This is a genomic window from uncultured Veillonella sp. (genome assembly GCF_963551295.1).
Classification (GTDB): domain Bacteria; phylum Bacillota; class Negativicutes; order Veillonellales; family Veillonellaceae; genus Veillonella.
Genome location: NZ_CAUVFT010000005.1, coordinates 1 through 90973, shown reverse-complemented (window position 1 = coordinate 90973; position 90973 = coordinate 1). Strand labels below are relative to the sequence as shown.

The following is a 90973-nucleotide window of genomic DNA, read 5'->3' as shown; positions in this document are numbered from 1 at the left end:
GCATCGATTGCGGTTCTTGCGAATCCGTTTGCCCAGTTTCTGTAATTTCCGCTGAGTAATCACAAATAAAATACGCCCCTCATTGAGGGGCTTTTTATTTTGCCTAAATTTGCGTAACTTAGTATAATAGGACTATTAAGAATTATATTATAGTAAGGGAGTTAATCTTGTTTTATACAGTACTTATCATTTGGTTATTATTGGACCAATTAACTAAATATTATGTAATGAATCATTTTTTGTTAGGTGAATCTTTGCCTGTTATTCCTAATGTATTTCACCTTACCTATATTATCAATCGTGGTGCAGCCTTTGGTATGTTAGCGAATCAACGATGGTTTTTCTTACTAGTAGCTATTATTCTATTAGCCGTTTGTGCCTTTTACTGGAAGCGACTAGCTAAGGGTCATTGGACTTTGCAAATCGGATCCGCATTATTAGTTTCAGGTGCTATTGGTAATGGTATTGACCGATACATGATTCATGGAGTAGTGGATTTTTTTGATTTCCGTATATGGCCTATTTTTAATGTAGCAGATATTGGTATTTGTATAGGTGTAGCTTTTGTTGTATTTTATTTATTTTCATTGAAAGAGGACCATGAATAACTTTCATTATTAGGGCTTTTTATAGATCATTGACTTGATTTGTCAATAAATATATATCTTATACTTGACTCAAAGAGGAATAGAGGATGAATGAATATATTGTAAGTGCTGAGCAAGAAGGCATGAGACTAGATGTATTTTTAACTGAACAGATGGAAGGATCTCGTAGCTATATTCAAAGTTTAATTAAAGGTGGTCATGTTATAGTAGGTGGTAAAGTAGGGAAGGCTAATCTTCGGCTTACACCTGATACTGTAATTCGTGTAGAAATCCCAGAGCCTGAATCGATTGAGGTTAAACCCGAGGATATTCCTTTAGATTATTTATATGAAGATCACGATATTGTTATTGTTAATAAACCTCGTGGCATGGTGGTGCACCCTGCAGTAGGAAATTATTCTGGTACACTTGTAAATGCTCTATTATTTCATTGTAAGGACCTATCAGGCATTAATGGTGAAATTAGACCGGGTATTGTGCATCGCTTAGATAAAGATACGTCTGGTGTTATGATGGTTGCAAAAAATGATGCAGCGCACATTGGCTTAGCGGAGCAAGTAAAAGCACATTCTGCAAGACGTACGTACTGGGCGCTAGTACAAGGTAATATTGTAGAAGAAAAGGGGACTATTAAGGCGCCTATTGGACGCCATCCTAAAGACCGTATGAAAATGGCTGTAGTCTTTGAAAACAGTAAAGATGCAGTAACTCATTTTAAGGTTCTTGAACGATATGGTCACCAAACATTGGTAGAATGTAATTTGGAGACTGGTAGAACCCATCAAATTCGGGTTCACTTTGCTCATATAGGGCATCCTGTCGTTAATGATCCATTTTATGGGTACCGCCGCATGGATTTTCCGATTGAAGGGCAAGTATTACATTCTAAATCGTTAGATGTTAAACACCCTATTACAGGTGAAGAGATGCATTTTGAAGCACCGATACCAGCTGATTTTAAGGCATGCTTAGAATTTGCTAAGACCTATCGTGAAGATAAACGAAAATAGTCTAAATGTTTACATTGATTGTTTAAGTACATATTTTTACTACTTGTTTGGATATAGGGGCATAGAACAATCCTATGTTGTAAAGGGCGTATATATGGAGAAGAAACGCTTATTAATGGATCAAGACGCTATAATGCGTGCGATTCGTCGTATTAGTCATGAAATTTTAGAACGCAATAAAGGTTTATCTAATGCGTTAATTGTAGGTATTGAACGGCGTGGTGTCATTTTGGCAAAACGTTTACAAGCTGAAATTGAGCGTATAGAAGGTATTCATATTGATTGTGAGTCTTTGAACGTTGCAGTGTATCGTGATGATCGTGATGCTCGTCCTAAAGAGGGAAAACCGTGTACGATTGATACAACGGAAAAGACAATTATCCTTGTAGATGATGTTTTGTATACGGGCCGTACTATTCGTGCTGCTTTAAATGCATTAATGACGGCTGGTAGACCTAGATCTATTCAATTGGCCGTTCTTGTCGATCGTGGTCATCGTGAGTTGCCTATACGAGCAGATTATGTGGGTAAAAATATTCCTACATCGCATCTTGAAAGCGTACGTGTTGCCGTCGTTGATCTGGATGGTGAAGAAGGGGTTACAATACAGGAATAACCTGTATTGTAACCCCTTTTTGAGTATTAGCATATAATAAGATGGTTTATCTTAATAATTATCTTAATAAACTTAAATTATTCGACTCTTATATTTATGTGCAGAATGTTTCTATCAGATTGAAGTTTTGCTTATCTTATGTATTGTGGCGTATAGGTGTAGTCCATATGGCCCATTCGTTTAACTTCATTATGTAAGCATAAGGCCTGTACGTCTGTAGCTAATGTATCGATTTGATGCATTGTTTGTCCTAACGTATTTAATTCATTAGGTGCTTTGGCCCATTTTTGAATAAGTGGTATTTCAAAAGTATTTCGAAGCCATTGACGACCTCTATCGTTGAAGGCCAGTAAACGAGCATATTGTGGACCTTCTTGCATAGCCCTTTGTAGTAAATCTTTTTGTATTCCTAAGGTGAGATAGGCTCCCATTCGTTGTAAACGTGCATAGGTATAGCGCTTTGATTTTATATGCTCCATAGCCAAGTTCCACGTAGGTTGTTGAGCTGCTTTAGACCATAAGTGTTCAATACCTTCGTTGAACTCCCCAAAGCTTTCTAGCTTGGTTGTTGATGTACGACGACTTAAGGAATGGATTATATCATAGTAGCGGTTATAGTTTACATAGGCGCCATTAGAAATTATATTAGTCATATCGTCTGCAATAGTCTTAGGAACGATTGACTGAAGTTGTAATTCTATTTTACGATTTGCTGTATTAAATTTTGTTGTTGTAGTTGCAGCTGAATTTACATTTGAATTTGCATTTGTACTTCCACTGGTCGTTGTATTCATATTTGTAGAAGTGAAGATACTATATTTATTGTATTTGTTACTACCTGTAGCCATATCTGTTATGAATTTACGCAATGCTGTACCAGAAGGGAAATCTTTTGTAATATTCGCTTCGTGATGATTTGATATGCGTAAGATTGGCATGTATTTTAAGGTAGGATGATAGTTAAGTCCTGCCCGAATATATTCAAGTCCTAATAGTGCATTGGGTGTGTTTAGTATCTCTGTATCGAGAGCTTTACGAAAGGCAGAGCCATAGGACATGCCTTCGTTAATATAGGTGCGCAATACTGCTTGAGTACTTTCACAATCCATACGTTTAGCTATATCTACGAGTGCATCTAGATTAGCCGTTTCAGAACCAAAGGAAAGGGCGTCGATATGTAAAGCTTTTACCATACGAATAGCACCTGTTCCAAAGAGTTGTGCGCTACCCAAAGAATAGAGCGTAGGTAGCTCAATAACAATGTCTGCACCACCGAGAATAGCCCAACGAGCACGATCAAATTTAGAAAAAATAGCAGGTTCGCCTCGTTGTACAAAGGAACCACTCATGATACAAATGCGCAGCGCATCTGAATGCTCTTGTGCTAAGGTATATAATTGATGGGCATGTCCATTGTGAAATGGATTATATTCACAGATAATACCGATTGTTTTCATAGTGTCTCCTTTCATTAGTGTTAGTGTAACAAAGCGAGGAAATACTGTAAACAACATTTCATTATATCTAAATTAAAGGCTTATTTAGATAGGTAATATTGTGTGTAAATATTAAGTTTAGTATAGATTTTCTTGTCTCTATAGGCTATAATTAACTGTAAATGCTGAATTGATGTGAGGTATATGATGAAACAAAATTGGAAACGCACATTACAAGGGGCTCTACTCGGTGTTGCTCTACTAGCAATGGCGGGATGTGGCTCAAATAATGTAATGGATACATATAGTTTTGGCCATCAAGTTATCCGTGTTGGTCAATCTGAGATTACCATTGCTTTGCCTTATGAAATGGGTAAAAGCACAAAAAATATGACTGATGATGGATATCCAATCGATATTTATGGATCCGTTACAGAGCATATGGTGATTGAAGTTGAAGCTTTGCGTGCTGGTGATAACAAGCCATTGCCTACGGTTGATGAGTTTTTGAATCGTAGTAAGTCTGAGTTCACTAAGATGGGCGCAACCATCAAGGAAGAATCTGTAGCTTTACAAGGTACATCTGCAAAGAAGCTTGATGTGACGTATACAACACAAGGGCAAACATTTAGATTTTCTCAATACGTATTCTTAGATCATGGCGTATTGTGGAATATAATCTATCAATATCCTGAAAAGGATCAGGTAGGTGCTGATATCAGCAAAGAAATTCAAAACAAGATTCAAGTTACACAACAGAAAGAGGGTTAATCGATGAACGTATTAGTAGTTAACTGCGGTAGTTCTTCCTTGAAATATCAATTACTTGATATGACAACTGAAACAGAATTGGCAAAAGGCCTTTTTGAAAAGATTGGTGATCAAGATGCTATTTTCACTCACAAACGTCCTAATGCAGATAAATTAGAACGCGTTGAGCCAATTTTGAACCATAAAGAAGCGCTTCGCATTTTGCTAGATATTTTAGTTGATGCTGAATTTGGTGTTATCTCTTCCATGGATGAAATCGATGCTGTAGGTCACCGTGTAGTACACGGCGGTGAAAAATTTGCTGACTCCGTATTGATTACACCAGCAGTTATGGAAGCGTTGGAAGAATGTGCTTCTCTTGCACCATTGCATAACCCACCAAACATTCAAGGTATTGAAGCTTGTGAAGCGATTATGCCAAATGTACCTCAAGTTGCTGTATTTGATACTGCATTCCATCAAACTATGCCAAAAGAAGCATATATGTATGCGCTTCCTTACTCTTATTATGAAGATTATGGCATTCGTCGTTATGGCTTCCATGGTACATCCCATAAATATGTAGCACAACGTTGTGCAGAATTAATGGGTAAACATATGACTGATCTTCGTATCATCACATGTCACTTGGGGAATGGTTCCTCTGTGGCTGCTATTAAAGGTGGTCGCTCCATCGATACTACAATGGGCTTCACTCCATTGTCTGGTTTGATCATGGGTACTCGTACAGGTGATATTGACCCTGCTATCGTACCATTCTTGATGGAAAAAACAGGTATGACCTATGAAGAAATTGATAGAGTTATGAATAAAGAATCCGGTGTATTAGGGATTTCTGGTGTATCCAATGACTTCCGTGTGATTGAAGAAGCTGCTGCTAATGGCAATAAACGCGCACAATTGGCATTGAACATGTTCCATTACAAAGTTCGTCGTGTAATCGGTGCCTTTGCTGCTGTTATGGGCGGTGTAGATGCTATCATCTTTACCGCTGGTATTGGTGAAAACGGTATTGGTAACCGCGATGCAATCTGTAATGGTTTGGAATACTTAGGTACTCGTATTGATTCTGAACGCAATAATGTTCGTGGTAAAGAACAAGAAATCAGTGCTGATGGCTCTAAAGTTAAAATTTTCGTAATTCCTACAAACGAAGAAATCATGATTGCTCGTGATACTCAACGTATTACTGCAGCATTGAAAAAATAATATAGTTCGTATCTGAACCGAGTGACTAATAGAGTCATAAAACCCCGCCTATATCTTAGATATGGACGGGGTTTTTGTAGTTTTTGTGCATAGAATATCTTATAATAGTATGTATAGTTATTAATTAGTGATTTCTTTTAAAGGGGTAAAGCATGACGGTATTATATGAAGAAAAATCTCAGCGCACCAGAAGTGCAGAGTTATTGGTAGTATTTTTTGTAATTTTATTACTGTGTGCAGCAGTTTATACAACGTATCGCAGTATTCAATTACATACGATTTTATTAGCTGAGTACTTTATTGAATTTATGGCCATCGTTGTCATGGTTAAACAGGCTGTTAGTCGATATACCTATATTTTGACAGACACAAAACTCGTCATAGAAGAATCCTCTATTTTCAGAAAACGTCATTTTGAAGTAGATTATGACATGATTGATGGGGTGTTCAAGTTTGAACGTGAGTTGTTGACAAATATTAAATACCGCTATAAATATAGAAAATGCTCTACCTCTGATCCGCGTCCTATTTGGTCCCTTGTGTATTCTATTGTAGATGGAAATAAGATTAAAAATGGCCGTTTGCTGTTGAAAGCAGAGGATAGATTTTTTGAAATTTTAGAAGAACATGTACCTGGTCGTATTCGCGTACCTCAAGCAGATATCGTATTTTATGCAGCTGTGCGAGCTGATGCGGTGAAGCATGGGGAAGATGTACAAGAATATTATGAAAAATTAATTTCTTCTGAAGAAGATAAAGAAACAACTATTTAAGGGACGGTCAGTTTTAGGGTAATAGGTAGATATAACTTTTGTGCACCAAGAATTTTATGTACAAGAATTTTAATGTAAAGGAGTGTATATGGCTGGATTATATTTGGCGAGCCAATCACCACGTAGAACTGAATTATTAACACAGGTCGGGATTGATCATACTGTTGTATCTAGTACTTATGAGGAATCTAATGAAGGTTACGACAACCCTATTGAAATGGTGAAAGCCCAAGCATTAGGTAAGGCTCGTTGTGCTGTAGGTGTTCCGGATGGAAGTATTGTGTTAGGAGCAGATACTATTGTTGTCCTTGATAATAAAGTATTAGGTAAACCTTATGATGAGTCTGATGCACGCCATATGTTGGAGCATTTATCGGGTAGAGCGCATTCTGTAATTACTGGAGTCGCGTTACTCATCAAAGGAAAAGAGGTAGTTTTTTACAATGAAACAAAGGTCTATTTTAAATATTTAGCACCTTTTGAAATCGAGTCTTATATTGCTAGTGGGGAACCGATGGATAAGGCTGGAGCTTATGGCATCCAAGGAAAAGGCGCACTATGGGTAGATAAAATAGAGGGTTCTTATACTAATGTGGTAGGGTTACCAGTTGAACATGTATACGATGAACTTTGCAAGGCGTTAGGGGCTAAATAACACTAGCGCATCAGATGAATCGTGTTATAATTGGCTGTGCTGTGCTGTGCTGTGCTGTGCTAAATAAATTTTAAGAGAGTAGATGTGTTTGTTGCTTGATTTACAAATGGTGTTATCTATTTGAATGGAGAGATTCTATGGAAGTACCAACAGTAAGTGTAAAAGATATGTTACCATTCCAGCGACCTCGAGAAAAATTTCTCGCCTTAGGTCCATCACATATGGCGATGGAGGAGTTGTTGGCTATTTTATTACGCACAGGGGTAAAGGGGCAATCTGCGATTTCTTTGGCAAGTGATATCGTACAATCCTTTGATGATGGTGTTTATGGTCTTAACCGAATGACCGTAGATAATCTGATCAAAATCAAGGGTATTGGTAGAGATAAAGCAGTGACGCTATGTGCAGCACTTGAAATGGGTAGGCGATTAGGGGAGTTAAAGATTAAAGAGACTTATGAAGATTTTTCGCAACCTTTTGTAATAGCTCAATATGTGATGGAGCGACTGCGTCACGAAGATGTGGAACATGTGTGGGCGGCCATGCTAACATCTCGAAATAAACTTATTCAGTTGGAACATATCTCTAATGGTGGATTAGTATCAAGTCTTGTAGAGCAAAGAGCAGTATTTAAAAAAGCTATAGCATGCAATGCGGCGGCTATTATTCTGATTCATAACCACCCGTCAGGCGATAGTAGACCAAGTGATGAAGATATACGGCTAACGAAAATGTTTGTTAGTGCTGGCCAATTTATGGGGATTCCTGTACTCGATCATATCGTTATAGGGGATAATGAATTTACGAGCCTCAGCGAAATTGGCAAATTGAGTTGAATAGAATTTAAATTGGATAGAAAATAAATTGAACATAAAATAAACTGAATAGAAAATAGATTGAGTAGAAATTAAACTGAATAGGATTAACAAAAAGCACTTGTTTTGATAGGAATTCTCCTTTGCTGGATATTAGTAAAGGGATGGTGATATATCATTTTTAATGAGTGCTTTTTACTATTTTATATGAGACTTTATGGATGAAGTTATAAACACTTTATGGATGAAGTTATGTAATTTTTATGTATGACTTATGAGTACAGGAATTATGCATTATCAGTGCTTTTAACAGAAGGAAAGGTACTGATATCAATGGAAAAAGTCGCGTTATATATGGTAAAATGGAATAATGATGTAATGAAGGAGAAATTACTATGAGTTCCATTTTACCTACTCTAGGAAAAGATGTAAGTATAGATATTGGTTCCATACAAACGCGCCTCATGGGGGGGACGCGAGGGACTGTTATAAGCGAACCATCGATTATAGCAACTGATACAAAACAAGAAAAAGTAGTAGCCGTTGGTGATGAAGCGGCGCGCCTCGTATTACGCATGCCTGATATGTGGCGTCCGTTAACGCCTTTAAAGGATGGATTTATAGTTGACTATCGCGTTATGCATACTATGCTTAGCTACTTTCTTAATAAGGTGTCTAATGCATTGCGTCGAGCTCGCGTTGTCGTAGGGGTTCCTTGTGGGATGACTGATGTTGAGCAACGAGCCATGATGGATGCTGTTATTCAAGCTGGTGCTAGAGAGGTATTTCTTATCGAACGACCTGTGGCGGCTGCTATTGGTTGTGGTGTGCCTATCTTTGAAGCGCAAGGATCTATGGTCATTGATATCGGCGGTGGCACTATTGATATGGGGATTGTTTCTTTAGGTGGTATCGTGGATAGCAAAACAATTCGTTTTGGTGGTTCTGATATTAATAATGCCTTATTGCGCTATGTGCGTGAGTGTTTTGGCATTATCGTATCTGATGAAACTATAATAGATATTAAGCATACATTAGGAACAGCTGTCGCTCCTTTAGAGGATGCAGAGTATGCCTTTCAAGGGCGCGATATGATGAACGGCTTAGGTAGACGTTGTGTGATTCATCAATCTGAAGTGTACCAAGTTATAAATGAATGTTTGATAGGGCTCTTGGATGAGGTTAAGCAAATGATTCGTGCTACTGCACCAGAAATCGTGGCTGATATTATGCAACATGGCATATGGCTTACTGGCGGTACAGCAAGACTATCTGGTTTAGCGGACCGGATTGGTACTGAATTAGGGGTACCTGTTCATGTTCCTGAAGCACCTGAAACAAAAGTTGTGGTAGGCCTTAATGGGGCCTCATCTGATTTAGTGAGCTTATCGCGTTTTATTGTAAATTCTAAGAATAGAAAGGGCCGAGATTAGCATGATACAGTCAGATAAAAAGTTAATTATCATCGTTGTCATTGGTTGTATCCTAATGGCATTGCTCGGCTTTGCGTGGAAGCAACGGACTAGTATTCCCTTTGTTACGGTTACCCTCGAAGGAATTACAACGCCTTTCGCTTATGGGTCAGCCCGTTTATTAGAGGGCGTTCAAACTAGCTTTACAGTACTTAATAATGCTATCTTTTCTACTATTGAAAGTGAAGAGGAAGTTGCTCGTAAGGCTGCATTGGAACAAAAGGTAGTTAACTACGATGAAGTAGTGGCAGAGAATATTCGTCTTCGTCAGCTTTTAAACTATAAAAGTAGCCATCCAGAATTCTCCATGACCTTAGCGGGTATCATTACAAAGGATTACGGTACTTGGACAAATACTTTCACCATTGATAAAGGGAGTGAAGAAGGTATGGCAGTCAATATGGCTGTTGTTGTACCTAGTGGTGTCGTTGGTTTTATTACAGATGTGTATCCGCATTCTGCTCGCGTTCAAACCATTCTTGATCCGCGTAGCGCAATAGGTATCCTTGTACAACGACCTGAATCTCGTTTGTCTGGCGTTGTAAAAGGTAATGGAAATACACCTCGTACACCTTCTATGGTAAATATTGCTCGCGATGGGGACGTATTGGTAGGGGATAAGTTGATTACCTCCGGTTATGGTGGTATTTATCCAAAAGGTTTACCTGTTGGCAACGTGCAATCTATCGAAAATGATTCGGAAGGATTTGTTAAAAATGCGGTAGTCACACCGAGTGTAGACTTTTATCGTTTAGAAGAAGTTTTTGTGCTTACCTCGTCTTCTCTAAGTGCACCACAAAAACCAGAACTTGAACCTAAACTTGTACCTCAAACACAACGAGATCAAGTAGAGGGGGCAAAGGGGGCCGTTAAACAATGATGCGTCTAGCTTTAGCTCTCTGTGGATTTTTAATATATTTTATACAAGCGCAATTATTGCCTACTATTTTCCATACAAATTGGTTACCAAACTTAATTTTGACGATAATTGTTATGATTACTTTATTTAAAGGTCGTCGTATGGGGTTGATATCTGCTGTTATTGGAGGTATCGTACACGATGTATTGATATCTAACTTTTTTGGGCTCCATCTATTCCCTTACGTAATTGTGGTATACCTATTATCTGCCGTAAAGCATCGTATCTATGAAGAACGCTGGTATTGGTCTAGCGGTATAGTATCTATTTGTACATTGCTAGATGGCGTTATTCGTAGCTTTATGATATTAGCTAGTGGTGGCGATTTGCACTTTGGCCTATACTTGTGGCATATGGTATTACCCGTGATGTTCTGGAATGGCTTGTTAGGCGCTATTGTACATGGTTTGTTATGGCGCAAGAATGATGAACAAGAAGGTTATATTTGGTAAGAATTAAGGGGGTGAAAGAGTGCTTGAAGGCCTCTATAAACGAAGAAAAACGAATCGCTTTGATGTACTCTTTTACATTGTAGCCGGCATATTTATAGTCTTGGCATTACGTCTGATGACATTGCAAATCTTGTCTGGTGGTTATTACCAAGCTAAGGCAGAAGGTAACCGTTTGCGCATGGTATCCATGACAGCTGCTCGTGGTATTATGTACGATCGAAACGGTCAAATCTTAGTAGGCTCTAGACCGGCATACACCATCTCAATTTTGCCTACAGGCAAGGCTTTGGACGAAGGTGAAGTTGCTAAGTTGGCAGCCTTGCTAAAAATGAAGTCAGAAGATATTACAAAAAAGGTAAATGATCATAAATATGGTTATGAGCCAATTCGTATTGCTAGTGATATTTCTATGGATGTAGTTACAACCATAGAAGAGCATCGTCATGAATTACCAGGTGTTACCATAGATGTAGAACCACTTCGTTATTATCCATATGAAACGATGGCTTCTCAGCTCTTTGGTTATGTGGGTGAAGTGAGCGAAGAAGAATTAGAAGAGCTAAAACAGCAAGATCCAAATACCCTTATTAGTGGTGGTACTATTTTAGGCCGTTCTGGCCTTGAGAAATTATATGATTCCATCTTGCGTGGCACTGATGGTGGTAAACAGGTAGAGGTTGATGCTACAGGCCGACCGGTTGCGGAGGTAGATAGAAAGCATACAGTGCCTGGAGCTAATATCCATTTGACAATAGATGCAAATTTACAAAAGGCTGCTGAAGAAGCTGTTAAGAACCAATTAGAACAGTTGCGTGCCCAAGGTATTCCAGCTCAAGGAGCTGCTGTAGTAGCAATGGATCCCAATACGGGTGCCATTTTGGCTATGGTCAGTGCGCCTGAATTTAACCCTAACTGGTTCGCGAAAGGGATTACAACTGCGCAGTGGAATCAATTGAATAATGATAAGAACCATCCGTTTGATAATAAGGTTATTTCTGGTGAATATCCACCAGGTTCGCCGTTTAAGATTATCACTGGTACGGCGGCTTTAGACCTTAAAAAGGTTACCCCTGAAGAAATGATTTTTGATAGTGGTAAACATTGGCTTATCGATAAACGAAATGCAGAGGGCGAAGCATTGGGGTGGCTCAACTTTAATAAAGCTCTTGCAAAATCAGATAATGTTTACTTCTATGAAATGGGCAATCGCGTTGGCATAGAAGGACTTGTAAAATATGCTGGCTACTTTGGTATTGGTGAAAAGACCGGCATCAATCTTGTTGGTGAGGCCTCTGGTAATATGGCAAGTCCTGCTTATAAACGCAAAGTGTATGATGAAGATTGGTATTTAGGTGAAACCTTTGATGCGGCCATAGGTCAGTCTTTTACCTTGGTGACGCCATTACAAATGGCTGTTATGCTCAGTGAAGTAGCAAATGGTGGCATTAAATACCGCCCATATGTGGTGAGCCGTATTGATAATAAGGATGGTACGCCAAAAGAAATCTTTGGCCCAGACAAACTCGGTATTTTACCTGTACCAAAAAATATTATGGATCTTGTTCGCGAAGGCTTGCGTGACGTTACTAATGAAGGTGGTACAGCAGGGGAGTTGTTTAAGGGATTCCCTATTGATGTAGCTGGTAAAACGGGTACTTCAGAGAATGCACATGGCAGAGATCACGGCTGGTTTGTCGCCTATGCACCATATGATAAGCCACAAATTGTAGTGGTTGCACTTGTTGAGCAAGGTAGCTTTGGTGCTGGGTCGGCAGGGCCTATCGTACGAGATATATTGGCTGCGTACTTCAATGTACCAGTGAATAAGAAATCTAATGATGCAAATAGTAAAGGTAATAAAGAAACCGCTGCGGGAACAAGCTCTAATAATGGGCAAAAACCTCAGAATGCGGTAACTAGTGGGCAACCAAGAAAGGATTAGTATGGGCGAGATAATCGGCATTGTATCTGGTAAGGGTGGCGTAGGTAAGACTACGATTACTGCTTGCTTGGGTTCAGCCTTAAGCTATGCAGGGCATCGCGTATTGCTTTGTGATGGAGATTTTGGATTGCGCGACTTAGACCTTGTGTTAGGTGTGGCAAATGAAATTATTTACGACGCACTAGATGCGAGCAAAGATAAAGATTATACGGATGATGCTATCGTATCAATTGCTGAAAACTTAGATTTTCTACCAGCCAGCCAAAGTGCTCGTTGGGAAGATATAGGTCGTAAGAAATATAAAAAATTAGTCTGTCGCCTCTGTGAGGAATATGATTATATTTTAATCGATGCTCCTGCTGGTATCGGCAAGGGCATAGAGGCTATTTTAGAATTAGTAAATCGCTGTATCGTAGTGACACATCCATTATGGGTGTCCTTACGTAATGGGGCACGCATGATTCAAGTATGTCAGGAGCATAATATTCGTGATTATGCCATTGCTTTTAACGCGGTACCTATCGACGGAGAGGATATCAATTTATATGATATGTTAGATGTTCTTCGCGCTGAATATGTAGGGGCTATAATCCCTTATGATGAGGATGTTCTGACCTATACACAAGATGGTCGTTTGTTAGAATTTGTTTCTAGTGAACTAAAAGCTATGTTAGCACCTCTTGTAGATTATGTAACGACCGGTGATTGTTGGGAAGACTACGATGTACAAAAGCACTTTGATGCTTATGTAAGTAAGAAAAAAGCATCTAAGGAGCAAGCTAGCACACCAAGTCTTGCGACAGTAGGTGATTCTACTTTTGATGATTTTAACAATGTTCATTACATTAATCGTGGTGGTTGGACCACGCATTGCTTGTTGGTGCAAGGTAAACAAAGCTTGTGGCGCCGTAGCAAGTTGAAATAGGTGATATGATGTGGCGTAAAATATGGACAGATAGTGATTGGATTATCATCATATGTACTATATTACTTGTCGGAATTGGTCTTACAGCTATTGGTAGTGCTACCCATGTGAATCACGAGGCTATTGGTTTTGGTAGTCTAGTGATAAAACAACTCGTATTCTTTTTAGCAAATATAGCTGTCGTTATAGGTATGCAATTTCTAGATTACCATCGTCTTAAAGGGTGGGGGAATATGATTTATGTGATTACCATGCTTATGTTAATCGCAGTCATGGTAGTTGGTACCTCCGCACTAGGTGCCCAGCGTTGGATTCAATTGGGGCCAATAACTATTCAGCCTTCAGAGTTTTCTAAACTACTGATGATTATCTGTATGGCTAAAATGCTAGAACCGCGCATTGGCAAGTTAGATACCTTTAAATCCCTATTGATGCCAGTGTTATATGTAGGGATTCCTATCCTACTTGTATTCTTACAACCTGACTTGGGGACATCCCTCGTATATATTGCTATATTTGTAGGGATGCTCTTTATATCTGGTATCAAAACAAAGCTTATAAAAATCATTGCGAGTGTGACTTTATTCTTGATGCCTTTGGGTTGGTTTGTGCTAAAAGAATATCAAAAACAACGTATTCTAGTATTTTTAAATCCAGATATTGATCCTTTTGGTTCTGGCTATCATATCATTCAGTCTAAGATTGCTATCGGGTCGGGTATGATTTTTGGTAAAGGTATCTTTAATGGCACTCAAAGTCAGTTGAACTTTTTACCAGAAAATCATACGGACTTTATCTTCTCTGTAATTGGCGAAGAATTTGGTTTTGTGGGATGCATTGTAGTATTGCTATTATTGTTTATGCTTATTTATCGCAGTATTCAAATAGCATATACCTGCAATGATAATTTTGGTATGTTATTAGCAACGGGTATCGGTACGATGTTTGCCTTCGAGGTGCTCGTAAACGTAGGCATGACGATTGGTATCATGCCTGTAACAGGGATTCCATTGCCATTCCTTAGCTATGGCGTTAGTGCGCTAACAACTAATATGCTGAGCATTGGTATTTTATTAAATATCGCTAGACAGCGGACAAAATATATATTTTAATATCCTTTTATAGGATTGATTGTGAAAGAAGTCTTTCATTAAAGACGGAGGATGTATGATTCAATTAGATACGTCATGGTTACAACATGTCCAAAAGCCAGCTCGTTATACGGGCGGCGAATACAATAGTATCGTGAAAGATCACAGTACTGTTGATGTAACTATGGCTTTAGGTTTTCCCGATGTGTACGAAGTGGCCATGAGTCATTTGGGCATCAAGATTTTGTATGGTCTCGTAAACCGTCGTGAAGATGCGGTAGCAGAGCGCGTATTTGCACCGTGGCATGATATGGAAGAGGAAATGCGTAAGCGTAATATTCCATTATTTTCCTTAGAAACACGTACGCCTATTAAAGACTTTGATGTGTTAGCATTTACACTTCAATATGAAATGAGCTTTACAAATATCTTGAATATGCTCGACTTAGCAGGTGTTCCAATGTATGCTAAGGACCGCGATATGGATTTTCCTTTGCTCGTATGCGGTGGCCCATGTGCCTTTAACGTAGAGCCTATTGCTGAGTTCTTTGATATCGTATCCCTCGGGGAATCTGAAGAGTGGGGTGATGAGTTTATCGACCTATTCAAAGCAGAAAAAGCGAAAGGCTTCCCAGGTGGTAAAGAAGGCTTCTTGCGCAAAGTAGCTCAAATTCCTGGTACCTATTGTCCAGCTCTATACGATGTTGAATATACAGAACAAGGCGATTTTAAATCGATTATGCCGCGTTTTGAAGACGTACCAGCAGCCGTTGAGAAACGTATTATAGAGGATGTAGAGAATGTATTCTATCCAACAAAGCCTGTAGTACCATTCCTTGATATTGTTCATGACCGTGCAGTTCTTGAATTGTTTCGTGGTTGTACTCGTGGTTGTCGTTTCTGTCAGGCTGGTATGCTATATCGTCCTGTCCGTGAAAAGACACCAGAACGTTTGTTGCAAATTGCTAAAGATACGATTGCCAATACTGGGTACAATGAAATATCCTTGATGAGTTTAAGCTCTGCAGACTACTCCAAATTACCTGAGCTTGTAGATATGCTCATGGAAGAGTTTAAAGATAAACAAGTTAGTGTTAGCTTACCGTCCTTGCGTATCGACAGCTTCTCTATTGATATTGCGAAAAAGGTACAGCAAGTGCGCAAGAGCGGACTTACCTTTGCTCCTGAAGCAGGTACGCAACGAATGCGTGACGTTATCAATAAAGGCGTTAGTGAAGAAGACTTATTGGCGGCCTGTACTAATGCTTTCAAATCTGGCTGGAATACAGTTAAATTATATTTTATGATGGGCCTTCCTACAGAAACAGACGAAGATTTGGCTGGTATTGCAGATCTTGCTTACAAGGTACTCGATTTACACCGTGAAATTACAGGGAAGCGAAATGGTTCTGTAACGGTGAGCGTATCCTTTTTCGTACCAAAAACACATTCTCCATATCAATGGTATGGTCAACAAGATGTGGAGGAAATCCATCGTAAACAACGTTACTTAAAGTCTCTCATCAATAATCGTAATATTTCCTACCACTACCATGATGGTTATACTGGTTACATGGAAGCCGCTTTTGCTCGTGGGGACCGCAGATTGTCTAAAGTTCTCGTAGAGGCTTGGAAGGCAGGTTGTAAATTCGATGGTTGGACCGAGTTTTTTAACTATGAAACTTGGTTGAAAGCATTTTCTGACTGCGGATTGGATCCTGCATACTATGCACGTCGCACCCGTGATTTCGATGAGCCATTGCCTTGGGATCATTTAGATTGCACTGTAAGCAAAGCCTTCTTAAAACGCGAGTGGGAACAAGCAGTAGAAGCGAAGCTTACAGGCGATTGTCGTCGAGCTCCATGTAAGGGCTGTAATGTATGTCCAGAGCTCAATACAGCTATTATTGACTATAAGGAGGGTGGCAGAGTTGAAAAAGTTACGTTTGGCCTTAAATAAGGGCGAAGAATTACGATTCCTGTCACACCTTGATTATGCTCAAGCTGTAGAGCGGATGATACGTCGAGCAGAAATTAAAATGGCGTATTCTGAAGGGTTTAACCCTCACATGAAAATTAGCTTCTCCTCTGCACTCGCCTTAGGCGTAACCGCAGCGGCTGAATATATCGATATGGATGTGCTTGAAGAGGATAGTTTAGAGTCCATTATGGACCGTTTAAACCGTGTAGCGCCTCCTGGTCTTGAGGTTCTAGATGGTAAAGAAATGCCTGAAAAGGTGAAAAAGATGATGGCCATCTGTAACTTTGCTATCTATGAGGTAACAGGCCCTGTGACAGATGAAAATGCTGATTGGGCTGCGTTACTCAAACCTTTTAATGAAGCAATGGAAATTTCTTATGAAAAGGTAACACCTAAGAAAACTCGTACCATTGATGTAAAAGAGTTTGTAAAAGAACCGATCGTAGCCTCTGTTAAAGAGGGTATGGTGACCCTTACAATGGGCATCGGCATTTATCCGCAAGGTACAATCAAACCTAGTGAAGTGTGGAACTTAGGCAAGGATCAATATAATTGGCCTATTACTTCTGGCTACGAAATTCATCGTAAAGCAATTATGGTAGAAAACGAAAAAGGCCGCTATACGCCTTTAGAGATTAATTACTAATTAATTTAGATGACAAAGAAGGGAGGGATAGGATGCATAAAATTTTGGTCAATGTTATGCGCGAAGAAATTCGTATGGCTGTTATCGACGAAGAAGGCCAGCTAGTGGACTTTGTCTTGGAGCGTACCGATGAGTCTCATATGGCAAATCATATGTACAAAGGCACAGTAAAGAACGTATTAAATGGTATGCAAGCGGCCTTTGTTGATATTGGGGGCTCTCAAAATGCGTATTTGAACCTTCAACAAGGGAAGGAACAGAAAATTTTGCCACGCTTATCTGTAGGGCAACAAATTCTCGTTCAAGTAGTGAAAGAAGAAATGCTCGGTAAAGGTGCCCGCGTGACTGCAGACGTCAGTTTGGCTGGTCGTTTTATGGTACTATTACCATATTCTGAAGGCATGCATATTTCCAAGAAAATTACAGATGAAACCATGCGCAGTAAACTACAAGAATTGGCAGCCTCTTATGTACAAGAAGGTTGCGGTTTTATTATTCGTACTGCGGCAGCTAAGGCTAGTGCTGATGAAATAGGTCGTGATATGGACTACTTGTGGTGGACCTGGCAACATGTGTTGAAGCGCTTTAAGGTGGCGAAGAGCGGTACTGATTTATATAGTGACGCGGATTTTTGGTTCCGCCTTGTTCGGGACTATGCGCATCGCAATGTAGAGGAAATCATCGTTGATTCCGATATGGGTGAAGGTCGATTGATGGATCTCTTAGGTCATGGACCTACGTCTCAACAAATTAAAGTAACACGTCATCGCGATAGTACACCTATATTTAAGGCAAACCACATTGAACCGCAATTAGAAGATCTTATCTCTCGCGATATTAATCTTCCTTCTGGAGGTTCAATCCGTATCGATCATACTGAAGCTCTTACCGTGTTTGATGTAAACTCTGCTCACTATACTGGTAAGTCTAATAAGCTGGAAGATTTAGCTTTCACAGTCAATAAAGAGGCGGCAAAAGAAATCTGTCGTCAATTGCGTTTGCGCGATATTGGCGGTATCATTGTGGTCGATTTCATCGATATGAAAGATAAAGAGCATCAACAAGAATTGTTAAAATTGTTGGGGGTACAAGCTAAGTTAGATAAAATGAAAACTGTTGTATGCGGCATTAGTTCGCTTGGCCTCGTAGAGATGACCCGAAAGCGAGCTCGCCAAGGCTTGCAAACCTTGATGTTTGATACATGCCCTCAATGCGGTGGTACGGGCTATATGTTGTCAGGCCGCACCGTGTATATGCAGATTGTGCGTCGTATCCGCGAGTTATTTAAGTCGGGACGTATTAAAACGAATCTAGAAATCGAAGTTCATCCGGAGGTAGCTCAATATTTAACAAAGGCTGTTCTCGTGGATTTGGGTGAGTCTATAGGGCGCAAGATTTCTATTGTAGTAAATCCACAAATTAGCCGTGAAGGATATTCCTTGATGGCTGTCACTGAATAATATGTAGTTTGTTTATAGAGGAGTACCGTGTCTGTATTTGAAATTATATTAATTAGTATAGGCCTAGCGATGGATGCCTTTGGTGTATCTATCGGTAAGGGGCTAACAATGCCCGTAGGCGAGAATGGCCGTAAGGTAACCTTGGCATTTCTTTTTGGTTTGTTCCAGTTTCTTATGCCTCTTATTGGTTGGCTCATCGGTCGTCAATTTATCGATGTGATTGCTGATTGGGACCACTGGATTATCTTCGGACTTCTTGGTTATTTAGGTATCGCTATGATCAGAGAGGGACTTAGCGATGATGATGAAGATGACGATGATAAGCAATTCTTGGGTGTCTGGGAAATGATGATGCTCTCCGTAGCGACTAGCCTTGATGCGATGGCTGTAGGGTTGACCTTTGCATTCTTGCCTATCAATGTATGGGAAGCATCTACGATGATTGGTGTTATTACCTTTGGTATATCTTTAGTGGGTGTTTACTTAGGTAAATTTATGGGCCGATTTGTTGGAAAATATGCAGATATAGTAGGTGGCGGTGTATTGATTCTCATCGGTACAAAGATACTTTTACAACATCTTGGGATTATTGGGGAATTTTAAGGTATATATATATATATGAAAGTGTCAGAAACTGAGCGGATTCTGTTGATTTTTGTTTGACATGACTGTGTAAATAGTATATACTATATCAGTATTAGTTCGGTTTACTGAACTTTGCAATCCGCGTGAAACAGGTTTAAACGCCCGACCGAAGTTCGGGTCGGGATACCGAATTCAGCGAGTTCGATAACAAGGAGGTGTTCTCATGTACGCAATTATTAAAACTGGTGGTAAACAATATCGCGTTGCTGAAGGCGATGTAATTACTATCGAAAAATTGGAAGCAGCTGCTGACGAGTCCGTTACATTCGAAGAAGTTTTGACTGTAGTGAATGACGGCGACGTTAAAGTTGGCGCTCCTCTTGTAAACGGTGCAAAAGTTACAGGTACAGTTCTTGAGCATGGTAAAGGTAAAAAAATCTTAGTATTCAAATACAAAGCTAAATCCAACTACCGTCGTCGTCAAGGCCATCGTCAACCGTTCACAAAAGTTCGTATTGAATCTATCCAAGCTTAATTATGGTTTCCATTGGAATCCAGCGGAATAGTGATGGTCAAGTAGTTGGTTGTCATATGTCCGGTCATGCAGGATATGATGAACATGGCTTCGATATCGTATGTGCCGCAGTGTCCGCCTTATCGGCATCGGCAATGTTAGGACTCACCCAAATTGCTCGACAAGAAGGGGAGTATACGAATAGCGAAGGTCAATGTGATATAGTTCTCTCTGGTACGATTAATCAGAGTGGACAGGATATTCTGGGGACTATGCTTCTCGGTTTGGAGGAAATTAGCCGTCAATATCCAGAGTTTGTCCAAATTCACGAAATATAGGAGGTGAACTTAATGTTTACTTTTGATTTGCAATTGTTCGCACATAAAAAAGGTGTGTCCAGTACTCGTAACGGTCGTGACAGTGAATCTAAACGTCTTGGTGTTAAATGCCATGATGGTTCCATCGTAAAGAGCGGTAATATCATCGTTCGTCAACGTGGGACTCACTTCCACCCTGGTACTAACGTAGGTATCGGTAAAGATGACACTTTATTCGCACTTGTGCCTGGTAAAGTAGCATTTGAACGTGCTGGTCGTTATAACCGTAAAGTTAGCGTATACCCTGTAGAAGCTTAATTTTACAAGACTATTAATCCCTAGTGGCTTTCACTAGGGATTTTTTGTTGCTTGTTTTTGTTTATTATGGTGTTCGTTGTATTGGTATAATATAATATAGTTTAAAGTGATTATCAAATATGTTCTAGAATTTTTCAATTTAATCGGAGGCATTATGGCACTATTAGAGTTATCTAATATATTCTATGTCGTAAAAGACAAGTTTATTATCCGTGATGTATCTCTATCTATAAATGAAGGAGATTATCTCACTATTGTAGGACCTTCTGGTAGTGGTAAAAGTACACTTTTAAAATTGTGCAGTGATTTGATTAGCCCTACTTCGGGGATTATTACTTATAATGGACGTGATTTATCTACTATAGATCCTGAAAGCTATCGAAAAGAGGTTGGCTATTGCTTTCAAAGACCTTATTTGTTTGCGAAAACGGTACGTCGTAATATTTTGTTCCCTTATGATATTCGCGGTATGAAGCCCGATATGAAGCATATTGAATCTCTATTCAATTTACTTCATATGCCTATGGAGTATTTAGAGCGCCGTAATGACGAATTATCTGGTGGAGAGATGCAACGTATTTGCCTCATCCGCAGTCTTATTTTTAAACCTAAAGTATTACTTTTGGATGAGGTAACCTCTGCATTAGACTCTGTTAACACTACTATTGTAGAACAAGTAATTGATGAGCTTCATAAACATGGGATGACCATCATATCGATTACACATAGTGAGGAGCAAAGCTTACGCATGGCTAATCGTCGCATTACAATTGTGGATGGATCGTTAGCTAAAGAGGAGGTATTGCGATGAGTCAATTTCAAACTATATCTGCTACTTCATTGTGCCTTGCATCTGTACTAGTTATTATCAGTATGTTCATGTCCTATCGGCAGGAGTTGAAGTTAGAGAAAGATATTTTTATAAGTGCTTTGAGGGCTACAATACAGTTATTTGTCATAGGTCTTATTTTAGCTTATATTTTTAGTACCGAAAGTCCTATATTTATAATCGGTTTATTAGGCTTTATGGCTATCAATGCAGCCTATAATTCTTCTAAGCGGGGAAAGGGAATTCCTTATGCTCTATGGATTTCTTGGTTTGCTATAACCGTAGGTGCAAGTATTACTTTAACGATTCTGCTTTTAACGGGCGTGCTTAATTTTACTGCTTATCAAGTGATTCCTGTTGGTGGTATGGTCATTAGTGGTGCTATGGTAGCGATTGGGCTTTGTTATCGCCAAATGCTATCAAATTTTGAATTGCGTCAACAAGAGGTAGAGATTAAACTAGCGCTAGGAAGTACACCTAAGCAAGCGTCAAAAGCCATCGTGCGAGATGTTATCAAGACTGGATTGCAGCCAACTGTAGATAGTGCTAAGACCTTAGGGATTGTGGCTTTACCAGGGATGATGACCGGCCTTATTTTAGCGGGGATGCCCCCACTTGAAGCTGTAAAATATCAAATGATTGTGACATTTATGAGTTTATCTACCATATCGATTGCTTGTTTTATTACTTGTCAATTAGCGTATAGAACATTTTTTAATAATAGAAATCAATTAAATAGGTAAGCTTAGTACCTTAGATATATTTTTATAGTACATCAAATTAGAATATTTAATCAAAACTTAGAGTAGTAACCTTAAGGTTACTACTCTTTTTTATATAGTAAGAAATGTTTTTGTTTGTTTATAGGTATACAAATTGTTAGATATAATTTTGTATAGTTATAAATGTTTACTTATATTGTTTTTAATATTGTATTATTTCTATAAATGATATTGAGATTTATTATTGAAAAAGATAGAAGAATGTTGATATAATATATCAGTAAATTCTATAGTATTTTGTTTTGCAAGGAGTTTTTATGAGCAATTATGATGTAGAAACAAGGGGAGGGCGTACAGCTAAAACTACGCTACTAGGTATATTAGCCTTAGCTATTTTAATTGCCACATCTCTTGGTTCACTCTTCATTGGGATACGCTATATCAGCCTAGATGATATTATTCTATCCTTTACCAACTATGATCCTAATAGTATAGGACAAATGATTGTTCAAACATTGCGCTTACCACGTATGATAGCAGGTATCGTTGTAGGTATTAGCTTTGCCGTATCAGGTGCATTGATGCAAGGTGTTACCAATAATCCTATGGCAAGTCCTTCTATTTTGGGAATTAACGCAGGTGCTAGTTTTGGTCTAGCTGTTGGAATGATTGTATTTCCTTATTTAACCTTAAATGGAAGCATTTTATTTTCCTTTGCTGGGGCTGCGTTGGCAACACTATTCATTTTAGCTCTTGCTAAACGAGTAGGTGGTAGAGCTACACCAGTATATCTTGCCTTAGCCGGTACAGCTATTAGTGCAGTATTTGTAGCTGTTACACATATGCTTGTTGTGTACTTCCAAGTAGCACAAGAGTTAAGTTTCTGGACTGCCGGCGGTATAAGTGGTATTCGCATGGAACAAGTTGTACTCGTATTGCCTTGGACTATTATTGGTATTCTTATTGCTATGTATGTTTCTAAATCTGTTACACTCTTAAGCTTTGGCGAAGAGGTGGCGATTGGTTTAGGTAGTAATTTAAATCGCGTCCGTGTGTTATCTGGTTTGACAGTACTTATTCTTAGCGGTTCTGCTGTTGCTCTAGCCGGTCCTATCGGTTTTGTAGGTCTCGTTATTCCACATATAACACGTAAACTCGTGGGCATCGATTATCGTCTTGTAATTCCATTCTCTGCACTCTTTGGTGCAGTTCTTGTTATGATTGCAGACGTTGTAGCTCGTATCGTAAATCCTCCATTTGAAACACCATTAGGTGCCATTACTGCGCTCGTAGGTGTTCCATTCTTTATTTATTTAGCAAATCGTAAGGGAGGGAAATAAGATGAAAAAACGTTTTTTTGCCTACTCTTTCGTTATGACATTTATGTTATTAGTTGCTATGTATGGACATCTTCATACAGGATTTAGTGATATGTCTACATCTGATCTTTTTCGAATTCTCTTTGGTGGTGGTAATGACGTGGAAAACCTTACGGTTTTTGATTTCCGTTTAGTTCGCACTATTTTGGCTGTATTTATTGGTATGGGCCTTGCTATGTCTGGTGCCATTTTCCAAACTATATCTCGTAATGAATTGGCTAGCCCAAGCTTGTTAGGCGTGAATGCTGGTGCTGGCTTAGGTGTAGTTCTTTTAGTATATTTTGCAGGTTCTACAACAGCGTGGGGAATTTGGACATTACCAACTGTTGCGGTAGCTGGTGCTGTTGTGGCAGCGCTTTTAATTTATCTCTTATCTTGTCGAGGTCGCGATGTTATTTCGCCATATCGTTTAATCTTAACAGGTATTTCTATGAGTGCAGGGTTCCATGCATTGCAAGTCTTACTCGTAACACGTCTGGATCCTAATAAATTTTATTTAGTCAATACTTGGACTATTGGTACTATTTCTGGTAATACCTGGGAACATGTATGGGTGCTTGCACCAGTAGTCATTATATTATCTCTTATTCTTTATGCTCGCTATATGGAGCTAAATCTATTAAGTTTAGCCGATGAAACGGCTATTGGACTTGGGGTACATATAAATCGTTCTAGATTCGTATACCTAATTATTGCAGTTCTTTTGTCTGGGTTCTGTGTAGCTATCGGTGGTAGTATTGGTTTTGTAGGGCTTATTTCCCCTCACATTGCACGTCGTTTAGTTGGTGCCGACCATGCATATTTCTTGCCGTTAACAGGATTAATTGGAGCTATTTTAGTGGTCACTGCCGATTGGATTGGCCGAGCTATTATTGCGCCTGACGAAATCCTTTTAGGGATTATTGTAGCCTTGATTGGGGCACCATACTTCTTGTATATTTTAGCGAAAACAAAAGTATAAAAAGGGAGATATAAATGAAATTAGAAGTTAAAAACCTAACTACTGGTTATGGTGATACAAAAATTATAGAAAACTTGAACCTTACAATTCCAGAAGGTAAAGTGACAGCATTGATTGGTGCTAATGGTTGTGGTAAATCTACGTTGTTAAAAACAATTTGTCGCATTATTCGTCCCATGGATGGTGATGTATTATTAGATGGTAAGTCTATTGGTGATTATGGTAGTCGTGAACTAGCGAAGAAGGTTGCCATTTTACCTCAAAATCCTACAGCACCTGGTGAAATCACTGTTCGCGAACTTGTTATGTATGGACGTGCACCGCATCAAGGCAGTTTATTTGCCCGTACTACAAAAGAAGATAAAGAAATTGTAGAGTGGGCTTTGAAAGAAACCGAATTGCTTCAATTTGCTGATCGTGGTATTACAAATATGTCTGGTGGACAACGACAACGCGCATGGATTGCTATGGCCATCGCCCAAAATACAGATATTTTATTCCTCGATGAGCCTACGAGCTTCCTTGATGTATCTCATCAGATGGATGTATTACATTTGGTAGAACATTTGAATAAAACCTATAACAAAACAATTATTATGGTTATTCATGAACTCAATGAAGCAGCTCGCTTCGCCGATTATTTAGTTGCCATGAAGGATGGAAAAATTCAGTACGAAGGCACGCCACATGATATTTTCCATAATGAAATGCTCAAAGATGTGTTCGGTGTAGATTCCACGATTATGAATGATCCTAAGACGGAACGTCCGTTCTGTATTCCTTATTCTATAAAGAATTATGGCCATACGGCACGTGAGGTGTAGTATGAAGCGTTTGTTACTGTCAGGTCTCTTAGGGGCTTGTGTGCTTATGGGGATTGCTGGATGTGCTCCTCAAGAAAATGGTATGACCCATGAGGCCATCTATGCTAGTCTTGATGATAAAATAAAAACAGCTCTTGAAAGATCAAATGATCCAAAAGAAATTGATAAAGAGTTTAAGAAACGATTAACAAGTATTCAAAAAGCAGCAGATAAAATCGTTACTGTTGAAGGAGATAAGATTATTGTTACTCATAAGCTAGGCAAAACGGTTATGCCTAAGGAACATAAACGTATTGTAGTTATTCGAACAGAAGATCCTATGATTGCGTTGGATGAACCTTTTATAGGGGCAAACTTTAATGAAAAAAGCTATCTTTTTAATGAGTTAAGTGAGCGTAATGCTCAAAATTTTAGTATTAATGATGAAACAAAGACTATCAATTATGAGCAGATTCAGGCTTTAAAACCTGATTTGATTATTATGCGTGATTCTTATGGTAAAGCGGCATATAATGCGCTTTCTAAAATTGCTCCAACTATCTCTGTCAATGTAAATAAGGAAGAAGTTGCATTATTAACAATTGCTAAAGCACTTGGTGTTCCTGAAAAAGGTGAAGCTCGTTTGAAAGAATACTATACTCAGGCGAAGAAAACACGCATAGCTTTAGCCGAACATATGCAAGGGGAAACGGTAGCTTTTCTACGAATTTTAAATAAAGAAATTCGTTTATATCCATATATGAAAAGTGATATGAACGTCTTTATGGCTGAATTGCTTAATGTTAAACCACCTGATATGGTATTAGAAACTGAACTTAACCCTACAAATAATGCTATTTCTTTAGAACGTTTACCAGATCTTGATGCGGGGTATTTAATAGTATCCTCCGGTTATGGTGCTTCTAGTGCGAATAATCAAGGTGTGGCGGATCAACGATTAGCAAATCTAAAAAAAGATGAATTGTGGAAAATGTTACCAGCTGTAAAAAATAATCATGTATTGCAAGTAGATAGTACATTGTGGATGGCTCATGGGATCATAGCTAAAGAACGGGCTATGAAAGATCTCTATGATGCGTGGGGAAAATAATTCTGACTATAGGTTATACTTTTAGTAACGAGTTGTAAGGGTAAAATATATTTATACATAAAATATAGGGACATACATTTTAGTCATATTCGATATAGATAATCGATATAGATTAGAATTCCCCATGAAATAAAGGTTGCTTCCTCGTAGGAGGAGGCAACCTTTTGTTGTGTATCAAAATCCTGTGTTTTTTAGTAGGAATAGTGGTATACTTAGTACAGTATCAGTGAAATACCAGAAGACTGGTTGTCATATACTTTCATAAACCTAAAGAGGGGTGGCATTGCCACTAGAAAGATTTGAGGTAAGTACTATGTATGATGTAAAATCTCCAAAGGCGGAGGAATTTATTTCCCATCAGGAAATCCTTGATACTCTTGCCTATGCAGAGGAAAACAAGGAAAATCGGGAGTTGTTAGATGCTATTTTAGCGAAAGCTGCTACATTTAAGGGATTAAACCACCGAGAAGCAGCAGTTCTCTTAGAATGTCCGTTACCTGAATATAAGGAGAAGCTTTTTGCTTTAGCAAAGGAAATCAAGAAGGCTATCTACGGCGATCGTATTGTTCTATTTGCACCGTTATATTTGTCTAACTATTGTATCAATGGATGTGTGTATTGTCCGTATCACTCCAAAAACCGCGATATTAAACGTAAAAAATTAACGCAAGACCAAATCAGAGAAGAGGTTATTGCGTTAGAAGCGATGGGCCATAAGCGTATCGTAATTGAGTCTGGTGAAGATCCTCTTAATAATCCACTTGAATATATTTTGGAATCCATCAAGACGATTTACGGTATCAAAAATAAAAATGGTGAAATCCGCCGTGTAAACGTAAATATTGCGGCTTGTTCCGTTGAGGACTACAAAAAATTACATGAAGCTGGTATTGGCACATATACATTATTCCAAGAAACATATAACAAAGAAAATTATGAAGCCTTACATCCTACAGGCCCTAAGAGCGACTACGCCTACCATACAGAGGCGATGGACCGCGCTATGCAAGGTGGTATTGATGATGTAGGTATCGGTGTTCTTTATGGCTTAGAACATTACAAATACGATTTCGTTGGATTGTTGATGCACGCTGAACATTTAGAGGCTGTGTATGGGGTAGGTCCACATACTATTTCTGTACCTCGTATTTGTCCAGCTGATGATATCGATGTAGATGATTTCAGTAATGCTGTGCCTGATGATGTATTTGAAAAAATTGTTGCTCTTATCCGCGTATCCACACCGTATACAGGTATGATTATGTCCACTCGTGAAAGTCAGTCCATGCGTGAACGTGGCTTGGCATTAGGTATCTCCCAAATTAGTGGTGGATCTCGTACTAGCGTAGGTGGTTACAAAGAAGAAGAAAAGCCAGAAGATAATACGGCACAATTTGATCGTAGTGATACGCGTACATTAGATGAAATCGTTAACTGGTTGCTAGATCTTGGGTATGTTCCAAGCTTTTGTACTGCTTGTTATCGTGCAGGTAGAACTGGAGATCGCTTTATGGCTCTTGCAAAATCCGGTCAAATTCACAACTGTTGTCAACCAAATGCGTTGATGACATTGAACGAATATATTATGGATTACGGTGATGAAAAGACTAAGGCTCATGGCTCTAAGGTCATTGAACAACAGTTAGAAAATATCAAAAATGATTTAGTTAAAGATAAAGCTAAAGCTTATATTGCACAGATGAAAGACGGCGAACGGGACTTCCGGTTCTAAGGAATTCACTGATATGGAGCCTCCTATTGATAATGGGAGGCTCTTTCTTGTTGAGAAAATAGCAAAGCTTAAATGAGAATAAAATATATAAAATGGTTTATTTTATTTGCGTTTTAAGGTATAATAAATAAAAATGATAATGATAATACGTTGAATTCAAGAATAATATTGATTATAAACTACTGAAGGATATGATGATTAAGAAAAAACGTTGGCGCCTTTGTAAAGGTGATCAAGAGAAAGAGAATATCTTAATCCGTGAACTTGGTGTAAACCCTATTGTGGCTAAATTAATGGTGAATCGTCACATTGATGTAGACGAAGGTCGTCAGTTTTTACAAGGTACTTTGTCAGATTTGTTAGATCCATTTACATTAAAAGATATGGATGTGGCTGTTTCACTAGTTCTGGAAACAATTGAAAGTCACAAACCAATCGTCATTTATGGTGATTATGATGTGGATGGTATTACTGCAACATCAGTACTCTATCGGTTTTTAAAAAAATTAGGCGCTGATGTTACCTATTACATACCAGAACGTCAAAGTGAAGGGTATGGTCTCAATTTAGAGGCTTTAGAGCACCTTATTGAACGGGGAACTGCTTTAGTCATTACAGTAGACTGCGGCATTAGTTCTTACGATATTGTAGAGACTGTACGGGACCGCATTAATATGATTATTACGGATCACCATACGGCTCCTGATATGATTCCACGAGCAAAGGCGGTTATAAATCATAAGCAAAAGGACTGTCCATATAAGGATAAAAACTTATCTGGCGTAGGCGTTGCTTTCAAATTATGCCAAGCCTTGTGGCTTACAAAGCACGGAGAATGGTACTTAGATGATTTAGATATCGTTGCACTTGGCACTGTGGCCGATGTAGTACCTTTGGTCGGTGAGAACCGCATCATCGTGAAATCAGGCCTTGAGAAGATGAATAGGGAACCTAATTTAGGGATTAAAAAGCTTATTGATGTAGCGGGACTCCATGAACGAACCATCACCTCTGGACATATTGGTTATACTTTAGCACCTCGCCTTAATGCAGCTGGTCGCGTAACGCATGCAACGCGTGCTGTTGAACTACTCGTTACCGATGATGCAGATATAGCAGAGGCAATTGCAGAGGAATTAAACGAAACAAATCGTGAACGACAAGAGCTAGAACGAAATATTCACGAGTTGGCTCGTATAGATGTAGCTAATCAAGGACATAAAGCTGATTATGTAACCATTGTGGCCGGCGAAGAGTGGCATCCCGGTGTCATTGGTATTGTTGCCTCTCGTCTAGTAGAGGAGTTTTACAAACCAACCTTAGTTATCAGCATTCATGATGGCGTTGGTAAAGGCTCGTGCCGTAGTATAGATGGCTTTAACATATATGATGCATTAAAATCTTGCGAGGATATCTTGCTACAGTTTGGCGGACACTCTGCGGCGGCAGGCTTTAGCATCGATGCAAATCGCATTGATGAGTTACGAGACCGTTTAACTAAGTATTGTAAAGAAGTTGTTACTGCTGAGGAATATATTCCCGTTGTGGCCATTGATGCGGAACTACCTGTTGATGATATCGATGTCGATATCATTGACCGCATATCAGACCTTGAGCCTTATGGGATGGCCAATAGCACGCCAGTCTTTGCTATTATGGAAGCTACTGTGCAAGATATTATGCTCATGGGCCAATTAAAAAATCACTGTAAGGTAATTTTTGAAACTTCGAATGGCACATTAGATGCTATCGCTTGGAATCGTCCAGACTTATTTAAATCTATCTTCGTGGGAACTGTGGTAAAAGTGGCATTTTCTTTGCAAAAGAATGAATGGCAAGGCATGGTTTCTCCTCAGCTCATGATTCAAGCTATTGAACCGTTGACTGAAGAGCCTATTACGCTTTCTACAGAAGGGCTTAGACAAATGTATGTCATAATAAAACAGTCCATGCGAGGTCGTAGTCAATCAGTTTATAATGTGGAACAAGATATATTGCGCCGCAAGCCGGCAGATCAGAATAATCGCAGTGCCCTTACATCTATCGATGTATTTAAAGAATTGGGCATTGTTGAAGAATATACAAGTGATGATGGTCAATTAATGCTTAGATGGAACGCCATTGAAGGAAAATTAGATCTTGTCACATCCGTAACATTCCTTACTTATAGTGTATAGGAGGTGACATCATGACAACTGTAAATGAAGAAGGCAAAGCTTTGGTGGAACAAACTACTTTTGATAAAAGTAAAGCCTTAGCTGAGTTTATGGAGTATATCCATACGTATTTAACAGATGATGAGTGTGACCAAGTATTAAAAGCTTTTGAGCTTGCTGATAAGGCTCACGAAGGTCAGTTTAGAGCTTCCGGTGAACCATATATTATGCATCCGCTGGCTGTAGCTGATATTTTGGCGCACTTGCAAATCGACCATATTACTCTCATGGCAGCTCTTATGCATGATGTGGTCGAAGATACATCTTACTCGAAGGAAGACCTAGAGGAGATGTTTGGCTCTGAAGTAGCATTCCTTGTTGATGGGGTAACAAAATTAAATCAATTCCAGTATGAAACAAAAGAAGATCGCCAAATGGAAAACTATCGAAAGATGATTTTAGCCATGGCGAAGGACGTACGTGTCGTAGTTATTAAATTGGGTGACCGCTTACATAATATGCGTACCTTAAAGCATATGCGTAGTGATAAGCAAAAGCGTATTGCTAAGGAAACCCTAGAAATCTTTGCACCTTTGGCACATCGTCTCGGTATCTTCAATGTGAAATGGGAGTTGGAAGATTTATCCTTCCGTTATTTAGAGCCGGAAAAATACTATGATCTAGTTGATCAAATGAAACAAAAACGCCAAGTCCGTGAAGACATTGTTAATGATACGATGAGTCAACTTACAAAGGCTTTAAGCGAAGCTCATATCAAGGCGGATATCAAAGGTCGTCCAAAACACTTCTACAGTATTTATAAGAAGATGAAAAAGGATAATCGTGATTTATCCCAAATTTATGATTTGCTTGCCGTTCGTGTAATTGTTGATAGTATTCCTGATTGTTATGCAGTACTTGGCATTGCACATAGCTTGTGGAAGCCATTGCCCTATCGCTTCAAAGATTATATTTCCATGCCGAAGTCTAATATGTATCAATCCTTGCATACCACCGTTATCGGTACGATGGGGCAACCTGTAGAGATTCAAATTCGTACCTGGGAAATGCACCGCGTATCTGAATATGGTGTGGCTGCTCACTGGCGATATAAAGAAGGAAATAAAAACGGCGATAAAGAATTCGATCAAAAGGTTGCATGGCTGCGCCAGGTTCTTGAATGGCAAGATACGAGTAATCCAACGGAACTCGTTAATGCTCTGAAATTAGACGTTTTCTCTGGCGAGGTATTTGTATTTACGCCAAAGGGCGACGTTGTTAAGTTGCCAATAGGCTCTGTACCGCTCGACTTTGCCTATCGCGTTCATACCGATGTAGGTCATCATTGTGTAGGCGCTAAGGTAAACGGCAAAATTGTACCGCTGGATTATACCTTGCAAAATGGTGATATTGTTGATATTATCACATCCAAAACAGGTCGTCCTAGCCTCGACTGGTTGAATATCGTAGGTTCTTCTGAAAGTAAGAGCAAGATTCGCAACTGGTTTAAGCGCGAAAATAAAGCTGAAAATATTGAAAAAGGTTTAGACTCTCTTGAAAAAGAAGCGAAACGATTAAATCATAATTGGAAAGAATTATGTGCAGACAACCGTTTACAACATGTAACGAAACAACTTAAAGCCGGTACAGAAGAGGAAATGTTTGCAGCCTGTGGCTATGGCGGCATTCCTGTGAGCACCGTTCTGTTGCGTTTAATTGAACTTTATAAAAAGTCTAAAGAGGTAGAGGAATCTAAGCGCAGCACAGAGCAAATTATCGAGAAATTAAAATCTCAAGGACAAAAGAAAACTAAAAATGGCACTGGTGTTCTCGTAAAAGGTGAAGCTGGTGTGATGGTGCGTATGGCAAAATGCTGTAATCCTGTACCTGGTGATGATATTATAGGTTACATAACCCGTGGTCGTGGCGTTTCTATTCATCGCTGTGATTGTACTAGCATGGGCCATTCTCCTGAAGACTTAGAGCGGATGATAGAAGTCTCTTGGGACGGTTCCTCTGGCGAATCTTTCCACGTAGGCATTGATATTCAAGCTTATGATCGAGCTGGTATTCTCATGGAAGTTATGGCGGTGCTTTCAGAATTGAAAATCACCATTACTAACATCAATGCTAAGGTTCAAGAAGATACAAAAAATGTAAGCATCAATTTGGTGGTTGATATCCGCGATATTTCGCAACTAGATTTCGTAATGACTAAATTGCGTCGTATTCGCGAAGTTTATACTGTTCAACGTAGTAAAGGAGGGGCTTAATGAGCGAACAACAATTAGTACTTATGCGCATGCCTTTAGGTCCATTAGGAACAAATTGCTATGTTATCGGTGATAAAGCGATAGGTGAAGCTTTCATTATCGATCCTGCAACAGCTGAAGTACTAGATGCGCTAAAAAAATATGACTTAAAACCGAAGGCGGTTGTACTCACGCATGGTCACGGCGACCATATCGGTGGGGTACAAGAGATTGTAGATGCATATCAAGTTCCTGTATATATTCATAAGGGGGATGTGTCATATTTAGCGGATCCAGAGTTAAATCTCAGCGCTTATAGCAACCCTACACCGATTAAGGTGAAGGCAGATATCATCGAGGTTAAACAAGGTGACCATATTACATGTGGGGCTATCGATTTGGAAGTACTTGAAACGCCAGGTCATACGCCAGGTGGTGTGTGTTATTACATGGAAGGTCTTGTGTTTGTAGGGGATACTTTATTCAGAGATTCCGTAGGCCGTACAGATTTTCCAAATGGCTCTTATGAGACTCTGATATCATCTATTAAGACTCAGCTTTATACATTGCCTGATAATACAATGGTTTATCCTGGTCATGGACCGGAAACAAATATAGGGTATGAAAAACAATACAACCCATTCGTTGGTCAGTAGATTTAAACGAATTATTTTTTACAGTCGAGGGAAAATTTATCATGAACACAACATTAGAAAAATTAAAAGAACGCATTAAAGACAAAAAGTACAAATTGACAACTCAACGTCAAACAATCTTGCAAGCATTTATCGATGCTGAAGAAAATCATTTGAGTGCTGAAGATGTATATGTTCTTGTAAAAGAGGTGGCACCTGATATCGGGTTGGCAACAATTTACAGAACTCTTGATCTCTTCACAGAACTTGATTTGTTAAAACGTCTTGATTTTGGTGATGGCCGTAATCGTTATGAATTAAATGACGAAGAGTTCGCTCATTTCCATCATCATTTGATTTGCGTAAAATGTGGTAAAGTATCCGAGTTTGAAGATGACATGCTTGAAACATTGGAGTCTATCATCGCTAAGAAATTAAACTTCCGCACCATTGATCATCAATTGAAAGTATATGGTTACTGTAGTGATTGCCAAAATCATATGACTGAAGCAGAATTAGAAAAGCTTGAGCGTATGTCCCATCATGGTTAATGGATATCTATATACGGGTCCATTACCACTTGGCTCCGTAGTAGCTCATAACTGTGGCGCGGCAGGACTCTTTTCTGATAAGGTACATCCAGAGGTTATCCTTGAAGCGCATGAAGTGGAAGGAATATATACATTAACTGTTACTATTGGTGATACAATTAAGATTTTTGAAGGAACTGTTTCCTCTATGGGGCGTCGTCAAATTGGACAAGCCTTGTTGCGCTATTTGCGTGAATATCAAGGCTTACCTGCTGAGGCTCCATGGGGAACCATGGTAGGTGTGCGCCCTACAAAGCTACTACATAAATATATAGATACATATGGCTCTGTCCACGCAGCAACTCGTCACATTAGGGACGAGTTTTCTGTGTCTATGGAAAAGCTTGCTACTTTGGGGGCCATTGGCGAATATCAACGTCCGTTTCTATCTGATACAGACGATAAAAAGGTAAGTCTCTATTGTGGTATTCCTTTCTGCGATACGCGTTGCGTATATTGCTCGTTTCCATATGGTCTTTATCAGGATTATGCTGGTAAAAGTCAATTTCTAAGTGCTTTAAACCGTGATATAGAAGATATGAAATCTATCGTTGCTTCCTATGGCCTAACAGTCGATACTCTCTATATGGGCGGTGGTACTCCGACAGTGCTAGAGGATGAAGACTTTCACCAGGTCCTAAAACAGTTATCTCTACTCGTATCTGAAGGACATGAATTCACTGTAGAGGCCGGGCGGCCAGATTCTGTTAATCCTACTAAGCTACGCTCCATGCTTGAGCTAGGAGTGAATCGCATTAGCATTAACCCGCAAACGATGCAAGATAATATTTTGCGTCGCATTGGACGCGGTCATAGCGTACGGGATGTTGATGAACTTTTACAATATGTAAAAAACAATACATCATTAGCCGTAAATATGGATTTTATCGCAGGCTTGCCTAACCAAACGATGTCAAACATGATAGAGAATATGGATTATGTATGTCAAAATCTGCCGGAAAATGTTACAATTCATACGTTAGCATTAAAACGTGGTAGCCCGTTGTACGATTTACATATGGAAGATGATATTCCTGAAGAAAATCTCGTTGCAGAAATGGTACAATATGGTAAAGCGCGTCTTGAAGCGGCTGGTTATGTGCCATATTATTTATATCGCCAACAATATATGAGAGGGCAGTTAGAGAATATCGGCTATACCTTGCCTGACAAAGCATGCGAATACAATATTCAGATCATGGAGGAACGTCAAAGTATTCTATCCATGGGGCCCGGTAGCTCGTCTAAGTGGATGCGAGCCCCTGAATATCGTCAGCTTAAACAGCATATGCCGAAAGACGTAGATGTTTATCACGTAACGATAGATGCACTTTTAGAGAAACGACATAAAATTTGTGAAAGATTTTGGGAGGTTGTGTAATGGCTATAAGAAAACCAAGAGGTACACAAGACTTTTTGCCAGAACAGATGATAAATTGGCACTATATTGAACAACGTATGCGCGAAATTTGTAAAGTATACGGCTTCAATGAAATTCGCACACCTGCCTTTGAAGAAACTAAATTATTTTTGCGAGGTATCGGTGAAACTACAGATGTAGTACAAAAAGAGATGTACACCTTTACCACCGGTGATGACGGTGGTTCTAGCTTTACCTTGCGCCCTGAAAATACGGCGTCTGCTGTGCGCGCATATTTAGAAAATAAAGTATATGGTAAAGAAGGCCTTACAAAGTGGTATTACATGGGCCCTATGTTCCGTCATGATAAACCGCAAGCAGGCCGTTACCGTCAATTCCACCAATTTGGTGCAGAGGTACTAGGTTCTCAATCTCCAGTGGTAGATAGCGAAGTTATCTGCATGGTTGTACAACTGTTAAAAGACTTTGGTCTTAAAGACCTCAATGTAGAGGTGAACTCCGTAGGTTGTCCAACATGCCGACCTGTATACCGTGAAAAATTAATCGCTTTCTTTGAACCTAAAAAGGAACAATTATGTAGCGACTGCCAAGAGCGTTTATACAAAAATCCATTGCGTATCTTGGACTGCAAAAATGAAACATGCAAATCCTTATCTGTAGGTGCTCCTGAAATTCACGAGCATTTATGTGAAGAGTGTCATGATCACTTCGAAGAATTGAAAACATATTTATCTGCTGCTAATGTGCAATATACATTGAACCCTCGTCTCGTACGTGGTCTTGATTACTACACTAAAACAGCCTTTGAGGTACAATATACTCCTTTAGGTGCTCAAAGTGCCGTAGCCGGTGGTGGTCGTTACGATGGTCTCGTAGAAGAGCTCGATGGACCGCATACCCCAGCTATCGGTTTTGCTATGGGCATGGAGCGCTTATTATTAGCTCTTGAAAAACAAAATTTATTGCCTGAACCAACTGTAGAACCATCTGCATTCGTAGTAGCTCTTGGTGATGCGGCTAAGGTAGAGGCTTTCAAAATTTGCCAAAAACTTCGCAGTCTTGATATTCCTGTTGAGATGGACGGGCAGGGCAAAAGTATGAAGGCACAATTAAAATACGCTAACAAAATTAATGCGAAATATGTTATTATATTGGGTGATGATGAATTGGTTCGTAAAGAAGCCATAATTCGATTCATGGATACTAGTGAACAAGAGACTGTATCTCTTGATACAGTGGCTGAACGTATAACTTCTTTGGTGAAAGGATGACAATTAGAATGGAAACAATGCAAGGCTTACACCGTACGCACGGTTGTGGCACCATCTCTGAACAAGAGGTAGGTAAAGAGGTCGTATTATGTGGTTGGGTTGAACGCCGTCGTGACCATGGTGGTTTGATATTCTTAGATTTACGCGATCGTTCTGGCGTAGTACAAGTAGTGGCATCCCCAGATCATAATGTAGAATCTTTCCACAAAGCAGAGGATGTTCGTAATGAATATGTTCTTTGCGTACGTGGTAAAATTACAAAACGTGATGAAGCTGCTATCAATCCAAATCTTCCTACAGGTGCATATGAAATGTACTGTGAAGAGTTGCGCGTATTGAACTCCGCTAAAACTCCTCCATTCTATATCCAAGATGATATCGATGTAGATGAAAATATTCGTTTGAAATATCGTTACCTTGACTTGCGTCGTCCTGAAATGCAACGTAACTTGATTTTACGTCACAAGGTAACGAAAGCAATGCGCGACTTTTTTGATAACCGCGATTTCTTGGAAATTGAAACTCCAATGCTTACTAAATCTACGCCAGAGGGCGCTCGTGACTATCTAGTGCCTTCCCGTGTAAATGCTGGTACATTCTACGCATTGCCACAATCTCCACAAATCTTTAAACAAATCTTGATGGTTGCTGGTTATGAAAAATATTTCCAAATCGTTCGTTGCTTCCGGGATGAAGATTTGCGCGCAGACCGTCAACCTGAGTTCACTCAGCTCGATTTAGAAATGTCCTTCGTTGATGAAGAAGATATTTATGCATTGCTTGAAGAAATGATTGCTCATATATTTAAAACTGCATTAGGTAAAGAAATTTCTTTGCCTATGTCTCGTATTACATGGGATGAAGCAATGGATAAATACGGCTCTGATAAGCCGGATCTTCGTTTTGATATGGCGTTTACTGATGTAACTGATCTTGTAAAAGATACAGAATTCAAAGTCTTCCGCTCTGTTATCGACAATGGTGGCGTAGTTAAAGGTATCGTTGTGCCTGGTGACGCTGGCATTCCTCGCCGTGAACTTGATGACCTTGTTGAGTATGTAAACCGTTACGGCGCTAAAGGCCTTGCGTGGGCTTGCTTCAATGAAGATGGTTCTATTAAGTCTCAAATCATGAAGTTCTTAGGTGAAGATACAATCCGCAATATTGGTGAAAAAATGGGCGCTAAAGGTGGCGACCTTGTATTGATGATTGCTGATAAACCTGCAACTGTGGCACGTGCATTAGGCGAATTACGCCTTGAAATGGCACGCCGTATGAATATGATTGACCAGGATAAATTGGCATTCACATGGGTAACTGATTTCCCTATGTTCGAATATAACGAAGACGAAAAACGTTATGTTGCAATGCATCATCCGTTCACAATGCCACGCCATGCGGATCTTGATAAATTAGAATCCGATCCTGGCAGTGTAAAAGCGATTGCTTACGACATGGTATTGAATGGCGTAGAAATCGGTGGCGGTTCCTTGCGTATCTACCAAGCTGACGTACAAGAAAAAGTATTCAAAGCAATTGGTTTGTCTATTGAAGAAGCAAGATCTAAATTTGGCTTCATGCTTGATGCATTCCAATACGGTGCACCTCCTCATGCAGGCTGTGCATTTGGCCTTGATCGTCTTGTTATGTTGATGGCAAAACGTCAATCTATTCGCGACGTAATCGCATTCCCTAAAACTCAATCTGCTTCTGATATCATGAGCCAAGCTCCATCTGAAGTAGAACCTAAGCAATTAAAAGAGTTGCATATTAAACCAGATGTAGAAGAAGAACAAGAGCAATCTTTAGTGTAAAAACATAGGCAAGAATTGATTGAAATCGAAATGTCAAGACTTGTTAATTGCTAATCTTTCTGATACTATTTAAGTATAAGATATCCCTGCCATGTGCGTGTGATATCGCAGTTTTGAGCCAACACATTTACTTTGGGAGTCTGACTCTCGTCTGAACGTTACGCCCTTACGGGACAATTGCAGGATGAGGAGGACACCCACCTGCCCTTGCAGGATCAAAACGCGGTACATTACGGCATGGTGGGGCTTTTTTGCGTGTAAAAATAGACTGAAATATCATATACTATAAATATATCTTTTGTAAGAACTAAAATTTTTTATAGTCTTAAAAGTCCTAAATGTCATAAATGTCTTATAAATATTATTAGTGATACCAAGTTACTGACGTCATTGGGCTTTTATGACGAGTAAGACATTGTTTTTTGATTGAATAGTTATAGATATTAAAATACGATAGTTAAACTGGGTGCGAATTGAGGTGATAGAATGGATAGTTTATTTGATATGACACCTACAAATACATACGAGCCACTTCCTGTACGAATGCGTCCTACTAAACTGGATCATTTATATGGTCAAGAGAAGGCCATAGGGAAGGGGACTTTCTTGCGTGCTATGGTAGAGAAGGATACAATACCATCTATGCTTTTTTATGGGCCTTGTGGAACAGGTAAGACGACGTTAGCCGGAATCATAGCTAAGGTGAGCAATAGTCATTTTGTAAACCTGAATGCTACTAACGCTGGTATTGGTGAGTTGAGAACCATCATTGAAGACGCTCGTAAACGGGTTCGTTCTTTACAGCAACGAACAATTCTATTCCTCGATGAAATTCATCGCTTTAATAAAAGCCAACAAGATGTGTTGTTACCCTGTGTAGAGGATGGAACTATCATCCTTATTGGTGCTACTACAGAGAATCCGTTCTTTGAAGTTAATAGACCACTTTTGTCTCGTTTGCGTCTTATTACATTAGAAGCACTTACTCCAAAGGCTATCGGTCAAATTTTACGTCGCGCCATTACTGATGAAGAGGTAGGTCTTGGCAAGCGTCATCTGCAGGTAACCGATGAAGTTTTGGAAGATGTGGGGATTTTTGTCAATGGTGATGGACGTATGGCCCTCAATATTCTTGAACAAGCTGCAGCTATGGTTCCCGATGAGGGGACGATTACTATTGAGGTTCTCGAAAAGGTCGTAGGTCGTCGCATATATACATATGATAAAAAAGGTGATAGTCATTACGATACAATTTCAGCTTTTATTAAAAGTATGCGTGGCTCCGATGTACAAGCAACAGTACATTATTTAGCACGTATGATTGAAGCCGGAGAGGATCCTAACTTCATTGCTCGTCGTATTGTTATTTGTGCAGCAGAGGATGTAGGTCTTGCGGATCCACAAGCTCTCATACTCGCAAATGCAGCAGCTCAAGCGGCTCATATGGTAGGCTTTCCTGAGGCACGCATTATATTATCCGAAGCTGCGTGTTATGTTGCTCTCGCACCTAAAAGTAATTCTGCTTATGTAGCTATTGATGCTGCTATATCTGATGTGCGACATAAGGATTGTGGACAAGTACCTGATCATTTGAAAGATAGTCACTATAGCGGAGCTAGTAAATTAGGTCATGGGAAAGCTTATAAGTATGCTCATAACTATCCTAATGGGTATGTAAAACAGCAGTATTTACCAACGCCTCTAGTCGATGCTACCTACTATAAGGGCATAAAGAGAGGGACTGAGGAACAGTTACTTCACGACTGGGAGAAACGTCGTAAAAATTAACTTAATATTACGATATATGCTATAATATAATGATAAGTTAATTTACTGTAATGTTATATAAGTAAGGGGTTTGTATAGATTTATGGCAGAAGAAAATACTTCCACCAAAAGACGCAACACACGCCGTAAGCGAACAAGTACAAAACAGCAATCAAAGTCTCAAAGCTTTTCTTTGCGTAGCGAAGTGAAAGGCCTTATTGTCATTGCCTTTGCTGTGATTTCTTTTCTCGGCTTTTTCGGCTTTGAACTCGGCTTTGTAGGGCAGATTTTAACAGGTGTATTCCGTTATGGCTTTGGGCTAGGCGGTATCATTCCTTGTTTATGCGTTTTCTGGTTAGGTTGGAGATTATTATATAAGGATACATTTATTTCCATTACAAAACGAGGCGTTGTAATGACCTTGTTTTTCCTATTTTTGTTAGCTCTTGTTCCTTTGTGGCGCGTTCCTGAGGGGCAGGAACTCATTACTACACAACTAGCTAATCAAGGTGGTATCGTAGGCGGCGCGATTGCTACATTCCTTCGTACACTATTAGGCAACCTAGGGGCTATTATTCTTGATGTATTCTTACTCATAGCTTTTGGTCTTCTTGTGACACGTTTGTCTTTGCGCAGTGGATTACAAAAGGCTGCGGACAAAACGCAAGTTGGTCTAGATGTAGCTAAAGAGGTAGCTGCTGAGAAGGTCGCTGTTGCAAAAGAAGTTTTTGATGACTGGAATGAACAACGTAAAGAAGCGGCAGAACAGCGTAAAGCTTATAACAGGGAAAAAGACACACGCTTTGCTGACGCAGCAGATCAAGCATTAGATACATTGGAAAAACAAGGCATTGCTACTGGAAGAGATCTCTTTGACTCTAGCACGACTGTAGATGTTGATACTCTTGAAGATACAGTTACTACTGTGGAGTCGCCAAAACCTCCTACATCTTGGAAGGAATTGGCTGAGATAGAAGCACGTAATCGTGCGGCTGAGCAATTGGCTAATATTTCTGAAGCATCTGGTGATGCGAAGTCTTATGAAGCTGATGACTTTGAACAATTCTCTGATACGCATAGATCTACGAGTGATGATTATGTATATGTTCCTGATGAGGACTATGCATATACCCCAGATGAAGAGTATTCAGATGAGTTTGGAACTGCAGCAAGCTCTGATGACGAAGAACCAGAATTCTCCTATCAAAATACGACAATGGGACCACTGGAAACTAATCACGGTGCTATCGCTTCTGCTGTGCCAGGAACGGGTGCGGCTGCAAGTTCCGTAAGTGCTGGGGCCGGTATGTCCGGCATGGGTTTACAAGTACCATCTATTATTAGTACTACAGAAGATACGGCGCAAGTTGCTGTATCTAAAGATGGCCAAATTCATCGTTCCTATGATAGACCGTACCACTTCCCAAGCCTAGATATTTTGGCGAAAGGGAAGGGGAGTCAAAACAATGGTGAAGAAGTAGCGCAAAATGCGATGATGCTTGAACATGTATTGAGTGACTTTGGTATTACTGCAAAGGTTGTTAATGCTACACAAGGCCCAACTGTTACGCGTTATGAAATTGAACCTGCACCAGGCGTGAAAGTAAGTCGTATCGTTAATTTAACAGACGATATTGCTCTCAATTTGGCAGCGCAACATATTCGTATGGAGGCTCCGATTCCAGGAAAATCTGCCATCGGTATCGAGGTACCTAATAAAACGACAGAAGCCGTTCATTTACGTGATGTACTTGATTGTAGTGACTTTAAAGATGCTCGTGGTGGTATTCCTGTCGGTCTTGGTAAGGATATTGCAGGTAAACCTGTTATTACGGATCTTGCTAAGATGCCTCACTTGCTCGTAGCTGGTACGACTGGCTCTGGTAAATCCGTATGTGTAAATACATTGATTTCTAGTATTCTCTTTAGTCGCAAACCGGAAGAGGTTAAGTTATTATTAATCGACCCTAAGATGGTTGAATTGTCTATTTACAATGGAATTCCTCACTTGATGGCTCCAGTTGTAACGGATATGAAAAAAGCGGCAGCTGTATTGCGCTGGGCCGTTCGTGAAATGGAGGCTCGCTATAAGGCGTTTGCTACATCTGGTAAACGCGATATCAAGAGCTATAATGAAGCGCATCCTAAGGCTGCTATGCCGTTAATCGTGTTGATTATCGACGAGTTAGCTGACCTTATGATGACGGCTCCTGATGATATTGAAGAATCTATTAGTCGATTAGCACAAATGGCTCGTGCCGCAGGTATTCACATGGTTCTTGCTACACAGCGGCCATCTGTTAATGTTATTACTGGTTCTATTAAGGCCAATGTACCGAGCCGTATTTCCTTTGCTGTAGGTTCTCAAATTGATTCCCGTACTATTCTTGATATGGCAGGGGCAGAGAAACTATTGGGGAAAGGTGATATGTTATTTGCTCCAATTGGCGCGAATAAACCTATTCGTGTACAAGGGGCCTTCATTTCTGATGATGAGGTAGAAAAACTTGTAGAGTTTGTAAAAGCTCAACGAGAACCAGAATATGATAATACGGTAACTCAAGATGTGGAAAAGGAAGCTGAAAAAGAATCTTCTGATGCTAATGATGTTTACCGCGATGAATTATTAGAGCGAGCTGTTAATCTCGTTATGGAATCTGGTCAAGCTTCCGTATCGATGTTGCAACGTCGTTTCCGTATAGGTTATACCCGTGCGGCACGTCTTGTAGATACAATGGAAGACCTTAAAATCGTTGGCCCTAGCATGGGCAGTAAGGCTCGAGAAATTTTAATGAGCCCTGAACAAGCTAAGGCTAGATATTTCTCCGATTCTAATGATGAGCAATAATGAGCTAATTACTATATGAATATTACGTAGATTTAGAAAGGAACGAAAATGGCTGAATTAGGCGAGGAATTACGACGTGAACGGGTAAGACGTAATCTAACCTTTAAAGATGTGGAGCAAGTGCTACACATTAAAACAACCTATTTAGAAGCTATCGAAGATGGCAACTATGATATCATTCCTGGTCAAGTCTACGTAAAGGGCTTTATTCGAAACTATGGCAACTACTTAGACCTTGATGGGGATCGCTTGGTAAAAGTATATCAAGGACAAGTAGGTGACATAGATACTTTTTCCTTGCGTTCTGTTACGAGACGGAAGGCTCAAGCGACTCCTAATTTGGTACAAAGTGAGTTCGTTGAATACCAAACATCTAAAAAGCGTATGTCTTTAGAAACGCGTCAACGAAAACGTCAACGCTCTATTGTACAAGAACGCATTATTTTGGGGATTATTCTATTTTGTATGGCATTATTTTTACTATGGTTATTCCTTTTCTAATGCTTGATTAGGAAGGATAGAAAGGCATTTACACAGTCAATGGATAGATTTTTAGTAACAGAATCTTCGGATATGAAGGAACGTGGCTGGGCCGAATTAGATTTCGTTCTCATCAGTGGGGATGCTTATGTGGACCATCCGTCCTTTGCTCCTGCGGTTATTGGTAGATACTTAGAATCCAAAGGCTATCGTGTAGGCATTATAGATCAACCAGATTGGAATGATGTAGAGGCTTTCAAAAAACTAGGTAAACCGCGTCTAGCATCCCTTGTTACGGCAGGGAATCTAGACTCAATGCTCAATAAATTTACGGCAGCAAAGAAAATTCGTCGTCAAGATGATTATTCTCCAGGTGGTGAATCAGGTCATCGTCCAGATCGTGCTACCTTGGTATATGCTAACCGCATGAAGGAGGCTTACAATGATGTACCTCTTATTATCGGTGGTATAGAAGCGTCTTTGCGCCGCTTTGGTCATTATGATTATTGGTCAGATACGGTACGTCGTTCCATCTTAGTAGATTCCAAGGCAGATGTACTTGTCTATGGTATGGGAGAACTTCAAATCGTTGAACTAGCCGATGCCTTAGATCAAGGTCGATTTAAAGAGTCCTTGCCGTCTATACGCGGTATTTGCTACATGGCAAAGGAAATTCCAACCATCGACTATGTAGAGTGCCCATCCTATGAAGCTATTAAGGCGGATAAGATGGACTTTGCCGATGCATTCCGCATTCAATACGATGAACAAGATCCGTTCTATGGTCGTATTGTAGTCCAAAAACATGGTGATCGATATCTCATTCAGAACACACCTGCTTTACCATTGACGCAGGATGAAATGGATGGTGTCTATAACCTGCCATATATCCGAAAGTGGCATCCTAAATACGATGATAAGGGTGGTGTACCAGCGTTAAGCGAAGTTCAGTTTAGCCTTGTAAGCCAACGCGGCTGTTTTGGCAGTTGTTCTTTCTGTGCCATCACGAATCACCAAGGTCGTATTATCCAAAATCGTAGTCATGAGTCTTTGATTGACGAAGCACATAAGATGATCAAGATGGACAACTTTAAGGGGTATATTCATGATGTAGGGGGTCCTACAGCAAATTTCCGCCATCTGGCTTGTGATAAACAGGCTGTTTATGGTGCTTGTAAAGGGCGTACCTGTGCGGCTCCAGAGCCTTGTGAAAACTTGAATACAAATCACGATGATTATATTGCTTTACTGCGTAAACTACGTAAGCTAAAAGGTGTAAAAAAGGTATTTGTTCGTTCCGGTTTGCGCTATGACTATGTATTGGCCGATAACAATAAAGACTTTGTGCGGGAACTTTGTGAGTTTCACGTAAGTGGTCAGTTAAAGGTAGCCCCAGAACATGTATCTAAACGCGTTACCACTATGATGGGAAAAGCTGGTAAGGAAGAGTTTCTAACCTTTAAGTCTTGGTTTGAAGAGGCGAATAAAAAGCTTGGTAAGAAGCAATATTTAGTTCCGTACTTTATGAGCTCTCATCCAGGTTGTGCGTTAGAGGATGCTATTGAATTGGCGGAATTTTTACGAGACCACCATATGTACCCTGAGCAAGTACAGGATTTTATTCCTACACCGGGTAGTCTTTCTACTTGCATGTATTATACGGGCATTAATCCACTAGATGGAAAGCCTGTATATGTTGCTAAAAAGGGGCGAGATAAAGCAAAACAACGCGCTTTGATGCAGTTTAAAAATATTGAAAACTATGATCTTGTTAAAGAGGCTCTCATAGAAGCCAATCGACGTGATTTAATTGGCTTTGGCGCGGAATGCTTAATTCCACCGCGCCCAATTAGTGGAAATTCTAAGCGTATTAGCCAATCTAGTAAATTCCGTAATGGCAAACGAGATTGCGAACCTAGGAATCAATGCCGTACTGCCAAAAGGCGTAGTAGAGATGTGACTAAAGTTCGTACATCTAATAAAAGTTTTGGTGGTCGTTAAACCTAGAGAGTAGCTCTAGCTACTCTCATTTTAAGATACTTTATGTCTTATGGGAGGCATATATGAAACGATGGATTGCTCCGAGCATCTTAGCATTATTTGTGGTAGGAATGTTGATTTATGGTATAAACTTTTACCAACAAGAACAAATAGAACAGGCCAAAGAGCCTATTCGTGGTGAAATTATAGTCTATACGGACTTACCTAATGCTTTGACAGCTATGCTTGCTGAGCGTTATGAAGAGGAACAAAAGGTAAAAGTTACTGTAATGCCTCTTACAGAGGAACAAATGTCGCTACGGTCGGCTTCTACCGTGGCTGATACTTCTGGTGATTTGGTGCTAACTTCTGAAGATAATCTCGTAGTTGGTGCCAATGCAGGTAAATATATGCCCATCGTCAATGAACGTATTGACGAGGTACGTGATAATCTAAAGGATCCAAATGGCTATTGGGTTGGTCTCTGGTACGATCCAATCGTATTTGTTCAGAATGATACCTTCCATAATGGCATTGGTAAATATATTACTACATGGGAAACATTGGGAAAACAAGGTGATTGGTCTATCGTTATGACTGATTTTGTAGCATCTCAGAATGCGGCCAATTTGCTATACAATATGGTAGAGTACAAAGGGGAACCAGAGGCTCTTGAATACTTGTATAGTTTGAAGCCCCATGTGGTTCAACATGCTAAATTTTTGTCTACTCCAATACGCTTAACTGCGCTAGGGGAGACAAATATTGGTATTGGTAACTTGTCTGATGCGGCACAATATAGTCATCATGGGTATCCAATTAAGATTATTTATCCTAAAGATGGTACGTCTTATTATGTGACTGGTGCTGCCGTTTTAAAAAATTCAAAACATAAAGCAGATAGTGTAGAGTTTATTAATTGGTTACTATCTTCTAAAACGGCGAAATATATGGTAGAAAAGAATTTTACCTATATATTTACTAATCCTGAGATGGATGAGCCAAAAGATTCTATAGGGCATGATTTAGTGTTATGGCCTGTGAATGGTGGTTATACCCTAGAAGGTAAAAAGTTATTGTTAAATCATTGGGTTAGCCAGGTACGATTCCGTAAGGACTAAGTCAGTTGTATAAATCTAAGAAATAAATAAAAAAGAATCTAGTGACGAAAGGATATGGAATGGGGAAAAAATTAGGATATGTTAGCCTAGGTTGTGCTAAAAATTTAGTAGATACAGAGGTAATGTTAGGATTATTGCGAGATAATGGCTATTCAATTACAGAGGACCTAAGCGAAGCAGATCTTATCGTTGTAAATACCTGTACTTTTATTGAGAAAGCTAAGGCTGAGTCTATTAATACTATCCTTGAGGTTGCTCAATATAAGGAAGATGGTGCTTGTAAGGGCCTTATCGTAGCAGGTTGTCTTAGCCAACAATATCAGGATGAATTATTTCAAGAAATTCCTGAAATTGATGCATTAATCGGTACCGGTGCATGGGATCAAGTTATGGTGGCCGTTGATGCTATTGAGCACGGCAATCGCAGTTGTATCATGGAAAATATTACGAATATCTATGATGAGCGCATGCCTCGTATTCAAACCACACCTCGTTATAGTGCATATGTTAAAATTGCAGAAGGCTGTAATAACGGGTGTACATTCTGTATTATTCCAAAGGTACGCGGTGCATTCCGTAGTCGGACTATCGAGTCTATCAAGGCTGAAGTGGAACGATTGTCAGCGACAGGGGTTAAGGAAGTTGTCCTTATCGCTCAAGATACAACTAGCTATGGCATCGACCTTAATGATGGTAAACCATTGTTGACTACATTGTTAAAAGAATTAACAACTGTAGAGGGCATAGAATGGATTCGCATGCTATACCTATATCCGACATTCTTCTCTGATGAATTGTTAGATATTATCGTTAATGAGCCAAAGCTTTGTAAATATGTAGATATTCCATTGCAACATGTTAATAACGATATCTTGAAACAAATGAATCGCCGAGACGATCGCAATGATATTGAACGCTTACTTAAGAAGATTAGAAATGCACCGACTCATATTACATTGCGCACCTCTATCATCGTTGGATTTCCTGGTGAAACAGATGAACAATTTGAGGAACTTTGTGACTTTGTAAAAGAAATCAAATTTGATAACATGGGCGTATTTACATATTCTCAAGAGGCTGGCACACCAGCGGGTGCTCGTGAAGACCAAATACCAGAAGAGGTCAAAGAAGAGCGTTATCACGTTCTTATGTCCATCCAAGCTGCTATTTCTGAAGAGAACAATCGCGATTTAGAAGGTACCATTGATTATGCGATGGTAGAGGAAATCGAAGAAGGCGAGAATAACACATTGCTTGCAAAAGGTCGATTGAAATCTCAAGCACCTGATGTAGATGGTAATATGTACATTGAAGACTGCGGTGAAGACATTCAACCTGGTGATATTCTTAAGGTGCAAGTAGAGCAAGGCTTTGCTTATGATGTAGTAGCTACGGTTGTAGAATAATACACAGTTCGATACATTCGATTGTGGAGGTGATCTGATGATTGTAGAACTTATTTCTACAGGCTCAGAATTATTGCTAGGTGATACAGTAAATACGAATGTATCATGGCTAGCACAAGAGTTAAATAAATTAGGATATACCATTGCCCATCAATCAGTGGTAGGTGATAATCCGAAACGAATGGCTGAAGTCTTTCAGCTCGCTAGTACAAGGGCTGATATCGTTATTAGTACTGGTGGGTTAGGACCTACGCAGGGTGATATTACACGTAATGTACTTGCCGATTCAATTGGCAGACCTATTGTGTTTAATCAAGAGGCCATGAATGAGCTTGAACGGTTTTTTAAAAGTGTAAACCGTACTATACCTGATGCGAGTCGGCGAGAGGCACAATTACCAGAAGGGGCGAAGGTATTATATAACCCTGTTGGAGTTGCACCAGGTGTAGTCGTTGAAGATGGTGACACTACATACATACTTCTGCCTGGACCTCCTGGAGAAATGAAGGGAATGTTTCAAGAGAGCGTAGTTCCTTATTTAAATGGTCGATTTGGTTCTCAAGGTGTTGTTACATCTTATCGTTATGGTGTATATGATATTCGTGAAATTGATTTAGAAAGAACCTTGATGGATCTCATTAAGAAGCAATCTAATCCGACGATCGCTTTGCTCATTAAAAAGGGCTACATTGAGGTTCGTATCACTGCTAAGGCTGAAACATTAGAAGCGGCGCAAGAACTACTTAATCCTTGGGATGCAATCATACGAGAGCGTTTAGGTTCTCGCGTAGGACGCGACTTAACGATTTCTATGGAGGAAACATTAGGTCGTACCTTGCTAAAGGAACACAGCACTATTAGTACTGCTGAATCTTGTACATCAGGATTGGTTGGCAAGCTTCTTACTAATGTCAGTGGTAGTAGTGAGTACTATATGGGCGGTGTCATCTCGTATAGTAATGATGTGAAACATCGTGTTTTAGGTGTACCACAAGATATGCTAGATGCGTATGGTGCTGTTAGTGAGCAAGTGGCTAAGGCTATGGCAGAGGGGGCACGAATTGTTGGTCAAACAACATATGCTGTTTCTACGACAGGCATAGCTGGTCCTGGAGGCGGTACGCTAGAAAAGCCTGTTGGTCTTGTTTGGTTTGGTGTTACTGGTCCACATGGTACGGTAGCCCATAAAGCTAATTTAATTGGCAATCGAGAAGATATTAGACAAAGTGCAGCAGAGCTAGCACTTTACTATGTTTATACTTATATAACAGAAAAGGGGAAATAAAATAATGGCTGTAGATGGTAGACAAGCAGCGTTGGATAACGCATTAAAACAAATTGAAAAAGATTTTGGTAAAGGTGCTATTATGCGTCTTGGTGAGGCGGCAGATCGCATGAATGTAGAGGTGATTTCCTCTGGTTCTCTAGCTATCGATATTGCTGTTGGTGTAGGTGGTTTTCCTCGTGGTCGTGTAATTGAAATCTATGGTCCAGAATCTTCTGGTAAAACAACAGTAGCTCTTCACGCGGTAGCAGAAGCTCAAAAACAAGGTGGCATTGCAGCATTTATTGATGCGGAGCATGCGATGGATCCTGTATATGCTCGCAATTTGGGTGTAGATATCAATAATTTGTTAATTTCTCAACCAGATAATGGAGAACAAGCTCTTGAAATTACAGAAGCCCTTGTTCGCAGTGGTGCAGTAGATATTGTTGTAGTTGACTCCGTAGCAGCATTGGTACCTAAAGCGGAAATTGATGGTGAAATGGGTGACGCTCATGTAGGTTTACAAGCTCGTTTGATGAGTAAAGCCTTGCGTAAATTGACTGGTATCATCAGTAAATCCAAAACAGTTGTTATCTTCATCAACCAATTGCGTGAAAAAGTAGGTGTTATGTTTGGTAATCCTGAAACAACAACTGGTGGTCGTGCGTTGAAATTCTATTCTTCTGTGCGTCTTGATGTTCGTAAAGGGGAATTGATCAAAGCAAATAACGAAAATGTTGGTGCTCGCACAAAAGTCAAAGTTGTTAAAAATAAGGTGGCACCTCCATTTAAGACCGCTGAATTTGATTTGATGTATGGCGAAGGTATTTCTAAAACTGGCACACTTATTGATATTGGTACAAATATGGAAATTATTAATAAATCTGGTGCTTGGTATTCTTATAATGGGGAACGTATGGGCCAAGGTAAGGAAGCGGCTAAACAATACTTGCTAGACAATCCACAAATAGCCGATGAAATCGATCGTATTATTCGCGATACATTGGCTGTTGGCACTGAAGAAATCGATGTAATCGGTGAAGAAGTAACTGAAGAAGTATAAAATCATGAGTGACGAAACGCTGCAAGCTGCTATGGATCAAGCGTATCGCTTCCTAGCTCAACGATTTCTTAGTTCTTATGAACTGACACAAAAAATGAGACGCAAACAATTCGAGGACCCAATCATTGAGAGGGTCCTTGAACGCCTTAGAAACTACGATTATATTAATGATGAACGTTTATCGGAGCAAGTATTAGCCTATTTGATGAAAGAACAGAAATACGGTGCTTATATGATTAAGCAAAAAATGAAACTTCGAGGACTTGCGATTCCTCAAGAAATTTCTGCTTATGATGAGGTAAAAGCTGCTTATCGGGTGGTAGAGAAAAAATTTGGTTCTATTCTTAATGAAGAGCGGGCTCCTCGGGCAAAGGTATTTAATTTTCTCAAATACAGAGGTTTCTCAACAAGCACAATTCAAGTTGTATGCAATGATTTTTATGAATGAATTTTGCTTTTTGAGAGGCCTTGGTAGGCTTGTAAAATCTTGACAGAAAGGGCTTTGAAGTCTAAAATTAATAATAGCCTTATTTATTTATATGATGATATGGCTAATTGATAATTTAATGCATAAAGGGCATAAAAAGGAGCATGAAAGCTCAATTTTGAGAACTTAAAAGGAGGTGAAAGAAATTTTAGAGTATAGTCTAATTGCAGTGGTAATGGTACTGATTGGACTAGGGGTAGGCTATTTTTTAAGAAAAAATATTGCTGAAGGAAAACTGAATCAAGCTGAGCAAGAGGCTGCACGCATCATTGCAAATGGTGAACGCACAGCTGAGTCTAAAAAGAAAGAAGCTTTATTAGAAGCGAAAGAAGAAATTCATAAGCTCCGTTCTGATGTGGAACGAGAAAATAAAGATCGTCGTTCTGAACTTCAACGTATGGAACGTCGTATTCTTCAAAAAGAAGAATCTTTGGATAAAAAATTAGACAATATTGAGCACAAAGAGGAAGCTTTACATCGCAAAGAAGCTGACTTAGCCCAAAGCCGTGAAAAGGTAGAAGCTTTGTATGAAAAACAAATGGCAGAATTGGAACGTATTTCTGGCATGACGTTCGAAGAAGCAAAAAATATCTTGTTAACGAATGTGGAACAAGAAATTCGCCATGAAACGGCGATTATGGTTAAGGAAATGGAGCAGCAAGCTAAGGATGAAGCGGAGAAAAAAGCGAAAGAAATTATCTCCTCTGCCATCCAACGTTGTGCAGCTGACCATGTAGCGGAAACTACCGTATCCGTAGTGGCATTGCCTAATGATGAAATGAAGGGGCGCATTATTGGTCGCGAAGGCCGAAACATTCGTGCACTCGAAACATTAACAGGTATTGATTTGATTATCGATGACACGCCAGAAGCAGTTATTCTTTCCGGCTTCGATCCAATTCGTCGTGAAGTGGCTCGTATTGCGCTGGAAAAATTGATTGTAGATGGTCGTATCCATCCGGCTCGTATTGAAGAAATGGTTGGTAAAGCTCGTAAAGAGGTGGACCAAACTATTAAAGAGGCTGGTGAACAAGCGACATTTGAAGCTGATGTTCACGGCTTACATCCTGAAATTGTTAAGATTTTAGGCCGTTTGAAATATCGTACTAGTTATGGTCAAAACGTATTGAAACATTCCATTGAAGTATCTCATTTAGCAGGTTTAATGGCAGCTGAACTAGGCTGTGATGTAACTTTGGCTAAACGAGGTGGTTTGATTCATGATATTGGTAAAGCATTAGACCGTGAACTTGAAGGTTCTCATGTTCAAATCGGTGTTGATGTGGCTCGTAAATATCGTGAAAGTGCAGCAGTAATTAACTGTATTGGTGCTCATCATGGTGATGAAGAGTTCCAAACTGTAGAAGCTGTATTAGTAGCTGCCGCTGATGCTATCTCCGCTGCCCGTCCAGGAGCACGTCGAGAAACATTAGAAAACTACTTAAAACGTTTATCTAAATTGGAAGAAATCGCTGAATCCTTCGAAGGCGTTGAAAAATGTTTTGCTATTCAAGCCGGTCGTGAGATTCGCGTTGTAGTAAAACCGGATAAGATTGATGAAGCTGAGTCTACATTACTTGTTCGGAATATCGTAAAACGCATCGAGTCAGAACTTGAATATCCAGGCCAAATTAAGGTCGTAATTATTCGTGAAACTCGCGTTGTGGATTACGCAAAATAATATGCTATAAGCGATAAGTATAGGCTGCAATGTTTTCATTGCAGCCTATTGTTATCAAAGTTTCGGTAATTACATATTGCTATATACGGCGTATAGGAATCATCATGTACATTGCGTTGTAGATGATGATTCCTATGATTCGTATCAAGTTTTTATGCTTTTTTAATAATTTAATTGATTAAAATGCTTTACAAATAGAGGATTTTTTATTTGTATATAGAATTAATATATATATGGGGAAGGAGGCGTTGGCTATGAGCCGATATTTTGAAAATGAGTTGATTGAACAAATCAAAGATGCTAATGATATCGTGTCAGTTGTATCCGAGCATGTAGCCTTAAAGAAACGCGGCAAGAACTATTGGGGTTGTTGTCCATTTCATAATGAAAAAACGCCATCCTTTAGCGTAGCCCCTGAAAAGGGTTTTTATTATTGTTTTGGTTGCCATGCATCAGGAAATGCTATTAAATTTCTTATGGAGTTAGAGCATTTAACCTTTGTAGAAGCTTTAGAGCGGCTAGCTAATCGGGCTAATATTCCATTGCCAGAGGCGAAACTTTCACCTGAGCAAAGAGCTAGAGATGAAAGACGCAAAAAACTGTATGAAGCTTCTGATTTAGCGGCTACTTTTTTCCATAACTGTCTTACTCAAACTTCTATTGGTAAAGTGGGATTAGATTATTTGAAAAAGCGAGGACTCACACAAGCGACCATAGAAACATTTAAGCTTGGTTTTGCTCCTGATGGTTGGGATAAGTTATATCGTGCCTTTCATGACCGTGGCATTGATGATTCCATTCTTTTAGAGTTGAATCTTGTTCGAAAGAATCAAAAGGGTCAATTTTATGACTTCTTCAGAAATAGAATTATGTTCCCCATTATGGATGGTAAAGGGCGAGTAGTTGCTTTTGGTGGACGTGTTATGGATGACAGTACACCAAAATATTTAAACTCTCCAGAGTCATCAATCTTTGAAAAAGGTAAACTTCTATTTGCTTTTGATAAGGCTTATAAATCTATTCGTGAGGAAAAACAAGCTATTCTTGTAGAAGGCTATATGGATGTTATATCTGCTCATAATCATGGTGTTACTAATGTAGTCGCATCATTGGGGACTGCTTATACAAGAGATCATGGACATATCTTGATGAGGCAGGCTGAAGAAATCGTGTTAGCTTATGATATGGATGGTGCTGGTCGTCAGGCGGCTGCTAGAGCTATTGAATTATTGCAAAATACGGATTTTAAGGTGCGTGTCCTTGCCATGCCAGACGGCAAAGATCCAGATGATTATGTGCGTAATCATGGGGGACAGGCATTTAAGGAGTTAGTTGCTAAAGCTGTTAAGCCTCTTGATTATCTATTAAGTGAGTCTTTAATTAAACACGATACAAATGATACAGAAGGTAAGCAGGCTGTTATGGCAGATGTTTTCCCATATATTGCAAATATAGATAGTCAAACACAGAGAGATGATGCTTTAAAAACATTGGCATTGCCATTATGGCTTGATAATAGTACTATTTTTAGATACTTTAGAGATTATGTGAAAAAAGGACAAATTGAATTAGTGGATACGGCATCGACACCTTTACCAACACAGGATTTACCAAGAGGAGATGCGGAAAAATTATTGCCCTTAGCTTTCACAGATGGCGATGTATTACAACAGATGATGAATTATTTGCCATTAGAGGACTTTGAAAAAATTGAATATCGAGGTATAATAGAAAAGCTATTCACCTCGTATAAGTCCGAAGGTCGTCTAGATGAAACTGCAATTCAATCTGTTTTATCTTCTCAAGAATACGATATTTACTCTAGGTTGGTTGTTATGAGTGACGATGAATATAAGGTACAAGTGCCTGCATTAATCCGCAAGATAAGGCTCCATTCATTGCGTGAACAGTATAAAGCGCATTCGATTATGGCGGATCAATTAAAACGAGCAGGAGATTCGACGTTTATTAGCGAATTACATAAGTGTCAAGAAATACAGAATTTAATTAGAGAATGGTCTAAGTAAATCATTAATGGTTAAAAAGGAGAGCGCTGTGGCTAAGAAAGTACAAAAAAGTCAAATAGAGGAGATTGTTGAGCAACTTCTTGAAAAAGGCCGTAAGAGCGGTGTGTTGACACAATCCGAGATTTCAGATGCTCTTCATGAGCAGACGGAAATTACTGCGGAACAATTAGATGATATTTATACGACTTTGGGTAAACTGAATGTTGAGATTGTGGCAGATATTGATGCAGATGATACAGATAGTCATACAATTGAAACAGATGAAGATGAAGACGAAGTTTCTAGTGAGAAGAAAATTTCTATCGATTTAAGTGTTGATTCTGGTGTTAATATCGATGACCCTGTACGAATGTACCTAAAAGAAATTGGTCGCGTACCATTGCTTTCAGCTGACGAAGAAATCGTATTAGCTAAGCAAATCGAAGCTGGTGCACAAGAGGATGCTACATATAAGGATATTCAACTTAGCAAAAAGGCTAAGAAAAAATTGGTAGATGCTAACTTGCGACTAGTTGTAAGTATTGCAAAACGTTATGTAGGTCGCGGTATGTTGTTCTTGGATTTAATCCAAGAAGGTAACTTAGGTCTAATCAAAGCGGTAGATAAATTCGACTATACTAAGGGTTATAAATTTTCTACATATGCTACTTGGTGGATTCGCCAAGCGATTACGCGTGCTATTGCAGACCAAGCTCGTACGATTCGTATTCCTGTACATATGGTAGAAACAATTAATAAATTGATTCGTATTTCCAGGCAATTGTTGCAAGACAAAGGTCGCGAGCCATTGCCAGAAGAAATTGCTGAAGGTATGGGAATTACTGTAGAGCGGGTGCGTGAAATTCAGAAAATTGCCCAAGAGCCAGTATCCTTGGAAACTCCGATTGGTGAAGAGGAAGATTCCCATTTAGGGGACTTCATCGAGGACCAAGATGCAATTGCTCCAGACGATGCAGCTAGCTATATTTTATTGCAAGAGCAGATTGAAGATGTATTTACATGTTTAACTGATCGTGAGCAACAAGTATTGATTTTACGTTTTGGTTTGAAGGATGGTAAGCCTCGTACATTGGAAGAAGTTGGTCAACATTTCAATGTTACACGTGAACGTATTCGTCAGATTGAAGGTAAAGCGCTTACTAAATTGCGCAATCGCGGTAAACGTGATAAAATCAAAGACTTCTTATAATATTTTGAAACTCTTAAGGGTTGTAATGCAGTGTTGTATAGCACTGTATTACAACCCTTTTGTGTTATAATAAAAAATGGTAATATCTTACAATAAAAAGCATTTTATGATAAGACTTATGTAGTAGAGAAGGGTCTCATGTAATAGCGATAAGTCTTATGTAATAGATATAAGTTGAAAGCTTATGTAATAGATAGGAGATATAATGTTTACAGTTACTAAACGGTTAGAGGTGAGTGCATCTCATCAATTACAACTAGATTATCCGAGTAAATGTCAAAATCTTCATGGGCATAACTGGATTATTACAGTTCATGCTCGTTCTGAAGAGTTAGATCATAATGGGATGGTCATCGACTTTACGATTATTAAAGAAAAAATTCATGGTCGCTTGGATCATCGCCATATCAACGATGTACTAGGTGACATTAATCCCACTGCGGAGAATATGGCGAAATGGATTGCTGATGAATTGGGCCCAAAATGCTTTAAAGTAGAGGTTCAAGAATCTGAAGGGAACACAGCTATTTATGAACGTGATTGAGATTTTTTCCTCCATTGATGGGGAAGGTAGTCGGCAAGGATTACTGACTACATTTTTACGCCTCCATGATTGCAATATTCGCTGTTCCTATTGCGATACGACTTATAGTTATGGCATTGATAGTGTTTTTACAGAGATGACTGCAGCTGAGGTGGCGAATGTTATTGAAAGCTTAGGTAATCATCGAATCACTATTACTGGTGGGGAGCCTTTATTGCAAGAAGTAGCTGTAGTAGAGCTAATCGATGAGCTAAATCGCCAAAACGTTCAAACAATGCAGGATAATACATCAGGTCAAATTGGTTCAACTTGTATCAATGGTACAGATAAATTTGATAAACGAGAGATGCTTAATAATAGTCTTTATGATTTCAATATTGAAACAAATGGCACGATTGTACCGAGCTTTCAGAGAGAGAATGTGTGGTTTACCTATGATTATAAAACACCGTCCTCTTTAGCCGAAGAGTCTATGAATGTAGATATATTCAAGGCGGCTACAGAACGAGATCTCATCAAGTTTGTCGTCGGCTCCCCAGAAGATTTAGATTGTATGCGTCGCATAATTGAACAATATCCTACAGTGGCTCAAATATATGTATCGCCTGTATGGGGACAGATTGAGGCGGCATCGATTATCGATTATATGAAAGAATATAATTTGCAAAATGTACGATTTCAATTGCAAATTCATAAATTTGTCTGGGATCCAGATGCAAAGGGTGTATAGTATTGTTAGGATGTGTAGTGTCAGTATCTTTTCTAATGCATAGTATGATATGAGGTCTGATGGAATCTTGATATAAAGGGGTAAATATGGATACAAAAAAAATAGAATCGCTTATATATCAGTTGTTAGAAGCACTAGGTGAGGATCCTAATCGGGACGGTTTGTTAGAAACACCGAAACGGGTGGCTCAAATGATGGAAGAGGTATATGAAGGCATTCAGTATACAAATGCTGAAATTGCAGAAATGTATGGTAAAACCTTCGCTGTAGATACAAATCAAATGGTAGTAGTAAAGGATATTACTTGTTTCTCTCATTGTGAACATCATATGGCATTGATGTATGATATGAGTATCAGTATTGGGTATATACCAAAAGGTCGTGTCATAGGTTTATCTAAGATTCCTCGCATAGCTGAAATGTGTTGCAAGCGTTTACAACTACAAGAAAAAATTGGTGAAGATATTGCGGAAGTAATTTCTTTAGCGACAGGGTCTGATGATGTTATTGTGCACATTATATCGTCCCACAGCTGCATGAGTGCAAGAGGCATTAAATCTACAGATAGCCAAACGACTACACTAACTACTAAAGGCGTATTTAACGAAGATCATATGATTCACCGTTTTATGCTAATGAAACAGTCTTAAGATTTGAGTTGCCTTGACTAAATGATAGTCTATTCGGTATAATTAATAAGCTAGAAACTAACTGAGGGCCTATAGCTCAGGGGTAGAGCAACCGGCTCATAACCGGTCGGTCCCTGGTTCGATCCCAGGTGGGCCCACCATTATGTTGATATCTACCGTCCTTGAGATTTCAAGGGCGGTTATTTTTATATGTAACTCATTTTGAGGCAACATAATAGAGATTATTTCAGAATAGTATTGCGTCTATAGATATATAAACGAGAATAAAGAAGTAAGAAAATAATCAAGAATTAGTAATTAAGAATAAATAATTAGTGATAGTAGAGGAAGTTATGGAACCTAGACCTATGATGGACCGCCTAGAAGCGGTATTCTCAATCGTACCAAAGGCTCATGCCATTGCAGATATTGGTACCGATCACGGCTATTTAGCGGTAGAGCTTATTAATCGTCAACGTGCTGAATATGTCATTGCCGGGGATGTGCATAAGGGTCCGTTAGAGTCTGCAAGAGCATATGTTGAGTCTTGTGGATTAGCCTCTAAAGTAGATTGTCGCTTAGGGGACGGACTTAAAGTGACCAAGCAGGGCGAGTTGAATGGTGCCATCTGTTGCGGTATGGGTGGCTTCTTAATGCGAGATATTATAGATGCAGGTCCAGAACTATTAGAGTTCTATGTGTTGCAGCCACAGAATGGGCAAAAAGAATTGCGTCAATACATGGTTCAGAAGGGATATGTTATCGTTCTAGAAATCATCGTAGAAGATGCTGGTAAGCTCTATACAGCGTTTTTAGCAGTACGCAATGATTGTGTAGAAGCTTATACAGGTATGACTGAATATGTAGATGTTTATCAAACGTTACCGGAAGATTCCTTGTTGTGGTCTGTAGGGGCTTTATTGGAACAAGACAGACCACCACTTTGGATGAAATATATAGAGTATTTAATATATCAACGACAATGTGCCTTGGAGGATATGACAGAGAAATTAAGTCATATTGATAAATATCAGGATTTAGAGCAGGAAGTTAATTTTCTTCGGAATCTTTTATAGAATAGAGAGGAAGTGATTTTATGACGACGGTTCAACAAATTATTACTGTAATGGAACAACTAGCACCCCGCTCTTATGCAGAGTCTTGGGATAATGTAGGTTTAATGGTGGGCAATCGGAATGCAGTTGTTACAGGTGTAGTGACTACGTTAGACGTAACAGAAGAGGCTGTAGAATATGCTATTGAACAGAATTGTAATCTAATTATTAGTCATCACCCATTGATTTTTAAAGGTTTGAAACAATTATCCTACGATACAGTACAAGGACGCATGATCAATCGCTTGATTCAACATAAGATTGCCGTATATAGTGCTCATACGAATCTTGATATTGCATCAGGCGGTCTCAATGATATGTTGGCGAAACAATTAGGCCTCACAGATATTAAGGGCTTTATTAAAACTGGTGAAGAGGTGCTCTATAAGGTGACCACCTTTGTACCTGAAAGCTCGGCTGATGCGGTTCGTTTGGCTATGGGCGATGCAGGAGCAGGTCGAATTGGTAATTACGAGTATTGCAGCTTCAGTACCCATGGTGAAGGGCGCTTTGTTGGTAATGAAGATTCTCATCCTGTCATTGGGACAGCTGGTGCTTTGACAGTGACTCCTGAGGTACAAGTAAATGCTATAGTCGATGGTACGCATTTAAGCGAAGTCGTAGCGGCTATGAAATCAGCTCATCCGTATGAAGAGGTGGCTTATGAGGTTTTGAATATAGTTGAGCCTACTAGTTCAACTCAATATCTAGGCCGGGTAGGTCGCTTGCCTAATGCATTAAACTTAGAATCTTTCCGTGAATGGGTACAAGAGGCATTGCCTGATGCTAATATTCGCTTTGCCGGTATTGCGCCAGAAACAATTCAATCCATTGCGCTATGCTCCGGAGCAGGTGCTGAATTTATTAAGGATGCTGCTAGATTACATGTAGATGCCTATATCACAGGTGATGTGAAGTATCATGAGGCGCAAATGGCTAAGGAGTTGGGTTTGCTCGTAGTTGATGCGGGTCATTTTGGAACTGAGTCTATAGTGGCGCGTGGTTTGTGTGACTATTTAATCTCTGTAGGATTTACTGTTCCTGTGAAAGCTTTTACAGAACAAAATGATTTCTTCTTTGTGTAATGATGCATTTTCTTGCAACAAATTGTTAGCTATGATAAACTGAATTGAAGCAAGTATGAAAGACGATTGCGAGTCTATAAGACTCGAGGAAAGTCCGAGCTCCATAGGGCAGGATGCCAGATAACGTCTGGCGAGGGTAACCTTAGGGAAAGTGCCATAGAAAAGGAAACCGCCACGTAAGTGGTAAGGGTGGAAAGGTGAGGTAAGAGCTCACCAGCAGTCTGGTAACAGGCTGGCTCGGTAAACCCCATCCGGAGCAAGACCGAATAGGGAAGGGTTAAGGGTGGTCCCGCCTACCTTCCGGGTTGTGTCGCTCGAGCGTGCAGGCGACTGTACGCCTAGAAAGATAATCGTCACCGCGCAAGTGGAACAGAACTCGGCTTATTGATTGCTTGCTTCCATATTTAACATATAATTGATAGTATATAAGATTGTAGATCTTTGTTAGGAGAACTTCATGGCAATTACAGCAATTACTAGTGTACAAGAATTTGATGAGAAAGTGCTTGGCGCTAAAGGTTTAGCTATTGTTGATTTTTGGGCTGGTTGGTGCGAACCTTGTACCGTTATGCGTCCAGAGATTGAAGATGTAGCAGAGCGTTTAAAAGGTCAAGTAGAATTCTTTAGTGTTGATGCAGAAGATAAAAATCTTCGAGGTATTTTGTTAAAAGAAGATGTTGATGGTATTCCATCCTTAGTATTCTTCCGAGATGGTAAAATGCTTGATTCCCTTGTGGGTTATAAAAAAGCAGATATGCTTGAGTCTCTAATAAAGGAAGTTATCTAATTAATAACTAGGAATTCGTAGAAAATAAATAACATGAGGCTGTATATAAGAAAAGTTAATTTCTTATATACAGCTTTTTTGTTAAATTTTATAGTTTTCAAAAATGTTAAGTGATATAATAAAATAGTAAAGTTATGATTGTCATCATGCTGGTTGAACTTCGTCAAACTGATAGAGTGAGCTCATAAAAATGATTTCTGTCATAAACGTTGTAGTTTATTAAGTAATATAATTATATTGCGCAAAGTTGTTGTAAGGAGGCTATATTCCATGAAGAATCGTATAAATAGTTTGTGGACACTCTTCCAAGAACGCCGTTTGAGTCGACGCACATTTATGAAATCCTGTGTAGCACTCACTGCTATTTTAGGTCTACCTCCAACGATGTTAGACACCGTTGTTAAGGCTGCCGAAACAACTGAATTACCTACGGTGATTTGGTTGCATGGTCATGAATGTACTGGTTGTAGTGAATCTTTTATCCGTTCATCCTCTCCCTTTACTTCTGATGTTATTTTGAACATGATTTCTCTTGAATATGATGATACTTTGGCGGCAGCGTCTGGTGCACCATTAGAGGAACATTTAGAAAAAATCATCAAAGAAAAAGCCGGTAAATATATCTTGGCTGTTGAAGGTGGCGTACCACTTGATGAAGATGGTGTTTATTGCACAGTAGGTGGACGTACATTTAAAGAATCCCTATTAGAAGCAGCTAAAGGAGCTGCAGCAATCATAGAATATGGTTCTTGTGCTTCTTGGGGTGGTATACAGGCTGCAAAACCAAATCCAACAAATACAGTTTCTGTATCTTCCGTTGTAACTGGTAAGCCAATTATCAAGGTCCCTGGCTGCCCTCCAATTCCAGAGGTTATGACTGGTGTAATCATGCACTATGCATTATTTGGTCAAATCCCACCTCTTGATGCGCAAGGTCGTCCAAAACAATTTTATGGCAATCGTATTCACGACACATGCTATCGTCGTGCCTTCTTTGATTCTGGACTCTTCGTTGAAAAATTTGATGATGATGCATCTAAATCTGGTTGGTGCTTGTACAAGGTAGGTTGTCGTGGACCTCAAACATATAATTCTTGCGGTAATCTACGTTGGTGGAATGGTTTGTCCTATCCAATTCAATCCGGTCACGGGTGTATTGGTTGCTCTGAAAAGGGCTTCTGGGATAATGATGTGTTCTACAAACGATTACCAGATATTCCATTGGCTAATACTATCACAACTGCTGATACAATCGGTACAGTAGCTGCCGTTGGTGCCACTGCAGCGGTTATCGTTCATGGTGCAGCAACTCTTACGCGTAATAAAATTCTTGATATGAAAGAAGAAAAACGCTTAAAAGAACAAGGCTTATGGGATGAAAAGAAACATAATAATGGAGGAGGTCACTAATGAAACGCGTAGTAGTAGATCCGATTTCCCGTATTGAAGGTCATTTACGGGTTGAAATAAAAGTTGATGAAGCGAGTGGTAAAGTAGAGGATGCATTGTCTTCTGGTACTGCTTGGCGCGGTATCGAACTTGTTGCTAAAGATCGCGATCCTCGTGACCTTTGGGCGTTCGTACAACGGATTTGTGGTGTATGTACTACAACACATGCGTTGGCAGCATTACGTGCGGTAGAGGATGCAATTGGAATTACAATTCCTAAAAATGCAAATTATATACGTAATATCATGCATAGTAGTCTAGATGTGCATGATCATATCGTGCATTTTTATCACTTACATGCGCTTGATTGGGTTAGTCCGATAGCAGCTCTTAGTGCAGATCCTGCTAAAACAGCTCAATTACAAAATGATGTATTAGCAACTTATAATGTGAGCGGTTTAGCACCTGCGGAAACGGCATCAAAAGATTCAGCCTATCCTAAAGAGTTTCCTAAGGCTACTACAGCATACTTTACGGCTGTACAACAAAAGGTTAAAAAAATAGTTGAATCAGGTCAATTGGGGATTTTCTCCGCTCAATGGTGGGATCATCCTGATTATAACTTGTTACCTCCAGAAGTTCATTTGATGGCCGTATCTCATTATTTGAACATTCTTGATCGTCAACGGGATATTGTAATTCCTCATGTTGTATTTGGTGGCAAAAACCCTCATCCTCATTACATTGTAGGTGGCATGCCATGCTCTATTTCTATGAATGATATGAATGCCCCTATTAATACGCAACGCCTTGCTGCTGTAGAGCAATCTATTGCATTGACTAAAGACTTAGTTGATAATTTTTACGTGCCAGATCTATTAGCTATCGGTAAAATATATGTAGAAAAAGGTATGATCGATGGTGGTGGCCTTGCGAAGAAACGCGTTATGTCCTATGGCGATTATCCTGATGATACGTACACCGGTATTTCTAATGGTGACTATCATAAGAAATGTATTGTTCGTTCCAATGGCGTTGTTGAAAACTTTGCGTTAGGTGTAGATAAAGCAACATTTATCCCATTAGAAGGTAAAGATTTCATGGATCCTCAATACCTTAGTGAAGAGGTTGATCATTCCTGGTTTACATATCCAGATGGAACAAAAACACTTCATCCTATTGAAGGTGTTACTGATCCTAAATTTACAGGTCCTAAATCTGGTACAAAAGAAAAATGGGAATTCCTTGATGAAGATAAAAAATACTCTTGGATTAAATCTCCAACTTTCAAAGGGAAAACTGCAGAGGTTGGTCCATTAGCAAAATATATTGTTGTGTATACAAAGGTAAAACAAGGCATAATCAAAGACCCAACTTGGGCTGAATCTATGATTGTTCGTCAAATTGATACAGTATCACAAGTATTGGGTGTACCAGCTCATGTATGGATGACTACTATGGTAGGACGTACAGCTTGTCGTGGCCTTGATGCACAAGTTGCGTCTAACATCAGCCAATATTACTTCGATAAACTTGTAGAAAATATTAAAAATGGTGATACTGCGGTAGCGGATATGACTAAATTTGAGCCAAATACATGGGATAAAGACGCAAAAGGTGTTGGTCTTGTAGATGCGCCTCGAGGTGGCTTGGGTCACTGGATTCATATTAAAGATGGTCGCTCTGCAAATTACCAATGTATCGTCCCATCTACATGGAATGCGTGCCCTAAGACTGCAGCAAATGAACATGGCGCATACGAAGATGCTATGATTGATACACATGTAAAAATTGCAGACAAACCACTTGAAATTTTGAAGGTAATTCACTCCTTCGACCCATGTCTTGCCTGTGCAACCCATTTATACAATAAAAAAGGCGAAAAAATTGTTTCCGTCAATACAGATGCATTGTGTAAATAAAGGGTGGTGGACTTATGTTAATACATACTGACAAAAAGGCGTATGTCGTATTTAGTTTATGGCTACGCATATTCCACTGGACTATGGTGCTTAGTGTAACGGCTTTATTCTGGACTGGTTTATATATTGGTGATCCAGGGTTTTCGGCTATTACAGGTAATCCAGAGCCAACTTTTGCAATTGATGGTTGGTTTTCTATGGAAACTATGCGTCGTATCCATTTCATTGCGGGTGTTATCTTAACATCCTCCTTTATCTTCCGATTTGCCGGTGCTCTTTGGAATCGAGGGGACAGACTATTGCCTAAATTCCGTCAAAAACGGTATTGGTACGGTCTTAAAGAAACTACATTGCACTATTTGATGATCCCTCAAAAACATGAACATCATTGGCTTCGTAATTCCTTAGCTAGAACTGCGTATATGATGGTATACATTATGTTCTTCTTTGAAATCTTAACGGGTTTTGCAATGTATTCGATGATTGAGCCTAATGGTGTTCTAGGAATGTTATTTTCACCAGTGGTTACATTATTTGGTGGGGAATACAAAGTCCATGTTATCCATCACTACATTGCGTGGGGATTCTTGTTCTTTACTATTGTTCACGTGTATATGGCATTCCGAGAAGATGTTATGGAGGAATCGGGCGAAGTATCGGCTATGGTTTCCGGTATGAAATATTACGCTCATGATCCAATTGATATTGAAGACCTCAATGGTAAACGTCGTCGTGGGGAACGTATTGATAAACCATCTGGTACTACATACCGTCCAAGTGATCCTAATGATCCTAGAGAAAGAGAATTACAAGAAAATGATTAATACAAGTACTGATATCATCAGTGGCTTGGAACAATACGCGGACTCAGAGGGTCCGCGTATTGATTTAAATAGCCTTTATGATGATGGAGACAATGAAATTATCCTACTCGGAGTCGGCAATATTTTGCTTACCGATGAGGGATTAGGTGTTCATGTAGTAAAAGAATTGAAAGAATCTTTCACATTCACGCCTGCAATTTCCATTATTGACGGTGGCACTATGGGAATGGAATTACTTACGTATATGCGTGGTATGAAGAAAATCCTTCTTGTAGACGCTATTAATGGCGGAGATGCTCCAGGAACTATATATGAATTTCCTCATAAGGAATTAGAACAATATTTTACGGAACATATTTCTGTACATGAAGTAGGAATGCAAGATATTTTACGTATCCGTGCTATTCAAGAGGATCCATTAGAAGATGCAGTGGTTATCGGTGTAGAGCCGGAATCATTGGAAATTGGTTTTGAACCTAGCGAGCCGGTACAATGCGCCTTGCCTGAGGTTAAGAAACGTGTTTTGAATGTACTACGAGAATGGGGCGTAGTAGCTGAGCCTAAAGCATAAAGTGAAAATTTCATATAGTATATAGATAGCTTATAGAATGTAAAGATAGTCTCTGTATAGGAGTATTTATGATTGAAAATTATGGTAATGTTCGCGCCGTTTTAAATGAGTTGCGTTTGGCTCTAAAGAATTTGCGTGAAACTGGTGAGACATATTCGATTTATATTGAAAAAACGGGTTTAACAGAGGAAGAACAAGTTGAAGTATTAGAAACACTTGGACGCGGTCATATTACGATTAACTTTAATGAAACTGATCAACCTGTAGAATGGTATGAATCACAATTTTCTGGAATCTGGATTGGGACTTATAAAAATGGTCGTGATGACTCAATTTTACATACCGTAGAGGTCGCTAAGTATCCAGTTGTAGCTGGTGCTTATATAGAGGATATGGAACTGGCGGAGGAAGATTTACAATCTTGGATTGATGCTGCTGGATTATAGTAAAGGAGACCCTTAACGGGTCTCCATTTTATGAAAAATAGATGAAAATAGATGTTTTCGGTAAATTTGTGATAAAAATACATATAAATTTTTGATTAATAGTTAATAAAGTCAGAAATAATCATATTTATCTCTATATCATTAAAATAAATATTTTTTATAAGTCGCTTTATTAAGTAGCTTTGCAAATAAATGAATATAATATTGATTTGTTGTAGTTATATAAAGGATAAATGAAGTGTTTTGTTGGTGTTTTATAGAGAAATGGCTTATTTACTGGCTTTATAAACATTATTAGGCCTATTGTTAACCTTTAGCATTTGCCTTAATTTACTAATTAACATAAAATATGTGAGTAAAATACTTTGGAGGATTTATGTTACTTTCTATTGTAGTGCCTGTATATAACGAAGAGGAAAATATAGCGAACTTTTATAAAGCTGTAACTGATGTTATGTCAGGTCTCACGTATGATTATGAACTAATCTTCGTGGATGATGGATCTAGTGATTCGTCAGCTATGATACTACGTGAAATTGCATTCAATGATAAACATGTTAAAGTGTTATTGCTGGCTCGTAACTTTGGGCATCAAACGGCACTTACATGTGGACTTGATTATGCTCATGGCGATGCAGTCATTACAATGGACGGTGATATGCAGCATCCACCTGCATTGATTCCTGAACTAGTTCGATTGTGGGAATCAGGGTATGATGTGGTGCGTACCATTCGCGATTCAACTGATGACGCTAGTTGGGCTAAATCTTTCACGTCTAAGTATTATTACAAACTAATGAACAAAATGGCCGATGTTCCTATTGTTGAAGGCGGGTCAGATTTCCGCCTCATGAATAGTAAAGCATTGGGCACGTTGAAACGATTTAGAGAACATGGTCGATTTTTGCGCGGTATTGTTGGCGCCTTAGGGTATAGACAAGCAGAGTTGCACTTTGTGGCACCACCTCGATTTGCAGGTGTCTCAAAGTTTAGTGTGCGTAAAATGATTCGATTTGCTCTCGATGGTGTAACCGCTTTTTCAAGGGTGCCTTTACGGGCGGCCTTGTATGTAGGTGTACTTTGTGGTGGAATGAGTTTTTTGCTCATCTTACATCTTTTGTATGTATATCTTACAGGACAAGCTTTGAATGGGTGGACAACCTTGGGCGTATCAATCTTGTTTATTGGTGGAATTCAACTCGTCGGACTGGGGATTATTGGCGAGTATGTAGGTCGTATTTTTGAAGAGGTGAAGCAACGGCCTTTGTATTGGGTTAAGTCAGCTATAAATTTTGAAGAGCATGAAGAGGCTCCGTTACTCGGACCAAGCAGTGCAGATGTTTTTATGGCACCAGAGGCTTATACCAACAAGAGCAAAGAAGACTAGCTGTATTTGTGAATGCAAATAAATAGACGGTTAGTATATTTTGAATAAATAACTTACTTTAAAAGTTTTTTGGAAAGGAAGCATATGAAGTCAAAATATAGTAAGGTTAAAATAACGGCATTAACATTAACTTTTGTGTGTGCCACAACAGCCATGGTTGGCGCAACAACATTACAATATGGTGATAAGGGCAAAAGTGTTACAGCGGTTCAACAACAACTAATTAAACACGGCTATAATGCTACAGATAAAAATGGTGTATATGGTAAGGAAACGAAGTGGGCAGTTCGTTTGTTCCAACAAGATCGTGGCCTTCCAGTGGATGGTATCGTAGGTCCTGCTACGTATAACGCATTGATGGGTGCTCCTCGTTCTACGAAGGCAGTATTGACTCAAAATGCAGCGACTAAAGCAGTAGCAACGAAATCCGCTTTTACAAACAGCAACGCGACATCCCGTCGTATCGCTGGTCAATCCATTAATGGCAAGAACGTTAAATTAAACAATATTACGAAAAATGAAACACCTAGCAGTATTCACGCAATCTTGGCAGAAGCTGACAAATACCGCGGTGTACCATATGTATTTGGCGGTACTACTCCAAGTGGCTTTGACTGCTCTGGTTATGTTAAATATGTATTTGAAAAACAAGGTATTTCCTTACCACGTTTGGCAGATGAACAGTATAACGTAGGTGTTGAAGTTTCTCGTGCGAACTTGAAAGCAGGGGATTTGGTATTCTTCGAAACATATGAACCAGGTCCATCTCACTCTGGCATTTATATTGGCGATGGCAAGTTCATTAGCGCCACTTCCAGTCGTGGTGTTGCAGTAGCAGATCTTGATACTGGCTATTGGGGTGAACGTTACATCGGCGCAAAACGCGTTGTACGCTAATTTAATAACTAGCTATAAAAGAGGCTATACGAATCAATTTTGTTTTGTTGATTTGTATAACCTCTTTTTATGTTTATTATCTACGATTTAACTAGCATTGACTAAATTTGACCTTTACTTTTATTGTAAAAAATATGGATTAAAATTTATATCATTCACGGTCTGATTGGATTGGTGTGAAAGTGCGTGAATTCCGCATAATCTCAATGTTTTTGATAGATTTTATATCGTTTTTGAGTTATAATGAAGAGTAAATAATTTTAGGAGGAATATACACATGAAGGGTAATGAACTGCGTCAAGCATACTTGCAGTTTTTTGAAAGTAAAGGACATTTAAAATTAGATAGTTTTTCTCTTATACCAGAAAACGATCCGTCTTTGTTATTGATCGGGGCAGGTATGGCGCCATTGAAGCCTTTCTTTACAGGTAAATTGGTACCTCCTTGTCGTCGTATTACAACATGCCAAAAAAGTATGCGTACCGGTGACCTTGAAAACGTAGGGCGTACAGCACGGCATCATACATTCTTTGAAATGTTGGGGAATTTCTCTTTCGGGGACTACTTTAAAAAAGAAGCTATTCATTGGGCGTGGGAGTTTTTAACTGAGGTTATTAAACTCGATAAAAATAGATTATATGTTACTGTATATCCAGATGACCAAGAGGCATATGATACATGGCATAATGATTGTGGTGTAGAAGAGAGCCATATCACGCGTCTCGAAGATAACTTCTGGGAAATTGGCGAAGGCCCATGTGGTCCAGATAGCGAAATCTTTTTTGATCAAGGTCCTGAACATGGTTGTGATGACCCTAATTGTGCGCCAGGCTGTGATTGCGATCGCTATCTTGAAATTTGGAACTTAGTGTTTACTCAATTCAATAAAATGCCAGATGGATCTTATGAACCATTACAACATAAAAACATCGATACAGGCGCCGGTCTTGAACGATTGGCTTCTGTATTACAAGGCTGTAAAACAAACTTTGAAACCGATTTGATTTTCCCAATCATCGAAGCCACTGCAAAACGCGCTGGTGTTACATATAACGAAGATCCAAATACAGATGTTTCTTTAAAAGTTATCGCTGACCACGCTCGTGCTGTCACTGCATTGATCTCCGATGGCGTATTGCCATCCAACGAAGGTCGCGGCTACGTATTGCGTCGTATTTTACGCCGTGCTGTACGTCATGGCCGTTTACTTGGTATTGAAGGTATCTTCTTAACACCACTTATTGATGTAGTTGTAGACATCCTTGGCCCTGGTATTACATCTATTGCTGAGAAACAAGACTTCGTTAAACGCGTGGTTCAAAACGAAGAAGAACGCTTTAACCAAACCTTGGAACAAGGTCTTGAGTTATTAAACTCCTTAATCGATACATTAGCCGCTGAAAAGGCAACTGTAGTTCCTGGTTCTGAAGTATTCAAACTATATGATACCTATGGATTCCCTTGGGAATTAACAGAGGAAATCGCTTCTGAACGTGGTTTTACAATCGACCATGAAGGCTTTGAAGCTGCTATGAAAGAGCAACGTGAACGCGCTCGTGAAGCCCGTGTTAAAGAAGATGCAAAGGTAGCAACACCGGATATTACATTCTTGAAAGACGAAGAACTTCTTGAGGACGAGGCTGTAGAAGCATCTTCTGTATTGATGATAGGTAAAGGTGCTGAACGTTTACAAACAGCTGCTGACGGTGATGAAATTACTATCATCGTACGTACGACTCCATTCCATGCAGAAGGGGGTGGACAATTAGGCGATACAGGCTTTATTGTAGGCTCAATGGGTAAAGTAGAGGTTCATAACACTAAACGTTTACCAGAAGGCACTGTATATCATATCGGTACTGTTGTAGAAGGCTCCATCTCTGAAGGCGATGATGTCACTCTTGAAGTGGATACAAATCGCCGTGCAGCAATGGCTCGCAATCATACAGCGACCCATTTGTTACATGCTGCTTTGAAACAAATCTTAGGTGAGCATGTAAACCAAGCAGGTTCTTTAGTAACTCCAGATTACTTGCGTTTCGACTTCACCCATTTCTCCCCTGTAACGCAAGAGGAACTTGATCAAATCGAAGCACTTGTAAACGAAGAGATACTTAAAGCAACTGATCTTGCCATTGCTGAAATGTCCATGGATGAAGCAAAAGCAAAAGGTGCTATGGCGCTTTTCGGTGATAAATATGGCGATGTGGTTCGCGTTGTTGAGGTCCCAGGATTCTCCGTTGAATTGTGTGGTGGGTCCCACGTAGGAAATACCGCATTCGTTGGTTCCTTCCGATTAACATCTGAAGCTGGTATCGGCTCTGGTGTACGTCGTATTGAGGCTATTACAGGTCGTGCAGCTCTCGATGCAGCAAAACAAGATCGTTTGACTATCGAACGCATGGCGGGTGAGCTTAAAACTAAAGCTCCTCAAGTAGAGGAACGCTTACATCAAGTATTGGCGGAGGCTAAAGAAACAGCAAAAGAATTAGAACAAATTCGTAAAGAGGTTTCTGCTGCGGGTGCTGCTGACATTATTGCTGGTAAAGTTATGGTAGGTGATGTAGAGTTTGTAGGGGCTGCTGTAAAAGCATCTTCTATTGATGAATTACGAGATTTAGCTGATATGGGTCTTGATAAATTAAATGGCTCTGGCGTAGTACTCGTAGGTGCTATTATGGGCGATGACAAGGTAAACTTTGTATGTAAAGTATCCAAAGATGTCGTTGCTAAAGGTGCAAAAGCTGGTAATATCGTTAAAGCGGCTGCTCAAGTAGCTGGTGGTAATGGCGGTGGTCGTCCAGATATGGCACAAGCAGGTGGTAAAGAGCCAGCTAAATTGATGGAAGCATTAAAAGCTGGTGGTGAAGCCTTAAAATCTATGTTACAATAGGCATATAATTTTATAATTATACTTGTATCTGTTATAGAAATTTTTCATAATGCATAAAAAGTTACTGACTTTGTAGCTTTAATTCAAGTATAATAGTAGGTGAGATTTCACTTTTATGGTGAAATCTGCCGATGTAATAAAAAGGAGGGATACGATGAACGTTTCAGATGAAACCATGTTATTCCGTAAAGTAGACGATGAACCGATGACCGCTGAAGAGGTGCTTACGCGTGTTTATCAATCTATTCAAGAAAAAGGTTACAATCCAATTAATCAAATCTTAGGGTATCTAATCTCTGGAGACCCTGCGTACATAACAAGTTATAATAATGCGCGTTCCGATATCCGTCGTTTAGAGCGTGATGACTTGATTGAAGAACTGTTGAAAGAATACGCAAAGGCTAAACAACTATAATGAGAATTATGTCATTAGATGTAGGCAGCCGTACTATTGGTATTGCCTGTAGCGATGCACTGCTCATGACAGCACAAGGTATTGAAACCATTCGTAGAACATCTCTAGAAAAAGACTTTAATCGCTTACAAGAACTCATTTCTGAATATGAAGTACATGAACTAGTGGTAGGTATGCCGAAAAATATGAATGGTACAAAAGGTGAACGGGCTGAAAAGACTGAAGAATTCGTTGCAAAGATGAAGGAAGTCATCGATTTACCTGTTACATATTGGGATGAGCGGTTATCTACTGTTATGGCTGAACGTCAACTCATTGCGGCTGACGTGAGCCGTAAAAAGCGTAAATCCGTTATCGATAAAATGGCAGCGGTTGTAATTTTGCAAGGATACTTAGATCGCTTGCAGTTTAATAAATAAGTATTTTCTTTAAGGAGGGTTTCCAATGGTTGACCAAAATTTTGAAGGTGAAGTGTATTATTTGGAATTCGAAGACGAACATGGTAATAAACAATACTTCACAGAAGATGTTATCTTGAGTCATGAAGGTCAAGAGTATGCCGTTCTTGTACATGTACAAGATGAAGATGCTGATCATGAAGGTCAAGATGACACATACATGATCTTGGCTCGCATCGAAACAAACGAAGAAGGCGTAGAAGAATACGTACCTTTGGATGAAGAAGATGAAAACTTTGAAACTCTAGTAAAATTGTATGAAGACATGGATGAAGACGAATAATCGTTTTTAGCATAAATTTAGCGTATTGTCAGTGGACAATGCGCTATTTTTATTTTGTTATACATTATCATTGTTGTACAAAGACGAGACTTCATTTATGCTAAAGGCATAACAAATTCACAAAATTAATATATTGCATAAAATGTAATAAGCGTAATCATTGCCCTTTTATATAGGGGAAATATAGAGTTTATGGTATAATGAATTGATATACTGTTATGTTACAGAAAGGAACTCAACAACGTGAGAAAAGCCTTAAGATATATTTTGATCCTAGTTATTGTAGGTATATTAATTATTGGTGGAGGCCTTGGTGCATTGTACTTTGTACCGAATACCTTTGCTCAAGATGATGGAACACAAGTAGTCGTTATAGAAAAAGGTCAAACTGGTACTGAAATTGCAGATATGCTTTTTGAAAGGGGGCTTATTCGCTCAACTCAAGGCTTTAAGCTTTGGTTATACTTGAGTGGTACCAATGATAAGCTTCAAACTGGCCATTATCAAATACCTAATAAGGTAACTGTGCACGAACTCATTTCTTTGTTACAAGAAGGTCATGTAGAATCTATTCGTGTTACAATTCCTGAAGGCTATACAGTTGGGGATATCGCTATCGTTCTTGAAAAGAATCAAATCATGAAGGCGAAGGACTTCTTGGCTGAAGCTAAAACTTATGTACCATACCCATACATGAAAGGCACAAAACCTGCTACATATCCTGTAGAAGGCTTCTTGTTCCCAAGTACATATGAAATCCCCGTAGGGGCTACACCTCGTGATGTTATTCAAATGATGGCTGATGAAATGAATCGTTATCTCACACCAGCTGTGAAGAAACAAATTCAAGCTCAACATATGAGTATTCATGACTTTGTAACCTTGGCGTCTATCGTTGAACGAGAGTCGTTATTTGATGCAGACCGTCCAACCATTGCAGGGGTATTCAAAAAGCGTCTAGCTCATGGTATTCCATTGCAATCTGATGCGACTATTTCCTATGTACTTGGTTATGCAAAGGAAAATGTAACGATTGGTGATACACAATTGCAAAGCCCATATAATACATATGTATCTAAAGGTTTACCACCAGGACCAATTGCAAACCCTGGTAAAAAAGCTTTAGATGCAGTATTACACTCTGAAAATACAGATTATTTATACTTCGTAGCAGATAAAGAGGGGCATAATCACTTCTCTAAATCATACGAAGAACATTTAGCAGAGGTTAATAAAATTTATGGCGCTGACACAGTAAAAAATTCTTCTGCTAATACTGAAGTAGCTGCACAAGCTGGTCCTAACTATGACGTAGCAGTAGCGACTACAGAGCCTAATTATAATTATAGTTCTGCAGAAGCAGTGGAAGCAGATTCTCAATATGTTGATGTAGAACCTAGTTATAAATACACACCAACTACAGTTCCAGCGGCTGAGGTCCCAGATCCTGTACCAGGTTCAACACAAAATCAATCATCGACGCAAGTTACGCAAACTGCTCCATCCTATGGAAATAATACAAATACCAATACGTATGTACCAACGACGACACCTGTACCTGAATCGATGCAGAACGTTATTCCTAATGCACAACAAGCACCACAAATTCAGGTAGAATCTGCAAATCCGGCTGAACGCTCTACGTTGGTAGTTCCTAGTGGTACTAACAATAGATAATGTAGGAGATTTAATCTACTTTCATGATATTAAATGATATTTTAAATGAACAGCGTATTTACGCGATGATTAATGATGTGCCGATTTTACGAGAATCTGAGGTTCATCTATTTGAAGAATTAATAGGTTTATACCGGCCCACCTCTGTGTTAGAGGTGGGCACAGCCATTGGTTACTCCGCTTTGTTGATGGCACCATTACTCGACGAAGAGGACGGGCATATTACCTCCATTGAATTGGATGATGTGCGCTATGAAATGGCGAAATACTATATTAACCAATCCGATTATACCGATAAAATTACATTGCTGAAAGGCGATGCGTCTCAAGTCTTAACGGAACTCACAGGCGAATACGATCTAGTGTTTTTAGATGGGCCAAAGGGGCAATATTTAAAACAACTTGAACTTATTCTGCCGCATGTGAAAGAAGGGGGCGTCATTCTTGCAGATAATGTACTCTTTAGAGGCTATGTAAGGGGCGATAAGGAACCGCCAAAACGGTTCAAAACTATCGTAAAACGGTTACAAGAATACTTAACATATGTTGAAAATAAAGAATTGTTTAACACCACCATTTATCCCATGGGTGATGGTATGAGTGTGAGTGTGTGGAAAGGGCACAACAAATAATGGCAGAACATTTTATGGAATTGCTTTGTCCTGCAGGTAATATGGACAAGCTTAAAATGGCTATTCGCTATGGTGCGGATGCCGTATATTGCGCAGGTAAACGTTTTGGCTTGCGCGCAGGTAACTCTAATTTCTCCGATGAGGAATTAAAGGAAGCTGTAGAATTTGTACATGCGCATGGCAAAAAGATTCATGTTACATGTAATATCATTCCTCACAACGAGGACTTTGAAGGTTTAGAAGACTATTTGAAATTCCTTGAAAGTATCGGTATTGATGCTATCATCGTTGCAGATATGGGAATTTTCAGCCTTGCTAAGCGCGTAGCTCCAGGTTTAGAGCTTCACGTAAGTACACAAGCTTCTACTACGAATTGGTATACAGTTCAGATGTGGAAAGAACTTGGTGCCACACGTGTTGTAGCGGCTCGCGAAGTATCCTTAGCAGACCTTAAAGAAATGAAGGACCATGTAGATATTGAAATTGAGTCCTTTGTACATGGTTCTATGTGTATCTCTTACTCCGGTCGCTGCTTATTGTCTAACTATATGACAGGTAATCGCGATGCTAACCGTGGTCAATGTTCTCAATCTTGCCGTTGGAAATATTCTCTTGTAGAATCTAATCGACCTGGTGAATATTACCCAATCGAAGAAGATGAACATGGCACCTATATCTTTAACTCTAAAGACTTGTGCTTGATTCACCGCATTCCAGATCTTTATGAAGCTGGTATTGATAGCCTTAAAATCGAAGGGCGTATGAAATCAGTTCATTATTGTGCCACAGTGGCAAAAGTATATCGTACAGCGATTGATACATATCTTAAAGAAGGTAAAGATTGGTATGTTCGTCCAGAATGGATTGCAGAATTAGAGAAGATTTCCCATCGTCCTTATACAGATGGCTTTGCAGAAGGTCGTCCTGATGAAACGGCTCAAAACTATGGTAAATCTACGAATACGCAGAGCCATGACTTCATCGGTTTAGTTATAGGCTACAACGAAGAAGAAAAATACGTTGATCTTGAACAACGTAATAACTTCAAGGTGGGCGATAAGGTAGAATTCTGCCAACCGAAAGGGGAACTCGTTGAAACTGTTATCGAAAAAATGACAGATGAAGATGGCAATCCTATCGATGTAGCACCTCATGCACAAATGAAAGTACGTATCTATATGGATACACCACTTGAACCGTATTCCATGATGCGCCGTGAGTGCAAACCTAAAGAGGATGAATAGTTAAAAAAACTGGTATCGAAGACTAATTAAAGTCTAAAAGATAGTTACTATTTAGAAAAAGATAGATACTATTTTCAAAATGGTAGTAAGCCTATTAGCTATATAAGATAGTCCATCTAGTTTAGTTTATAAAAATCTAAATGATATAATGGTGATGCGAAGGAGGATATTTTATGAGTGGTACAGCCTTAGAACCGAGTAAATCAATCGGTGCTTTTCCAGATGTACCAGACTTAACCACCTCTGGAGAAGAAGCGTATGTGTACTTTCACATTGATACTAAACATACGAATTTCATCAATCGCATCATTGAAGGCTATGAATATTTAGGTGTTATGACCTCGGTAGATGCGAGTGGGCGGTGTATGTTGCGCTGCACACCATCTACAAGGCCTTTGGCGCTTGAAGTATTAAGTAGTTTATCCGACTATGTCACTATAGAAGGTTAAGTATAATTTTGATTGTAAATCGTATGAGGAAATTTAATTACTTTACTAGATTTACAATTACATCAAATGTATACGAATTGTAGAGAAATGAGAGTGTATCTATGAAACAATCTATTTTGAAACGCACATTATTAACAGCTTGCCTTGGAGTATCTATGGCAGGTGTAGCTATGGCGGGTCCTGTAGGCCCTGTAATCATTCCTCAAGCAGGGGAGGTGGTTGTTATCAACCATGGTCCTGATATGACTTTCACAGGGAATATCAATTTTGATGTTGAAAGCCAAACTAACAACAATTTACAAATTGGTTCTACTGTGATTCCTAATGTGGTATACGGTGCGGCTTTTAATAAGTCTGGCGCACCAGATACAATCATCCCAGCTCAAACGTATGTATATGTAGGCACAAAAGACGGGGCGAATGCTTTCACAGAAGCTAGCGATGCAGACAAAAAAGGGGCAAGCTGGAATGTGGAAACATTGAAGAAAACTAAATCTGGCGATGTACAATTGGCGAGCCGTGGCGTTCCTGAAAAACCATTGGCTAACCAAGTGGCGACCATTAAAGATTCCATTATGCTTAGCGCTGTAGACCTCAGTACTACAGAGGTGGGACGCAATAGCAAGGGCGTTTTATATATGACCGTACCTAAGGAATTGAAATTGACTGCTGACACAGGCATTCCTGATGATGTACGTGAAACTATGCCAGCCATGTTCCGGGGCAAAATGGGAGACTCCCTCATGGTAAACCTCATGCCTCTAAATGAAGAAGAGAAGCAACAGTTAGCGGCAAATCCACATAATGCCAATACTATCGTATTCAACCGTGGTATGAACATGGCAAAAATGATTGGATCCTCTGCACGTACAAGCAAGGTGTATACATACATGAAGGACCATTATTTGAACCTTGTTATTGTAGCGAAAGATTACGATGATAACGGTGCTCGTGGTAGCGGTGTTATGATGGTATCTAAACAAGATAACTCTAATGACGTGCTCTTAACACTCTACAAAGGTCCAGACCTTTCTACTAGCAAATTGGAAAAAGTAATTGGTGCTATGTTGTCTACAAACTTCAAACGTTAATTTGCAAATAATGTATATAATAGCTCGAGATTCTGATATGTTCCGCCTTCACTGGTTGTCTAGTAAAGGGGACATATCATTCTCGGGCCGTTTTTTTAAGATATATGTATATATAGGTATAAATAAAGGTGAGATTTGCAGTTTATAGCTTTTACAGAAATTACAGTTTATAGTTTTCAAGAAATTTACAGTTAAACTGTATTGAATTTTTTAGTCCTCTATGATACTATAATCTAGTAAAAGTGATGCAAAGGACATGATTCTTTTATCCCTGTGTACCAGAGAGAGGCTGATGCTGGAAATGCCTTACACATATATTAGAGTTACCCCCTTTAAACTGATTTGTCGAACCTAAGTAGGCAAATACGGTCGCCACCGTTATCGGGCTTAATGAAGTGAATTAACTATACACATATATTGGTATAGGTAGTTAACTAGGGTGGAACCGCGAATGATCTTCGTCCCTTGTTTGTAGGGATAGAAGGTCTTTTTTTATTACCCAATTTCTTCAAGCTAATTACTCAATGTTTATGTATTGTGTGGTAAGTAGGTATATTGGTGAAAGTAGAAAATCAAAGCTATCCTAGTTTATAAATTGGAGGAAAGAAAAATGGCAGATGTAAAAATCATTTTACCTGATGGTAGTGCGAAGGAATACGCTGCTGGCACTACTCTTGGGGAAGCAGTAAAACAACTATCTAACAGTTTGGCTAAAAAAGTACTAGCTGCAAACGTAAATGGCGAATTAACAGACCTTCGCGAAGAACTTGTAGATGGCTCTGAAGTTGCGTTCTTAACATTCGAAGATGAAGGTGGCAAACATACTTTGCGTCACACAGCTTCTCATATCTTGGCACAAGCTGTTAAACGTTTATGGCCTGAAGCTAAATTGGCTATCGGTCCTGCTATCGATAAGGGTTTCTACTATGATATCGATATGGAACATATTTTGACTCCTGAAGATTTGGGTAAAATCGAAAAGGAAATGAGCCGTATTGTAAAAGAAAATTTACCGATTACTAAATCCGTTATGCCTCGTCAAGAAGCTATCGAATTCTTTAAAGCTAAAAATGAAGATTACAAGGTAGAATTGATTCAAGATCTTCCTGAAGATGCTGTAATCTCTTGCTACTCTCAAGGCGATTTCATCGATCTTTGTGCAGGACCTCACGTGGCATCTACCGGTAAGGTGAAAGCTTTCAAATTACAAAGCATTGCAGGTGCATACTGGCGCGGCGACGAAAAGAATAAAATGTTACAACGTATTTACGGTACAGCATTCGAGAAAAAAGAAGAACTGGATGCATACCTTCACATGCTTGAAGAAGCGGCTAAACGAGACCACCGTAAGCTTGGTAAAGAACTTGGCTTGTTTGTTATCAAAGAAGAAGGTCCTGGTTTCCCATTCTTCTTGCCAAAAGGCATGGCTCTTCGCAACGAATTAGAAAACTTCTGGCGCGAAGTTCACCATGAATTTGAATACGAAGAAATTCGTACACCAATCATCTTGAACAAACAATTGTGGGAAACATCTGGTCACTGGTTCCATTACCGCGAAAATATGTACACTACAATTATTGACGAAGAAGAATATGCAATTAAACCAATGAACTGTCCAGGCGGTATCTTGGTTTATCAAAACGAAATGCATTCTTACCGTGACTTCCCATTGCGTTACGCTGAACTTGGTCTAGTTCACCGTCATGAATTATCTGGTGCATTACACGGCTTGTTCCGGGTACGTGCTTTCACACAAGACGATGCTCACGTATTTATGTTGCCATCCCAAATGCAATCTGAGTTGATGAAAGTTATCGAATTATTTGACCGTATCTATAGCCAATTTGGTTTGAAATACCATGTGGAATTATCCACTAAACCAGACAATGCTATGGGGGATGATGCGATTTGGGAAGCCGCTACAGAAGCATTGCGTAATGCTATCGAAGCAAAAGGTATTCCATACGTAATTAACCCTGGTGATGGTGCATTCTACGGTCCTAAACTTGACTACCATATTGAAGACTCCTTAGGCCGTACATGGCAATGTGGTACTATCCAATTGGATATGAACTTGCCAGAACGTTTCCAAATTGAATATGTTGGCGAAGACGGTCAAAAACATCGCCCTATTATGATTCACCGTGCATGCTTCGGCTCCATGGAACGTTTTATCGGTATCTTAACTGAACACTATGCAGGTGCATTCCCAACATGGATGGCTCCTGTACAAGTTAAAATCTTGCCTATCTCTGAAAAACACGTTGAATATGCTAAGGACTTGGCAAAACAAATGCACCGCGACTATGTACGTGTGGAAGTAGACGATCGCAGCGAAAAAATCGGTTATAAAATCCGCCAAGCACAAATGGCAAAGGTTCCATACATGCTTGTTGTGGGTGATAAAGAGGTCGAAGAAGGCACAGTTAACGTTCGTAAACACGGTGGTGACGAATTGGGCTCCGTACCATTCGAAGAATTCTTCAATTCTATTAAAACTGAAATTAAAGAACGCAACTAATTATTTACCATCCTAGTAATTATAATGTTATAAATCCCCCTCACATCTTGCACAATTTAAATTAGTCTGTATAATTTAATAGTGATGAAATTATAAGAGGGGGATTTTGTATTATATTCTCTTTAATTGTTACCTGTGAGTAGCGAAAGGAAATGACTATGAAAGAAGTAAATTCATACGGTTGGAAAGCTGTTATTGGTTCCTCTATTGGCTATGCCATGGATGGGTTTGATCTCTTGATTCTCGGCTTTATGCTGACCTTAATTTCAGGGGACTTAGGTTTGACCACAGGTCAAGCAGGTTCCCTTGTGACGTGGACCTTGGTAGGTGCTGTAATTGGTGGTTTTATTTTTGGTACCTTGTCAGATAAGTTTGGTCGTGTTCGTGTGTTGACATGGACTATTGTGTTATTTGCTGTATTCACTGGTCTATGTGCTTTTGCACAAGGTTATTGGGATCTTCTCATATATCGTACAATTGCCGGTATCGGTTTAGGCGGTGAATTCGGTATTGGTATGGCCTTAGCAGCCGAAGCATGGCCTGCACAACACCGTGCAAAAGCGACGAGCTATGTTGCCATTGGTTGGCAGTTAGGCGTATTGGCCGCAGCACTGTTAACGCCCGTATTACTCCCTTATATTGGCTGGCGTGGTATGTTCATGGTTGGCATTATTCCTGCCTTTGTAGCCTGGTTCTTCCGTGCGAAATTACATGAACCAGAAATCTTTGTTCAAAGTAAAGAAATTAAGGAACACTCCCATACGAACTCATTCAAGTTATTAGTAAAAGATGTAAGAACTACAAAGACCTCTATAGGTGTTGCTATTTTAACATCTGTTCAAAACTTTGGTTACTACGGTATTATGATTTGGTTGCCTAACTTCTTGAGTAAGCAATTAGGGTTTTCTCTTACAAAATCGGGTTTGTGGACTGCCGTAACTGTATGTGGTATGATGGTCGGCATTTGGTTATTCGGACGATTGGCAGATAAAATTGGTCGTAAACCGACATTTATTTTGTTCCAAGTATGTGCTGTGGCATCTATCTTGATTTACTCTCAACTATCTGATCCAACAGCTATGCTATTTGCTGGTGCTATATTAGGGGCCTCCGTAAATGGTATGATGGGTGGCTACGGTGCCTTAATGGCGGAAGCATATCCAACAAGTGCTCGTGCAACAGCTCAAAATGTATTATTTAACATTGGTCGTGCCGTAGGTGGCTTTAGCCCAATGGTAGTAGGCATGATCATCTCACTGTATTCCTACCAAGTGGCAATCGCTTTCCTCGCGATTATCTATGTAATCGATATTTTAGCAACAGTATTCTTAATTCCTGAACTAAAAGGTAAGGAACTAGAATAAATAAATATTTGTGAAAGCTTTACATTGAAAAGAACATAGACGTTTTATATTGAAAAGCATATAAAAATCAAGAGGCTCTGTCATAAGACAGAGCCTTTTATAGTATGTTTAATTTAAAATATTAGAATTATCTAGAATATTTGGTCTATTTAGAATATTTAGACTTAAGCAATTCCGATCCAGTGCCAGTATGTTAGGGCAAATATGAGCATCATCACATAGCCAATGATAGTCAAAGGAATACCTGTAGTCATAAATGTTTTTACGTCGAATGTATCTGTACCGTAAGCTACCATGCCTTGTGGTGAGTTGACTGGTAGTACTAGACCGAAGCAAACTGCATATTGCATAAGCATTGTTACACCAAGTGGATTAAGACCTTCTGCGGAGTGTCCCATAACGATGGATATTACGATAGGAATCATGGCAGAGGAGAGGGCTGTAGCTGATGCAAATCCAAGGTGGATTAAAATTAAGAAGGCAGCCATAATAGCAATCAAAAGGAATACGCTTGCCGTTTCAAGGGAAAAGGTATTTACAAATACTTGAGCGAGCCAGGTGGCCGCTTTTGTTTTAAGTAATACAGAACCAAGACCGATACCAGCACCAAACATGACAATGGAGCCCCAATCTATGTTGGATTGGGCAAATTTCCATTCCAGAATACCGAGATTAGGGAAGAAGAATAGTGCGATGGCTACGATTGTTGAGGTTGTAGTATCGATGGTATGTAACTTACCTCCCGTCGCCCACAATGCTAATAGACCAATAGAGATACATAATAGTTTCTTTTCATCGAATGTCATTGGACCGATTTCTTTACGCATTTTAGCGAGTTGTACATCACCGCCAACGAGTTCTTTAAATTCAGGTTTAATTAAAGCTTGCGTTACAAAGTAGGTAATGATAGCCATAATTATGGAGAATGGTGCAGCTGCTGTGAGCCAATTAATCCAACTTACAGATGTGTTCATCTGTGTTTGCATAAACCCAACAGCTACGAGGTTTTGGGCGGCTGCTGTTTGAATCATGATATTCCAAAAGGTATCTACCTGTACGGCGCCTACCATGAGGAGAGCTGCTACGCGGCTTTTACGTTCAATACCTAGGTTTTCAACGATACCGATAATAATTGGAGCAAGACAAGCGATACGAGCTGTTGCACTCGGTACAAAGAAGGCTAGAATAAGACCTGTAATAATAACACCTAAATAGATGCGGCTTACCTTTGTGCCTACACTAGATAATACGAGCATGGCAATGCGACGATCTAGTCCCGTTTTACGCATGGCTACGGAAATAAACATAGCGGCACCTACGAGAATCATCGCAGGAGAAGAATAACCTGAAATAATTAGTTTTAAGGCATTAGCTGTGCCCATAGCTTTTGCTGGCGCCTCTGGATTTGGAGCGAAACCTAGTAACAAGGCTGTGAGCGCCGTAATCATGGTCGCACTTACCGGATAGGATACAGCTGACGTCATCCATAAGATGATAGCAAAGGCAAGTACACCAATCATACGATGACCACCAGTAGATAATGTTTCTGGTGTTGGTAATAATAAAATGCCACCGAGAACAATGAAGGAAAGAATGAGACCAATATTTTGAGCGGTTGTACGTACCTTTAGAGGAGGGGCACTGTTTGTTGCACTCATGATAAAACTCCTTTCAATATGTTTAATGCTTAATTAATATAAATATTTTTCTAGTTAGCGTTAGCGTAAATAAATATATATTTATTATTGTTATCGTGTTTTTAGAAAATTAATTATAAATCTATAAGACTATTGTATATTTAAAGAGGTCTACTTGTCAGTAATAACACATATATACAGAACATAGATAGTCTGTTATACTATAAGAGTTGTAATAATAAATTTATCAAGAAAAGCTCAAGATTGTTGTTGACTTTCACTATCTAATTTGTTATTATAATTAAGTAATTTATGAAGCAGAGGCCATCCGCCACTCACCTAATACCAAGAAGTATGAGGTTAATATAGAGAATTCTATTCGGATGGTGTTTGCCGTCCGTTTTTTTTATTCTCTTGGAGGTGAACGCTATTAGCAAGGATACACCACGCATTAATGAAGAAATTCGTGCTCGTGAACTTCGTGTAGTAGGTCCTGAAAACGAACAAATCGGTATTATGTCTGGCCGTGAGGCTTTGGCATTGGCTGAAGAACAGCATCTTGATCTTGTGGAAATTGCACCTAACGCTAAACCACCAGTAGCTCGCATTATGAACTACGGTAAATATCGTTATGAACAACAAAAACGCGAGAAAGAAGCGAAGAAAAAACAAAAAATCGTAACTTTGAAAGAAGTCAAATTACGTCCACATATTGAAGACCATGACTTTTACGTAAAAATGAAAAACGCATCCAAATTCTTGGCTGAAGGTAACAAAGTAAAAGTAACCATTATGTTCCGCGGTCGTGAACTTTCACATCCAGAACTAGGCATGGCAGTGTTGACACGTTTTGCTGAAGAACTCAAAGAAACGGCGTCTATTGAAAAAGCAGCTAAATTAGAAGGTCGTAACATGACCATGATTTTAGTAAGTAAATAAGGTATTGGGAGGATTATATTATGCCAAAAATTAAAACTCGTCGCGCAGCGGCTAAACGTTTCGCAGTAACTGGTACTGGTGAATTCAAGCGTGCGAAAGCTTTCAAAAGCCACATTCTTGAGAAAAAATCTCCAGCTCGTAAACGTAATTTACGTAAAGCTACATTGGTTGCAAAAGCTGACCATAAACGCGTAGCTAAATGCTTACCATACGCTTAATCGTTAACTATTAGATCGATACATCGTAATTTAGGAGGAATATACAATGGCAAGAGTGAAAAAGGGCGTTACAGCTCATGCACGTCATAAAAAGATTTTAAAATTAGCTAAAGGTTACCGTGGTACACGTTCCCGTTTGTTCAAAAAAGCTAACGAAACAGTAATGAAAGCGTTATACTACGCTCGTCGTGACCGTCGTGCAAAAAAACGCGAATTCCGTCAATTGTGGATCGCTCGTATCAACGCAGCGGCTCGCATCAACGGTACAACTTACAGCCGTTTCATCGCTGGTTTAGCTAAAGCAGGCGTTGAAGTTAACCGTAAAATGTTGGCTGACTTGGCAGTTAACGATGCAGCAGCATTCGCTAAACTTGTTGAAGTAGCTAAAAACGCTTAATAGCATAACCATATATATATATTGAGGACTCTCTTTGGAGGGTCCTTTTTTATGTGGTGAAAGTAATAGATTATCAATACTTTTATAATATGATATCCTATACATATAATGTGTGTGATAATATTAAAAGAGAGGATTTAAATTAATGAAAAAGTTATTTTCTATGTTATTGTTAGCATGTATAGTAATACCATTACAAATCCAAGCTATATCGATGGAAGCTATTAAAAATGATAAGAATAATATTCCTATTCTTACAGGGAAAAATGCCATTACGTATTTTGTAGACAAGAGTTCTATTAAAAGAATAGAAGAGAACCAGTTTATTTATAAAGTACAGGCAGTTGTATATGAGGTTGAAAATAATAATAGTAGTAGAACTGATTCATATATTCACAAGGTTTTAGTTACTTATCGATATAATAAACAAGCTAGCTCTGGTATGAAATTAACGATAAATAGTGTGGAAGATTTTAATTATGATGGCGTAGCCTTGGGTGCCTTTAGCAATATTCCAGAACAATACGTTGATGTAGCTTTGCGTGATCCTAAATATGCTGTAGGTAAATATATCTTTAAAGAAGCTTATGGTACAGCTTTTGGAAATATAAATCTTCATATGAAATAAGATACATGAGTTTATTTGAAATACACAGATAGAAGATAATTTGGTATTATGCAAATCCGCCAATTGTAGATCGCTCGTATCAACGCAGCGGCTCGCATCAATAGCACAACTTACAGCCTTTTCATCGCTGGTTTAGTAAAGCAGGCGTTGAAGTTAATCGTAAAATGTTGGCTTACTTAGCAGTTAAATTATTTTATAAGGAGTGAACTTTATGACAGGACAAATGGAATCTCGATTTGAAGGCTCTGTACTTGGATATATCGGGTATACTTTGGCAGCGTTTCTGATTACGGTATGTACCTTCGGCATTGCATTCCCTTGGGCGGAGGTTATGTTCCGGAGCTGGATTTGCCGTAATACGATTATTAATGGTAAACGACTTTACTTTGATGGAACTGGTACACAACTATTTGGTAGTTATATTAAATGGTGGTTCTTCACCTTTATTACCTTTGGCATTTATAGCTTTTGGTTGTTCAATAAAATGACACATTGGCGCGTTAAGCATACACACTTTGTCGAGTAATAGTATAAGAAATATATTTTAAGTATTAAAGCCTATAGTACATATTCAGTACTATAGGCTTTTATCGTATTCGATATATTATTTTCTATACCCGCCACATCCTCTTGGATTAGAGTTTGGGCTACAATAACTTTGGCTAGTATTGTTACAAGTTGTATTGCTAATGTTATTACAGTTATATTGTGTATTAGCATTACAATTGGCTTGAGTACCATTGCATACGTAATCGTAAGCAAATCCTGTAGACACAGCAGCAGTCACGGCTAAAAAGGTCATGACGAGCATACGTTTTGTAAACTTCATAGGTATCACCTCCTTAACGTTATAATTATATTGTACTACTATAGGTCAAATAAAATATGATATTCTATACATATATACTATTTGAGAGGCATTATGTGAAAGGATGAGAGTCTATTATGAAACGTGTATTGATGGCTACATTATGTTTAAGCTGTGTTACGTTAGGAAGTCATGCGATTGATATTAATATACCAGGTGCGGATCCTACAATATCAAAGAATGCATATCAAAATTATCGTAAGACTGACAATGAAGTCCAAAAGACTGAAAATATTATAGCTAATCAGATACGAGATGAATATACTAATAATAAGTCTAAAAAATGGACAGTAGATGAGTTGGAATACTTCACAAAAGAATTGTATCATTTTACAAAACAGTCTTCTTCTGTTTTTATTCTTAAGGATAACGGGGCAAATATCAAATTTACTGTGCCAGAGAGTAGCCAGTTTGGTAAAACTATAAAAGGGGACCCATTAACTACAGATATTAAACAAGGGAATTTTCGTTTAATTGAGGGCAATCTACACTATACTATTCGTAAGAATAGTGAAAGCCAGGCTAAGGAAAATTCATTCTCTTATCCTACTGTTAGAAATGCCACATGGGAGATTGGGCAGACTAAAAGTGGAGCTTTAGAAGGGGCCATTAATTTTAGCGTAAAGTCTGATCCTTTGATGTCTTATCATATTAGTTATGATTTGATTAAGAAAAAGGAACTAAAACTATTAAAGACACATGATCAGAAGTATGTGTATAAAGAGCTAATGTCACCATTAGTTAATTATGTACTACCTTCAATTGAACCAGCAAAACAAATACTTTCAAAAACAAAACCAATAACTATTAATGGATTCACGTTCCAAACGTTAAAATCAAGTAATTTAGTGTATCATGGCTCTGATAATGATGCAATTTATATCTATGATGGTAAAAAATATCGTGAAGGTATCATGGTGAGAGCATTAAAACCGGAAGAGTTGGCTAATCGTCATCAAATTAATTATAAATTGATACGATTCTTTATTATGTATAAGCCATATTCCGATTTTAAGCCAATTCAATACGCAACAGTTTGGAATGATGCTACTCCTGCTATGTACATGGAGGTTGAACGATCTACATCTAGAATGTACATTCAATCGCTCTATGATGATAAAAACTTATATACTCACTTTATAATGGCCGATTATGATTATAAAACACCATCAAAAGACTTACGCGATATAGTTCAATATGTGGACAATGTAAATGATAAAGATAAATATGCTAAAACCCAAGCTGGGATGGGAGCTATGCCTAAAGGTATATATGAAAACTCATCTGTAAAATAAGGAAGAAATAGTCAACCTCACATATAATCTTGACTTGATTCCAAATTTAATTTATGAAAATATATATGTAAGTTTTACCACATATATTCACTATTATCATAGTAAAGTGTTTATATGTGGTATTTTTTATAGTAAAATGAAAAATACATGAGGTGCTTTGTTGGATATATTAATTCCATTTAAAAGAGGGGTCTTAATTTTGAATAAATTAATTATCTGTTCTGGCGTATTAAAACGACTGATTCTTTGTACTACTATAATTATGTTTTTAGTATTTCTTTTAATTAATGATAATATAATAGGAAGTATTTTATTTTCAGGAATATTTATTTTGGTTACTGGGTATTATTTTAAAGTTCCTAGATATCTAATTTTATATATTCTAGGTGCTATAGGATTTTATGTTGTAACTAATTTTGTTTTACCAAGTATTGGTAGTAATCTATTTTCCGAATTTATTTTTATGGATAAGTATGGAGGTTTAGTTTATGCAAATATGTACACATTTTTGATCATTTTAATTTTTGAAATTTTAGAATATCCTAAAGAAATATTAGTCAAAATAGATAAGGATAATTTGTTTAGAGAACGGAAACTTGATTTATATAATATTAGAAAGCTTATAAAGGAAAATAAATCTAATTTACTCGGTATTGATGCTTTATGGGGAATGGGAAAAACCTCTTTAATAAATCATCTAATTAAAGAGGAAAATAATAACTATAGATTTATAGTTATTGATGTATTATCTTTAAATTTAGATAATACAATTGATTTATTAATAAAAAAGATTAACTTCTTTTTATTGAAGGACGGTATTCGTAATTTTAGTGCAAGTCGGTTATTGGCTATTCTACAAAATAAATATAAACCTTTATATAATGTATTGTTAGACGATGATGATTCATATTATGATATTTTCGAGTCATTTAAGGTGGGAATTAGTAGACTAAGAAAGCCTATTATTGTTATTTTGGATGATGTGGATAGAATTAATCAAGTTGATCATTTAAAAAAACTATTTTTTATTAGTGAGAAATTAAGTAATTCTAGTAATAGTAACTTAAAATTTCTAATGCTTTATAATTCTGAAAAGTTACTAGAACAAGGCTTTAGTGAGATATATTTACAAAAATATATTCCTAATAAAGTCCGTTTAACTGATATGACTTTTTACTCTATTTTAAATACTTTAATAGTTCAAGACGTAGGAGCAAATTCATTTATAAATAAAAATAGATATTTAATAGAGAAGATATTGTCAAGAATCCATAATCGCTTGAATTTATTAAATACTGAAGAGATTAATGCATATTTCCGAGATTATCATAATATAAGGACTATTAAGTTTTTTCTAGAAGAGTTAGAGTCAGTATCTTTAACAATGCCTGATAGTATGCAGAACCAGGTGATATTAAAAGAAACTTTAATTATAGCTTGCTATATTAAACATTTTATTCCGGAGATATATAATAGTCTAAATACAAATTTATCACTTTTAGATAATTTAAAGATAGAAGTTGATAATAATATTGTGCTACCACAAGGATTTAAGCACAAATTTCATTGTGGGTTAGCCAAATATTCAGACATTTCTCTGAAATTTAATAGACTAAACTTTATGAAAATGCTAGTTTATTTCCTTTTAAATATTCCTGAAGACATAGATTCTAATATTCAATCCTGGTATAAATATAAAAGATTAGAAACTGCATTGTATCACTATATTATGTTTGGATTAGATTATCAAATAAATTATGAACAAATTGCTTCTGGATTAAGAGATATTCTCAAGTCACCTACTTGGAAAATTGATGCCTATAATATATTCAAATTACATTTTTGGGGTAAAGATACATTGCAAGTATCTTATTTTTATAATATAGAACCTTGGATGGTATATTTAGACACATATAAAATTTTGATATATACTTGGACTAAAGAGGAAGCAAATTTACATTATATAAAGCTGATAAGAGAATATTTCACTTCAAAACACCCAAGGATTTCATTAAATGGTAATGCAGTTGAGTTTTTTGTTAGTTTGCTTGATTCCATAGGTTTATATAAATTTAGTGCAGTATTAAACTGTTATTTAATATTGGCATTTAAATACTTTTATAAACAAAAGTCATCTTTAAATGAACACGATTTACTAAAGATTAAACGTAGCTTTTTAAAAGTTATTTTTGATTTAGGTTACACTAAAGATTCATATAATAAAAAAAATGTGCATATATTGAATGAAAATCAGCGATTAGATCTATGTATTACTGATGCCATAGAAGTTATAAAGATGGAAATTCAATTTATTCATGATAATATAGATACTTTTTCTAATTTAAAGTATTATACTTATCAGTATAAATTAATTAGAGTAACTCTAAAGTTATTAATGCGTTTAAAATTTAATGATGCATTACAACAACATAAAAAAATAAAGGATGTTGTTGGTTTACCAAACTATACAGATAAGCAATTTAATTCAGATATTCGTAGAAATTTATATACTCCTACTGATTTAAGACGTGAATTAGATCATCGTATTGCCTATAATAAACAAAAAGAAAGGAATATATATGATAACAGGAGAAATTAAAAATAAAGTAGATAAGATATGGGAGAATGTCTGGGCTGCAGGCTTAACAAATCCTTTATCTGTAATTGAGCAAATTACATATTTGATGTTTATACGTGCATTGGATGATCAAGAAATTAATAATATTCGTAGTAAGACTTTACTTGGTGCAGATGTGGAATTAATCTTTCCAGAGTCGGATATTGGACAAGCTATGCGTTGGAGTAATTTTAAATTTAGAAACGCTGATGAAATCTACAATATTGTTTCTAATTTTGTATTCCCAGCTATTAAGGCTATGAAGCATGGGAAATTGCCAGATTTTGATGAACATGGAAAGTTAATCCCCATTCCTGATACGGATGAAACAAAGGATGGTTTTGATTTCTTTGCTAAGCATATGTCTACAGCTACTTTCATAGTTCCGACTGCACAAGTACTTGAAAAAATTATTACGGGATTGGATGATTTATATACTCATGATATTGCGAATTTAGATATGCAAGGTGATTTGTATGAATATATGCTTTCAAAATTATCTACAGCTGGAACGAATGGTCAATTTAGAACACCAAAGCATATACGTGAAATGATGGTTCGATTATTAAAGCCTACATCAAAGGATATAATTTGTGATCCTGCATGTGGTACCGCGGGGTTTTTAGTATCTGCTGCAGAATATGTTCGAACTAATCATAGTGAAAAAATGAATAAAGATGACTGGAAACACTATGAAAGTAACATGTTTAGTGGATTTGACACAGATACAACAATGCTTCGTATATCTGCAATGAACTTAATGTTACATTCCATCAAATATCCTCAGGTTGATTACAAAGATAGTCTATCGAAACAAAATACTATACATGATGCATATACTATTTGCTTAGCTAACCCACCATTTAAAGGTAGTTTAGATAAGGAAACTATTAATGATGAATTGCGTAGTATTACCAATAATACAAAAAAAACAGAGCTCTTATTTTTGGCACTATTTTTAAGAATTTTGAAAAAAGGTGGTACTTGTGCCTGTATTGTACCAGATGGGGTTCTATTTGGTTCTTCTAAAGCACATGTAGCTCTTCGAAAAGAAATTATTGAAAATCATCATTTGCGTGCTATTATATCTATGCCTTCAGGTGTTTTTAAACCTTATGCAGGGGTATCTACAGCGATTATGATTTTTACAAAAACTCAAGCTGGTGGAACCGATAATGTTTGGTTTTATGATATGAAAGCAGATGGCTTTAGTTTAGATGATAAACGGCAACCTATTGAAGATAATGACATTGCTGATATTATTGAACGTTTTGAACATATTGATAGTGAAAGTGAACGCAAGCGTACTGAACAAAGTTTCTTAGTACCTAAACAAGAAATCGTGGATAATGGATATGATTTATCTATTAATAAATATAAAGAGATTGAATATATCCCGGTCGAATATCCTCCAACTAGCGAAATATTAGCTAATATTAAGGCTTTAAATGAACAAATTATGGCTGATACGGATGAGCTAGAACGATTATTAAATGACTAAATTCATATTTGGAGAGATGAATGAATATTTCTGAGTTTTGTAAAATTTATACT

At 38.6% G+C, this 90973-nt stretch carries 83 protein-coding genes, 1 tRNA gene, 2 other RNA genes, 1 pseudogene and 1 other annotated feature; of the genes and pseudogenes, 84 read left to right on the top strand and 3 right to left on the bottom strand.

Going from position 1 to position 90973, the window contains the following annotated elements:
* Positions 1-2 precede the first annotated feature (2 nt).
* From RYO55_RS09745 to pyrR, 4 genes are all read left to right on the top strand, one after another.
* Complete coding sequence (locus RYO55_RS09745) at positions 3-59, top strand: 4Fe-4S binding protein (RefSeq protein ID WP_399554460.1); 57 nt, start codon at positions 3-5, stop codon at positions 57-59.
* Between the two features lie 108 nt (positions 60-167).
* Positions 168-608, top strand: coding sequence for a signal peptidase II (gene lspA / locus RYO55_RS02415; RefSeq protein ID WP_399554459.1), 441 nt, complete (start codon positions 168-170; stop codon positions 606-608).
* 86 nt (positions 609-694) lie between these two features.
* Positions 695-1618, top strand: coding sequence for an RluA family pseudouridine synthase (locus RYO55_RS02410; RefSeq protein ID WP_314984019.1), 924 nt, complete (start codon positions 695-697; stop codon positions 1616-1618).
* Between the two features lie 94 nt (positions 1619-1712).
* Positions 1713-2234, top strand: coding sequence for a bifunctional pyr operon transcriptional regulator/uracil phosphoribosyltransferase PyrR (pyrR, locus tag RYO55_RS02405; RefSeq protein ID WP_302498174.1), 522 nt, complete (start codon positions 1713-1715; stop codon positions 2232-2234).
* 131 nt (positions 2235-2365) lie between these two features.
* Here pyrR and RYO55_RS02400 read toward each other — a convergent pair whose 3' ends face one another.
* Positions 2366-3691 (bottom strand): nucleotidyltransferase family protein, encoded by a 1326-nt coding sequence (locus tag RYO55_RS02400; RefSeq protein WP_314984016.1) that lies wholly within the window; start codon positions 3689-3691, stop codon positions 2366-2368.
* 186 nt (positions 3692-3877) lie between these two features.
* On the opposite strand from RYO55_RS02400, the gene RYO55_RS02395 reads away from it, so the two are divergent.
* The 71 genes from RYO55_RS02395 (at position 3878) to RYO55_RS02045 (ending at position 80820) form a co-directional block, all read left to right on the top strand.
* A complete protein-coding gene (locus tag RYO55_RS02395; RefSeq protein WP_303929878.1) occupies positions 3878-4441 on the top strand; it encodes a hypothetical protein in 564 nt (187 codons plus the stop codon).
* 3 nt (positions 4442-4444) lie between these two features.
* On the top strand, positions 4445-5650 hold the full coding sequence (locus RYO55_RS02390) for an acetate/propionate family kinase (protein WP_198455263.1): 1206 nt from the start codon (positions 4445-4447) through the stop codon (positions 5648-5650).
* Between the two features lie 152 nt (positions 5651-5802).
* Positions 5803-6423: a hypothetical protein gene (locus tag RYO55_RS02385; protein WP_308521493.1), complete on the top strand. Its 621-nt coding sequence runs from the start codon at positions 5803-5805 to the stop codon at positions 6421-6423.
* 88 nt (positions 6424-6511) lie between these two features.
* Positions 6512-7078 (top strand): Maf family protein, encoded by a 567-nt coding sequence (locus RYO55_RS02380; RefSeq protein ID WP_314984010.1) that lies wholly within the window; start codon positions 6512-6514, stop codon positions 7076-7078.
* A gap of 137 nt (positions 7079-7215) precedes the next feature.
* Positions 7216-7914, top strand: coding sequence for a DNA repair protein RadC (gene radC, locus RYO55_RS02375; protein WP_008714282.1), 699 nt, complete (start codon positions 7216-7218; stop codon positions 7912-7914).
* Between the two features lie 374 nt (positions 7915-8288).
* Positions 8289-9326 (top strand): rod shape-determining protein, encoded by a 1038-nt coding sequence (locus RYO55_RS02370; protein WP_008601416.1) that lies wholly within the window; start codon positions 8289-8291, stop codon positions 9324-9326.
* Position 9327: 1 nt separating this feature from the next.
* On the top strand, positions 9328-10245 hold the full coding sequence (mreC, locus tag RYO55_RS02365) for a rod shape-determining protein MreC (RefSeq protein WP_295814490.1): 918 nt from the start codon (positions 9328-9330) through the stop codon (positions 10243-10245).
* Entirely contained in the window at positions 10242-10736 is a 495-nt protein-coding gene (gene mreD, locus RYO55_RS02360) for a rod shape-determining protein MreD (RefSeq protein ID WP_308521492.1), read from the top strand. The genes mreC and mreD overlap by 4 nt, the downstream gene beginning before the upstream one ends.
* A gap of 19 nt (positions 10737-10755) precedes the next feature.
* Positions 10756-12678, top strand: coding sequence for a penicillin-binding protein 2 (gene mrdA / locus RYO55_RS02355; RefSeq protein WP_314984005.1), 1923 nt, complete (start codon positions 10756-10758; stop codon positions 12676-12678).
* Position 12679: 1 nt separating this feature from the next.
* The gene (locus RYO55_RS02350; protein ID WP_314984003.1) at positions 12680-13603 is read left to right on the top strand and encodes a P-loop NTPase; all 924 of its coding nucleotides are present in this window, start codon (positions 12680-12682) and stop codon (positions 13601-13603) included.
* Positions 13604-13611: 8 nt separating this feature from the next.
* Positions 13612-14715 (top strand): rod shape-determining protein RodA, encoded by a 1104-nt coding sequence (gene rodA / locus RYO55_RS02345; protein ID WP_314984002.1) that lies wholly within the window; start codon positions 13612-13614, stop codon positions 14713-14715.
* 55 nt (positions 14716-14770) lie between these two features.
* Complete coding sequence (locus tag RYO55_RS02340) at positions 14771-16654, top strand: TIGR03960 family B12-binding radical SAM protein (protein ID WP_314984000.1); 1884 nt, start codon at positions 14771-14773, stop codon at positions 16652-16654.
* Positions 16626-17321, top strand: coding sequence for a TIGR03936 family radical SAM-associated protein (locus RYO55_RS02335; RefSeq protein ID WP_308521489.1), 696 nt, complete (start codon positions 16626-16628; stop codon positions 17319-17321). Before RYO55_RS02340 ends, RYO55_RS02335 begins: the two co-directional genes overlap by 29 nt.
* Positions 17322-17353: 32 nt before the next feature.
* On the top strand, positions 17354-18781 hold the full coding sequence (locus RYO55_RS02330; RefSeq protein WP_314983998.1) for an Rne/Rng family ribonuclease: 1428 nt from the start codon (positions 17354-17356) through the stop codon (positions 18779-18781).
* Positions 18782-18808: 27 nt separating this feature from the next.
* Entirely contained in the window at positions 18809-19384 is a 576-nt protein-coding gene (locus RYO55_RS02325; RefSeq protein WP_308521487.1) for a manganese efflux pump MntP family protein, read from the top strand.
* Between the two features lie 205 nt (positions 19385-19589).
* Complete coding sequence (rplU, locus tag RYO55_RS02320) at positions 19590-19901, top strand: 50S ribosomal protein L21 (RefSeq protein ID WP_004696434.1); 312 nt, start codon at positions 19590-19592, stop codon at positions 19899-19901.
* Positions 19902-19903: 2 nt separating this feature from the next.
* Positions 19904-20218: a ribosomal-processing cysteine protease Prp gene (locus RYO55_RS02315; RefSeq protein WP_308521486.1), complete on the top strand. Its 315-nt coding sequence runs from the start codon at positions 19904-19906 to the stop codon at positions 20216-20218.
* A 12-nt stretch (positions 20219-20230) separates the two neighbouring features.
* A complete protein-coding gene (gene rpmA, locus RYO55_RS02310; RefSeq protein ID WP_004696430.1) occupies positions 20231-20515 on the top strand; it encodes a 50S ribosomal protein L27 in 285 nt (94 codons plus the stop codon).
* 154 nt (positions 20516-20669) lie between these two features.
* Entirely contained in the window at positions 20670-21326 is a 657-nt protein-coding gene (locus RYO55_RS02305; RefSeq protein WP_308521485.1) for an ATP-binding cassette domain-containing protein, read from the top strand.
* Complete coding sequence (locus RYO55_RS02300; RefSeq protein ID WP_302498188.1) at positions 21323-22087, top strand: ABC transporter permease; 765 nt, start codon at positions 21323-21325, stop codon at positions 22085-22087. Before RYO55_RS02305 ends, RYO55_RS02300 begins: the two co-directional genes overlap by 4 nt.
* A gap of 296 nt (positions 22088-22383) precedes the next feature.
* Positions 22384-23406, top strand: a complete 1023-nt coding sequence (locus RYO55_RS02295; protein ID WP_314983995.1) for an iron ABC transporter permease — start codon at positions 22384-22386, stop codon at positions 23404-23406.
* A gap of 1 nt (position 23407) precedes the next feature.
* On the top strand, positions 23408-24406 hold the full coding sequence (locus RYO55_RS02290) for an iron ABC transporter permease (protein WP_314983993.1): 999 nt from the start codon (positions 23408-23410) through the stop codon (positions 24404-24406).
* A 14-nt stretch (positions 24407-24420) separates the two neighbouring features.
* Positions 24421-25230, top strand: coding sequence for an ABC transporter ATP-binding protein (locus RYO55_RS02285; protein ID WP_314983992.1), 810 nt, complete (start codon positions 24421-24423; stop codon positions 25228-25230).
* Between the two features lies 1 nt (position 25231).
* Positions 25232-26320 (top strand): ABC transporter substrate-binding protein, encoded by a 1089-nt coding sequence (locus RYO55_RS02280; RefSeq protein ID WP_314983991.1) that lies wholly within the window; start codon positions 25232-25234, stop codon positions 26318-26320.
* Between the two features lie 313 nt (positions 26321-26633).
* Positions 26634-28052 carry a [FeFe] hydrogenase H-cluster radical SAM maturase HydG gene (hydG, locus tag RYO55_RS02275; protein WP_287531224.1) on the top strand — a complete coding sequence of 473 codons (1419 nt, stop codon included), beginning with the start codon at positions 26634-26636 and terminating at the stop codon, positions 28050-28052.
* A 194-nt stretch (positions 28053-28246) separates the two neighbouring features.
* Entirely contained in the window at positions 28247-30229 is a 1983-nt protein-coding gene (gene recJ, locus RYO55_RS02270; protein WP_314983990.1) for a single-stranded-DNA-specific exonuclease RecJ, read from the top strand.
* An 11-nt stretch (positions 30230-30240) separates the two neighbouring features.
* Complete coding sequence (locus RYO55_RS02265; RefSeq protein ID WP_314983989.1) at positions 30241-32481, top strand: bifunctional (p)ppGpp synthetase/guanosine-3',5'-bis(diphosphate) 3'-pyrophosphohydrolase; 2241 nt, start codon at positions 30241-30243, stop codon at positions 32479-32481.
* Positions 32481-33116 carry an MBL fold metallo-hydrolase gene (locus RYO55_RS02260; RefSeq protein WP_295814544.1) on the top strand — a complete coding sequence of 212 codons (636 nt, stop codon included), beginning with the start codon at positions 32481-32483 and terminating at the stop codon, positions 33114-33116. The genes RYO55_RS02265 and RYO55_RS02260 overlap by 1 nt, the downstream gene beginning before the upstream one ends.
* Before the next feature lie 41 nt (positions 33117-33157).
* A complete protein-coding gene (locus tag RYO55_RS02255) occupies positions 33158-33646 on the top strand; it encodes a Fur family transcriptional regulator (protein ID WP_008601380.1) in 489 nt (162 codons plus the stop codon).
* Entirely contained in the window at positions 33639-35066 is a 1428-nt protein-coding gene (gene hemZ, locus RYO55_RS02250) for a coproporphyrinogen dehydrogenase HemZ (RefSeq protein ID WP_302498292.1), read from the top strand. Before RYO55_RS02255 ends, hemZ begins: the two co-directional genes overlap by 8 nt.
* A complete protein-coding gene (gene hisS / locus RYO55_RS02245; RefSeq protein WP_287529376.1) occupies positions 35066-36337 on the top strand; it encodes a histidine--tRNA ligase in 1272 nt (423 codons plus the stop codon). Before hemZ ends, hisS begins: the two co-directional genes overlap by 1 nt.
* A gap of 8 nt (positions 36338-36345) precedes the next feature.
* Positions 36346-38151 carry an aspartate--tRNA ligase gene (gene aspS / locus RYO55_RS02240; RefSeq protein ID WP_314983988.1) on the top strand — a complete coding sequence of 602 codons (1806 nt, stop codon included), beginning with the start codon at positions 36346-36348 and terminating at the stop codon, positions 38149-38151.
* An 80-nt stretch (positions 38152-38231) separates the two neighbouring features.
* Positions 38232-38402: non-coding RNA, 6S RNA (gene ssrS / locus RYO55_RS02235), on the top strand.
* Positions 38403-38637: 235 nt separating this feature from the next.
* Positions 38638-39939, top strand: coding sequence for a replication-associated recombination protein A (locus RYO55_RS02230; protein WP_302498294.1), 1302 nt, complete (start codon positions 38638-38640; stop codon positions 39937-39939).
* An 82-nt stretch (positions 39940-40021) separates the two neighbouring features.
* A complete protein-coding gene (locus RYO55_RS02225) occupies positions 40022-42766 on the top strand; it encodes a DNA translocase FtsK 4TM domain-containing protein (protein WP_314983986.1) in 2745 nt (914 codons plus the stop codon).
* Between the two features lie 48 nt (positions 42767-42814).
* Positions 42815-43267, top strand: a complete 453-nt coding sequence (locus RYO55_RS02220; RefSeq protein ID WP_004696413.1) for a helix-turn-helix transcriptional regulator — start codon at positions 42815-42817, stop codon at positions 43265-43267.
* A 39-nt stretch (positions 43268-43306) separates the two neighbouring features.
* Positions 43307-45247 carry a YgiQ family radical SAM protein gene (locus RYO55_RS02215; protein WP_314983985.1) on the top strand — a complete coding sequence of 647 codons (1941 nt, stop codon included), beginning with the start codon at positions 43307-43309 and terminating at the stop codon, positions 45245-45247.
* Between the two features lie 62 nt (positions 45248-45309).
* The gene (locus RYO55_RS02210) at positions 45310-46347 is read left to right on the top strand and encodes an ABC transporter substrate-binding protein (RefSeq protein ID WP_302498297.1); all 1038 of its coding nucleotides are present in this window, start codon (positions 45310-45312) and stop codon (positions 46345-46347) included.
* A gap of 59 nt (positions 46348-46406) precedes the next feature.
* Positions 46407-47753, top strand: coding sequence for a 30S ribosomal protein S12 methylthiotransferase RimO (gene rimO, locus RYO55_RS02205; protein WP_287529395.1), 1347 nt, complete (start codon positions 46407-46409; stop codon positions 47751-47753).
* A gap of 37 nt (positions 47754-47790) precedes the next feature.
* Complete coding sequence (locus RYO55_RS02200; protein WP_314983983.1) at positions 47791-49038, top strand: competence/damage-inducible protein A; 1248 nt, start codon at positions 47791-47793, stop codon at positions 49036-49038.
* 4 nt (positions 49039-49042) lie between these two features.
* Positions 49043-50083: a recombinase RecA gene (gene recA, locus RYO55_RS02195; protein ID WP_008601363.1), complete on the top strand. Its 1041-nt coding sequence runs from the start codon at positions 49043-49045 to the stop codon at positions 50081-50083.
* Between the two features lie 4 nt (positions 50084-50087).
* Entirely contained in the window at positions 50088-50531 is a 444-nt protein-coding gene (locus RYO55_RS02190; protein WP_314983982.1) for a regulatory protein RecX, read from the top strand.
* Between the two features lie 175 nt (positions 50532-50706).
* Positions 50707-52251, top strand: coding sequence for a ribonuclease Y (gene rny / locus RYO55_RS02185; RefSeq protein ID WP_008601359.1), 1545 nt, complete (start codon positions 50707-50709; stop codon positions 52249-52251).
* Positions 52252-52505: 254 nt separating this feature from the next.
* The gene (gene dnaG, locus RYO55_RS02180) at positions 52506-54278 is read left to right on the top strand and encodes a DNA primase (RefSeq protein ID WP_314983979.1); all 1773 of its coding nucleotides are present in this window, start codon (positions 52506-52508) and stop codon (positions 54276-54278) included.
* Positions 54279-54306: 28 nt separating this feature from the next.
* Positions 54307-55467, top strand: a complete 1161-nt coding sequence (rpoD, locus tag RYO55_RS02175; protein WP_004696398.1) for an RNA polymerase sigma factor RpoD — start codon at positions 54307-54309, stop codon at positions 55465-55467.
* 205 nt (positions 55468-55672) lie between these two features.
* Positions 55673-56011, top strand: a complete 339-nt coding sequence (queD, locus tag RYO55_RS02170) for a 6-carboxytetrahydropterin synthase QueD (protein WP_012864569.1) — start codon at positions 55673-55675, stop codon at positions 56009-56011.
* The gene (locus RYO55_RS02165) at positions 55998-56741 is read left to right on the top strand and encodes a 4Fe-4S cluster-binding domain-containing protein (protein WP_314983978.1); all 744 of its coding nucleotides are present in this window, start codon (positions 55998-56000) and stop codon (positions 56739-56741) included. Before queD ends, RYO55_RS02165 begins: the two co-directional genes overlap by 14 nt.
* A gap of 86 nt (positions 56742-56827) precedes the next feature.
* A complete protein-coding gene (gene folE / locus RYO55_RS02160) occupies positions 56828-57391 on the top strand; it encodes a GTP cyclohydrolase I (protein ID WP_287501481.1) in 564 nt (187 codons plus the stop codon).
* Between the two features lie 65 nt (positions 57392-57456).
* Positions 57457-57531, top strand: a tRNA-Ile gene (locus tag RYO55_RS02155).
* A gap of 192 nt (positions 57532-57723) precedes the next feature.
* Positions 57724-58446 (top strand): class I SAM-dependent methyltransferase, encoded by a 723-nt coding sequence (locus tag RYO55_RS02150; RefSeq protein WP_295814605.1) that lies wholly within the window; start codon positions 57724-57726, stop codon positions 58444-58446.
* A gap of 20 nt (positions 58447-58466) precedes the next feature.
* The gene (locus tag RYO55_RS02145; protein ID WP_314983976.1) at positions 58467-59570 is read left to right on the top strand and encodes a Nif3-like dinuclear metal center hexameric protein; all 1104 of its coding nucleotides are present in this window, start codon (positions 58467-58469) and stop codon (positions 59568-59570) included.
* A 49-nt stretch (positions 59571-59619) separates the two neighbouring features.
* Positions 59620-59970, top strand: an RNA gene (rnpB, locus tag RYO55_RS02140) — RNase P RNA component class A.
* 57 nt (positions 59971-60027) lie between these two features.
* Entirely contained in the window at positions 60028-60357 is a 330-nt protein-coding gene (locus tag RYO55_RS02135; RefSeq protein ID WP_205112493.1) for a co-chaperone YbbN, read from the top strand.
* Between the two features lie 270 nt (positions 60358-60627).
* Entirely contained in the window at positions 60628-61767 is a 1140-nt protein-coding gene (locus tag RYO55_RS02130; RefSeq protein ID WP_302498305.1) for a hydrogenase small subunit, read from the top strand.
* Positions 61767-63668: a nickel-dependent hydrogenase large subunit gene (locus RYO55_RS02125; protein ID WP_295814618.1), complete on the top strand. Its 1902-nt coding sequence runs from the start codon at positions 61767-61769 to the stop codon at positions 63666-63668. The genes RYO55_RS02130 and RYO55_RS02125 overlap by 1 nt, the downstream gene beginning before the upstream one ends.
* Before the next feature lie 14 nt (positions 63669-63682).
* Positions 63683-64492: a Ni/Fe-hydrogenase, b-type cytochrome subunit gene (gene cybH, locus RYO55_RS02120; protein ID WP_287511120.1), complete on the top strand. Its 810-nt coding sequence runs from the start codon at positions 63683-63685 to the stop codon at positions 64490-64492.
* Complete coding sequence (locus RYO55_RS02115; RefSeq protein WP_302498308.1) at positions 64485-65063, top strand: HyaD/HybD family hydrogenase maturation endopeptidase; 579 nt, start codon at positions 64485-64487, stop codon at positions 65061-65063. Before cybH ends, RYO55_RS02115 begins: the two co-directional genes overlap by 8 nt.
* Positions 65064-65131: 68 nt before the next feature.
* The gene (locus RYO55_RS02110; RefSeq protein WP_008714244.1) at positions 65132-65509 is read left to right on the top strand and encodes a hydrogenase expression/formation C-terminal domain-containing protein; all 378 of its coding nucleotides are present in this window, start codon (positions 65132-65134) and stop codon (positions 65507-65509) included.
* Between the two features lie 376 nt (positions 65510-65885).
* Positions 65886-66896 (top strand): glycosyltransferase family 2 protein, encoded by a 1011-nt coding sequence (locus tag RYO55_RS02105; protein WP_004696372.1) that lies wholly within the window; start codon positions 65886-65888, stop codon positions 66894-66896.
* An 84-nt stretch (positions 66897-66980) separates the two neighbouring features.
* Positions 66981-67793: a C40 family peptidase gene (locus tag RYO55_RS02100; protein ID WP_008714242.1), complete on the top strand. Its 813-nt coding sequence runs from the start codon at positions 66981-66983 to the stop codon at positions 67791-67793.
* A 277-nt stretch (positions 67794-68070) separates the two neighbouring features.
* Positions 68071-70686 carry an alanine--tRNA ligase gene (gene alaS, locus RYO55_RS02095; RefSeq protein ID WP_314983971.1) on the top strand — a complete coding sequence of 872 codons (2616 nt, stop codon included), beginning with the start codon at positions 68071-68073 and terminating at the stop codon, positions 70684-70686.
* Between the two features lie 154 nt (positions 70687-70840).
* On the top strand, positions 70841-71101 hold the full coding sequence (locus tag RYO55_RS02090; protein WP_004696366.1) for an IreB family regulatory phosphoprotein: 261 nt from the start codon (positions 70841-70843) through the stop codon (positions 71099-71101).
* Positions 71101-71520 (top strand): Holliday junction resolvase RuvX, encoded by a 420-nt coding sequence (gene ruvX, locus RYO55_RS02085; RefSeq protein ID WP_004696363.1) that lies wholly within the window; start codon positions 71101-71103, stop codon positions 71518-71520. Before RYO55_RS02090 ends, ruvX begins: the two co-directional genes overlap by 1 nt.
* A gap of 25 nt (positions 71521-71545) precedes the next feature.
* On the top strand, positions 71546-71842 hold the full coding sequence (locus tag RYO55_RS02080; protein WP_008601328.1) for a DUF1292 domain-containing protein: 297 nt from the start codon (positions 71546-71548) through the stop codon (positions 71840-71842).
* Positions 71843-72085: 243 nt separating this feature from the next.
* Positions 72086-73519 (top strand): endolytic transglycosylase MltG, encoded by a 1434-nt coding sequence (gene mltG / locus RYO55_RS02075; RefSeq protein ID WP_314983968.1) that lies wholly within the window; start codon positions 72086-72088, stop codon positions 73517-73519.
* A gap of 23 nt (positions 73520-73542) precedes the next feature.
* Positions 73543-74151 (top strand): O-methyltransferase, encoded by a 609-nt coding sequence (locus RYO55_RS02070; protein WP_119563189.1) that lies wholly within the window; start codon positions 73543-73545, stop codon positions 74149-74151.
* Positions 74151-75395: a U32 family peptidase gene (locus RYO55_RS02065; RefSeq protein WP_314983966.1), complete on the top strand. Its 1245-nt coding sequence runs from the start codon at positions 74151-74153 to the stop codon at positions 75393-75395. Before RYO55_RS02070 ends, RYO55_RS02065 begins: the two co-directional genes overlap by 1 nt.
* A 173-nt stretch (positions 75396-75568) precedes the next feature.
* Positions 75569-75844, top strand: a complete 276-nt coding sequence (locus RYO55_RS02060; protein WP_314983964.1) for a DUF4911 domain-containing protein — start codon at positions 75569-75571, stop codon at positions 75842-75844.
* 101 nt (positions 75845-75945) lie between these two features.
* The gene (locus RYO55_RS02055; protein WP_314983963.1) at positions 75946-76935 is read left to right on the top strand and encodes a hypothetical protein; all 990 of its coding nucleotides are present in this window, start codon (positions 75946-75948) and stop codon (positions 76933-76935) included.
* Positions 76936-77171: 236 nt separating this feature from the next.
* Positions 77172-77404, top strand: a binding site (T-box leader).
* A gap of 141 nt (positions 77405-77545) precedes the next feature.
* Positions 77546-79456, top strand: coding sequence for a threonine--tRNA ligase (gene thrS, locus RYO55_RS02050; RefSeq protein ID WP_012864554.1), 1911 nt, complete (start codon positions 77546-77548; stop codon positions 79454-79456).
* Positions 79457-79614: 158 nt separating this feature from the next.
* Positions 79615-80820 (top strand): MFS transporter, encoded by a 1206-nt coding sequence (locus RYO55_RS02045; protein ID WP_123137842.1) that lies wholly within the window; start codon positions 79615-79617, stop codon positions 80818-80820.
* Between the two features lie 164 nt (positions 80821-80984).
* Here RYO55_RS02045 and RYO55_RS02040 read toward each other — a convergent pair whose 3' ends face one another.
* Positions 80985-82478: a DASS family sodium-coupled anion symporter gene (locus tag RYO55_RS02040; RefSeq protein ID WP_314983961.1), complete on the bottom strand. Its 1494-nt coding sequence runs from the start codon at positions 82476-82478 to the stop codon at positions 80985-80987.
* Positions 82479-82877: 399 nt separating this feature from the next.
* Here RYO55_RS02040 and infC point away from each other — a divergent pair, with 399 nt between their 5' ends.
* The 6 genes and pseudogenes from infC to RYO55_RS02015 all read left to right on the top strand — a co-directional run bounded on the left by infC (position 82878) and on the right by RYO55_RS02015 (position 85165).
* Positions 82878-83396, top strand: a complete 519-nt coding sequence (infC, locus tag RYO55_RS02035) for a translation initiation factor IF-3 (RefSeq protein ID WP_038150063.1) — start codon at positions 82878-82880, stop codon at positions 83394-83396.
* A 20-nt stretch (positions 83397-83416) separates the two neighbouring features.
* On the top strand, positions 83417-83614 hold the full coding sequence (gene rpmI / locus RYO55_RS02030; RefSeq protein WP_004696338.1) for a 50S ribosomal protein L35: 198 nt from the start codon (positions 83417-83419) through the stop codon (positions 83612-83614).
* Positions 83615-83660: 46 nt separating this feature from the next.
* A complete protein-coding gene (gene rplT / locus RYO55_RS02025) occupies positions 83661-84011 on the top strand; it encodes a 50S ribosomal protein L20 (RefSeq protein ID WP_004696335.1) in 351 nt (116 codons plus the stop codon).
* A 145-nt stretch (positions 84012-84156) separates the two neighbouring features.
* Positions 84157-84639 carry a hypothetical protein gene (locus RYO55_RS02020; RefSeq protein WP_314983959.1) on the top strand — a complete coding sequence of 161 codons (483 nt, stop codon included), beginning with the start codon at positions 84157-84159 and terminating at the stop codon, positions 84637-84639.
* A 69-nt stretch (positions 84640-84708) separates the two neighbouring features.
* Positions 84709-84845 (top strand): annotated as a pseudogene (locus RYO55_RS09740) (50S ribosomal protein L20); the annotation flags it as partial.
* 5 nt (positions 84846-84850) lie between these two features.
* Positions 84851-85165, top strand: a complete 315-nt coding sequence (locus RYO55_RS02015; RefSeq protein ID WP_012864549.1) for a DUF898 family protein — start codon at positions 84851-84853, stop codon at positions 85163-85165.
* A gap of 78 nt (positions 85166-85243) precedes the next feature.
* Here RYO55_RS02015 and RYO55_RS02010 read toward each other — a convergent pair whose 3' ends face one another.
* Positions 85244-85468: a hypothetical protein gene (locus RYO55_RS02010; RefSeq protein WP_314983956.1), complete on the bottom strand. Its 225-nt coding sequence runs from the start codon at positions 85466-85468 to the stop codon at positions 85244-85246.
* A gap of 116 nt (positions 85469-85584) precedes the next feature.
* Here RYO55_RS02010 and RYO55_RS02005 point away from each other — a divergent pair, with 116 nt between their 5' ends.
* The 3 genes from RYO55_RS02005 (at position 85585) to RYO55_RS01995 (ending at position 90920) form a co-directional block, all read left to right on the top strand.
* Entirely contained in the window at positions 85585-86802 is a 1218-nt protein-coding gene (locus RYO55_RS02005; RefSeq protein WP_314983955.1) for a hypothetical protein, read from the top strand.
* A gap of 199 nt (positions 86803-87001) precedes the next feature.
* The gene (locus RYO55_RS02000) at positions 87002-89401 is read left to right on the top strand and encodes a P-loop NTPase fold protein (protein ID WP_314983954.1); all 2400 of its coding nucleotides are present in this window, start codon (positions 87002-87004) and stop codon (positions 89399-89401) included.
* Complete coding sequence (locus RYO55_RS01995; protein ID WP_314983952.1) at positions 89382-90920, top strand: class I SAM-dependent DNA methyltransferase; 1539 nt, start codon at positions 89382-89384, stop codon at positions 90918-90920. Before RYO55_RS02000 ends, RYO55_RS01995 begins: the two co-directional genes overlap by 20 nt.
* The last annotated feature ends 53 nt before the right edge of the window (positions 90921-90973 follow it).

Coding starts and splice junctions, on each gene's coding strand:
- RYO55_RS02410 (WP_314984019.1), top strand. CDS start 695: ATGAATGAATATATTGTAAGTGCTGAGCAAGAAGGCATGAGACTAGAT.
- rimO (WP_287529395.1), top strand. CDS start 46,407: ATGGGGAAAAAATTAGGATATGTTAGCCTAGGTTGTGCTAAAAATTTA.
- RYO55_RS02100 (WP_008714242.1), top strand. CDS start 66,981: ATGAAGTCAAAATATAGTAAGGTTAAAATAACGGCATTAACATTAACT.
- RYO55_RS02340 (WP_314984000.1), top strand. CDS start 14,771: ATGATTCAATTAGATACGTCATGGTTACAACATGTCCAAAAGCCAGCT.
- RYO55_RS02385 (WP_308521493.1), top strand. CDS start 5,803: ATGACGGTATTATATGAAGAAAAATCTCAGCGCACCAGAAGTGCAGAG.
- RYO55_RS02130 (WP_302498305.1), top strand. CDS start 60,628: ATGAAGAATCGTATAAATAGTTTGTGGACACTCTTCCAAGAACGCCGT.
- RYO55_RS02070 (WP_119563189.1), top strand. CDS start 73,543: ATGATATTAAATGATATTTTAAATGAACAGCGTATTTACGCGATGATT.
- RYO55_RS02115 (WP_302498308.1), top strand. CDS start 64,485: ATGATTAATACAAGTACTGATATCATCAGTGGCTTGGAACAATACGCG.
- mreC (WP_295814490.1), top strand. CDS start 9,328: ATGATACAGTCAGATAAAAAGTTAATTATCATCGTTGTCATTGGTTGT.
- RYO55_RS02080 (WP_008601328.1), top strand. CDS start 71,546: ATGGTTGACCAAAATTTTGAAGGTGAAGTGTATTATTTGGAATTCGAA.
- RYO55_RS02010 (WP_314983956.1), bottom strand. CDS start 85,468: ATGAAGTTTACAAAACGTATGCTCGTCATGACCTTTTTAGCCGTGACT.
- recJ (WP_314983990.1), top strand. CDS start 28,247: ATGATTAAGAAAAAACGTTGGCGCCTTTGTAAAGGTGATCAAGAGAAA.
- RYO55_RS02150 (WP_295814605.1), top strand. CDS start 57,724: ATGGAACCTAGACCTATGATGGACCGCCTAGAAGCGGTATTCTCAATC.
- RYO55_RS02105 (WP_004696372.1), top strand. CDS start 65,886: ATGTTACTTTCTATTGTAGTGCCTGTATATAACGAAGAGGAAAATATA.
- dnaG (WP_314983979.1), top strand. CDS start 52,506: ATGAGCCGATATTTTGAAAATGAGTTGATTGAACAAATCAAAGATGCT.
- hemZ (WP_302498292.1), top strand. CDS start 33,639: ATGGTTAATGGATATCTATATACGGGTCCATTACCACTTGGCTCCGTA.
- mreD (WP_308521492.1), top strand. CDS start 10,242: ATGATGCGTCTAGCTTTAGCTCTCTGTGGATTTTTAATATATTTTATA.
- RYO55_RS02230 (WP_302498294.1), top strand. CDS start 38,638: ATGGATAGTTTATTTGATATGACACCTACAAATACATACGAGCCACTT.
- RYO55_RS02045 (WP_123137842.1), top strand. CDS start 79,615: ATGAAAGAAGTAAATTCATACGGTTGGAAAGCTGTTATTGGTTCCTCT.
- RYO55_RS02315 (WP_308521486.1), top strand. CDS start 19,904: ATGGTTTCCATTGGAATCCAGCGGAATAGTGATGGTCAAGTAGTTGGT.
- RYO55_RS02215 (WP_314983985.1), top strand. CDS start 43,307: ATGGATAGATTTTTAGTAACAGAATCTTCGGATATGAAGGAACGTGGC.
- RYO55_RS02200 (WP_314983983.1), top strand. CDS start 47,791: ATGATTGTAGAACTTATTTCTACAGGCTCAGAATTATTGCTAGGTGAT.
- RYO55_RS02330 (WP_314983998.1), top strand. CDS start 17,354: ATGCATAAAATTTTGGTCAATGTTATGCGCGAAGAAATTCGTATGGCT.
- alaS (WP_314983971.1), top strand. CDS start 68,071: ATGAAGGGTAATGAACTGCGTCAAGCATACTTGCAGTTTTTTGAAAGT.
- rpmA (WP_004696430.1), top strand. CDS start 20,231: ATGTTTACTTTTGATTTGCAATTGTTCGCACATAAAAAAGGTGTGTCC.
- rodA (WP_314984002.1), top strand. CDS start 13,612: ATGTGGCGTAAAATATGGACAGATAGTGATTGGATTATCATCATATGT.
- RYO55_RS02280 (WP_314983991.1), top strand. CDS start 25,232: ATGAAGCGTTTGTTACTGTCAGGTCTCTTAGGGGCTTGTGTGCTTATG.
- RYO55_RS02350 (WP_314984003.1), top strand. CDS start 12,680: ATGGGCGAGATAATCGGCATTGTATCTGGTAAGGGTGGCGTAGGTAAG.
- hydG (WP_287531224.1), top strand. CDS start 26,634: ATGTATGATGTAAAATCTCCAAAGGCGGAGGAATTTATTTCCCATCAG.
- RYO55_RS02260 (WP_295814544.1), top strand. CDS start 32,481: ATGAGCGAACAACAATTAGTACTTATGCGCATGCCTTTAGGTCCATTA.
- rpmI (WP_004696338.1), top strand. CDS start 83,417: ATGCCAAAAATTAAAACTCGTCGCGCAGCGGCTAAACGTTTCGCAGTA.
- rplU (WP_004696434.1), top strand. CDS start 19,590: ATGTACGCAATTATTAAAACTGGTGGTAAACAATATCGCGTTGCTGAA.
- RYO55_RS02380 (WP_314984010.1), top strand. CDS start 6,512: ATGGCTGGATTATATTTGGCGAGCCAATCACCACGTAGAACTGAATTA.
- RYO55_RS02305 (WP_308521485.1), top strand. CDS start 20,670: ATGGCACTATTAGAGTTATCTAATATATTCTATGTCGTAAAAGACAAG.
- RYO55_RS02395 (WP_303929878.1), top strand. CDS start 3,878: ATGAAACAAAATTGGAAACGCACATTACAAGGGGCTCTACTCGGTGTT.
- RYO55_RS02285 (WP_314983992.1), top strand. CDS start 24,421: ATGAAATTAGAAGTTAAAAACCTAACTACTGGTTATGGTGATACAAAA.
- RYO55_RS02210 (WP_302498297.1), top strand. CDS start 45,310: ATGAAACGATGGATTGCTCCGAGCATCTTAGCATTATTTGTGGTAGGA.
- RYO55_RS02295 (WP_314983995.1), top strand. CDS start 22,384: ATGAGCAATTATGATGTAGAAACAAGGGGAGGGCGTACAGCTAAAACT.
- RYO55_RS01995 (WP_314983952.1), top strand. CDS start 89,382: ATGATAACAGGAGAAATTAAAAATAAAGTAGATAAGATATGGGAGAAT.
- RYO55_RS02110 (WP_008714244.1), top strand. CDS start 65,132: ATGATTGAAAATTATGGTAATGTTCGCGCCGTTTTAAATGAGTTGCGT.
- ruvX (WP_004696363.1), top strand. CDS start 71,101: ATGAGAATTATGTCATTAGATGTAGGCAGCCGTACTATTGGTATTGCC.
- RYO55_RS02040 (WP_314983961.1), bottom strand. CDS start 82,478: ATGAGTGCAACAAACAGTGCCCCTCCTCTAAAGGTACGTACAACCGCT.
- RYO55_RS02135 (WP_205112493.1), top strand. CDS start 60,028: ATGGCAATTACAGCAATTACTAGTGTACAAGAATTTGATGAGAAAGTG.
- queD (WP_012864569.1), top strand. CDS start 55,673: ATGTTTACAGTTACTAAACGGTTAGAGGTGAGTGCATCTCATCAATTA.
- RYO55_RS02125 (WP_295814618.1), top strand. CDS start 61,767: ATGAAACGCGTAGTAGTAGATCCGATTTCCCGTATTGAAGGTCATTTA.
- RYO55_RS02255 (WP_008601380.1), top strand. CDS start 33,158: ATGAACACAACATTAGAAAAATTAAAAGAACGCATTAAAGACAAAAAG.
- RYO55_RS02065 (WP_314983966.1), top strand. CDS start 74,151: ATGGCAGAACATTTTATGGAATTGCTTTGTCCTGCAGGTAATATGGAC.
- RYO55_RS02190 (WP_314983982.1), top strand. CDS start 50,088: ATGAGTGACGAAACGCTGCAAGCTGCTATGGATCAAGCGTATCGCTTC.
- RYO55_RS02145 (WP_314983976.1), top strand. CDS start 58,467: ATGACGACGGTTCAACAAATTATTACTGTAATGGAACAACTAGCACCC.
- RYO55_RS02390 (WP_198455263.1), top strand. CDS start 4,445: ATGAACGTATTAGTAGTTAACTGCGGTAGTTCTTCCTTGAAATATCAA.
- RYO55_RS02265 (WP_314983989.1), top strand. CDS start 30,241: ATGACAACTGTAAATGAAGAAGGCAAAGCTTTGGTGGAACAAACTACT.
- RYO55_RS02225 (WP_314983986.1), top strand. CDS start 40,022: ATGGCAGAAGAAAATACTTCCACCAAAAGACGCAACACACGCCGTAAG.
- RYO55_RS02060 (WP_314983964.1), top strand. CDS start 75,569: ATGAGTGGTACAGCCTTAGAACCGAGTAAATCAATCGGTGCTTTTCCA.
- RYO55_RS02005 (WP_314983955.1), top strand. CDS start 85,585: ATGAAACGTGTATTGATGGCTACATTATGTTTAAGCTGTGTTACGTTA.
- RYO55_RS02165 (WP_314983978.1), top strand. CDS start 55,998: ATGAACGTGATTGAGATTTTTTCCTCCATTGATGGGGAAGGTAGTCGG.
- RYO55_RS02400 (WP_314984016.1), bottom strand. CDS start 3,691: ATGAAAACAATCGGTATTATCTGTGAATATAATCCATTTCACAATGGA.
- RYO55_RS02055 (WP_314983963.1), top strand. CDS start 75,946: ATGAAACAATCTATTTTGAAACGCACATTATTAACAGCTTGCCTTGGA.
- rplT (WP_004696335.1), top strand. CDS start 83,661: ATGGCAAGAGTGAAAAAGGGCGTTACAGCTCATGCACGTCATAAAAAG.
- RYO55_RS02015 (WP_012864549.1), top strand. CDS start 84,851: ATGACAGGACAAATGGAATCTCGATTTGAAGGCTCTGTACTTGGATAT.
- RYO55_RS02090 (WP_004696366.1), top strand. CDS start 70,841: ATGAACGTTTCAGATGAAACCATGTTATTCCGTAAAGTAGACGATGAA.
- RYO55_RS02020 (WP_314983959.1), top strand. CDS start 84,157: ATGAAAAAGTTATTTTCTATGTTATTGTTAGCATGTATAGTAATACCA.
- RYO55_RS02290 (WP_314983993.1), top strand. CDS start 23,408: ATGAAAAAACGTTTTTTTGCCTACTCTTTCGTTATGACATTTATGTTA.
- RYO55_RS02370 (WP_008601416.1), top strand. CDS start 8,289: ATGAGTTCCATTTTACCTACTCTAGGAAAAGATGTAAGTATAGATATT.
- recA (WP_008601363.1), top strand. CDS start 49,043: ATGGCTGTAGATGGTAGACAAGCAGCGTTGGATAACGCATTAAAACAA.
- cybH (WP_287511120.1), top strand. CDS start 63,683: ATGTTAATACATACTGACAAAAAGGCGTATGTCGTATTTAGTTTATGG.
- folE (WP_287501481.1), top strand. CDS start 56,828: ATGGATACAAAAAAAATAGAATCGCTTATATATCAGTTGTTAGAAGCA.
- hisS (WP_287529376.1), top strand. CDS start 35,066: ATGGCTATAAGAAAACCAAGAGGTACACAAGACTTTTTGCCAGAACAG.
- RYO55_RS02220 (WP_004696413.1), top strand. CDS start 42,815: ATGGCTGAATTAGGCGAGGAATTACGACGTGAACGGGTAAGACGTAAT.
- radC (WP_008714282.1), top strand. CDS start 7,216: ATGGAAGTACCAACAGTAAGTGTAAAAGATATGTTACCATTCCAGCGA.
- aspS (WP_314983988.1), top strand. CDS start 36,346: ATGGAAACAATGCAAGGCTTACACCGTACGCACGGTTGTGGCACCATC.
- RYO55_RS02300 (WP_302498188.1), top strand. CDS start 21,323: ATGAGTCAATTTCAAACTATATCTGCTACTTCATTGTGCCTTGCATCT.
- pyrR (WP_302498174.1), top strand. CDS start 1,713: ATGGAGAAGAAACGCTTATTAATGGATCAAGACGCTATAATGCGTGCG.
- thrS (WP_012864554.1), top strand. CDS start 77,546: ATGGCAGATGTAAAAATCATTTTACCTGATGGTAGTGCGAAGGAATAC.